Source organism: Acinetobacter sp. YH12135, from assembly GCF_013418565.1.
In the GTDB taxonomy this organism is placed as follows: domain Bacteria; phylum Pseudomonadota; class Gammaproteobacteria; order Pseudomonadales; family Moraxellaceae; genus Acinetobacter; species Acinetobacter towneri.
Genome location: NZ_VPBU01000008.1, coordinates 1 through 115,343, shown reverse-complemented (window position 1 = coordinate 115,343; position 115,343 = coordinate 1). Strand labels below are relative to the sequence as shown.

96 protein-coding genes, 2 tRNA genes, 1 rRNA gene and 1 pseudogene (1 of these 100 running past the window's edge) are annotated in these 115,343 nt (G+C 41.4%); 32 read left to right on the top strand and 68 right to left on the bottom strand.

Annotation, left to right across the window (positions count from 1 at the left end; genetic code table 11):
• From atpG to FTU70_RS06490, 8 genes are all read right to left on the bottom strand, one after another.
• A protein-coding gene (gene atpG, locus FTU70_RS06525; protein ID WP_004970136.1) for a F0F1 ATP synthase subunit gamma crosses the window boundary here: on the bottom strand, positions 1 to 530 show its 5' portion. Its footprint begins 340 nt before the window's first position; only the first 530 of its 870 coding nucleotides appear in the window; the start codon lies at positions 528 to 530; its stop codon lies off the left edge, out of view.
• Positions 531 to 613: 83 nt separating this feature from the next.
• The gene (gene atpA, locus FTU70_RS06520) at positions 614 to 2,158 is read right to left on the bottom strand and encodes a F0F1 ATP synthase subunit alpha (RefSeq protein WP_019837172.1); all 1,545 of its coding nucleotides are present in this window, start codon (positions 2,156 to 2,158) and stop codon (positions 614 to 616) included.
• A gap of 40 nt (positions 2,159 to 2,198) precedes the next feature.
• A complete protein-coding gene (locus tag FTU70_RS06515) occupies positions 2,199 to 2,735 on the bottom strand; it encodes a F0F1 ATP synthase subunit delta (protein ID WP_004970141.1) in 537 nt (178 codons plus the stop codon).
• A gap of 14 nt (positions 2,736 to 2,749) precedes the next feature.
• Positions 2,750 to 3,220: a F0F1 ATP synthase subunit B gene (locus tag FTU70_RS06510; RefSeq protein WP_004970142.1), complete on the bottom strand. Its 471-nt coding sequence runs from the start codon at positions 3,218 to 3,220 to the stop codon at positions 2,750 to 2,752.
• A 39-nt stretch (positions 3,221 to 3,259) separates the two neighbouring features.
• Positions 3,260 to 3,505, bottom strand: a complete 246-nt coding sequence (gene atpE / locus FTU70_RS06505; protein ID WP_000424060.1) for a F0F1 ATP synthase subunit C — start codon at positions 3,503 to 3,505, stop codon at positions 3,260 to 3,262.
• Between the two features lie 85 nt (positions 3,506 to 3,590).
• Complete coding sequence (gene atpB / locus FTU70_RS06500) at positions 3,591 to 4,466, bottom strand: F0F1 ATP synthase subunit A (RefSeq protein ID WP_004970145.1); 876 nt, start codon at positions 4,464 to 4,466, stop codon at positions 3,591 to 3,593.
• A gap of 103 nt (positions 4,467 to 4,569) precedes the next feature.
• Positions 4,570 to 4,968 (bottom strand): ATP synthase subunit I, encoded by a 399-nt coding sequence (locus FTU70_RS06495; RefSeq protein ID WP_004970147.1) that lies wholly within the window; start codon positions 4,966 to 4,968, stop codon positions 4,570 to 4,572.
• 172 nt (positions 4,969 to 5,140) lie between these two features.
• Positions 5,141 to 5,980, bottom strand: a complete 840-nt coding sequence (locus FTU70_RS06490) for a metal ABC transporter solute-binding protein, Zn/Mn family (RefSeq protein ID WP_180060361.1) — start codon at positions 5,978 to 5,980, stop codon at positions 5,141 to 5,143.
• A gap of 135 nt (positions 5,981 to 6,115) precedes the next feature.
• On the opposite strand from FTU70_RS06490, the gene FTU70_RS06485 reads away from it, so the two are divergent.
• The 3 genes from FTU70_RS06485 to znuB are packed head-to-tail and all read left to right on the top strand — an operon-like array spanning position 6,116 to position 8,178.
• Positions 6,116 to 6,610, top strand: coding sequence for a transcriptional repressor (locus FTU70_RS06485; protein ID WP_004970151.1), 495 nt, complete (start codon positions 6,116 to 6,118; stop codon positions 6,608 to 6,610).
• On the top strand, positions 6,586 to 7,374 hold the full coding sequence (znuC, locus tag FTU70_RS06480) for a zinc ABC transporter ATP-binding protein ZnuC (RefSeq protein WP_131261255.1): 789 nt from the start codon (positions 6,586 to 6,588) through the stop codon (positions 7,372 to 7,374). The genes FTU70_RS06485 and znuC overlap by 25 nt, the downstream gene beginning before the upstream one ends.
• Before the next feature lie 3 nt (positions 7,375 to 7,377).
• The gene (gene znuB / locus FTU70_RS06475) at positions 7,378 to 8,178 is read left to right on the top strand and encodes a zinc ABC transporter permease subunit ZnuB (protein WP_180060360.1); all 801 of its coding nucleotides are present in this window, start codon (positions 7,378 to 7,380) and stop codon (positions 8,176 to 8,178) included.
• On the opposite strand, the gene FTU70_RS06470 is transcribed toward znuB, so the two are convergent.
• Both FTU70_RS06470 and FTU70_RS06465 read right to left on the bottom strand, forming a co-directional pair.
• On the bottom strand, positions 8,175 to 8,627 hold the full coding sequence (locus tag FTU70_RS06470) for a hypothetical protein (protein ID WP_180060359.1): 453 nt from the start codon (positions 8,625 to 8,627) through the stop codon (positions 8,175 to 8,177). The two genes, znuB and FTU70_RS06470, sit on opposite strands and share 4 nt — an antisense overlap.
• 59 nt (positions 8,628 to 8,686) lie before the next feature.
• Positions 8,687 to 9,307, bottom strand: coding sequence for a LysE family transporter (locus FTU70_RS06465; RefSeq protein ID WP_180060358.1), 621 nt, complete (start codon positions 9,305 to 9,307; stop codon positions 8,687 to 8,689).
• Between the two features lie 160 nt (positions 9,308 to 9,467).
• On the opposite strand from FTU70_RS06465, the gene FTU70_RS06460 reads away from it, so the two are divergent.
• Positions 9,468 to 10,388, top strand: coding sequence for a Dyp-type peroxidase (locus FTU70_RS06460; protein ID WP_180060357.1), 921 nt, complete (start codon positions 9,468 to 9,470; stop codon positions 10,386 to 10,388).
• Between the two features lie 54 nt (positions 10,389 to 10,442).
• Here the strand turns inward: FTU70_RS06460 and FTU70_RS06455 are convergent, their stop codons facing one another.
• Genes FTU70_RS06455 through FTU70_RS06445 form a run of 3 tightly spaced genes read right to left on the bottom strand, consistent with a single transcriptional unit; the run spans position 10,443 to position 15,629 of the window.
• Positions 10,443 to 11,147, bottom strand: coding sequence for a hypothetical protein (locus FTU70_RS06455; RefSeq protein ID WP_004970164.1), 705 nt, complete (start codon positions 11,145 to 11,147; stop codon positions 10,443 to 10,445).
• Positions 11,134 to 12,747 (bottom strand): glycoside hydrolase family 19 protein, encoded by a 1,614-nt coding sequence (locus tag FTU70_RS06450; protein ID WP_180060356.1) that lies wholly within the window; start codon positions 12,745 to 12,747, stop codon positions 11,134 to 11,136. Before FTU70_RS06450 ends, FTU70_RS06455 begins: the two co-directional genes overlap by 14 nt.
• On the bottom strand, positions 12,747 to 15,629 hold the full coding sequence (locus FTU70_RS06445; RefSeq protein ID WP_180060355.1) for a type VI secretion system Vgr family protein: 2,883 nt from the start codon (positions 15,627 to 15,629) through the stop codon (positions 12,747 to 12,749). Before FTU70_RS06445 ends, FTU70_RS06450 begins: the two co-directional genes overlap by 1 nt.
• 394 nt (positions 15,630 to 16,023) lie before the next feature.
• Between FTU70_RS06445 and FTU70_RS06440 the strand changes: the two genes are divergently transcribed.
• The 3 genes and pseudogenes from FTU70_RS06440 to FTU70_RS06430 all read left to right on the top strand — a co-directional run.
• Positions 16,024 to 16,251, top strand: coding sequence for a hypothetical protein (locus tag FTU70_RS06440; protein WP_004970172.1), 228 nt, complete (start codon positions 16,024 to 16,026; stop codon positions 16,249 to 16,251).
• A gap of 205 nt (positions 16,252 to 16,456) precedes the next feature.
• A tRNA-Thr gene (locus FTU70_RS06435) sits at positions 16,457 to 16,532 on the top strand.
• Positions 16,533 to 16,894: 362 nt separating this feature from the next.
• A pseudogene (locus FTU70_RS06430) lies at positions 16,895 to 17,152 on the top strand (PAAR domain-containing protein); the annotation flags it as partial.
• A 70-nt stretch (positions 17,153 to 17,222) separates the two neighbouring features.
• Here FTU70_RS06430 and FTU70_RS06425 read toward each other — a convergent pair.
• The 7 genes from FTU70_RS06425 to FTU70_RS06395 all read right to left on the bottom strand — a co-directional run bounded on the left by FTU70_RS06425 (position 17,223) and on the right by FTU70_RS06395 (position 25,234).
• A complete protein-coding gene (locus FTU70_RS06425) occupies positions 17,223 to 18,053 on the bottom strand; it encodes a cyclopropane-fatty-acyl-phospholipid synthase family protein (RefSeq protein ID WP_180060354.1) in 831 nt (276 codons plus the stop codon).
• A gap of 297 nt (positions 18,054 to 18,350) precedes the next feature.
• Complete coding sequence (locus FTU70_RS06420; protein WP_178867368.1) at positions 18,351 to 19,658, bottom strand: FAD-dependent oxidoreductase; 1,308 nt, start codon at positions 19,656 to 19,658, stop codon at positions 18,351 to 18,353.
• Between the two features lie 424 nt (positions 19,659 to 20,082).
• Positions 20,083 to 20,967, bottom strand: a complete 885-nt coding sequence (locus FTU70_RS06415; RefSeq protein WP_180060353.1) for a pirin family protein — start codon at positions 20,965 to 20,967, stop codon at positions 20,083 to 20,085.
• A gap of 196 nt (positions 20,968 to 21,163) precedes the next feature.
• Positions 21,164 to 21,727 (bottom strand): alkyl hydroperoxide reductase subunit C, encoded by a 564-nt coding sequence (gene ahpC, locus FTU70_RS06410; protein ID WP_178867370.1) that lies wholly within the window; start codon positions 21,725 to 21,727, stop codon positions 21,164 to 21,166.
• Between the two features lie 238 nt (positions 21,728 to 21,965).
• Entirely contained in the window at positions 21,966 to 22,517 is a 552-nt protein-coding gene (ssb, locus tag FTU70_RS06405) for a single-stranded DNA-binding protein (RefSeq protein WP_004970192.1), read from the bottom strand.
• 51 nt (positions 22,518 to 22,568) lie between these two features.
• On the bottom strand, positions 22,569 to 23,933 hold the full coding sequence (locus FTU70_RS06400; RefSeq protein WP_180060352.1) for an MFS transporter: 1,365 nt from the start codon (positions 23,931 to 23,933) through the stop codon (positions 22,569 to 22,571).
• Between the two features lie 215 nt (positions 23,934 to 24,148).
• A complete protein-coding gene (locus FTU70_RS06395; protein WP_004970195.1) occupies positions 24,149 to 25,234 on the bottom strand; it encodes a DUF475 domain-containing protein in 1,086 nt (361 codons plus the stop codon).
• A 304-nt stretch (positions 25,235 to 25,538) separates the two neighbouring features.
• Between FTU70_RS06395 and tenA the strand changes: the two genes are divergently transcribed.
• Both tenA and uvrA read left to right on the top strand, forming a co-directional pair.
• Complete coding sequence (tenA, locus tag FTU70_RS06390) at positions 25,539 to 26,213, top strand: thiaminase II (protein ID WP_004970198.1); 675 nt, start codon at positions 25,539 to 25,541, stop codon at positions 26,211 to 26,213.
• A gap of 142 nt (positions 26,214 to 26,355) precedes the next feature.
• Positions 26,356 to 29,190, top strand: a complete 2,835-nt coding sequence (uvrA, locus tag FTU70_RS06385; RefSeq protein WP_180060351.1) for an excinuclease ABC subunit UvrA — start codon at positions 26,356 to 26,358, stop codon at positions 29,188 to 29,190.
• 124 nt (positions 29,191 to 29,314) lie between these two features.
• Here uvrA and FTU70_RS06380 read toward each other — a convergent pair whose 3' ends face one another.
• Positions 29,315 to 31,015, bottom strand: coding sequence for a GGDEF domain-containing protein (locus tag FTU70_RS06380; RefSeq protein WP_180060362.1), 1,701 nt, complete (start codon positions 31,013 to 31,015; stop codon positions 29,315 to 29,317).
• Positions 31,016 to 31,388: 373 nt separating this feature from the next.
• Between FTU70_RS06380 and FTU70_RS06375 the strand changes: the two genes are divergently transcribed.
• Together FTU70_RS06375 and omp33-36 are read left to right on the top strand one after the other, a co-directional pair.
• Entirely contained in the window at positions 31,389 to 31,571 is a 183-nt protein-coding gene (locus FTU70_RS06375) for a hypothetical protein (protein ID WP_180060350.1), read from the top strand.
• A gap of 513 nt (positions 31,572 to 32,084) precedes the next feature.
• The gene (gene omp33-36, locus FTU70_RS06370; RefSeq protein ID WP_373685317.1) at positions 32,085 to 33,002 is read left to right on the top strand and encodes a porin Omp33-36; all 918 of its coding nucleotides are present in this window, start codon (positions 32,085 to 32,087) and stop codon (positions 33,000 to 33,002) included.
• 90 nt (positions 33,003 to 33,092) lie between these two features.
• Here the strand turns inward: omp33-36 and FTU70_RS06365 are convergent, their stop codons facing one another.
• From FTU70_RS06365 to FTU70_RS06355, 3 genes are all read right to left on the bottom strand, one after another.
• Positions 33,093 to 33,791 (bottom strand): ion channel, encoded by a 699-nt coding sequence (locus tag FTU70_RS06365; RefSeq protein ID WP_180060348.1) that lies wholly within the window; start codon positions 33,789 to 33,791, stop codon positions 33,093 to 33,095.
• A gap of 193 nt (positions 33,792 to 33,984) precedes the next feature.
• On the bottom strand, positions 33,985 to 35,694 hold the full coding sequence (locus tag FTU70_RS06360; protein ID WP_180060347.1) for a cation acetate symporter: 1,710 nt from the start codon (positions 35,692 to 35,694) through the stop codon (positions 33,985 to 33,987).
• 1 nt (position 35,695) lies between these two features.
• Positions 35,696 to 36,028 (bottom strand): DUF485 domain-containing protein, encoded by a 333-nt coding sequence (locus tag FTU70_RS06355; protein WP_180060346.1) that lies wholly within the window; start codon positions 36,026 to 36,028, stop codon positions 35,696 to 35,698.
• Positions 36,029 to 36,213: 185 nt separating this feature from the next.
• Between FTU70_RS06355 and FTU70_RS06350 the strand changes: the two genes are divergently transcribed.
• Positions 36,214 to 39,705: a PAS domain-containing hybrid sensor histidine kinase/response regulator gene (locus tag FTU70_RS06350; RefSeq protein WP_180060345.1), complete on the top strand. Its 3,492-nt coding sequence runs from the start codon at positions 36,214 to 36,216 to the stop codon at positions 39,703 to 39,705.
• 506 nt (positions 39,706 to 40,211) lie between these two features.
• Positions 40,212 to 40,979, top strand: a complete 768-nt coding sequence (locus FTU70_RS06345; RefSeq protein ID WP_179991380.1) for a hypothetical protein — start codon at positions 40,212 to 40,214, stop codon at positions 40,977 to 40,979.
• 99 nt (positions 40,980 to 41,078) lie between these two features.
• On the opposite strand, the gene FTU70_RS06340 is transcribed toward FTU70_RS06345, so the two are convergent.
• Positions 41,079 to 42,779, bottom strand: coding sequence for an NAD-dependent malic enzyme (locus tag FTU70_RS06340; protein ID WP_180060344.1), 1,701 nt, complete (start codon positions 42,777 to 42,779; stop codon positions 41,079 to 41,081).
• Between the two features lie 170 nt (positions 42,780 to 42,949).
• Positions 42,950 to 43,231 (bottom strand): DUF2798 domain-containing protein, encoded by a 282-nt coding sequence (locus tag FTU70_RS06335; protein WP_004970219.1) that lies wholly within the window; start codon positions 43,229 to 43,231, stop codon positions 42,950 to 42,952.
• A gap of 195 nt (positions 43,232 to 43,426) precedes the next feature.
• Here FTU70_RS06335 and argS point away from each other — a divergent pair, with 195 nt between their 5' ends.
• Positions 43,427 to 45,217, top strand: coding sequence for an arginine--tRNA ligase (argS, locus tag FTU70_RS06330; protein WP_180060343.1), 1,791 nt, complete (start codon positions 43,427 to 43,429; stop codon positions 45,215 to 45,217).
• A 34-nt stretch (positions 45,218 to 45,251) separates the two neighbouring features.
• Complete coding sequence (locus tag FTU70_RS06325; RefSeq protein ID WP_004970222.1) at positions 45,252 to 45,860, top strand: SPOR domain-containing protein; 609 nt, start codon at positions 45,252 to 45,254, stop codon at positions 45,858 to 45,860.
• Positions 45,861 to 45,955: 95 nt separating this feature from the next.
• Here FTU70_RS06325 and FTU70_RS06320 read toward each other — a convergent pair whose 3' ends face one another.
• The 3 genes from FTU70_RS06320 to FTU70_RS06310 form a co-directional block, all read right to left on the bottom strand.
• A complete protein-coding gene (locus FTU70_RS06320; protein ID WP_004970224.1) occupies positions 45,956 to 46,609 on the bottom strand; it encodes a glutathione S-transferase family protein in 654 nt (217 codons plus the stop codon).
• A gap of 124 nt (positions 46,610 to 46,733) precedes the next feature.
• A complete protein-coding gene (locus tag FTU70_RS06315) occupies positions 46,734 to 47,132 on the bottom strand; it encodes an OsmC family protein (RefSeq protein ID WP_004970227.1) in 399 nt (132 codons plus the stop codon).
• A gap of 32 nt (positions 47,133 to 47,164) precedes the next feature.
• A complete protein-coding gene (locus FTU70_RS06310; RefSeq protein WP_004970229.1) occupies positions 47,165 to 48,112 on the bottom strand; it encodes a pirin family protein in 948 nt (315 codons plus the stop codon).
• A gap of 246 nt (positions 48,113 to 48,358) precedes the next feature.
• Between FTU70_RS06310 and FTU70_RS06305 the strand changes: the two genes are divergently transcribed.
• The gene (locus FTU70_RS06305) at positions 48,359 to 49,651 is read left to right on the top strand and encodes a GGDEF domain-containing protein (protein WP_180060342.1); all 1,293 of its coding nucleotides are present in this window, start codon (positions 48,359 to 48,361) and stop codon (positions 49,649 to 49,651) included.
• A gap of 213 nt (positions 49,652 to 49,864) precedes the next feature.
• Here the strand turns inward: FTU70_RS06305 and guaA are convergent, their stop codons facing one another.
• Both guaA and FTU70_RS06295 read right to left on the bottom strand, forming a co-directional pair.
• Positions 49,865 to 51,433 (bottom strand): glutamine-hydrolyzing GMP synthase, encoded by a 1,569-nt coding sequence (guaA, locus tag FTU70_RS06300; RefSeq protein WP_180060341.1) that lies wholly within the window; start codon positions 51,431 to 51,433, stop codon positions 49,865 to 49,867.
• A gap of 224 nt (positions 51,434 to 51,657) precedes the next feature.
• Positions 51,658 to 52,080: a DoxX family protein gene (locus FTU70_RS06295; protein ID WP_004970234.1), complete on the bottom strand. Its 423-nt coding sequence runs from the start codon at positions 52,078 to 52,080 to the stop codon at positions 51,658 to 51,660.
• Between the two features lie 231 nt (positions 52,081 to 52,311).
• Between FTU70_RS06295 and FTU70_RS06290 the strand changes: the two genes are divergently transcribed.
• The gene (locus FTU70_RS06290; protein WP_004970236.1) at positions 52,312 to 52,947 is read left to right on the top strand and encodes a DedA family protein; all 636 of its coding nucleotides are present in this window, start codon (positions 52,312 to 52,314) and stop codon (positions 52,945 to 52,947) included.
• Between the two features lie 96 nt (positions 52,948 to 53,043).
• Here FTU70_RS06290 and FTU70_RS06285 read toward each other — a convergent pair whose 3' ends face one another.
• From FTU70_RS06285 to FTU70_RS06265, 5 genes are all read right to left on the bottom strand, one after another.
• Positions 53,044 to 53,634 carry a LysE family translocator gene (locus FTU70_RS06285; protein WP_004970239.1) on the bottom strand — a complete coding sequence of 197 codons (591 nt, stop codon included), beginning with the start codon at positions 53,632 to 53,634 and terminating at the stop codon, positions 53,044 to 53,046.
• Between the two features lie 241 nt (positions 53,635 to 53,875).
• On the bottom strand, positions 53,876 to 54,271 hold the full coding sequence (locus tag FTU70_RS06280) for a hypothetical protein (RefSeq protein ID WP_004970241.1): 396 nt from the start codon (positions 54,269 to 54,271) through the stop codon (positions 53,876 to 53,878).
• A gap of 13 nt (positions 54,272 to 54,284) precedes the next feature.
• Positions 54,285 to 55,121, bottom strand: coding sequence for a ParA family protein (locus FTU70_RS06275; RefSeq protein WP_180060340.1), 837 nt, complete (start codon positions 55,119 to 55,121; stop codon positions 54,285 to 54,287).
• A 189-nt stretch (positions 55,122 to 55,310) separates the two neighbouring features.
• The gene (locus FTU70_RS06270) at positions 55,311 to 55,703 is read right to left on the bottom strand and encodes a SirB2 family protein (protein WP_131261283.1); all 393 of its coding nucleotides are present in this window, start codon (positions 55,701 to 55,703) and stop codon (positions 55,311 to 55,313) included.
• 13 nt (positions 55,704 to 55,716) lie between these two features.
• Positions 55,717 to 56,028 carry a BolA family transcriptional regulator gene (locus FTU70_RS06265; RefSeq protein WP_178319033.1) on the bottom strand — a complete coding sequence of 104 codons (312 nt, stop codon included), beginning with the start codon at positions 56,026 to 56,028 and terminating at the stop codon, positions 55,717 to 55,719.
• 233 nt (positions 56,029 to 56,261) lie between these two features.
• On the opposite strand from FTU70_RS06265, the gene FTU70_RS06260 reads away from it, so the two are divergent.
• From FTU70_RS06260 to FTU70_RS06250, 3 genes are all read left to right on the top strand, one after another.
• Positions 56,262 to 56,337 (top strand) — tRNA-Gly (locus FTU70_RS06260).
• A 349-nt stretch (positions 56,338 to 56,686) separates the two neighbouring features.
• The gene (locus FTU70_RS06255) at positions 56,687 to 57,004 is read left to right on the top strand and encodes a helix-turn-helix domain-containing protein (RefSeq protein ID WP_004883943.1); all 318 of its coding nucleotides are present in this window, start codon (positions 56,687 to 56,689) and stop codon (positions 57,002 to 57,004) included.
• Positions 57,001 to 58,290: a type II toxin-antitoxin system HipA family toxin gene (locus tag FTU70_RS06250; protein WP_004970273.1), complete on the top strand. Its 1,290-nt coding sequence runs from the start codon at positions 57,001 to 57,003 to the stop codon at positions 58,288 to 58,290. The genes FTU70_RS06255 and FTU70_RS06250 overlap by 4 nt, the downstream gene beginning before the upstream one ends.
• Positions 58,291 to 58,307: 17 nt before the next feature.
• Here FTU70_RS06250 and FTU70_RS06245 read toward each other — a convergent pair whose 3' ends face one another.
• Entirely contained in the window at positions 58,308 to 61,655 is a 3,348-nt protein-coding gene (locus FTU70_RS06245) for a DEAD/DEAH box helicase (protein ID WP_180060339.1), read from the bottom strand.
• 166 nt (positions 61,656 to 61,821) lie between these two features.
• Entirely contained in the window at positions 61,822 to 63,060 is a 1,239-nt protein-coding gene (locus tag FTU70_RS06240; RefSeq protein WP_180060338.1) for a hypothetical protein, read from the bottom strand.
• A gap of 250 nt (positions 63,061 to 63,310) precedes the next feature.
• Between FTU70_RS06240 and FTU70_RS06235 the strand changes: the two genes are divergently transcribed.
• Positions 63,311 to 64,681, top strand: a complete 1,371-nt coding sequence (locus tag FTU70_RS06235; protein ID WP_180060337.1) for a phosphomannomutase CpsG — start codon at positions 63,311 to 63,313, stop codon at positions 64,679 to 64,681.
• Positions 64,682 to 64,771: 90 nt separating this feature from the next.
• Here the strand turns inward: FTU70_RS06235 and galE are convergent, their stop codons facing one another.
• From galE to tviB, 15 genes are all read right to left on the bottom strand, one after another.
• Complete coding sequence (galE, locus tag FTU70_RS06230) at positions 64,772 to 65,794, bottom strand: UDP-glucose 4-epimerase GalE (RefSeq protein ID WP_180060336.1); 1,023 nt, start codon at positions 65,792 to 65,794, stop codon at positions 64,772 to 64,774.
• Positions 65,787 to 67,502 carry a glucose-6-phosphate isomerase gene (gene pgi, locus FTU70_RS06225; RefSeq protein WP_180060335.1) on the bottom strand — a complete coding sequence of 572 codons (1,716 nt, stop codon included), beginning with the start codon at positions 67,500 to 67,502 and terminating at the stop codon, positions 65,787 to 65,789. The genes galE and pgi overlap by 8 nt, the downstream gene beginning before the upstream one ends.
• Positions 67,502 to 68,770, bottom strand: a complete 1,269-nt coding sequence (locus tag FTU70_RS06220; protein ID WP_180060334.1) for a nucleotide sugar dehydrogenase — start codon at positions 68,768 to 68,770, stop codon at positions 67,502 to 67,504. The genes pgi and FTU70_RS06220 overlap by 1 nt, the downstream gene beginning before the upstream one ends.
• A gap of 138 nt (positions 68,771 to 68,908) precedes the next feature.
• Complete coding sequence (gene galU / locus FTU70_RS06215) at positions 68,909 to 69,790, bottom strand: UTP--glucose-1-phosphate uridylyltransferase GalU (protein ID WP_180060333.1); 882 nt, start codon at positions 69,788 to 69,790, stop codon at positions 68,909 to 68,911.
• Positions 69,791 to 69,878: 88 nt separating this feature from the next.
• Positions 69,879 to 71,753, bottom strand: a complete 1,875-nt coding sequence (locus FTU70_RS06210) for a nucleoside-diphosphate sugar epimerase/dehydratase (RefSeq protein ID WP_180060332.1) — start codon at positions 71,751 to 71,753, stop codon at positions 69,879 to 69,881.
• 45 nt (positions 71,754 to 71,798) lie between these two features.
• Positions 71,799 to 72,326: an acetyltransferase gene (locus tag FTU70_RS06205; protein ID WP_180060331.1), complete on the bottom strand. Its 528-nt coding sequence runs from the start codon at positions 72,324 to 72,326 to the stop codon at positions 71,799 to 71,801.
• Complete coding sequence (locus FTU70_RS06200; protein ID WP_180060330.1) at positions 72,319 to 73,332, bottom strand: glycosyltransferase family 4 protein; 1,014 nt, start codon at positions 73,330 to 73,332, stop codon at positions 72,319 to 72,321. The genes FTU70_RS06205 and FTU70_RS06200 overlap by 8 nt, the downstream gene beginning before the upstream one ends.
• Before the next feature lie 7 nt (positions 73,333 to 73,339).
• The gene (locus tag FTU70_RS06195; protein ID WP_180060329.1) at positions 73,340 to 74,278 is read right to left on the bottom strand and encodes an NAD-dependent epimerase/dehydratase family protein; all 939 of its coding nucleotides are present in this window, start codon (positions 74,276 to 74,278) and stop codon (positions 73,340 to 73,342) included.
• Between the two features lie 3 nt (positions 74,279 to 74,281).
• Entirely contained in the window at positions 74,282 to 75,040 is a 759-nt protein-coding gene (locus tag FTU70_RS06190) for a glycosyltransferase family 2 protein (protein ID WP_180060328.1), read from the bottom strand.
• Between the two features lie 110 nt (positions 75,041 to 75,150).
• Positions 75,151 to 76,185, bottom strand: a complete 1,035-nt coding sequence (locus FTU70_RS06185; RefSeq protein WP_180060327.1) for a glycosyltransferase family 4 protein — start codon at positions 76,183 to 76,185, stop codon at positions 75,151 to 75,153.
• A 3-nt stretch (positions 76,186 to 76,188) separates the two neighbouring features.
• Positions 76,189 to 77,130, bottom strand: a complete 942-nt coding sequence (locus FTU70_RS06180) for a glycosyltransferase family 2 protein (RefSeq protein ID WP_180060326.1) — start codon at positions 77,128 to 77,130, stop codon at positions 76,189 to 76,191.
• A gap of 4 nt (positions 77,131 to 77,134) precedes the next feature.
• Entirely contained in the window at positions 77,135 to 78,508 is a 1,374-nt protein-coding gene (wzy, locus tag FTU70_RS06175) for an O-antigen polysaccharide polymerase Wzy (RefSeq protein WP_180060325.1), read from the bottom strand.
• A gap of 6 nt (positions 78,509 to 78,514) precedes the next feature.
• Complete coding sequence (locus FTU70_RS06170; RefSeq protein WP_180060324.1) at positions 78,515 to 79,465, bottom strand: glycosyltransferase; 951 nt, start codon at positions 79,463 to 79,465, stop codon at positions 78,515 to 78,517.
• A 4-nt stretch (positions 79,466 to 79,469) separates the two neighbouring features.
• Positions 79,470 to 80,759, bottom strand: a complete 1,290-nt coding sequence (locus tag FTU70_RS06165; protein ID WP_180060323.1) for a polysaccharide biosynthesis protein — start codon at positions 80,757 to 80,759, stop codon at positions 79,470 to 79,472.
• 2 nt (positions 80,760 to 80,761) lie between these two features.
• Positions 80,762 to 82,039 carry a Vi polysaccharide biosynthesis UDP-N-acetylglucosamine C-6 dehydrogenase TviB gene (gene tviB, locus FTU70_RS06160; protein WP_180060322.1) on the bottom strand — a complete coding sequence of 426 codons (1,278 nt, stop codon included), beginning with the start codon at positions 82,037 to 82,039 and terminating at the stop codon, positions 80,762 to 80,764.
• Positions 82,040 to 82,382: 343 nt separating this feature from the next.
• Here tviB and FTU70_RS06155 point away from each other — a divergent pair, with 343 nt between their 5' ends.
• The 4 genes from FTU70_RS06155 (at position 82,383) to FTU70_RS06140 (ending at position 87,856) form a co-directional block, all read left to right on the top strand.
• Positions 82,383 to 83,450: a polysaccharide biosynthesis/export family protein gene (locus FTU70_RS06155; RefSeq protein ID WP_373685318.1), complete on the top strand. Its 1,068-nt coding sequence runs from the start codon at positions 82,383 to 82,385 to the stop codon at positions 83,448 to 83,450.
• A 1-nt stretch (position 83,451) separates the two neighbouring features.
• Positions 83,452 to 83,880, top strand: coding sequence for a low molecular weight protein-tyrosine-phosphatase (locus tag FTU70_RS06150; RefSeq protein WP_180060320.1), 429 nt, complete (start codon positions 83,452 to 83,454; stop codon positions 83,878 to 83,880).
• Between the two features lie 19 nt (positions 83,881 to 83,899).
• Complete coding sequence (locus FTU70_RS06145) at positions 83,900 to 86,098, top strand: polysaccharide biosynthesis tyrosine autokinase (RefSeq protein ID WP_180060319.1); 2,199 nt, start codon at positions 83,900 to 83,902, stop codon at positions 86,096 to 86,098.
• Between the two features lie 303 nt (positions 86,099 to 86,401).
• A complete protein-coding gene (locus FTU70_RS06140) occupies positions 86,402 to 87,856 on the top strand; it encodes a capsule assembly Wzi family protein (RefSeq protein ID WP_180060318.1) in 1,455 nt (484 codons plus the stop codon).
• A 114-nt stretch (positions 87,857 to 87,970) separates the two neighbouring features.
• On the opposite strand, the gene FTU70_RS06135 is transcribed toward FTU70_RS06140, so the two are convergent.
• Positions 87,971 to 88,615: an START domain-containing protein gene (locus tag FTU70_RS06135; RefSeq protein ID WP_180060317.1), complete on the bottom strand. Its 645-nt coding sequence runs from the start codon at positions 88,613 to 88,615 to the stop codon at positions 87,971 to 87,973.
• 132 nt (positions 88,616 to 88,747) lie between these two features.
• Positions 88,748 to 89,569, bottom strand: a complete 822-nt coding sequence (dapB, locus tag FTU70_RS06130) for a 4-hydroxy-tetrahydrodipicolinate reductase (RefSeq protein WP_070154911.1) — start codon at positions 89,567 to 89,569, stop codon at positions 88,748 to 88,750.
• 282 nt (positions 89,570 to 89,851) lie between these two features.
• Here dapB and FTU70_RS06125 point away from each other — a divergent pair, with 282 nt between their 5' ends.
• Positions 89,852 to 90,136 carry a hypothetical protein gene (locus tag FTU70_RS06125; protein WP_180060316.1) on the top strand — a complete coding sequence of 95 codons (285 nt, stop codon included), beginning with the start codon at positions 89,852 to 89,854 and terminating at the stop codon, positions 90,134 to 90,136.
• 95 nt (positions 90,137 to 90,231) lie between these two features.
• Here FTU70_RS06125 and dnaJ read toward each other — a convergent pair whose 3' ends face one another.
• From dnaJ to FTU70_RS06105, 4 genes are all read right to left on the bottom strand, one after another.
• Complete coding sequence (gene dnaJ, locus FTU70_RS06120; RefSeq protein ID WP_004970338.1) at positions 90,232 to 91,347, bottom strand: molecular chaperone DnaJ; 1,116 nt, start codon at positions 91,345 to 91,347, stop codon at positions 90,232 to 90,234.
• Between the two features lie 128 nt (positions 91,348 to 91,475).
• A complete protein-coding gene (locus FTU70_RS06115) occupies positions 91,476 to 91,853 on the bottom strand; it encodes a hypothetical protein (RefSeq protein WP_026438412.1) in 378 nt (125 codons plus the stop codon).
• A 135-nt stretch (positions 91,854 to 91,988) separates the two neighbouring features.
• Positions 91,989 to 95,123: an efflux RND transporter permease subunit gene (locus FTU70_RS06110; RefSeq protein WP_180060315.1), complete on the bottom strand. Its 3,135-nt coding sequence runs from the start codon at positions 95,121 to 95,123 to the stop codon at positions 91,989 to 91,991.
• Positions 95,124 to 95,126: 3 nt separating this feature from the next.
• On the bottom strand, positions 95,127 to 96,266 hold the full coding sequence (locus tag FTU70_RS06105) for an efflux RND transporter periplasmic adaptor subunit (protein WP_180060314.1): 1,140 nt from the start codon (positions 96,264 to 96,266) through the stop codon (positions 95,127 to 95,129).
• A 147-nt stretch (positions 96,267 to 96,413) separates the two neighbouring features.
• On the opposite strand from FTU70_RS06105, the gene FTU70_RS06100 reads away from it, so the two are divergent.
• The 3 genes from FTU70_RS06100 (at position 96,414) to FTU70_RS06090 (ending at position 101,644) form a co-directional block, all read left to right on the top strand.
• Positions 96,414 to 97,028 carry a TetR/AcrR family transcriptional regulator gene (locus FTU70_RS06100; RefSeq protein WP_019837343.1) on the top strand — a complete coding sequence of 205 codons (615 nt, stop codon included), beginning with the start codon at positions 96,414 to 96,416 and terminating at the stop codon, positions 97,026 to 97,028.
• Positions 97,029 to 97,263: 235 nt separating this feature from the next.
• Complete coding sequence (ppc, locus tag FTU70_RS06095; RefSeq protein WP_180060313.1) at positions 97,264 to 99,948, top strand: phosphoenolpyruvate carboxylase; 2,685 nt, start codon at positions 97,264 to 97,266, stop codon at positions 99,946 to 99,948.
• Between the two features lie 397 nt (positions 99,949 to 100,345).
• Positions 100,346 to 101,644 (top strand): solute carrier family 23 protein, encoded by a 1,299-nt coding sequence (locus FTU70_RS06090; RefSeq protein WP_180060312.1) that lies wholly within the window; start codon positions 100,346 to 100,348, stop codon positions 101,642 to 101,644.
• Between the two features lie 280 nt (positions 101,645 to 101,924).
• On the opposite strand, the gene FTU70_RS06085 is transcribed toward FTU70_RS06090, so the two are convergent.
• From FTU70_RS06085 to ilvD (FTU70_RS06065), 5 genes are all read right to left on the bottom strand, one after another.
• Positions 101,925 to 102,104, bottom strand: a complete 180-nt coding sequence (locus FTU70_RS06085) for a hypothetical protein (RefSeq protein WP_004970356.1) — start codon at positions 102,102 to 102,104, stop codon at positions 101,925 to 101,927.
• Positions 102,105 to 102,420: 316 nt separating this feature from the next.
• Entirely contained in the window at positions 102,421 to 102,708 is a 288-nt protein-coding gene (locus FTU70_RS06080) for a chorismate mutase (protein WP_004970358.1), read from the bottom strand.
• Positions 102,698 to 104,023, bottom strand: coding sequence for a hypothetical protein (locus tag FTU70_RS06075; RefSeq protein ID WP_180060311.1), 1,326 nt, complete (start codon positions 104,021 to 104,023; stop codon positions 102,698 to 102,700). The genes FTU70_RS06080 and FTU70_RS06075 overlap by 11 nt, the downstream gene beginning before the upstream one ends.
• Before the next feature lie 118 nt (positions 104,024 to 104,141).
• Positions 104,142 to 105,827 (bottom strand): dihydroxy-acid dehydratase, encoded by a 1,686-nt coding sequence (gene ilvD, locus FTU70_RS06070; RefSeq protein WP_004970362.1) that lies wholly within the window; start codon positions 105,825 to 105,827, stop codon positions 104,142 to 104,144.
• 218 nt (positions 105,828 to 106,045) lie between these two features.
• Positions 106,046 to 107,875 (bottom strand): dihydroxy-acid dehydratase, encoded by a 1,830-nt coding sequence (gene ilvD, locus FTU70_RS06065; RefSeq protein WP_180060310.1) that lies wholly within the window; start codon positions 107,873 to 107,875, stop codon positions 106,046 to 106,048.
• Positions 107,876 to 108,250: 375 nt separating this feature from the next.
• Here ilvD (FTU70_RS06065) and fmt point away from each other — a divergent pair, with 375 nt between their 5' ends.
• Positions 108,251 to 109,213, top strand: a complete 963-nt coding sequence (gene fmt / locus FTU70_RS06060; RefSeq protein ID WP_180060309.1) for a methionyl-tRNA formyltransferase — start codon at positions 108,251 to 108,253, stop codon at positions 109,211 to 109,213.
• The gene (gene rsmB, locus FTU70_RS06055; RefSeq protein WP_180060308.1) at positions 109,210 to 110,517 is read left to right on the top strand and encodes a 16S rRNA (cytosine(967)-C(5))-methyltransferase RsmB; all 1,308 of its coding nucleotides are present in this window, start codon (positions 109,210 to 109,212) and stop codon (positions 110,515 to 110,517) included. The genes fmt and rsmB overlap by 4 nt, the downstream gene beginning before the upstream one ends.
• 128 nt (positions 110,518 to 110,645) lie before the next feature.
• Here rsmB and FTU70_RS06050 read toward each other — a convergent pair whose 3' ends face one another.
• The 3 genes from FTU70_RS06050 to FTU70_RS06040 all read right to left on the bottom strand — a co-directional run bounded on the left by FTU70_RS06050 (position 110,646) and on the right by FTU70_RS06040 (position 114,250).
• Positions 110,646 to 110,756, bottom strand: coding sequence for a methionine/alanine import family NSS transporter small subunit (locus FTU70_RS06050; RefSeq protein WP_004970370.1), 111 nt, complete (start codon positions 110,754 to 110,756; stop codon positions 110,646 to 110,648).
• A 1-nt stretch (position 110,757) separates the two neighbouring features.
• The gene (locus FTU70_RS06045) at positions 110,758 to 112,242 is read right to left on the bottom strand and encodes a sodium-dependent transporter (protein WP_180060307.1); all 1,485 of its coding nucleotides are present in this window, start codon (positions 112,240 to 112,242) and stop codon (positions 110,758 to 110,760) included.
• Between the two features lie 565 nt (positions 112,243 to 112,807).
• Entirely contained in the window at positions 112,808 to 114,250 is a 1,443-nt protein-coding gene (locus tag FTU70_RS06040; RefSeq protein WP_180060306.1) for an aldehyde dehydrogenase family protein, read from the bottom strand.
• Positions 114,251 to 114,418: 168 nt separating this feature from the next.
• On the opposite strand from FTU70_RS06040, the gene FTU70_RS06035 reads away from it, so the two are divergent.
• Positions 114,419 to 115,102: a TIGR04219 family outer membrane beta-barrel protein gene (locus FTU70_RS06035; protein WP_180060305.1), complete on the top strand. Its 684-nt coding sequence runs from the start codon at positions 114,419 to 114,421 to the stop codon at positions 115,100 to 115,102.
• Between the two features lie 122 nt (positions 115,103 to 115,224).
• Here FTU70_RS06035 and rrf read toward each other — a convergent pair.
• Positions 115,225 to 115,339, bottom strand: a 5S ribosomal RNA gene (gene rrf / locus FTU70_RS06030).
• Positions 115,340 to 115,343: the final 4 nt, after the last annotated feature.

The window sequence follows — 115,343 nt, the reverse complement described above, 5'->3', positions numbered from 1 at the left end:
TTGACAAAGCCGTTTGACACGAGGTAAATGCGATCTAACTCGCCTTTATCGTACGCATCTAACATCACTTGCACAGAGCCAGATAACTGTTCAAGACTTGGCGCGTCACCTACGTTTGTAGTTGCACCAAGCACTTTACCGCCGTAGTTTTTAAAAAACGAAACCGCTTTTTGACCAATTAAAGCAAACTGAACTTCAATTGACTGCTCTTGTTGTTGCTGTACATGCTTTACAACTTTCTTGAACAAGTTAATGTTCAAGCCACCTGCCAAACCACGATCTGAAGACACGATGATATAACCAACGCGTTTTACAGGGCGTTCAATCATATAACGGTGTTTGTATTCAGGGTTCGCCTGTACCAAATGAGCAATTACACGGTGCATATTTTCGGCATACGGACGGCCTTGAGCCATGCGCTCTTGCGCACGACGCATCTTAGAAGCAGCAACCATTTGCATCGCGCGAGTAATCTTTTGCGTGCTCTTGATACTAGCTACTTTGGCGCGAATTTCTTTTAAATTTGCCATACGCTTAACCTAGTATTCGAAAGCCCTTTCAGGCTTCCGAAGGTTGATTCCGTGAACCAAACCCCTAACTAGCCAATGCTAAATTAGTAAGTTTGAGTCGCTTTAAAGCTTTCAATACCTGCTTTGATTGCAGCTTCGATGTCTTTGTTGAAATCACCAGTTTCATCGATTTGTTGCATTAACGCAGCATGTTCTGAACGGAAGTAAGAGATTAACGCAGCATCAAAGTCTACGATTTTCTTCACTTCTACGTCAGCCATATAGCCTTCGTTAGATGCATAAACTGAAACAGCTTGGTCAGCAATTGAGTATGGCGCATATTGTTTCTGCTTCATTAACTCAGTTACACGTTGACCATGTTCAAGTTGCTTACGAGTTGCTTCGTCAAGGTCAGAAGCGAACTGAGCAAACGCTGCCAATTCACGGTATTGCGCCAAAGCGGTACGGATACCACCAGACAATTTTTTGATGATCTTAGTTTGAGCAGAACCACCAACACGCGATACAGAAATACCCGCGTTCACAGCAGGACGAATACCCGCGTTGAATAATGATGTTTCTAAGAAGATCTGACCATCTGTAATCGAAATTACGTTGGTTGGTACGAATGCAGAAACGTCACCTGCTTGAGTTTCAATAATCGGCAATGCAGTTAAAGAACCAGTTTGACCTTTAACTTCACCGTTAGTGAATTTCTCAACATAGTCAGCAGATACACGAGAAGCACGCTCAAGTAGACGCGAGTGTAGATAGAACACGTCACCTGGATACGCTTCACGACCTGGTGGACGACGTAAAAGCAATGAAATTTGACGATACGCAACAGCTTGCTTAGACAAGTCATCATAAATGATAAGCGCGTCTTCACCACGGTCACGGAAGTATTCACCCATTGTACAGCCAGAGTACGGAGCAAGATACAACATTGCTGCTGGATCTGCCGCTGCTGCTGCAACAACAGTTGTATACGCCATAGCGCCAGTTTCTTCTAGCTTGCGTACTACGTTTGCGATAGTCGATTGTTTTTGACCAATTGCTACGTATACACACTTAATGCCAGAGTTTTTCTGAGCGATGATCGCATCGATCGCCATTGCTGTTTTACCAGTTTGACGGTCACCAATGATCAACTCACGTTGACCACGGCCTACAGGGATCATGGTATCAACTGATTTATAACCAGTTTGAACAGGTTGATCCACTGATTGACGCCAAATTACGCCTGGTGCTACTTTTTCTACAGCATCAGTTAATTTTGCATCAATAGGGCCTTTACCATCAATTGGGTTACCCAAAGCATCTACTACACGGCCTAAAAGTTCTGGACCAACCGGAACTTCTAATACACGACCTGTGCAACGTGCTTTTTGACCTTCTTGAAGGCTTAAGTAGTTACCTAAAACAACGACGCCCACTGAATCCTGTTCTAGGTTCAGTGCCATACCAAATAAGCCGCCGTCGAATTCGATCATTTCACCGTACATTGCATCAGCAAGGCCGTGAATGCGCACAATACCGTCGGATACCATAACAATGGTACCTTCGTTTTTAGCGGTCGCGCTGGTGTCCAGATCGCCGATACGCTGTTTAATGAGCGCACTGATCTCGGATGGATTCAGTTGTTGCATTGCGCTATACCTCAATCTTTTATTAGTTCAGTCTTCGCAATTAAGCTAAAAGACGTGTCCGCATTTTTTCAAGCTTGTTAAGCGCAGAATCATCTATCACTTGGTCGCCTGCACGAATAACCACACCCGCAATTAACGCTGGGTTCACTTCTACAGAAACATTTACTGCCGCAGCGAAACGTTTTTCTAACGCTTGAGCAAGAATTTGTTCTTGTACAGAAGTCAATGGGAATGCTGATTCAATCACAACATCCACAGTATTGTTATTCTGTGATTTGAGCTGTTCGTATTCTGCTTGAATTTCAGGAAGCAAAGCCAAACGGTTGTTTTCAGCAAGCAATGTCAAAAAGTTTGACACTGCTGCAGTTTGGTCTTCACCTAAAACTTTGGCAAAAATACTCACCTGCTCAGCAGGCGTAAGCTCAGGGCGATTTAAGTAAGCTGAAAATGCTTCGTCTTGCACCGCAGCACTGAGCAAGTTAAGTGCTGTTGACCAATTGTCAGTTGCACCTTGCTCAGAAGCGTAAGCAAATGCTGCTTTAGCGTATGGGCGTGCCAACGTCAAGAGTTCAGCCATAATCTGCCTCTCTCTTAAAGTTTAGCAGCCAGCTGAGTCAGCATGGCATTGTGAGCTTCTGCGTCAACTTGCTGGCTAAGAATTTTCTCTGCACCAGTTACTGCAAGCGCAGCTACTTGTTGACGTAATTCTTCGCGAGCAGAATTGATTTCTGTATCAACAGCTTCTTTCGCTTGTTGACGAATACGCTCACCTTCAGCAGATGCTTGGGTACGCGCTTCTTCTACCAATTGTGCTGCACGACGATTCGCTTGTTCGATCAATTGAGCCGCTTGTGCTTTAGCTGCATCTAATTCAGCTTTCACTTGAGCTTGCGCATCGGCAAGATCAGCTTTGGCTTTCTCAGCTGCATTTAAGCCGTCAGCAATACGACGCTGACGCTCACTAATCGCATTGATTAGTGGTGGCCATACAAACTTCATGCAGAATGCGACGAAAATCGCAAATGCAATCGCTTGGCCAAACAATGTGAGGTTGATATTCATTGCAAATTCCTCAAATAGTGAATTTCGGAATTAAGCTGATTAACCTACAAATGGATTAGCGAAGATGAAGAACAAGCCAATACCAACACCGATCATAGGCACAGCATCAAGAAGACCTGCGATTAAGAACATACGAGTTTGAAGTTGTGGAGCCAATTCTGGTTGACGAGCAACAGCTTCAAGGAAGCGACCGCCTAAAAGACCAAAACCAATCGCAGTACCTAAAGCACCGAAAGCGATCAAGATAGCAGATGCAATTGCAACTAGACCTAAAGTGAGTTCCATGATAATTCCTCAGAGGTTAGGTTTTATACCAAATTAAGTTAAAAAATTGTGTGCCCAACCGCCCGATGACAGTTAGGCCATACCATTAATGCTTTTCGCTTGCCATGCTCATGTACACGATAGTCAACATCATGAAAATGAATGCTTGTAGCGTAATAATCAAAATGTGGAAAATCGCCCAAGGCACAGACAATGCCCACTGGATCCAGAACGGTAATAACGCGATAAGAATGAAGATTAACTCACCCGCATACATGTTACCGAACAGTCGTAGAGCCAATGAAACTGGTCGCGCCAAGAAAGTAGTCAATTCCAACAATAAGTTGAATGGAATTAAAAGCACTTTAGCAACTGGATTACTTGGGTTGAATGGGTTAAGTGCCAACTCACCAACGAAGCCGCCAACACCTTTCTCACGAATACTATAGAAAATAATTAAGAAGAATACAGAAATAGACATACCTAAGGTAATGTTTGGATCTGTAGTCGGAACAATTTTAAAGTAAACCTGATGAGGGTCCACACCCAGCATAGATGCAATCGCCTGTTGAGCTACATAAGGAATAAAGTCAACAGGGATCAAATCCATCAAGTTCATGAGGAAAATCCACACGAAAATGGTTAATGCTAAGGGTGCAATTAATCGAGACTTCCCATGGAAGGTATCACGTACACTTGAATCCACAAACTCGATAATCACTTCAATTACTGACTGGAATTTACCAGGCACGCCTGAATTTGCAGCTTTCGCAACAATCCAGAACAATAAACAGAAGATCAGACCAAGTCCGATAGACCAACCCATTGAATCCAAGTGAATAGCAGTGAACCCCATCTGTTGAGCTTCTTCAGCAGACTCAGCCAACTTCCATGAACCGTCTGGCATTTTGCCATAGGTCATATTGGTCAAGTGATGCTTGATATACTCGGTCGAAGTAAGGGCATGTTCTTCAGCAGCCATAAATCACACCTGGTCAATGTAAAAAAACTAATAGAACAAACGAACATCGCGTGCTGCTTGATATCTCGCCTATTCCTGAAAAACTTTTCAATTTTTGCTGCGTTTAGACTCGTTTTTGTAATCGTGACACCCAAAATGGCGCAACCCACGACATGCTTTGAACGAGCATAAAACCACAAAACAATGCCACCGGGGATAACGGCTGTACATTGCTTAAAATTAAAATGAATCCTACGATCACGATTGCAAACTTACCGAGCATTCCTCTATACATGTTCGAAAGAACCTGTCTGGACGCTCGTGCACCTGCTGCTCGAAACGACTGCCATGAAAAATAACAACTTGCCAACCAACAAACACTAGCACCAAGTGCAGCGCTTAAGGCAGCCGTTGAGTCTTTCAAGACCCACGCTATCAGGGCTGAAACTGGAATCATGAATGCTTGTAAGAAGACCAAAGCTTTAGCTAATCGTCGGTCAATCAAGCGACTAGTTCGGCTCATTTTTTTATCCACTCACAGCATTAATGCTTGACAAGTTCAACTGATGATCGTTTTTTATCGCAGGCATTATAGAGTTAGCCCCCTGAACATGCAATCGTTTCCCGACCTTAGTCGTGTTTTTTTGCATGTTTGTCTCGGAATTGTCATATTTCAAATTTGCTTAAAAAACGCATCATTTTCGTGCATTTAATACACAAGCCTTGGTTTGCTTGGCTAATTGCTGCCACGCTTGCACAAAATCATCTGCGCCGCGCATGCTTTCATCGACCTTTTGAAACACAATTGGATTCAATTTCATATACTGTTTTTTACTGGCATGTCCTTCTGCAAGCAGGCACATTTTTGGATTTGGTCGGTGATCGTTCAAATATTTAATTTGTGCGACTGTTGGCGCAATATGCGGATCATTGGTCATCGACCCAGAAAATTCTAAATTTAAGGCACGTTCTAAATATTGATAGGCATCGTGATAAGCCCAATATGGCTGTACTGCAGTTTGAGTCTGAAACTGACTTGCACTTTTGAATAAACTCTGTGCGAAGGCACGTGCGTTGTTCCAGTAAGCATCGCGATGTTCAGGCATTTGCTGAGAACGTAGCGCGGCAATAAAGAAGCCGATACGCACCGCATTGTTTGGGTCTAGCCAGACATGGCTGTCCACCGTATTTTTTAATGCCGCACCACGCTCTGAACGCTGCGGCAAAGTTTTCATAATGCCCGTATCTAATAAAGCAATCGCTTTAGAATTTTGATGTAATACACGTTCTAGCGGTGCTTCATGCGCTTTACCCAACCAAATAATTAAACCCGCATCTTGGATGATTTTTCGATGTGCAGGCGTGAGCGATACATCATGCCCTGTTTGATCTGCCAGTAATAACGTGGGTGTTTCGATATTTTGCGTGACTTTTTGGGCAATCAAATAGATAGGATGGGTAGACACCACCAAAGCCTGCGCCATGCTGACAGTACTGCATAACGCTAAAAGACAGAAACTAAATAAACGAAACATTGCGGCATATCACGAAAAATCGACAAATGTTATAATATAACAAATTTATAAAAATACCTACGTATAATCGAAACTAATAACGCTTCATGCTAAGATTTACTGTCGTTTTTCTTTTAAAGTTCAACTGGGGTGGCTATGAGCTTATGTTCGCACGAGCATCACAATGCATTACATGGCGTTCACGACCATCACAATGTCGATCAACGTCTTGCCGAAGCTGAAAGTTTATGTGCGGCAACAGGTGCTCGTTTAACACCGCTACGTAAAGAAGTGTTGGAACTCATTCTCAAGGCATCTGCACCAATGGGTGCTTATGATTTATTGGCGAAAATTAAAAGTGAGTCTGATCGTCCTGCAGCACCGCCAACGGTGTACCGTACTTTGGATTTTTTACTGGAAAAAGGACTAATTCACCGTTTGACTTCAATCAATGCCTATATTCCTTGCTGTCATCCACGTGAAGGACACCAAGCGGCATTTTTGATCTGTACTGAATGTAAAGTCGTTAAAGAAGCTTCAGCGCAAGGTTTATTAGAGCAATTAGATCAGTTGGCAGCCTCTGACCGCTTTAGCCCGCATCACAGCATTATTGAGATTTCTGGAAAATGTCAGCAGTGCAACAGCAAATAACCACTGCACCGCTCATCGCCTTGCACAATATTCAGGTGCGAATAGATGAGCGCGATATTTTAAAAAATGTCGATTTTGAATTACATGCACGTGAAATTGTCACACTCATTGGCCCCAATGGCGCAGGAAAATCGACTCTAATTAAAGTCTTGCTTGGCATTGTCAAACCAAATGCAGGCAAGCTCGTAAATGCTCGCAAATTGACCTTTTCTTATGTGCCGCAAAAGTTTAATCCTTCACACAGCTTGCCTTTAAGAGTGAAAGATTTACTGGCTTTAGAAAAATGCCCAGACGCAATTAAAGCAGAAATTATCCGCGATACTGGCATTGCCAAACTGCAAGATTCAAAAGTACAACAACTGTCTGGTGGTGAGCGGCAACGGGTGCTATTGGCACGCGCCTTATTACGTCAACCTGATGTTTTGGTACTGGATGAGCCGATGCAAGGACTAGATATTCAGTCCGAAGCTGAACTGTATGACTATGTGCGCAACTTACCGAGCAAATATGGCTGTGCGGTGTTGATGGTGTCGCATGATTTACAATGGGTCATGCAAGGTACGCATCGTGTGGTATGTTTAAATAAACACATTTGCTGTAGCGGTTTGCCCGAAAATGTACAGCAACATCCTGAATACCAAGCTATTTTTGGAACCAATCGAGTGTTTTATCAACATCACCATGAACACTGCGCCCATGGCGATCATGCCGAGCCTTGTCAGCATGATTCACGTCCTCATATTCACCCTGAACCGGAAGCTTAACCCATGATGGATTGGCTACAATTGCTGTTACCTGCATGGATCATGGGCAGTTTATTGGTATTTTTGACCGCCCCACTTGGCTGTTTAATGCTGTGGCGACGCATGTCCTTTTTTGCCGATACGATGGCGCATGGCACTTTATTGGGTGTGGCAATTGCAGGCGCGTTAAGTTTACCTCTGTGGATGGGCGTGACATTCTTGGCATTATTATTGGTGGGTGTTTTGTGGATTTTACATGATCCACGGTTGCCAAATGATGCATTATTGGCGCTCTGCTCTGCAACATTGCTCTGTTCAGGTTTGCTTTTTATTCAGCATATTCCAAGTTTGCGTCCTGAATTGCTGAGCTATTTATTTGGCGATTTACTCACCATTTCATGGGCAGATTTACCCGTATTTGCTTTGGTCATTATTGCAGCCTTAGCGGTACTCTATAAGTTTTGGCAGGCACAAATTCAAATTGCAATTGACCCTGATATTGCGGTCAGTGAAGGCGTGAATGCCCAATGGCAACGCCTGATTTTTATGTTGTTGTTGGCATTATTTACAGTATTGGCTTTACGTGCAGTCGGCTCTTTATTGATGGGTGCATTGTTGGTGATTCCTGCCTTAACCGCACGTTTATTGGCTCACTCGCCTAAACAAATGGTGATTTGGGCGTTTATTGTGGCGCAAATTGCAGTCAGCGTAGGTTTATGGTCAAGTGCAGGCTTAAATATTTCGACAGGTTTAAGCATTGTGATGACTATGGCGATCATTTTTGCAGTAATTTTTAGCGTGCAAAAAGTCAGAAAGATAGCTTAGTTTTTCGTTAATGAATATCTATATTTTTGTATTGCAGCAATGAGCATTACGACCAAAAATGGCAGTATATACGCTATCCACAGTGCTATATCACTATGAATCACTTGCTGTAAAAGACTCAATTGCTGCTGACTTTCTGAAACAGCATTCCAATCTATTGTTTGTAGATAAAACATTGCATGAATGGCAATCAACAACACAGCCGTAATATTAATCAACACCACACTTTGCCACACCGTATGTTTAAAATAAGTTTGCAAGGCGGCAAATACAAAAGAAAAAATCAAATTGATACTCAAATGTGCCATCAAAGCAATTGGCCAAAACACGCGATCTACTGAAAAGTGAATCGCTAATCCAATTGCAATTAAAGTTGAAAAACTCAAAAGCAACATGCTAATCCACCAATGTTGCCAATAACGTGCTCGCGGAATACCTTTTATTTTCAACGTATATCTCAATCTATTTTTTTATAATTACAACATACACTTTTGTTTAATTGAAGGCATTACTGATGCACCAAACTCAACAAAAAAGCAGCGCCTGCAAACAATGCAGCAAAAGTACGATTCATGACTTTTTGCTGCTTCGGTGATCTTAACAAACGTAAAACTTTAGCAGCCAAGCCCGTATAGCCCGCCATAACAATCAAATCAATACTAATCATGGTCAACGCCATAATTGCATATTGCACCCATTGCGGTTTAGATAAATCTAAAAATTGCGGTAAAACTGCCAATAAAAACACAATTGCTTTGGGATTGCTCATATTGACCAGAAAGCCGTACATCACCAATTTTCCAGCAGATTTTCGCGTCAGCTCATGCTGAATTTCAATCGACTGTGCAGGCGCTGCCCATTGCAAATACGCCAGATATAACAAATATGCCACACCAAACCATTTCACAATTAGAAATGCCCAAGGTGTTGTCGCAAATAATACCCCTGCCCCTGCGGCTACAATCGCGATTTGCAATAATAAAGCGAGTTGTAGACCAATCGCATTCCAATACCCATGTCGAAAACCATAATTCAAACCACTCGACATAGATGCTATTGCACCCGCGCCAGGTGAAACACTAATCACCCAACAGGCCAACATAAACGCAATCCAAACTTGATAAGACATATATCGCCGCTTTTCACAAGACAGTGCATTATATGATATTTCACTTAATCTCATGACTAAAAACGTGGAATAAAAATCGGGTTGAGGCTATTAAGCCTACATACAATCAGGCACAATAAAGTCAACTTTATAGAAAACAACAAATTTTCAGGAGCTATACATGACTGCCCAATCTGTAATTTTGCCACTACCTTCAGATCATGCTCGCTTTCTTGTACTTCGTTTAAAAGACTTAAGCATTACTGAGTTAAAAGAAAAATTGGCTGACTTGTTTAGCACACGGGATCGTTTGATTACCCAACATCCACATGCCCAAATTAAAACTGGGGTGGCCTTTGGCCCTGAACTTTGGGCACAACTCTATAGCCAATCTCCTGAAGGTTTTAAACAATTACAGCCGATTCATGGCTCCTTTAATATGCCTGTAGTGCCTGCCGATGTGATTATTCACCTAGCCAGTGCCCGTGCAGATATTTGTTTCGCACTTAGTCAGGCCTTTTTTGATGGTATTCAAGATAAAGTTGAAGTTTTAGATGAACGTGTTTGCTTCCGTTATTTTGATGGACGTGACATGACAGGCTTTATTGATGGTACTGAAAACCCGCAATTCCCTGATGATCGTGCTGAAGTGGCGCTTTTAGGTGAAGATGCAGGTGTGTTTGCCGATGGTGCATTTATTTTTGCGCAGCGTTATTGCCATGATTTAGAAAAATGGAAAAAGCTAAAAGTCGATGCTCAGGAACATGTGATTGGTCGCACCAAACTTGAATCTATTGAATTAGATGATGAGGTTCAACCTGAGAACTCGCACGTGTCGCGTACTGTGGTTGAAGATGATGCAGGTGATGAGATGGAAATTTTGCGTCACTCGCTGCCTTATGGTGATGGTCAGGGCGATCAGGGCTTATTCTTTATTGCCTACACCAAAGATTTGAGCATTATTGATGCCATGTTAGAGCGTATGTTTGGCACGTCTGGCGATGGCATCCATGACCGTTTACTGCACTTTGTGACTGCTCTAGACGGTGCATATTACTTTGCCCCAAGTGAAGAGTTATTAGAAGAAGTGATGGAAGGTTGATCAAAGCTATCATGAAGTTGCTACAAAGCGACTTCATGAGGATTATCCTATACATCAAATAACATCGGACAGCATAATATATGCCTTTACCACTCCATTCTTTTTACTAATATAATCAATACTTAGGAAAAAATTATCTTTGTTTTTTGCAATATGGTTTATTTTGACTCGATCCCCTTGGATGAGATAAGACTTTTTCCGAATAAAATAACGATCAAACAAGAATGCTTTAGGAGAAGTTATCATCAGATTTTGAATCTCTCTTCCTAAGTCATCTTTAAGCACATAAACTTTATAACCATTTAAAAAATAAGTACTTATATTTATGTTTGGAGCCAAAGATTTCCATTCCTCTTGTCTTGAATAGCTTCCAGACTTTAATGTATAGATTCTTTTGTAGCTGATTGCTCCATCTTTGAACCTTTCAATAATCTGATTATTTATAAATTCAGGATCATACAAAGGACTTAAATAAAATTCTTTTGCCTTCAGGGAAGAAATTTCAAATATTCGATACTGCCCACTTGGATTACAGTCTTCAGTATAATTGACCACTACATATTTTTTTAAAGGAATACCAAAATACTCTACTGAAAAAGCATCTTTATCAAAACAATAGTCTTTTTTATTAAATAATAAGAAATTTTCTCCGTTTTCATTATAATAAATACTATTTTTTTCTTTAATCAATATTTCTTCTGCCGATACATAACAAGTAAAAAGCAATAAAAAAAATAGATAAAATTTATTTAAACCCATCTCTTTTCTCAACCTCTTTTAATATTTTTATAAATAATTTTTTTCTTTCAGCCATACCATTATTTCCACCGTTTATTCTCCTACTAACAGATTCAACAACTTTTAAATGATAGTTATCACTATAAGTGCCATTTAAATCTTTATATCCTTTGTGAATTAAACTATCAGCATTTTTAAATACATTAAAAGCCCAGACTGAGCTATCTACAGCATGAAATAAATCATCACAGAGTAATTCCGGATTATTAACCACGTCAATTCCAGAATAGCTTTTATATTTTTTATACGCACTTTTCCAAGTTAGCTGAATTAAGCCTCGCCCTTTGTATTTAGGGCCATCTCCTAAAGATGTGTTTCCTTCAGCCAAAATTTGTTTTCTTCTTCTACATGCTCGGCTTTTTTTTATATCACAAACAGATGGTGGAAAATTTGAAATATCATAATCCTTACCGCTCGCATACTCAATCAATGTATTAAAATGATCACACTCATGATAAATTTGTGCTAAAAAATGACATAACATTAATTTGTCTTTAAGATTATGCTTAATTAGGCTTTTGTTTAACTCTATAACAAATTTTTCAGGTGGAGTATTATGTGTCGATCGCCCTTTCATTACACGATGAGAAAATAGTTTATTAGAGCCATAAACAGCTTTAAAAAAACTTAATGAAACTATCTCCTCAAAATTATACTTGATACTTTTCTCAATACTCGGCCTACCCTCTGCCGTGATACCTTTAACAACCTCCACATCCAAACGCAATTCAACCGCATCTGCACGCATTCTTTTTGCACTATAAGTCACAGGGCTTAAAGCATCCCCATTCGGCTTTAATACTCTAAATTGCAAACGCTGCCCCACCATACTGAACAATGGAGTACTGCCATTTAAAATGGTAATTATCTGTTTTTTACCCGTATCCAACATCAACATTTCAATATCAGTTGGAGTTTCAATTAACTGCTCACCTGTTCTATCTTTTAGTTTTAATTCAGATCGGCTTTTGAAATTACTATATGGTTCATCGAGTTGTATTAAAATCGGCTGCTGTGAGCCATTTTTAGAATTTACCTCACATTTCACGACAAATTGATCATTTGAAGTTAACACCAAAATTTCAATATCACGCTGTGGTGATGACAATACCTCCACGATCCCATTTTCATTGGTATATCGTTCATAAGCATTTTTCCGCCCTCTAGGTCTTGATTGAATAGGAAAATTTGAAACCACTTTCCCAGCACAATCTACCACTTTAAAAGTAGTTGTAACAATTCTAGCTTTGGTTTCACCTAATTCGCTTTGTTTATATTCTTCAATTGTTTTAGGTAACTGAATTTTTATTGGATCTTGTGACGATGAACCTATAGATGAATGAATGACCTTAAAAACAGTAAAATCTTTTTGATTGGGTGGTTTTGCCAGTATTTCTACTGTTCTTTGTGGAGATGCCTGAAATACAAACTGCCCATGAAGATCAGTTTTCTGAAGATTTTCACGTTTTGAACCTTGGTATCTAGACATAACATTTAAGTTGATCACCCGACGCCCTGAACGATCATAAAATTTTGATGTAATTGTGACTAAATTACTCATTAGCCTAAATCCTCTTCTGCATAAACTTCATCTTCTTCTAATTCTGTTTCTTCTTCTATTTCAGCCCATAATTCATCAATATTATTATCTTGTACAGCCGACTGAGTTAAATAGACATAGGATGAATTAAACCCTAACGCAACGAATTCAGTTTTTTCTGATGTATAAAATCTTAATGAACTGACACTCTGATTTGCATCTTGTATATTTTTATTCGTGTTAATGAGCCTTCCATCTTGCTTTCCGACAACAAAAATCTCTTTCTCATCTTCAGTTGCAACATCCCACTGATAATCAATTTGATGACTATATTCAGTCTCAGCTTGAGGCAAACTGTGTTGGACGCTTGCCACCCGTTCCCCACCCTCAAAACAATGCTGCCCCGCCTTACATTCAAATTTCCCACCTGTTGTATTCAACACACCTTTTGAATTAATTTTAATTTGTGAACCGCCTGCTGTTAGCACAATTTCTTTCGGACTGCTGATTTCAATACGCCCCTCAGTTGAAATAATTTGAATCCCTTCCCTAGCAAAAAAATCTACACCATCATCTTGTGCCTGAATTTCGACTTTCCCCTTGGCAGCAAAAGCACGTATACCTTGCTCCGCTGCAAATAAACTGATTTTATCGCGTGCATGTGTAATCACAGATTTTTGGGTAGAAACATTAATACTGCCTGCGGCACTTTGATGAATATGTTGATCTGCAGAAAGGTGTAAATCTTGCTGAGTTGAAACTGCAATTGAGTTGGGCGCACAAAGAATCATAACCGCCTGCTTAAAACTTGCCGCTTTAGTTTGATCTTCTAGTTCAATTTGATTTAAAAATTCTTTGAGATGCTCCAGTGTTTCCAAAGGATCTGTTTGCTGATTTTGTGCCAACTCACTTAAGCCTTTGCTTGCCGCTAAACTGGACTCCAATTGCCTTTTGGCAGGACTCGCATCTAAATGATACGCTTGTGCCTGTGCTTGTGGATGAGTTGAAAGCAGTAAGCCTGCACCTGCACGCACAGCTCCCCACCGATCAGTTCTTAATTCAAAGCCTTCGCCGCGCCCAATTGAATCCTCCTGCCGCATTGGATGGCTCAAATATCCTAAATTCAACTGACTCGCAGCATGACTACTCTGCAATTGCGCACTGAATTGTTTGGTGGTGTCATTGAAGCGAAGTTGGTTAAACCCTGCACCACGTATTTCTTGTGAACGAATCCCGCTCAAGTATTTGGTATCGGGTAGAGTTCCAACTGTATCGAATTGTGTCTGTTGTCGTTCTGCCTCATGTAAACGTCCAACCACAAAAGGACGATCAATATTGCCATCAAAGAAATCCACCACCACAATTTCACCAATACGTGGGTGAAATCTTGCACCATAACCCTCACCTGCCCACGGTGTGAGTACATCCACCCACGCCGAATCGCTCTCATTGTCGTTGGCACCCGCACCACCATCATGCAAGTGGTCATCACTTCGGGTAAATAAAAACCGAACTTTAATACGCCCCCACGCATCTACATGCACGGTTTCATCCTCAGGTCCAACCACTTTAGCGCGCTGTGGATAAGCCACGGGACGATGCAGTAATGGATTAAACTCTGGAACGAGCGCAATATGTCGTCGAATCAAATTCAATTGACAAAATTGTTGAGGATCACCCTCCAACGGTAACTGAAATGTCCACTGACTTTGTTGCAGCAGACTCAAAAAATGCTGTTGTAATTCAGGTGCTAAATTGTTTTGGTTATAAAACTGTTTGGACAGTATTAAAAACTCTCGTTCAGTTTGGGGATGTTGATCAATTTCAGCATGCCCGTGTAATTCAAACCAATACCCCACTTGCGCATCACGTAAATTACTTTGCGCGGAAAAATATTTTGCCTGCAAATCATAATACTGAGCCAATTGTTGTCCCAATTGTTCTAATTGTTCGGTACTTGCAGCTGTCACCTGATCTTGCCCAGTTAAGTCTTGCATCCACGCAGGACTCACGCACCACGCCTGTTCTAAACTTAAAGCTTCACTATTTTGTGTGCTACTTTGTAAGGGCGATGTGAACTGTACTGAATTTTGGTCCTGTGCCAAAAGATCGGGTTGCCAGCGTTGTAACTGTACTTCAGTGGGTTGCAGGTTACGCTGTGCCATCCAAGTGTAAATGCTATCCCGCTGCTCGACTGCACTTGTACGCTGAAATGCCACTCGTCTACGTTTTAAGGGCTGATAATGACTATTCTGCTCAATCAGTCTTAATTTTTGTGTATCCATAGGCGTTAAAAAATGCTCAACCCAAGGTTGTTTTTCATCCACCAACCAATTGATGCCTTCGCTACGCCACAAACGGGTTAAAAACTCATAATCGCTTTCGTTGGATTGTATGATGAGAGGTCGAACTGCATAACGCTGACTGAGACCACTTAAATCTAAACTTAAACTTGCAGCAAATAATGCACTGCGGTCTTGCCATTCTTTAAACAGAATTTCACTCACCTCCACCACAGTTTTATTCATAAATACCCGACTGTTGCGGCGTTTATGCCACAAAGCCGTTGCATCCTGAATCTGCAATTTATAGAGACTGAGCGCGCCATCACTTTGCCCTTGCGCTGCTGCAGTAATAATGCCGCTATGTCGAAATAATTCGCCTTGATCGGTGAGTTGATCTACAGCCACCCGACTGCCAATAAATTGTTTCAACGGCAAATTTGCATGCGGTGAGAGGCATAAGACATCCATCTGCAAACCTTGGTTGATGGCATGCTGACCATAAACGCACTGCAAAAAAACCTGATGATTTAAGGCTGAATTAGAAAACTGGATATGAATTGTGCGGTGTTGAGGGCTTAAGCCAAATTTTTCTAATACAGCAAAGAGTGAACTTTGCATTGTTATTATCGTTGCTATTTTTATAGTGGCGCTATTCTAATCAGCAACTTGGCAATTATCTAGAGCGTAAAATGGATAAAGCGATAAACGGAATTTGCAGTTAAGACCATCTCCATCGCCAATTTTGATAATCCTCAATCCCTCTATTGATGAAAAATCAACAAACATGACACATTGCGTTACTCTGCAGTCAAGACAATCTTCAATCGCTATGCTACAACTGAGTTATGCTGTCAAAAAAGGAGAGGTGAAGAAATTTATTGTTTTTTATCAAAACCTTTTTTTATTTTTATTTCGTCATCTCAGCTTTCTACATAAAAGGGTCATCATTAAGCTTTAGCATAATAAAAGCGTGCAAATGCCTTACATATATAACTGCTATTCGGGAGCGAACATGAATAACAGCCAAAATTATGTCAAACAAATTAAAAATGCTAAACGTGGAGGATATACGCCTACCATCGCCAAAGACATCAACAAACATAAGATTCAAAAAGCCATTCGCCTAATTGAACAATGGAGAACGCTCGCAAATGAACTCAAACCACAAATGCAACTTGATATGGCCTTTACCTTAGAAGAATGTGCACAGGATTTAGATCGCATCTTAAGAAATAAATAATCGCTTTTCACACTTCATTTCAAGTTATTTTCTTCAATGAGCCCACCCGCTGGGCTCATTTCATACAAAACCTTCTATGTGATTTCCTCGTTTGTAACGCGCCAAAATACTGTGTACAAAATCTTCAAAAACTCTATGCCCTGCATTAAACGGTTACTTTTTGGCTTGCGCACACGTAAAAATTCTGTAAAATTCTCTACACAACGCCGGCATAGCTCAGTTGGTAGAGCAACTGACTTGTAATCAGTAGGTCCACAGTTCGAATCCGTGTGCCGGCACCATATTAAACCTCATAAGTTTTTAATTTATGAGGTTTTTTGTTTCTATAAACGTATATTTTTATCTTCCTCATGCTGCTCGAACCTCCAATTTATTTAGGGCTTCGATGTATCTGCAAAACTTCAATTGCAATACAAGATTGTGACTTTTCACTTGTTAAATGTATTTTATGATTTAGAATGCTGTACACATATTTCAGATCGTATTTTTATATTGATGGTCTATTTTGTTGATGTTTCATCCTTATAAACTGACATTTAAAAATATTTTTGTGAATTAAAATAAAAATTTAAAATTATAAGTCTTAGAAAATTGAGTATTAAAACAATGCTTCTCTAAAATTTTCCAGTTTAAGGAAGACCTCATGGCTCAAAGCTTTGCAACGCATCATTCCATGACCAATCATGGTGGAATCATCCTTGCCAACCAAATGCGTGTTTCTCAAATGGGAAATTTATTTTTAGTGGCGGGTGATGGACATTTCTGCCCTCAGTGCCAACGTTGGTCCACGATTATAAAAAGTCACGATCATATTCTTTTTGATGATAAAGCCGTGGCTTATGTCGGAGATCAATTGACGTGTGGCGCAAAAATTTTACCGAAGCAGTTTCATGTGGTGGGTAGGATTTAAAGCTAAGCATGGACAACTAAACACCGAAAAATCCCATCATCTAACAGCTCATTACAATAGATTAAGCTTTTTCCGCACTCACCTGCACATATTTAATCCAGCCATCTGCATAGAGCTTGGCACATAAACGTGCGGTCATGGCAATTTTAAACCAGTCTGCATCTCGCGTTTGAATTTGATGCTTGAGATGCTGATGCACATAATCAGCAAAACCCGCCAAAACCTGTGCCGACAAATCTTCCACCTGAATCTGTTTAAATTCAAACTGTGCCAAGACCGCTCGAAGCTGACTTTCGGACATTAGATCTTTAAAATTGACATCGGCAGATTTTAATAAGGCACGATATTGCAGCTGTTTGAATGCATTTGGTGGCGCTTGTTCTGCCCAAATTAAATAATGAAAGCCCAAACGTCCGTTTGAATTCAAAACTGCATTGACCTGACTTAAAAATGAATTCAAATGACTATGATATGCCGCATCAATACAGAACACCACATCAAAACGTGGTTGTGGAAAAAGTGCTTTTAAATTTAAAAATGAAGCAGCGTGAATTTTAATATTTGAATTTAAATGTTGTCGAATCGACTGCACATGATGATCTTGTAGCTCAACAGCTTCAAGTCGTTGTATTTGATAGTGTTCCAACCAATATTTAAGACTGGCACCTTGCCCACAGCCTAAATCCAGTACAACATCTTTTGAATTTAAATGCACTGCTGCGGCCAAATGCGCTGCTAAATTTTGACATGCAGCGGGATAATCAGATCCCACTGCATCTGACCAATAACCTAAATTGCTCCACGGCAGTGCGGAAGTATCTCCCAAATATGCCGCTTGAATGGCATATTTATGTTTTGGAAAATGCTGTCGTATCGCCTGTTGCCATTTCATACTGACTCAGTCTAATTCAAAAAAGAGGGGCTGTTGATAATTCATCTATGTTTGCGACAACGCATATTTTTTAGCTGATATGAGGCATGAGGCAGGAAATTTAGTCATTCTAAATGACTGACTCATAACGCAATAGCAGCAAAAAATATGCTTGTCCTGAAAGGCTGTGGCTAAAACTTTCTCAGATTGCGTTATGAAACTTGGCAATAGTCTCGCTATTCCCTGCGTTTCATGCCTGATCTGCTCAGTTTTAGCCTACAGCACAAACCATTTATGAAATATCAACAGACCCTAAACTTAATAACCTAATTGCGGCGCAACCTCAACTTGTGGTTTTAAATCAATAAACGGTAATGGTGCACCAAAAATTTCTGCAATATGCATAGCGGAAGTCACTGCAGATTCTAAAATTGGTAAACCATCGCACGACCATGAACCGCAGAAGAACACTTTACGATTGTCTTGGTGATGGCGCTGCTGCAACTCTTTGTTTAATGCCACTGTCTTTGAATCCACCACAGCGCGGGTTAAAGTTACCGTTGAAATGATCTTTTTCGGATCAATTGGTGTAACTGGACGCCATGTTTGGAACACTGGCGATTTACCGACCAAAGTTGGTTCGATCGAGTTAAGCCATACCGTAAATTGCTGACGGGTAAATTTACGATCCATCATATAACTTAAAACAGACCAATCTTTGCGTTTTGGTGGCATCACTGTTTGATCGGTGTGAATCACCAAATCACCCTGCTCGAATTTGAATTGTTTAAGTAATTCAATATCTTCTGCAAATTGTTGATTGTCCAAGAAATCTTGAACTTTGGTGGTTGGCGTTGCAATCACCACACGGTCAAATGTTTGCGACTGACCTGCAGAATTTTCAACAACCACACCATCTTCTTGTTGATGAACGCGAGTAATCGCTGCACCGCTTTGAATATTAATGCCTTCAATCAGCTTATCAACCAATGCAGGCGTGCCACCTTGTAAACGCAATAAAGCATCACCATCAGTCAATTGGCGTAAAAATACCAACAATGGTTTTGCAGGCCATTCGCCAATGGTTTTTGGATCACAAGTACAAATGGTGTAAAGCACTGGCATCACTGCGCCATGCCAAAACACTTCTTCAATTTCGTTACGATTGATAAATTCCGCAAGGGTAATGTCTTGGTTTTTAGATTTGAAAAATTTAGCAATGGCTGTTTTTAACTGCAACATGCCTTTCACCAAACGCCAGCCGTATTGTTGTATCCCTTTACGGTTGTTAATGATTGGGAAATTACCAATACGGGTGCGACTTGTGGTCAGCCAAGTTTCGGTACGATCTTCAAATAACCAACTGCACGCCATATAAGTACGTACAGGATAAGTTTTAATACCTAAATGTGTGGCCAAGCTGAGGGTGTTTTTCCACAAATGTGGATTCATGACCCGTAACGGCGCATCAATTAAACCATCTTCAAATTCGATGCTATGACTGTCCATTCCACGACCAGGCAGCGCCTCAAAAATTGTAATGTTATGCCCTGCATCTTTAAGAATTCTTGCGGTAGCCAGTCCAGCCATACCACTACCGATCACTGCGATATCCAAACCGATCATCCATCTTTTTACATACTTTATGAAATTATGAACCATGCCTAAGGAAAATGAGCTATTAAAAACTACCAGATTGTGTACTTTTCACAGATAAACAACACAAAGTAGATTGGCAATATGATTACATTTTTTAACAATCAGGAAGTGCTTAAATAAGCCCTATAATTTATTCATATTATTTTCTAAACACTATAAATAGTGTTCTAAACCATGTAGATAAATTCACCAGTTTTATAATTTTCGTTTTACAAATAAATGTCTAAACGCTATGATACCAAGCACAAAAATGATAACTACATCACAGATAATTATCATAAAGAATATGATCAATCCGCTAAAACTAGAAATTTGACAGCGCCAGAACAACAAAAGCCTCGGTCGGGACATCGACATGAGGCTTTTTTCTTGGCTAAGATTTTTTTAAAGCTTAACCTGCTTGATGTTGAATCGGAATTTCACCAAACTTGCCTTGATTAAAATCTTCAAAAGCTTGAATGATTTCCTGCTTGGTATTCATGACAAATGGACCATAGCCTTGAATGGGTTCATTTAATGGCTTGCCTGTCAGCACTAAAAATTGTGTATCTTGCAGTGCTTCAAGCTGAATTAATACTTCGCCATCTTGAGCAAACAACACCACTGAGTGATCTTGCACAAGTTGACTGCCATTGACTCGCACTTCACCTGCCAACACCACCAATAAAGTATTGTGATCCACAGGCACATGCAGCGCTTGAGTCTGTGCAGCTTTCAGTTGTCCATCCCAAACATTGACAGGGCTAAAGGTGCTGGCAGGCCCAGATTGCTCTGCATATTGACCTGCGATAATACGTAAATGCCCCGCCTGATTTTCAAACTCAATTGTCGGAATATGTTGAGATTCAATGGCTTGATAACGTGGCGTCGTCATTTTGTCTGCAGCAGGCAAATTGACCCAAAGCTGTACCATTTCAAACAACCCGCCTTGTGCTGCATAGTCTTTGGAGTGAAACTCCTCATGCACCACACCAGCACCTGCTGTCATCCACTGCACATCACCTGTTTTAATGGTGCCACCACCGCCTGCCGAGTCTTTATGCGTCACTTCGCCCCGATAGGCAAGTGTCACCGTTTCGAAACCGCGATGTGGATGCGAGCCAACTCCATGTTGTGCCGTTGTCGCATCAAAATGATACGGCGCTGCATAATCCAAGAGTAGAAATGGACTGATCGCCTGCCCTAAACGGTCATAAGAAAATAGATTTTTGACTGGAAAACCATCGCCCACCCAATGCATGTTTTGGTTGCGATATAAACCGATTATTTTTTTCATGTGTTACACCTATTGCTAGGAGAATAGATGTTTTGATCTTAATCGCTCATCACACCACAACCTAGTGCAAATTTGGCATACAGCATTGCAAGAATGGAATAATCTTGTTGAAACTTATACATGGTTAAACAAATCATGAGCATAAAAAATCCAGAAGCGAAGTTCTGGATTTTTAAAATTGAGTAAGATGACTCGATTAGATTTTACCAACCAAATCAATAGATGGTGCTAGGGTTGCATCGCCTTCTTTCCACTTGGCAGGGCAAACTTCGCCAGGATGTGCATGCACATATTGCGCTGCTTTTACTTTACGCAATAACTCTTGCGCGTCACGACCAATACCGCCTGCATTGATTTCTACAATTTGGATTTTACCTTCAGGGTCAATCACGAAAGTACCACGATCTGCTAAACCTTCTGCTTCAATCAGCACTTCAAAGTTTTTAGACAATGTCCAAGTTGGGTCGCCAATCATTGGATACTGAATCTTTTTAATTTCTTCTGAGGTGTCATGCCATGCTTTATGGGTAAAGTGCGTGTCTGTAGATACTGAGTAAATTTCCACACCCATTTTTTGGAATTCAGCATATTGATCGGCTAAATCGGCAAGTTCAGTTGGGCAAACAAAGGTGAAATCTGCAGGGTAGAAAAACACCACTGACCATTTGCCAATAAAGTCTTGCTCAGATACGTCAATAAATTGACCATTGTGGTAAGCGGTTGCGTTAAATGCCTTGACTTGGGTATTGATTAAACTCATGGATAATTCCTCATTTCATTTCAGGGATTGCTTATCTTGTGTAGTTAGAATACGAAAAACCAATGAATCGGTAAAACAGTGTTTTTTTATAAAAATAATCGGATTTACAAATTAACAATCCTATCATAGTTTGAAATTTAATCGAGAAAATAGATATTTGCTGAATATCTGCATAAAAAAACCCTTTGTCGAAACAAAGGGTTTGGATGATAATTTCCATTTTAATCAAATGGTTAGTCTAAAATGGCAAGTCATCATCTAAATCTGCTGGTGCAGTTGCAGGCGCAGCTTGTGGCTTCGGTGCAAAACCACTCGGGTTATTGTTGGCATAGCCGCCACCCTGATTTTGGTTAAAACCGCCTTGATTTTGATTCGCATAACCTGTGGCTGGAGCTTGGTTATTGTTAAAACGTGGTTGTGCAAACCCACCATCTTGCTGGTCAGATTGTCCACGGTTCGAAGAATCGAGCATTTGCATTTGATCACCACGAATTTCAGTAGTGTAACGCTCTTGACCGTTTTGATCGGTCCACTGACGTGTACGCAATGAACCTTCAATATATACCTTAGAACCTTTGCGTAAATATTGCTGTGCAATCTCGCCTAAACGGTTATGTAAAACAATGCGATGCCACTCTGTTTGCTCTTTACGCTCACCTGTGTTTTTGTCTGTCCAGACATCACTGGTTGCGATAGAAAATTGAGTGAGAGAACCCCCATTTGGGAAAGTTTTTGTTTCAGGATCACGACCTAAAGTACCCACTAAGATGACTTTATTTACACCACGCATTAGATGTTTTCTTCCTATTTGTTTCTATTATTTACTTTATAAGAGTTATGCTTAAATGGCTACCTCTTTCCCAAACAAGTGCGTTAATTGTTGTCGCGCAGCATCATCAATATGCTGTTTATCAACCTTTACATACGCCACTTGTTGGTCAGACATCACCACGACCTCTTCAATACCACGAATTGCCAATAACTGAGAAGTCCATTCATCTGTTTCTCGATTCTCAGGCAAGCGCAATACCAAAGATGAAAGATAGCGCGGCTGCGCCAATCCAAAACTAACAAGCAACCAAATTATAGCAATCGCAGTCAAAATACTCCAACCCATTGCGGTGTGGTTGAGCATCAACAACTGCCCACCAATCATCCCACCAAAAAATGCTCCCAAAAACTGACTGCTCGCATTCACACCCATCGCGGTGGCTTTAGATTGAATTGGCGCAGCCTTTGACAACCACGAAGGTAATAAAGCTTCCATAACGTTAAAAGCAATAAAGAATAAGCCCAAACCCAATAAAAGGATGTACTTCGATTCAAACCCAAAAATCAGCACCAACAGACCTAAAATAATACCTGCAATGGCGGTCAGGAAAATGCCACGCATTTTGCGATATTTTTCTGCCAAAACAATGCTTGGAAATGCCACGAACAGACTGACCAACAACAATGGCAAATACACCCAACCATGATGCTGCAAAGGAATATCGGCAAATTGGATTAATTGCGAAGGCACATAAATAAACATGGCAGTCAGCAATAAATGTAGGGTAAATACCGATACATGCAGACGGTTTAAATCGCCCATTTTCAGGACTTGCTTTAACTGAGTGATATAGCCTTGCTGAAAATTACGATGATGACGCGTGACTTTAGGCACCAATAACAACATGAGAATCGCTGCTAGTCCCATCACTGTGGTGACCCAAAATAACCCTGAAATACCAACCCAGCCCGTAAGCCATGGCCCTAAACTAAAGGCCACCACAAAGGACATACCGATACTCACCCCCATCACCGCCATGGCTTTCATGCGGTTTTCTTCGCGGGTCACATCGGCCAGTAATGCCATCACCACGGCAGATACTGCGCCACCACCTGCAATGGCACGACCAATAATCACGCCATAAATGGTGTCAGACATGGCTGCAATTGCACCACCCAAAGCAAACAGTAATAAGCCAAAAACCACCAATGGCTTACGGCTATAACGGTCTGCAATTAAGCTAAACGGAATTTGTAAAATGGCTTGGGTGAGTCCATAAACACCAACGGCAAGACCAATCAGTGCAGGAGTTGAGTATTGATATGACTGCCCTGCTACTGAAAATACAGGAATAATCATGAACAGACCCAACATGCGCAATGCAAAAATACTGCTTAAAGCAAAGGTCGAGCGGCGTTCTAAGGCATTCATCATATCAATCGACTAAAACTAAATAATTTTGAATTTGCAGATATCCTACAACATTCAGCTTAAGGATGCTGATTTTTCCCGATGTTTATTCAACAGACCCTACTTTTTCAATAAAAAAGGGCGCAACGTTGTGCACCCAAATTTATATTTTATACAGTCTTCATCACCGTATTGCTCTGTGATTTCGCGGCAATACAGCAACGGGCATCACCATAGCATTAACCCGCTTTTGCCTGACGTTTTTTAAATTGAATAGATGCAATCACCGCCCAAACAATAAAGGCAACACCAATTAAACCTGTCACCACTTCTGGCACATGCAAGCCTGTACCGCTGGCAATCATAATAAAGGCCAACGCACCAATCGCATAGTGCGCACCGTGTTCAAGGTAAATATAGGCATCCAACGTGCCTTTTTCGACTAAATAAATCGTCATCGAACGCACGAAAATTGCACCAATCGCCAAGCCTAACATGATGATCACCACATCAGAGGTGATTGCAAATGCACCAATGACACCATCAAAACTGAACGAGGCATCTAGCACTTCCAGATATAAAAAGCCCCCAATACCCGCTTTCACCACGCCTGTCGGTACGCCATTTTCGTCATGACGCACAGCATTGCCCTGTTCATCGACCTCTGGTTCACCGCCCAACATGTGACTCAGCACTTGTACGCCAATATAAATCACGATGCCCCAAATACCCGCCATCGTCACCACAAGGCGCTTATCTTCCACCACATTGGCCGCCATGATTAACAAAGTCACTAAGGCCAAAAATACCGACATGGCAGGCACGCTTGCCAGATTGCTCAAACGACGCTCAAACCATCTAAACCAGTGCGTGTCTTTTTCATCATCCAAGAAAAAGTTTAGGAAAACCATCAACAAGAATGCGCCACCAAAAGCAGCAATTTCAGGGTGATGTGCCATCAGTTTAGCCGAATATTGCTTCGGATCATTCAATGCCAGTTGCACCACTTCCATCATGCCCATATCGGCAGTGACCGCCACAATGACCACAGGGAAAATTAAACGCATACCAAAAACTGCAATGATAATCCCCACGGTTAAAAACAGCATTTTCCAGAAATGATCCCAACCGCGCAGCACTGACGCATTCACCACCGCGTTATCAAACGACAACGACACTTCCATAATCGCCAAAATTGCGGTAATGGTTAGTGCGGTAAGCATGGTTTGCACACCTGCTTCTGGGCCATGGGTATAGCCCCAGTATGCAGATAGCGCAAGACACACAATCGAAAATACGATTGAGAAACCAAAATGTTTCATCATGAGAAACGACCTATCACTATATTTTGATCTGAACTTTTCATCTGCCGAATCTGTACCATCAACGCAAAGTACAGTTTTGATTAAGCTTTAACAGATACAAAAATTCTGAAAATTGAATTGCCCGAATTTTAAATCGGACAAAAACTGAGAATGTAAAATTTTATGCTGCAATTATGACGCTTTTTCCTCAACTTCGGCAAAATTCTTCGTATGATTTTTGGTTTCCCGATCAGATACCGTGAAAACCGTGTTTTTCATTCCCAAACTGCTATAGTGAAATGCAACGACATATTAGGAATTTAGGATGCGCTTTTCTCAAGACGCTTGGCAACGTAACCTTGCCCTTTATCACAAGACGCTCGCTTTACCATTTAATCAGGAGTTGGCACAAGGCACCTTAAGTAAAGCTGCTTTTGCACATTATGTGATTCAAGATTCACATTACTTAATTGCCTACGGGCGTGCACTGGCAGTCTGTGCGGCTAAAGCTTTTGATGCAGATGATATTATTCAGTTCGCAGATGCCGCCAAAATCGCAATTGTGGTGGAACGTACCTTACATGACAGCTTTATGCAGGAGTTTGATATTTCCAAACAGGAATTTGAAAGTACTCCGCTGACCCTTGCCTGTCATCACTACACTTCTTATTTAGTCGCAACCGCATGGTCAGAAAGCTATCCTGTGGTATTGGCATCACTACTGCCATGTTTCTGGATTTATGCCGAAGTTGGTAAAGATATCGTCAATAATTCTGCACCGAATAATCCGTATCAGGCATGGGTCGATACCTATTCGGGCGAGGAATTCCACACCGCAGTCAATAATGTGATTCAAACCATAGACCGTGTTGCTGCGCGCTGTGATGCCGATACCCTTGAAAAAATGCACCACGCCTACACCAAAGCTGCAGAACTGGAATGGTTATTCTGGGATAGCGCCTATCATCAACGTCAGTGGCCGGGTTTAGATCAAGCTTAACGGCCGCCCTCACGCACCGTATGGGGATCACTCCATACAGTGCGACAAGCCATGACCGATAAAGCATGAAAAATAACACTTGAACAATTTTCATGCGCTATCATATATAGGTTTTTCATTTGCAAAATATCGAGAAGTTTTTATGAGCCAAAGTCATATCCGTATTCGAGGTGCACGTACCCATAACCTAAAAAACGTGAACCTTGATATTCCACGCGATAAATTTGTGGTAATTACGGGTTTATCTGGTTCAGGAAAATCTTCACTGGCGTTTGATACCCTTTATGCCGAAGGACAGCGTCGTTATGTCGAATCGCTTTCTGCATACGCACGCCAGTTTTTATCGCAAATGGAAAAACCTGAAGTCGACTCGATTGAAGGTCTAAGTCCCGCAATTGCCATTGAACAGAAATCGACCAGCCATAACCCGCGTTCAACCGTGGGTACCATTACCGAAATTTACGACTATTTGCGTTTACTGTATGCACGTGTCGGCACACCTTACTGTCCTAAACATGATTTACCAATGGTGGCGCAAACTGTTTCAGAAATGGTCGATGCTGTAAAAGCACTGGAAGAAGGCACTGCCTTAATGCTACTCGCGCCTGTGATTCGTGAGCGTAAAGGCGAATATGTGCATCTGTTTGAACAGCTACAAAGTCAGGGTTTTGTACGCGCCCGAGTTGATGGCGAAGTCATGGACATTGACCCACCACCAGAACTCGATAAAAAGAAAAAACATACCATTGAAGTGGTGGTAGACCGTTTTAAAGTCCGAGATGATTTGGGCAACCGTATTGCCGAAAGCTTTGAAACTGCACTGCGTTTAGGTGGCGATTTAGCCATTTTATCGTGGATGAATGCGGAACAACCTGATCGTATTTTTTCGGCCAAGCACTCTTGCCCGCAATGTGACCGTGCCGTGGCAGAACTTGAACCGCGCCTGTTCTCATTTAACAACCCTTTTGGCGCTTGTCCAACTTGTGATGGTTTGGGGACACGTAGCCATTTCAGTGCGGAAAAATTGATTCCAAACCCTGAACTGTCGATTAGTCAGGGCGCAATTCGCGGCTGGGACAGACAGCGTCCGTATTATTACAGCATGCTGGAAAAAGTCGCGGCACATTATGAACTCTCACTCGATACGGCATGGAATCAGCTGGACAGCGTGACACAAAAGAAATTCCTGTATGGCACAGGTAAAGACAAAATTGACCTGAGCTATACTGATGAACGTGGACGCCACCATAAACGTGTGATTGCGTTTGAAGGCGTGTTACCGCATTTAGAACGTCGTTACCGTGAAACCGAAAGTAATTATGTACGTGATGATTTGGCGCAGTATTTATCTAATGCTGCCTGTGATGCCTGCGGTGGTTCACGTTTAAATGAAATCTCTCGTAATGTCCGCGTGAAAGACAAAACCATTGCTCAAATTACCCAAATGTCGATTGGCGATGCCGAAGACTACTATCAAGGCTTAAATCTTGAAGGGGCTAAAGGTGAAGTCGCAGATAAAATCTTTAAAGAAATTCGTGAACGTCTGCACTTTTTAGTGTCGGTGGGTTTGAATTATTTAAGTCTGTCACGCTCCGCCGAAACTCTTTCAGGCGGTGAAGCACAACGTATCCGCTTGGCATCTCAAATTGGTGCGGGGCTTATGGGCGTGATGTATGTGCTAGATGAACCTTCAATTGGCTTGCACCAGCGTGACAATGATCGCCTGTTGGAAACCCTGATTCGTTTACGTGACTTGGGTAACACGGTGTTGGTGGTAGAACACGATGAAGATGCGATTCGCGCTGCCGACCATATTATTGATATTGGCCCAGGTGCAGGTGTGCATGGTGGACATATTATTGCCGAAGGCACCTATGCAGAACTGGCCGAACATGCAGACTCCCTAACAGGGCAGTATTTATCGGGCAAATTAAAAATTGAAGTGCCGAAAACGCGCACCCAACCGCCACATCCCGAACAACAAATTAAGCTAATGGGCGCAGCAGGACATAACCTGAAAAAAGTGGATCTCACTTTGCCTTTAGGGGTAATGACTTGTGTCACAGGCGTGTCGGGTTCAGGAAAATCCACCCTAATTAACCGTACTTTGTTGCCTTTGGCTGCAACACAATTAAATGGCGCAACTACATTAACCGCAGAAAAATTCGACTCGATTGATGGTTTGCAATATTTAGATAAAGTGGTGGATATTGACCAAAGCCCGATTGGGCGAACGCCACGCTCGAACCCCGCGACCTATACAGGCTTGTTCACTCCAATTCGTGAGCTGTTTGCGCAAACCCCTGAAGCTAAAGCACGTGGCTATGCAGCAGGACGCTTCTCCTTTAACGTTAAAGGTGGACGCTGCGAAGCTTGTGAGGGTGATGGCATGATTAAAGTTGCCATGCACTTCTTGCCAGATATGTACGTGCCTTGCGATGCCTGTCATGGTAAACGCTATAACCGCGAAACTTTGGAAGTCAGTTATAAAGGTCGCAATATTTCTGATGTTTTGGAAATGACCGTTGAAGATGCCATGCATTTCTTTGATGCCATTCCTGTGATTCATCGTCGGTTGGAAACGTTAAATCAGGTTGGCTTGGGTTATATCCGCCTTGGTCAATCAGCTACAACTTTATCTGGCGGTGAAGCACAGCGCGTAAAACTGGCACGTGAACTGGCCAAACGAGATACAGGCAAAACCCTGTATGTACTGGATGAACCGACCACTGGTTTGCACTTCCATGACATTGCCAAATTGCTCGACATCCTGCATGAGCTACGCAACAAGGGTAATACCATTGTGGTGATTGAACACAACCTAGATGTGATTAAAACTGCAGACTGGATTGTCGATTTAGGCCCTGAAGGTGGTGCAGGCGGTGGACAAATCATTGCCGAAGGCACACCTGAAACTGTCGCAAAATCTAAAATTTCACATACCGCAAAATTCTTAAAACCGATGTTAAAAGGCTAAAATAGATTATTTCAGTTTTTAAGCCCATTCAAGTTTAAATACAGATTCAGCACAAACTTGTGCTGAATCTTTCACTCTAGGCTTTTTATCACTTCGGAAATGCTCGTGGATCAATTACTGTGACTTAGCCACCAGCAACGGCATTGCGCCCACGTGCTTTGGCTCTAAATAAGTGTTTATCGGCTTTTTCCAACAATCTGCTCCATGACGCAGCACCCACCGCCACGCCAGCACTGACCGACACTTGAATATAATCATTCAGTTCTGGAATAAAAATTTCTTGATTCACAATATGGCAGCGCAATTTATCTGCCAAATACAGCGCCTCAGTAAATTCTATTTGCTCAATCAAAACCAAAAACTCATCGCCACCATAACGCACCACCAAGTCTGAGGCACGGACATGCGCTTTGAGAGTATCGGCAATACATTTTAAAGCTTGGTCACCTACCACATGCCCGAAGGTATCGTTAATGTGTTTGAATTTATCCACATCCATAATAATCAGACCAGTTTTGCTCAATTTTTCAGGTCGATGTTCTAAATATTTGATGTATTCCTCAAGCGCCAAACGGTTGGAAACACCAGTTAAGGCATCGGTATTGGCAATATTACGCAGCTGAAATTCTAAAATATCGCGCTGCTCTAGGCGTTGTTTTAATTTTTGAATGGCCTCTAAGAGCGTCACCTTGTCTGGATTTTGCGTCCCTTGAGCTTCATCATCATAAGCTGCCAAGCGTAAAATTTGGCTGCGTGCCTGAATTAAAGGAATAAAGACCTTTGAGCGCGCATAGACCATGGTGAAAATAGCAGCCAATAACGAAATAATTGACGCTACTAGGGTTAAAATGAAAATACGCTGAGCTTGATGATAATCTTTGTGCGCAACCTGCAAACTGTGCGCTAATATAAATGACTGCAAACTGACCACAGTGTTGAATTTATCCACCATTTTTTGGGTGAGTTCAGTGCCTGTCAATGAATAGGGTTGCCCATCAATACTTTGCTGAATCAATTGATTGACGATAGGAATTCCCTCATCCAGAAACTCCTTTTTTAATTGATCATGCAAAATATTATATTCAGGAATTTTATGTGCTTCAGGCAAAATGGTATGGATTAAATCCCACAAATAATAAGCTTGGCGTTGGGTTTGCAAAGAGCTCGCCAAATTGGTTTCAGGAATTTTTTCAGCAAACGTTACCGCGGCAATAATATTGGATGCCACCCTTCCCGCTTGATCACGCAAATCTGAAAGAACAAAAATCACACTATAATAGGTCGATACCGATGAGTCTTTTGCCACTGAATCGAGCATGACGTGTTTCAGCACATGCTGAGAACTGTCCCATGCCGCAAACATTTTTTGAATCGCATGATCCATCTGTTGAGAGCTACGCAAATGCTGTAGAGTTGCTGCATATTCATCGACCGCCTGACGCCCTTGTTCTAAAGCGGTCTTTAATTGATGCGATAAATGATGCGCATGGATAATAAAACCTTCTTTTCTTAAAATATTGATGGTCTTTTCTACTTGTTGATCCACGTCAGCACGGTACGCTTTCAGTTCTTGTAAATTTTGCCGAAATTCAGCTGCTGAACTCGACATGACTTTGTTTGCAGGTGCTCGTTCACGCGAAATACTATTGGTCAGTTCAGCCACTTTGCCTAATACAGAAATTTCAATTAAAGCACGTTTTGTTTTTTGATAACTCTGATAACTATTCACCATCAGAGGAACGCAAATAAAAAGCAATGACACGATAATAATGATCATCGAGATCAACAGTCGCTGACTGATATGCTCTGTGCGCAATTTCATCATCATGCTAAGTTTCACCTACGTCATTATAACTGTGCAAAATCGTGGACTTGATCACTTAATCGGCGAATATATTACATGAGCAATCTTTAAATTACTTACAAAAAAGATAATTAATTCACTTATATTTTAAAGCCGTCTAACTAAGTCATCTCATTCAAGAAAATTTCTAAAAGCATGCCCTGCGCCGACTTACCTAAAACAACAAATACAAAAAATAATGTTTCAGCATGCAGAAAATATTTTACATATGCAACATTTGGGTGCATAATGCACCTCATTAGGGCGAGTTTAGTTTTTCCTCAGCAGTAAACTAAATTTACCCGCAAATTTTGGCGAAAAATCCCAGTTTTTGAAAGAAAACTGGGATTTTTTTATGGGTTTTGATCATATCACACCCTCAAAATGCACCATATCAGTGCAATTTTCGCAAAACCATTTGCGTTTTCACATGCAAAAAAAACCCAACCTTGGGGAAAGTTGGGCAGATAAAAAGCAAACAATTATGGAGAATCAGATCGCACTACTGGATGAACCAAGCTTAGGATTTGATGGTTAAATTATGAGATAAGTCACATAATTTACAAACCCGACTTAAGTAGTAGGACTTCATGGTGGAATTATGAAATAAATCACAGTTTATGTAAAGCCCAGTCAACTAGTCTGATTTATTTTTATACAAATAGTCAAAATTAATGTGATTAAATTCACATTATGCCGACTATTCCACTAAAATTTATTCTGAACAGACCCTATTTTTAGTTTGTTTTTTATCCAAAAATCATGATTTCACCCTAAAACAGGTGAATTTTTCCGTTATTCTTCACTCTCCAAGAATTATTATTACAGATAATTTCAATTAAATTTATCGATTAATCCAATTAATGCTTTGCTTATTATTTCTACTTTTGTTGCAAAAACGAACATATCGACTTGTTATCCATACAGTTTTTAGGTTGACAGCAAAAATTTTATTTGAATATTTTTTAAACAACAAAGTCAATTGGACTTAATTCTTAAATAAAGTCCTTTTAGTTCATTGACTTAATAATTTGTTACACTAAAATGATCAATGTTTCATCCATTTTTAACAAAACTGGTAACTATCATGAAAAAACTCGGTTTAGCCACTGCATTATTATTAGCCATGACCGGTGCTCAAGCGTACCAATTCGAAGTTCAAGGTCAATCTGAATACATCGACAATACAGTAAACGATAAGAATTTCACTGGTGCTATTCAAGGTACTTACTACTTCAAAAATGTTGATGCGACTAAAGGTCCATTGGCTGAAGCTGCGTTCTTAAACCAAGCTTCTAACTTCTCTTTAGCATACAACTATGGTGAATACGATGTAGATGCTGATAAAGCAGATTTCGTATATCATGTTTATGGTGCTAAAGCTGAAGCGTATGTACCAACACAATTGGTTCCTGTTTATGCTAGTGCAGCATATAGCCATACAATTAATGACAGCAAAAATAACCTTAAATTTGATGACCAAGGTGACCGTTATGCCTTAGAACTTGGTGCAGTAGTAGCGCCTAACTTCTTGGTTGCGGTAGGTTATACAAGCGTTGCAGACCAAGATTCTTATGACGCTTTCAATATCCTTGCTAATGGTGTTGCTAAAGCAGCGCTTGAGTCAGACACAATTGATCAAGACCAAGACGCAATCACTGCACGTACAAAATATGTAGGCGCAATTGACGGCACCAATATGGCTGTTGGTTTTGAAGCAGGTCTTGTATATGGTGAAGATACTATGTACAACTTAAAAACTGATCTTTACTTAACACCAGCACTTAGCGTGGGTGCTTCTTATGCAGAAACAAGTGCTAATACTGATGTCGATTCTGCTTGGGGCGCGAACGTAAACTACTTCATCACTCCTGCAGTTGCTGTAGGTGCTAGCTATGTAAATGCGAATGCTGTTGGTGTAGCTCGTGACACTCAAACTGTTGGTGTAAACGCTAAATTCCGTTTCTAATTTCACATTAGATACTGATGTTAAAAAAGACGCTCATCTGAGCGTCTTTTTTAATGCCTGAAATATGTCATGAAAAATTTACACGCTGTTTTACTCAGCTGAATCATCGTGGTGATTATGCGGTAAGTGGCGAATGTATTGCAATGCGATTAAACGTGACACGATCAATGCCAAATACATTACCCCACAGAACATTTGCAACATGGCAATCACCCGTGCTTCAGGACTGATCGGTATAAGATCAGATAAGCCTGTCGCAGACTGCAAACTAAAACTTAAAAACAGTAAATCAAGCCAGCTTTGTAAACCTGCAGCATTTGGATTCTGAAAACTCTGTGGAATCAGAATCTGGCAAATGCTATATAAAAAGGCAAATCCCCAAGCAATTAAAGTAAAGACTGCTGCCGCAGCAAACAACTCATCTTTGGTTAAATAACGGTCATGGAACATATAGCGCAATAAGCCATACGCTGCGCTAAAATAGGCTGCAGCTTCACAAGCATGACTCATCACCAAAATAAGAGGATGCCGCACACCTAGTAAAATAAAGAATGAAAAGAACAAAGCCGCATAAACAAAACTGAGCCCCAAAACACTCAACATTGGCGTTTGTCGAATCACTTTAGCAATGAGCAGCAATACCAATACCCCCACCATCCACGTGATGACTTTATAGGGCATGTTGTGATGTGCAAAGAGTGAGAGCAGCAAAATCAAAAACTGCAAAAACAACAGCCATGCCGAAGGCAAGACCCGAAATCTTTTCCAGACATTGTCTAATATGTACATACATCTACTGCCTATTCTTTTTATATTGCATCCAACATAGCAGCTTATTTACGCATGCAATGCAATCACTCTGTATCAAAATTGCATATCACAATAACCGTATCCATAAATGCTCACCAGCATGCTTGCTCAAGCCAACATACAGGCATAAAAAAAGTCCCATGACTGGGACTTTTTTGAGGTGTTTCAGACCTTAGTGGTCAGATGCACCAGAGATACCGATACCTGTTTGTGAGCGTACGAACTGTGCATCGAATGCTTTACGTTCAGCTTGTGCTTGCGCAGAGTTGTCAGTGATAGAGAACAACCAGCAGCAGAAGAATGAAAGTGGCATTGCAAAGATCGCAGGACCATTGAACGGGTTGATTGGTGTATCAGAAATTTGAAGCGTATCTACCCAAACTGCTTTAGACAATACAATCAAGGTTACTGCTGAAACTAAGCCTGCTACCCCACCAATCACTGCACCACGAGTCGTTAAGCCTTTCCAGAACATAGACAATACAAGTACTGGGAAGTTTGCACATGCCGCTACAGAGAACGCCAAACCAACCATGAACGCAACGTTTTGTTTCTCGAAAAGAATACCCAAGATCATTGCGAAGATTGCTAAACCTAAAGTCGCAATTTTAGACATGCGAAGTTCAGATTCAGGTGTCGTTTGACCTTTCTTGAATACGTTAGCATACAAGTCGTGTGAGATTGCTGAAGCACCAGACAATGTCAAACCAGCAACTACCGCAAGAATTGTTGCGAATGCTACTGCTGAAATGAAGCCCATGAACAAGTCACCGCCAACCGCATCAGACAAGTGCACCGCAGCCATGTTGTTACCACCAACAAGTTCTAACTTGCCAGTTACTGCCATTTTCGCAACATCAAGGAATTGTGGGTTGTTTGATACGTAAAGGATCGCACCAAAACCAATGATGAAGGTTAATAGGTAGAAGTAACCAATGAAACCTGTTGCAACCACTACTGATTTACGTGCTTCTTTCGCGTCTTTTACTGTGAAGAAACGCATCAAGATGTGTGGTAAACCTGCAGTACCGAACATTAACGCAAGACCAAGTGAAATCGCATCAATTGGGTTAGACGCTAATTTACCAGGACCCATAATGTTTGCAGCATCTGCCAAGCTCAAGTCATGTACTTTAGCGAAGACTTGGATCGATTGCTCAAACATGTTAGTGAAGCTGAAGCCCACACCTTTCATTACCATGAAGGCCATGAAAGTTGCACCTGAAAGTAACATCACCGCTTTGATGATCTGTACCCAAGTTGTTGCCAACATACCACCAAACATTACGTAAGCCATCATGAGTAGACCCACGATTACTACTGCAAGGTTGTAGTTCAAACCAAAGAGAAGTTTGATTAACTGACCCGCACCTACCATTTGTGCAATCAGGTAGAATGCAACTACGACAAGCGAACTGAATGCTGCAAGGGTACGTACTGGCTTTTCAGCTAAACGGAACGATACAACGTCAGATAGGTTATATTTACCTAAGTTACGTAAACGCTCAGCAATCAAGAACAATACGATTGGCCAACCGACCATGAAGCCAAGTGAATACAGCAAGCCGTCAAAGCCTGACATAAACACCATTGCGGAAATACCCAGGAACGACGCTGCTGACATATAGTCACCTGCAATCGCGAGACCATTTTGGAAACCTGAAATACCACCACCTGCGGTATAGAAGTCCTTAGTGCTTGTGGTTTGCTTCGCTGCCCATTTAGTAATGAACAAAGTTGCGCCCACGAAAATCAAGAACATAATAATTGCAGGCCAGTTGGTTGGCTGCTGTTCTGCTGCACCTAAATCTGGTCCTGCAAATGCCATACCTGACATTAATACAGTAGACGCAGCCAGTGCTTTCAATGAATTCCATTTCATCTTAGTGCGTTCCTTTCTCATGTGTAATTGCTTCAACTTCACGCATCGCTTCTTCGTTCAATTGGTCAAGTTTGCTATTCGCAATTGATGAATAAACAGCACACAAAATGAAAGATAAAACGATAATGCTCAGACCTAATGGAATACCCCAAGTCGTCACACCGCCAGAAATTGAACTCAATAAGAATTCTTTGTTATAGCCCACTAAAAGCATGAAACCTACGTACACAAACAACATGATTGCTGTTAATGTCCAACTTAGGTTACTTTTTCTGCGAACCATTTCTTTGAATTTTGGGTTTTGTAGAATGCGTTCTACTTGTACCTCATCCATAACCTGCTCCTTCAAGCGCCCTGCCTTAGGCGCAAATTTTTAATTCGAATTATTTCGAACTTAAAATTAACAATGTTGGAGCCGATTTGCAATTTAGACTTTGGTCGCTAAAAAAATGATCAACCTCAGCGCAAAGGCAATGGAATAGGCTATCATAGCCCTATTGTCGATACTTTTAAGGCATCATGAACAGCTGGCTCATTATGGGGGTTTTAGCCCTCTATATCGCATTACTTTTTATCTGTGCTTTCTATGGGGAAAAACACGCCAGTCGTTTAAGCACGCGTGGGCGCATGCTCATGTTCAGCTTAACTTTAGGGGTGTACTGTTCATCATGGACTTTTTATGGTGCAACGGGCGCAGCCGTTCGTGAAGGGATCATTTTTTTACCCATTTATTTAGGGCCATTGCTGTTTGTCGCTGTTGGTTATGATATTTGGCGACGTTTAGGTCGAGTGCGACAACACCACGCCATTTCATCGATTGCTGACTTTGTTGCTGCACGTTACGGTAAAAGCGGGCCATTGGCATCACTGGTCACAATTTTGGCGGTGATTGCAATTATTCCCTATTTGGCTTTGCAATTACGCGCAATTGCGCTGAGTGCCGCAGTGATTTTGGATCAAAGCACCAATGTTGAAAGTACCACCAATGCGGTGTTATTCCTGACAGGTTTATTGGCTATTTTGGCGATGCTGTTTGGTACTCGACAAATTGCCAATACCGAACAACACGGCGGCTTAATGCTTGCGGTTGCCTTTGAGTCCTTTGTCAAACTATTTGCCTTGCTGGCTGTGGCCTTCTTCTTTGTATTTGAAGCGCCTGACAATATTCATCAAATTGCCAATGATGTTTCAATTACCTTCCATGAAGTACAGCTGTTTGGTGTGCCTGAAACCTTTTGGGTGCAAACCTTATTGGCGGCATTAGCGATTATTTGTTTGCCGCGTCAGTTTCACGTTGCTGTGGTCGAACTGCGCGATGAAAAACATATTCGGGGTGCGCGTCGCTGGTTTGCCGTTTATCTGATTTTAACCACCATCGCGATTGTTCCCATTGCCAGTTGGGCCTTGCACGCAGCTCCGCAATATTTAGCCATCCCAGATGTAGCGGTTTTGTCTTTGCCACTCAGTTATAACCAAGACTGGTTGACGCTGTTGGCGTTCTTGGGAGGATTCTCCGCCTCAACAGGCATGCTATTGGTATCTTCAGTAGCACTGTCGATCATGCTGAGTAATGACCTGATCATGCCTGCCTTGTGGCGCATGGGCATTTTCTCACGCCATGACAAGCGCTTGCCTTTGGTACTGAAATTCACCCGACGCATTTGTATTTTAGCGGTGATGCTGCTCGGCTTCCTGTTCTTCAACTTCTTTAACGATATTGATCAACTTTCTGTGTTTGGCTTGTTGGCCTTTAGTGCAGTGGCACAGTTCTCCCCTGCCCTGATTGGGGGGTTATATTGGCGTGGTGGCAGTAAACAGGGCGTTTATGCAGGCTTAATTGTTGGATTTGCGATGTGGGCCTATACCCTGCTACTTCCGACTATTTTACGCAGCCTGCCAAGTCAGTTCAGCGAGTTTACCCGTGAATTTTTATTGCTGGGACCTTTAGGCATCAACTGGTTACGCCCTGAAGCCTTGCTTGGCTTTGAATCTTTTGCCCCGCTCACACATGGGGTGGTTTGGGCGCTCGGTTTAAATATTTTGTTATATGTTTGGGTGTCACGTATTTTCCGCCCAAGTGTGGCAGAACAGATTCAGGCCGAAAGTTTCTTTTATTATGAAACCAAGCCTTTGCCAACTCAGAACATGAGCAACGAGGTCAGCTATTCACATCAGGATGTAGCGCGTTTAAAAGTAGGCGATTTAATCACACTGGCAAAACGCATTACAGGCGAATCTCCAACCCGACAAGCCTTTGAGCAGTTTAGTCAGCAAAATAATGTGGTGCTGAATGAAAATGCCAATGCCAACGGCATGTGGTGGCGTTTTACCGAACAATATTTGGCAGGCACCATTGGTGCAGCATCTGCGCGTACTTTGCTCACCACTGCCATGGTCAATAACGGACTCGCTTTAGGGCAAGTTGCGAATATTCTTGACCAAGCCTCACAATGGCAACGCTTTAACCAAAACCTAATCATGACCATGATTGACCACATGACCCAAGGCGTGAGTGTGGTAGATGAAAATATGTGTTTGGTAGCATGGAATAATCAATATCTCAAACTATTTGATTATCCTAAAGATATTGTCTATGTCGGGTGCCCAATTGCCGATTTGATTCGCTATAACGCAGAACGTGGTGAATGTGGTCCGGGCTCAATTGAAGAACACGTGCGTAAACGTATTCACTGGATGAAAATGGGCAGTGCACACGAGTTTGAACGCATCCGTAAAGATGGTCGTGTAATTCAAATGCGTGGTAATCCAATTGAAGGCGGTGGTTTCGTGACCACCTTTGCCGATATTACCGCTTTCCGTGAAAACGAAGCCGTACTTGAAGCACGGGTACAAGATCGCACACAACAATTGGCCGATGCTTTGGCAGAACAGCAATTGGCACGTGAACAAGCCGACAAAGCCAATATGTCCAAAAGCCGCTTTATTGCCGCTGCCAGTCATGACTTATTACAGCCAATGCATGCAGCGCGCTTATTCAGTACGGCTTTAGAGCAAAGTATTCAGTCCGATGAAGACCGTAAAACCCTGCAACAACTGGATCGTGCCCTGCATGGTGCAGAAAGTATGATCTCGGCCTTGTTGGATATTGCCCGCTTGGAAGGCGGTACGATTCAGCCGAAACGTCAGGCTTATCCACTGCATGACTTACTCAGCGATTTAAGCCTGCAATTTAAATCCATTGCGGCACAACGTGGCATTGAATTCCGTGTGCATGACGTACAGTTCTGGATTGATACCGACCCACAATGGATTCGTCGTATTATTCAAAACTTTGTCAGCAATGCGCTGCGCTATACCGCCAAAGGGCGTGTGGTCGTGGGCGTGTTACGTTCTGCAGAACATCCACAGCATATTCGGATTGGGGTGTGGGATACCGGTCCGGGTATTGCCGAAGAACAACGTATTAAACTGTTTCAGGAATTTGAGCGTTGCGGACATACGTCGCCTTGGGGTGAGCAAGGTCTAGGTCTTGGGTTAGCGATTGTGCAGCGTATGACCAGTTTGCTGAACTACCCTGTGCATGTCTATTCGGAATTGGGCAAAGGCTCGTGCTTTATGATTGAAGTGCCGATTGTAGAAGCACCAAAAGTGGTGGCAGCGCCTGTGCAAGTGGTACCAATGAAAACTAAAGCCTACAAAATTTTATGTCTGGATAATGATGAGACCATTTTGGAAGGCATGGCGACCCTGCTGAGTAAATGGGGCTATCACGTATTTAAAGCCACCGAACCTGAACAAGCAATTGAGTTGATTCAACGTGAGCACATTCAAGTTTGGTTGGTCGATCAGCACTTAAATGACGATAAAATCGGTTTAGATTTTATTCTGGAACATCGTCAAGCCGATGTACCTGTGGCGTTAATTACTGCTGACTCTGATCCAGAATTGCCGCAGCGCTTAAAAGAGCTGAATATTGTATTGCTGAAAAAACCGTTAAAACCAGCATCGCTGCGTTCTTGGTTATCTGGACTGAAAATTTCAGGCAGCTGATAGCAATAAAACTTTGTCTGTCCCGCTTTAAACTGTGCTTGATTCAAGCCATGTTTAAAGTGCAAGGCAGGCAAAGCTATTCAATATCCGTCTTGTGGCGGCTTGAAGCTGTTTTACCAACTGCAACCCTAGACCACTCAAAAAATAACAGATTGCCTGTAAAGTGTCACAGCCATTGGCCTGATGCACAACACCCATTGACCAAAGTTTTCAAAAATGTCGCGTTTTGAGTGCCTGCCCTTCACATTAAATACCATCACCTCACTGGCTATGGCAAAGTCTGACAAGATGGTAAGTGAATATGCTCAATAAATTTTACAATTTTTCTAAGCCCTGAGTTTGTCGTTATTTTTTGCCCTTATCGCCAAAACATTAGACTTTAGTCGTATATGCTTAAAACGCTTCATGCGCGCATAACTGAGTACAAGAAATGATCAATTGGCTGGTGTAGCCTGTATAAATACTGCGATTGATCAACCCTTCTTCTCATTTTAGGAAGTGATGTCATGAATTTAGCTGAATATGAACAGCAGCTTGCCGAACAATCTCAGCAGCTGCATCGTCAATACGGCGTCAATGCGCTCTTACCCGAAATTCAATGGAATCAACTGTTCCCCAATAGCAAACTCAGTTCCACTCATCTTCAAGCTTTGGAAACCATTTACCAAAGTGCTGTGCCCTTAGCCTTGCAGGTTTTTGAAGAGTTAAACTTTGATGTATTTAGTCCTGCAGCGTATAAACCTCAAGGTTTAGGTCTGTTCGAGAAACTTGCAGATCAGGAACAACAATTACTCAGCCTTTTGGAGCAAGAAGCTCAAGGCCTAGATGAACCTACCCGCCAACATATTTGGAGTATATTATTGCGCGGTGGTGCCGTACTGGTCTTTAAAGCATGGTTGGGCAAAGTCAAAACCGATACAGCACAGCTCGACACCTCTCAATTTGATGAGCTGTCCGATTTACTGTTTATTAAAACCCCACCCTTTGAATTGGCAGAACGCTTGAATATTAATGCACATGCCCCTGCCGAACATATTTTTCTGTTATATGGCAATGACGTGTATTTAGACCGTTTTAACAGTCTCGAAACCGCAGCGCTATTTGTCGATTTAGGCGTCTATGATGCGGCTTTTTTAAGTCTAAGAGATGACCGTGTGGCTAAATACTTAATTGGGCAAGGCTATGTCAGCCAGCAACAAATTGATGAATTACAATGTGCTTTAAATCCATTAAATTGTGCCGATTTAAATCTGAAACAGAATTATATTGCCTAGGGTTTGTTGAGCATTGCATTAAAAAACAAGGCGTGCCAATGGCACGCCTTGTTGGTTCGTCTATCTGCCAATTTAGACAGTAAAATCAAATAATGTGCCTTAAAAAGTTACTCGCTTATAGTCACGGTAAGCAGGCTTCCAAAAGTTTGCTTCTATTGCCTCTCGTAATGCCTCATCACTCATGACAGCTGCAACGCCTGCATCCATTGCTGCTTTTGCGACTCTAAATGCAATAAATTTAGACACCTGCTGAATTTCATTTAAATCAGGCAATAAATCTGCATTTGGATCCTGCAACAATGGTGAGCAGTCCGCCAGCGCATTACTGGATGCAATTAACATACTGTCTGTCACACGTGTTGCCCCTGCAGCGATTACCCCTAAGCCAATACCTGGGAAAATATACGAGTTATTGCATTGGGAAATATTATAAAGTTTGCCCTGATAGTTCACTGGCTCAAATGGGCTACCTGTTGCAATTAAGGCCTTGCCTTCAGTCCACTCCAAAATATCGGCAGGAAATGCTTCAACTTGTGAGGTTGGGTTTGACAATGGCAACACAATTGGACGCTCGCAATTGGCAGCCAAGGTTTTAATCACCTCTTCAGTAAATAAACCCGGTTGCCCCGAAACCCCAATCAATACCGTTGGCTTGGCGTTTTGAATGACGTCCAACAGAGAAATCACACCTTCAGGATTGCCCCAATGTGCAACACGGTCAGGACTTTGTGCCAATTTACGTTGGAAATCGAGCAAGTTTGGCTGATTGCTGGTGAATAAGCCAAAACGATCCACCATATACACACGAGCACGTGCTTCAGCATCGCTTAAGCCTTCCACCACCATTTGCGCCACAATTTGCTCGGCAATACCACATCCTGCAGAACCCGCGCCCAAAAAGGCAATGGTTTGATCTTTCAGCTGCTTGCCTGCCGCACGTGATGCAGCAATTAAACTGCCCACAGATACAGCAGCAGTGCCCTGAATATCATCATTAAAACAGCAAATCTGATCACGATATTTATTCAGCAAGGGCATGGCATTTTTCTGAGCAAAATCTTCAAACTGAATCAATGCCTTTGGCCAACGGCGTTTCACCGCATCAATCACCTGATCGACAAATTGATAGTATTCCTCACCACTAATACGTGGCTGATTCCAGCCCATATAGATCGGATCATTCAGTAATTGTGGGTTATTGGTGCCTACATCTAAGGTAATGGGTAAGGTATAGGCAGGACTAATACCGCCACATGCTGTATATAAAGACAGTTTTCCAATTGGAATACCCATGCCGCCAATGCCCTGATCACCCAAGCCTAAAATACGCTCACCATCGGTAATCACAATGACTTTGACATTCTTTTTATTGATGTTTTGTACAATATCATCAATATGGGCACGGTCTGGATAGGAAATAAAAATACCCCGATGACGGCGGTAAATATCGGAAAAACGCTGACATGCCTCGCCTACAGTTGGGGTGTAAATAATAGGCATCATTTCACTCAAATGCTGTTCAATCAGGTGATAAAACAGGGTTTCATTGGTGTCCTGAATGTTGCGCAAATAAATATGCTTGTTGATGGCATCGCTAAAAGCAGAATATTGCTGATACGAACGCTGGCTTTGTTCTTCAATATTTTCAATTGCATGTGGAATTAAGCCATGCAAGTTAAAACGGGTGCGTTCTTCTTCTGAAAATGCAGAACCTTTATTTAATAAAGGCAATTCTAAAAGGCCGTTGCCCGCATAGGGAATATATAAAGGACGTTTCTGCTGCAAATTTGCGGTTGTCATTGTTCATCTCATTCTAATCGGTTGCTGATGGCGCATGGATTGAGATGCACCATCTGACATCTGACTAGCTTAGCCCGAATTGCAGCAAATAGGGCATTTAGAAGTTTGATAACCAAATCTGAATGATTTTTATTTCTGATAGCCCATGTTATATAGGCATCGAACCTAATTTATTTGGGTGGTTGCAGTGGCGTCATATCTACAATTAAGCCAGTGAACTTACGCACCAAAGGCAGCACACATAATACGACTGGAAAAGCAAACGCCCAAGAAATCATCCAGTTATGCAACCACAGGGTAAAAAATCCCTCAATCCAGCCCAAATTTCGGATCATATTAATCAACGAAATGATGCCACTCATCAAACATGATAAAAAGAAAGGCATTACCACCGTGGCCCATTTCATGGGTAATTTGGGTACATTGCCAAAAATCATTGCACGTTGTTTCATGCTCTAGCCTTTTCGCCTCACTGAATGCCGCATACTATGCCATGAATTGCTTGCTTAAAGGATGATTTTTCAGGCAATTTGTTCATGCTTAGCTACAATCTCTGAAATTCGATAAAGCATACAATTGCACTCCCCTAAAGCCCCTGAAATTTGCTATATTTAGCGTTTTTCTGCACATCTATTTTTCGACTAAATATGAATACGGCAATACAAGCAGCGCTCGATCATGCAGTGCAATCCCTTCAAGCTGAAGGTGTACTCCCATCTGACTGGAACAATACGAGTAATTTAACCCGTACCAAAGACCGCAGCCACGGTGATTTCGCATCAAATATTGCCATGATTGCCTCTAAAGCCGCAGGCATGAAGCCACGCGATTTAGCCGAAAAAATTCTTGCTGCTCTGCCTGAAGTTGCAGACATCAGCAAAGCAGAGATTGCAGGTCCTGGTTTTATTAACTTCTTTTTAAATGCCGACCAGCGTTTTAGTGTTTTAGATCAAATTCAAGCACAAAAACAACAATTTGGACGCAGCCAAATCAATGCAGAAAAACGCATTCAGGTCGAGTTCGTTTCTGCTAACCCAACCTCAAGCCTACACGTGGGTCATGGTCGTGGTGCTGCTTATGGTATGACGGTTGCCAATTTACTTGAAGCCACAGGTGCTAAAGTTGACCGTGAATACTATGTCAATGATGCTGGCCGTCAAATGGATATTTTGGCGACTTCAACTTACTTGCGTTATTTGGAACTGGCAGGTCAAACGCTGGTGTTCCCCAAAAATGCGTATCAGGGTGACTACGTTAAAGACATCGCACAAAGCATTTTAAAACAGGATGGTGAACGCCATGTACGCCCTGTTGCAGATGTATATAACAATGTGCCTGAAGATGTGCAATATGCGGCAGAACTCGATGCCGATGGCAACAAAGTGGTCTTGTCGGGCGACAAAGAAAAACACATTGATGGTTTGATTTTCAATTCACAAACGCTCTTGGGTGATGATTACCGCGTGTTCCATCAGGCTGCGCTGAATGCTATTTTGGCCGACATTAAAGATGACTTGGGCGAGTTTGGTGTCACCTTTAACCAATGGTTTAGCGAAGCGTCATTGACTGAAAAAATTGATGAAGCTCTGCAAACACTAGATCAACGTGGTTATCTATACGAACAAGACGGCAATATCTGGTTTAAATCGACCGCATTTGGCGATGAAAAAGACCGTGTGGTGAAACGCCGCAATGGTCAAACCACTTACTTTGCTTCAGACATTGCTTATCACCTGAATAAATTACAACGTGGCTACACAGACCTAATTGATATTTGGGGTTCAGATCACCACGGTTATATTTCACGTGTGAAAGCGGCCATTGATGCACTAGGCTACGACTCGAAAAAATTAACGGTACTGTTAGTGCAGTTCGTGAGCTTATGGCGTGGTGGTGAAATGGTACAAATGTCATCCCGTTCAGGTCAGTACGTGACCTTGCGTGATTTGCGTAAAGAAGTCGGCAACGATGCTGCACGTTTCTATTACGTCATGCGCAAATCTGAACAGCACATTGACTTTGACCTAGATTTGGCCGTTTCACAAAGTAAAGACAATGCGGTCTACTATATTCAATATGCTCATGCACGTATTTGTCGTATGCTCGAAAAAACTGCTGCTACGCAATTGAATTTTAATGCGACAACTGCACGTCAGTTTGCCGCTAAACTTGAGCTAGATGCTGAAACTGAAATTTTAGCCAAACTGGCTGCGTATCCTGAAATTTTAGTACGTGCTGCCAACAGCCACGAACCGCATCAGGTAGGTAACTATTTGAAAGAATTAGCAGCATTGTTCCACGGTTGGTACAATGAGCATAAAGTTCTGAATGATGATGCAGCCTTGACTCAAGCACGCTTATTGCTTTCAGTAAACGTACAACAAGTCTTGCGTAATGGTTTAGAATTATTAGGTGTCTCTGCACCAGAAACAATGTAAAAGCCAAATAAAAGCATAACAAGAGGAAGTCCACGTGTTTGGAAAAACGCAACGCGGTGTATCTGAACGACCGAATAAGCCCAAAAAACCACTAATTCCAACGTGGTTAGGCACACTCGTGGTGATTTTAATCGTGTTGTGTTTTGCTGTAGCCTTAATGCTATGGAAACCGTGGGCACCTGTACAGCCTAAAGGGCAAATCAATTCTGAGCATTATCAGGAAGATACCAACAAAGACTATCGTTTTTATGATTTGCTGCCACAGCAACAGGTTACCCCAATTCCTGAGCAAGCGGTGCCTGAAACACAGCAACAGAATACCGTAGTCATTGTTGAAGCGCCTGCTGCTGTAGAGGCGCCAGCGGCCAGCGAAGCCAATGTTGGTCTGACAGAAATGCCTGCCCCTGTGGTACAAGCCAGCTATATTCTACAAGTGCGTAGCTATACCGACCCAGATGCTGCAGATGCACGTCGTGCCGAAATTATTTTGAATGGTTTATCGGCAGATGTAGTGAAAAGTGTAGAAGGTGGTGAAACTTGGTATCGGGTGATTTCAGGCCCTTATGATTCAGCCGATGCTGCAGTGATTGCTCAGCAAACTTTGCAGCATAGTGGAATTGATTCAATTGTCGTGAAACGCTAAGCCTCATTGTTATCAATCGACCAAAATCAATTAAAAAAAGATGCCTCGGCATCTTTTTTTAGGTCTATAGAACGATGTACTCACAAAAATCATCGCTAGATTTGCATTAACTGCTGCTCACGTTCGCGTGCACGCTGAAATGCAGGACGCTGTTCCACGCGTGCCAAATAAGCCGCAATCTGTGGATAATGATGCCCGGTACGGCTTTGCAATGCTTGGAGCGGGAAACCCATTTGAATATCGGCAAAAGAAAAATCCCCTGCAAAATAATCATGTTTGCCCAAATAATCTTCTAAATAAGCAATATGATCTTTTAAACGAGGCTGAATAAACCCTGCTTTAACACCTGCAGTAATTTTTTGCGCCATTGGTCGAACTAACCATGGCACATGCTGCGGCACATTGGTCATCACCAATTGCATCACTAACAATGGCATTAGCGAGCCTTCGGCATAATGCATCCAGTATTGATATGCTTGCTGTGCTGAAGCCTGCTGCGGTTTAAACTGCCTTTGCGTATCATAATGCTGCTGCAAGTACTCCAAAATGACTGCAGATTCTGCAATGGTCTGCTCTGCATCCGTCAAAATTGGTGCTTTACCCAATGGGTGAATCAGCTTCAATTCATTGGGCGCACTTAAATTGGGCTGACGGTGGTAAAACTTGATTTCATAGTCCAAACCCAGCTCTTCGAGCGCCCACAAAATGCGGAAAGAGCGGGATTGATCAAGGTGGTGTAAAGTAATCATAAACGTCCTATTTTGTTTTTATTACATCTGTTTTTAAGTGATTGTTATATCTTCTGTTTCACGCAACATTATAAAAAGGCATGTCCTGCATGCCTTTTTATAAGAGACGGATTCAACTCTAGGTTTAACCCAATTCAGTACGAATTTCCACACTGCGTAACAAGGTTTTCGTCACAGGTGTTTTTTGACAGATATTCAGTACTTTTTGCTGTAATTCTGCATCTAACGCTGCTTCAGTTTGCACACGGCGTTCAATCCACTCCTGCCCTTCCTGATTGGTAAAGAAGTCCGCCTCGACCTGAATTTTGCCAAAATCCAAACCCTTATGCTGTGCATACATACGCAAGGTAATCATGGTGCAAGCGACCAAACTGCTACATAACAGATCATAAGGTGCAGGACCTGCATCTTGACCACCTAACTTTTCAGGCTCATCTACCTTCCATTGGTGCTGACCACTTTGGATCTGACCTTGCCATGCCGTGTCTAAACTGCGTACCTGTGCTGTGCCAATCTTGGCCATAAGATGCTCCCTATAGATTGATATTCCATCATTTATTTTGATGCACGCATTTTTGCGGGGAAAGTCGGCGCTTCTAAACGTGGTCCATCGTAGTCTGGTATTGTGCCAAAACGAGGATCATGATTGACCCATTGCTCACGTGCAATGCTGAGTTCCTCTTGGGTACGACCGACGAGATTCCACCACAACAAAATTGGCGACTCAAAAGGTAAACCGCCCAATAGCAACAGACGCGCACCCGCATGTAAATCTAGCTGAATTTCGGTTAAGCCCGGTTCAAGCACCAGCATATTTTCATCGTTTAATTCATGCCCATGCACAGTGGCTGTGCCTTCCAGCATCATCAAACCATATTCAAATTTAGGATTCAGCGGCAAACGGGTTGTCGTGCTGGTTTCACTATAAATATCTACCCCTAGCAACTCACTATGTACTAATACTGGTGAAGTGGTATTTAAAAATTCACCAACTAAGATGGTAAATTCCACTCCATCTAGCAAAACCACAGGCAAGTCAGGGTAATGATCAAAACGTGGCGCCATATTGCGCTGATCATCAGGTAAAGCAATCCACAGTTGCGCTGTATGCATGTGTGTTTCGGTGTCGGGAGCAACTTCGGTATGTGAAATACCATAACCCGCGGTCATTAAATTAACCTGTTTGGGACGAATCAATTGCTTAGTACCCAAACTGTCGGTATGCATAATGCTGCCTTCAATCATCCAGGTGAATGTTTGCAAACCAATATGTGGATGCGGCCCGACATCTAAGCCTTCACCTTGTGGAAAATTAACAGGACCTGCGTGATCTAGAAAACACCATGCCCCAATCATGCGTTTATGCCGACTCGGTAAAGCACGTTTAATTAAAGTTCCCTGCCCAATTTCAGCACTACGCAGTGGAAATTCCTGTATAAATTGCTTGACGTACTTATCACAATCGTCTGAATTGGAAAGCTCGGTATAATTGCTGTTGCTCATCCTATACCTCTTATATTTCTGTAAATTCCTTGACTATTAAATATAGTAAATCACTAACGAAGAGCAAGATGAAATTTGTTGTTCTGATTTTTATGGTTCAAACTTGAACTACACCTTAAAATATATGGCATAATTTTGACCAAAATTTAAAAAAAATAGAGAAAATACCCAAATTTAGGGAGGTTATTTTTTCTGCATTTTGCGCATAATCCTCACTATAAGTTGTCAATTTGAGTAAATATCGCTATGTCTGTAAAAGCTCGAATGGGGGAACAGACCCGTTCGAAGATTTTAAGCAATCAGGAAGCCTCAGAAAAACTTTTAAAAACAACTGAGTGTGATCTTGAAAACCGACAAGCAATTGAAAAAGCATTGCAGCACCCTGCTGCGCAACTCCCGCCGCAATTTGAAACACATTTTTATCAACACCAGAATTTACATCAGCGTCGTTATTTACGCCAAGTCAATTACATTGGGCAAATGACGTTCCTGCTGTATTTCTTTATCGATTATTTCATCATTCCAGATGTCACTACACTCTCGGCCACACTCCGTCTCAGTGCTGTTGTATTGGCGCTGATTGGCAATTATTTCTGCTTTAAATTGATCAAAGATATTCGCCTGCTAGATTTAATTTTACCGGTCAGCGCCACACTGTGCTGCGGTATTTGGTTCTATATCCTGTCGCAATCACAAAGCCCTTGGATTTCCACTTATGTGTATGCCTCGGTCATTTTTGTGCTCATGGCGAACCTATGTATTCAAGTGCGTTTCCGCCCTGCGGTCTACAATTCATTGGTCATGAGCGTACTCATGCTTTTGGGGGTGATTTCCCTCACCAATTTGCAGGATGCCTTAGTTTTTATGGTGGTGTATATCCCTGTATGTTTGTTGAGTTTGTATATCAGTTGGATCAACACCCTAAATGCCCGCCATCACTTTTTACGCAGTTTGCTGGATGACTGGAATTTTCATACCTTGCAAGCCTTGGCACACACCGATGAACTGACCCAACTCAATAACCGACGTCAGTTTGTACACATGGCAGAACACAAAATTCATGCATGGCCTAAATCTGAATCGGTCTGCTTACTAATGTTTGATGTCGACTTTTTTAAACAAATTAACGATACCTATGGGCACGATATTGGAGATCGGGTCTTACAAAATATTGCAGACATTGCTCGTAAAGAAATGCGCCGCAAGGATATTTTGGCACGCTTTGGCGGTGAAGAGTTTATCGCTCTGCTTAGTGAAACCAGCTTAGATGAAGCACTGATGATTTCAGAACGCTTAAGACAAAAAATTGCTCAGCATGAAATGTGCATTGATAAAAAATGTTTTAATTTCACTGTCTCCATTGGAGTATCCAGTTTAAAACCACAACAAACCGACTTACAGACCCTAATTAAAGAAGCCGATTTGGCCTTATACCAAGCCAAACAACGTGGACGAAATTGTGTCATCAGTTTTGATGTGGGGATGCCTGAGCCCCCTAAATCTACGGTAAAAAAAGAAATTAAATCTTGGATTGTTTAGCAGGCATAAAAAAGAGCACATGGAGTGCTCTTTTTTTATGTGCAAGAGGAAAGCTAGGCCGCAAGCATCTTGCACCCATTTTAAAAGCCGTGCTTTAAAATGGGCTCATGTCGTAAAACTGGCAAGCAGCAGTGCTGCTTGAAACCCCGACTGCCGCGCACATAGCGCTTGGCGTAATTCAGGCACGAAGCAGTGCTTCGCGAAATCCCTGAATTACTCCCATTCAATGGTTGCAGGTGGTTTAGATGATACGTCATAAACCACACGTGAAACCTCTGCAATTTCATTCATGATGCGCGTTGAAATACGGTCAACCAAATCATACGGCAAGTGTGCGAAACGTGCAGTCATAAAGTCCACTGTTTCTACGGCACGTAGTGCGATTACCCATGCATAACGACGGCCATCGCCGACGACACCAACAGATTTCACAGGCTGGAATACCGCAAACGCTTGTGCTGTTTTGTCATACCAACCACTTGCACGCAGTTCCTGCATGAAAATGTCATCGGCTAAACGTAAAATGTCTGCATATTCTTTTTTCACTTCACCCAAAATACGCACGCCCAAACCTGGACCTGGGAATGGATGGCGGTAAATCATGCTGTGTGGCAAGCCTAAAGTGGTGCCAAGTTTACGAACTTCATCTTTAAACAAGTCACGTAATGGTTCAACCAATTCAAAAGCTAAATCTTCTGGTAAACCACCCACGTTGTGGTGTGATTTAATCACATGCGCTTTGCCTTGTTTGCTGGCTGCAGATTCAATCACGTCTGGGTAAATCGTACCTTGTGCCAAGAATTTCACGCCATCTAATTTACGCGCTTCTTCGGCAAAGACTTCAATAAATTCACGACCAATGATTTTACGTTTTTTCTCAGGATCAACTTCACCTGCCAACGCGCTCAAGAAGCGTTGTTCTGCATCGGCACGAATCACGCGAATACCCATGTTTTCTGCAAACATTTGCATTACTTGATCGCCTTCGTTCAAGCGTAATAAGCCGTTGTCAACAAATACACACGTTAATTGATCGCCAATGGCTTTATGCAACAATGCCGCAACCACAGAAGAATCCACACCGCCCGACAAACCAAGCAATACTTTTTCATCGCCAATTTGCTGACGTAATTGCTCTACGCGCAGGTCGATGATGTGTTCTGGTGTCCATAAACCGCGACATCCACAAATTTGATGTACGAAGTTAGACAGTAATTCTGCACCTTTAGCCGTGTGCGTTACTTCTGGGTGGAATTGAATACCATAGAAACGGCGTGTTTCATCAGAAATCATCGCCACAGGGCAGCTTGGTGTGCTAGCCGTAATTTGGAAGCCTTCTGGAATGCGTGCCACTTTATCGCCATGGCTCATCCAAACGTGCAATTGGTTTTCACGGTCTTGCAAGTTACCAATCAGTTTGTCACGTACCAAAATATCGACTTCGGCATAACCGAATTCATGTACTGAACCCGCTTCAACTTTACCGCCCAGTTGTTCTGACATGGTTTGTAAACCATAGCAGATACCCAGTACAGGTACGCCTAAGTTAAATACAATTTCAGGTGCGCGTGGACTACCCGCTTGGTGAACACTTTCAGGTCCACCCGATAAGATAATACCGTTTGGATTAAATGCACGAATGTCTTCTTCCGACATATCGTAGGCATACATTTCAGAATATACGCCCGCTTCACGAACACGACGTGCGATCAGCTGGCTATATTGCGAACCGAAATCCAGAATCAGGATACGATCTTCAGTAATTTGAGTATTGGTAGTCATGACAAACAACTATAGAAAGGCAAACGAATTAAGCGCGCTATTCTAGCATTTTTCCACGCCTTGCGCACACTATTCAGACAATCCTAAAAATGGCTATTTTTCTTCGTGATATTGCAGTGACCACATACTCTAAGTTTTAAAAGACTATGCATTTTCTATGGCATAAAAAAAGCAACCTTCTTGAAGATTGCTTAAATTGTTGAGCTGATGTGGAAATCAATGACTTACTTTTTTGCTTCCAAAAGATGGTCTAGACTTATTTTGCCTGCACCGTAAAGCATAATGTAGAAGAAACCGCCAGCCAAACCAATATTTTTCATAAAATTCAGCGCATCTTCTGGTGCAGCATGGAATAAAAATGCAGTTAAAAGACTAAAAACACCTAAACCCAAACCCACGACACGTGCTTGTAAACCGAATAAAATTGCCAAACCACCACCAAGTTCTAGCAAAATCACCAAAGGTAGCAATGAACCTGAAACACCCATAGCTTGCATATAGCCCACTGTTGCATCATAGCCTGCAATTTTTCCCCAACCAGATACAATAAATAAATACGCTAAAAAAGCACGTGCAAATAAACTTACAATGGCTTGCACACTTGCTTTTTCGACCACACTTTTTAACACAACATTTGGATTAAACATCAGATCACCTATATTTTTGATTCATTCTTGAAGACAAATACATCTTAGTTTTTTCAAAATTCAGGATAAATACGCATTTAAAAGACATGTTGTTGCATCTATGCAACGAAAAAGAACCGATGTGGCTGGTCTAGCATCCCTAAAATCACTGTGAAAATTATTTACCTTTTCATACTGACTTTCCGCCTGTGGACTGCTAGGATTTGAGCACACTTTCGCTTGTTTTTTCCCATGGAACTGATTGATTTTATATTACACGTCGATGAACATTTGCTCGAATTCATCACCCAATATGGGGTATGGATTTACGCTATTTTATTCCTGATTATTTTTGTAGAAACGGGCTTGGTGGTCATGCCGTTTTTACCTGGCGATAGTTTACTGTTCGCGGCAGGCGCATTGGCTGCATCGACAGGAGTGATGGATCCGTGGATTTTGGGTATTTTATTGTTTACTGCTGCGGTACTCGGTGACACCCTGAATTACCACATTGGTAAATATATTGGTCCACGAGTTTTTGAACTGGAATCACGTTTTATCAATAAAAAACATTTGATCGAAACCCAGAAGTTTTTTGAGCGACACGGCGGAAAAACCATTATTTTTGCGCGTTTTGTGCCTTTTGCGCGTACCTTTGCGCCCTTCGTGGCGGGTGCAGGCAGCATGAATTATAAATACTTCCTGACCTATAACGTGATTGGCGCTTTTTGCTGGATCGCGTCGTTTATTACACTCGGTTATTTGTTTGGCAATATGCCAATAGTGAAAGACAATTTCACCCATTTAATTTTCGGCATTATTATTTTAAGTGTCTTGCCTGGAGTGATTGGTTTTATTCGCCAAAAACTCAAGAAAAAACCTGCTTAAGTTGTGTAATTCTTTGGGCATGCCTGTTACAGCGCTGCCCTCATACATTCAAAACAGGTGAGATGATTGCTCAACTCACCAAAAGTCTCTAAATCTTTAGAAAAAACGTGCCACCACAGGCAGCATACACACCACCAACAGCAAAGCCGAGCCTTTATATAACAGATCTGCCGTCACTTTATTGGTTTCTCGCGCCAAAACTGCTCGCCCAAAAGACATCCAAAATAACGCTGTTGGCAATAAAATCAGACCAAATAAGACATAGACCATAGCAAAGTTGGTCGGGTTATCCCACGTTTCTGTAGGAAAAATACCTGCAGCAAATAACAAGGCTTTTGGGTTTTTAAAAGTCGAAAAAAATAATTGTGCAGGGCGAATGGCAGAGTGTTTTTGACAATGTTGCTCTAAATGTGACTGCTTCCATAAATGAAAAGCCATCCAAAACACATAGCCTGCGCTTAAAACATGCAGTATATCAATTAAATAAGGCCAAATTGGCGCACTCAAATGAATGAATAACGCCCACAGACTAATGGCATACATATAACCAAAAAACTCTGCGGGAATCAGCAGACTGGTTTTGGCAATGCCTTGTTGGTGGGCTGAGCTTGCCAATAGCGCATTGGTCGGGCCAGGAATCATCAAGACCGCAATCATTGCTAGGACAAAGAGCCAACTTTCAATCATAAACACCAGAGCATGCAAATCAAAAATAGGAGCACACCTTATATGAAAGCCATTGAAAATGACAAGTTTTTCTATCTGGCAGGACTGACCCAAGGGTGTAAATAGAACAGAAAATAAAATTAAGTTTTTGTTTTTAAAATATTAGATTGAGATCAACCTTGAATTATCTTGCTACATTTTTTAAGCAATGGTGCTGCACAAATGGCAGCACCATAGACAAAATATTCGCAAATCCTAAAATTTAAGATGTTACAGGTTTGGGCTTAACAATAATCGGGCAAGCTTTAAATTTTGCTGCTTGTACAATGGCTTCTTGCTCACCTAAAAGACGTGCCAATTCTGTTCTTTTGGTATTGGATGACTGTCCCATATTGACAGAAACACTCGGTGCAACGCCCCAACCGCCACGGCTGCCCCAACCACCGCCTAAACCGATACCAACACCAACACCTGTACGTTTCGGTGCTTCAACACCGCTTTCAATATATTGCTGAATACGGTTATATTCGCTTTGTAATTGTTGGCAATTCAAAGCCTGATAATGTGTAGGCGACACATAGCTAGGTTTCACTGTGGTCGCACAAGCCCCTAGCAATAAACTACTTGCCGCGACAAGACCAATTGCAAATGTTTTCATGTCTACCTCTGTATCACGCTTGCTCAATTTCATTGAACAATGATTGATAGGCCTGCGTCAATTTATGATCTGTTGCCAAATGAATTAATGGCAAATTTTTATGATGTGATTCTTTCATCAACACCGAAGGCGGTAACACACTATTCAAAACAGGCAAACCTTCATCTTTGAGTTGCTGCACCACTTCACGCGGTAACTTGGCCTGTGCCTGATATTGATTCACCACAATGCCTTCAATTTGCAAGTTTGCATTATGGTCATCCTGAGTTTCCAACACATTTTCAATCAGGCTTTGCAAAGCGCGTTTAGAAAAGACATCGCAGTCAAATGGAATGAGTACCCGATCTGCAGCAATTAATGCCGATAAGGTAAAAAAGTTAAATGCAGGCGGGGTATCAATAAACACGCGGTCATATTGATCGGACAATTGTTGCAAGGCATCGCGCAGCTTATAAATTTTATGTTTCGATTCAAGTGCATGTGCCAAGCCGCCCAATTGCGGACTCGCAGGAATCACATCCAAATTTTTAAATGGCGATTGATGCACATAAGCTTCTAAACCTTTGCTGCGGTTTTTTAAAATTGAGCCCAAAGCATTGCCCAGTAAACCTTTGGATTGGTTTGCACCCAACACTTCTTCAAAATAATTTTCGATGTTGGGCTCAAGCGCAGGCTTGTCGGCAGAATAAGTAGCATCATCACCCAACAAATATTGGCTGGAGTTGGCTTGCGGGTCGAGGTCAATCACCAATGTTTTTAAACCCTGATGCGCACTGATTGCAGCCAAATTGACGGTAATACTGGATTTTCCAACACCACCTTTCTGATTAAACACCACACGTGTGCGCATTGCCGCCCCTCTTTTCAATTTTTGTTGTGACATCACTTCAGTTTAACTGAGCTGTAAATATTCTTGCCGAATTATGTCTAACAATTCACCAGTGCTCAAATATGCAGCCAATCTTTTGCCAATATTTACATACATTCAATGCTCGTGAGTTCACACCCACGAGCAACATCCACAATAAGATCTGCTGACTTAGCCAAAGCTTGGCTTTAACATCACCAAACCTAAAATGGCAAAAAATGCGACTAAGGCTAAGCCCCAACCAACACGGCGTTGAATCAACAAAATACTGTCATCTTTTTTATACGCTTTGATTAAAGATGACAGCATCACCAAAAATAAAATAATTTTGGCATAAAACCATGTTTCGACTTGAAAGTCTTTTAAAAACAAAGCAATGACACCTGTCACTACAATCAACGTCAGTGCTGAATGTTGCAATGCCACAAAGACTGTCCACGCTTTAGGATTAGGCGAGTTATTTTGTGTGCCCTTAAACAAAGTCATGGCACGTACAAACAGCACCAATAATAATAAAGCCGCCGCAGCAACGTGAATGGTATTCAGCATTCCTAAATTTTCCATTTATTTCATTCCATTACGATGTTTTTGGTGCGTGGGCGCATTCTGGACTGCTGGTGTCTTGTCCCTGCCATTCAGATGCAACAAAGGCATGAATTGCCAATGCATGAATTTTATTTGGGGCGAGTAAGTCACCTACAGCAGCATAAATTTTTTGATGGCGTTGTACAGCGCGTAGCCCCTGAAAATCTTCACTCACCATCACCACTTTAAAATGCGACTCTTTACCCGGGAAATAACCGCCATGTCCTGCAGATTCGTTCACCACCTCTAAATGGCTTGGATTGAAAACGGCTAAGCGTTGTAGCAACTGTTGTTCTAAGCTCATGCTTGTATTTCCCCGAATGGTTTTAAAAGCTCTCTGAAGTATAACGTGTTCTGTGTGATTCGCAGCATCTTGCCGTGAGGATTCTTCGATTTACGATTCGCACCACTTTTCGTTATGAAATTTAGGCTGATGACTGCTGTTTTTTCTAAAAATGTTGTTTATTTATTCAGTCAGTACAACGATATGCAAAAAATGATTGACCCTATTTTTGCATCATGTATTATACACCGCATGCGGGAATAGCTCAGTTGGTAGAGCACAACCTTGCCAAGGTTGGGGTCGCGAGTTCGAGTCTCGTTTCCCGCTCCAGATTCTAAAAGCCTCAGTTGAATGACTGGGGCTTTTTTATTGTTGTTTTATTCAATATTTTACTTCATAAGAAATTTTTATACTTAAAAAAGTAAGTTTACAAAAGTGCTCTTTCAAAACTGTGAACAAAAAACCATGTAGATGATGCTCCAGAGTATCAATCATACAAAATAAAAAAAACTCCAAAACAAAAGATAGTATTAGCTACTACTAAGTGGCTTATGTTAAACAAGATCAGCTTGCCTAGATCCTAAATATTGATGCCGCGGAGCCTGTTAATAATTTCTGTCATTGCTTCTTAATAAAAAAGCAACTAATATGCTTCTTATACCACCAAAAAGCAATAAATATGTCTACACTAAATAAGTCTTTACTACAGCAAGTCAAAAAAAGACGAACCCTATTGGGTTTAAAGCAAGTTGATATGCAATCACGTACAGGCATTTCAAGACAGCAGTACCAAAAACTGGAAAGTCAAGGCAATCCTCGATTAGATACCTTAGAAATTATTGCGGCAGGACTAAATGCTCAACTGATGCTCATCCCAGATGATAAGGTTCATTTGATTAGACAATTATTGAATGATGAAATTAAAGTCACTATTGAAGATCAAGATGACTTAATGTCTAACCCATGGAAAGGTCTTCTCGGAGGAGAGGAACCATGAATACTGTTGCAGTCCTGAAATTAACATTACATCACGTTGTCGTTGGATACTTGGCAGGATTTCAGAGCGGAAAAAATATTCTGGTTTTCACAGATTCTTTTCACTTGGATCAGCAACGTCCGACCTTGAGCCTGCTGACTTCCCCTTTATATCCTCAAGCGGATAAGATTTTAGAAAAGACCTATGTTACACATCAGCGCTTACACCCCTTGCTATCAAATCTGCTACCAGAAGGTGCATTACGCGAACTCATAGCACAAAGCCTCAAAATACATATAGACAATGAATTTCAGTTATTGGCAGCTTTAGGTCATGACTTACCTGGGGCACTGATTGCAACCCCAGTAGATCCAGAAGAAATCCCAGATGGAATAAAATTTAAGCTTCAGATCTCGAATCCAGATCAGATATTAAAACAAGAGATTCGGACAAATAATAAGTTTTCCTTGGCTGGCGTCCAAATGAAGTTTTCCATGAAAGCCAAAGATGGGCGTTTTACATTAGCACAGGCAACGGAATCCAGCCTACTCGGTGATTGGATTGTCAAAACTCCTTCTACCAGACATGCTTTTGTTCCGCTGAATGAATACTCTATGATGATCCTTGCCAAAATGGTCGGAATAGATATCCCAGAGATTCGTTTGGTAGATATGGCACTCTTACAAGACCTTCCACCATTAAATCTACCCCAAGAGCAATATGCTTTTGCAATTAAGAGATTCGATAGGCAGAGTACTGCTAATACTACAGAGCTTATTCATATTGAAGATTTTGCTCAGATCTTTGGTTCATATCCACACCAGAAATACAGCACCACAAATTATGAGCAGATCGGTAAGATCATTTATCACTATTCAGATAACAAAATTTTTGATATTCAGCAATTTGCCAGCCGTTTACTCGTCAATATTTTACTCGCCAATGGAGATGCACACTTAAAGAACTGGAGTATGATTTATCACGATAAAACAACGCCAAGATTATCCCCTGCATACGATATATTGATGACAAGTGTATATATTGAAAATGAGCGTCATTTCGCCTTAAATCTTGCCAAAAATAAAGATTGGTATTTAGCTGAGATGAAACACTTTGAACAATGGGCTGAAAAAGTCGGTGTTCCATGGCGTGTTATTGAAAAACAACTTCACGCGATCATGGACAAAGCACGGTCGGTATGGCCAGTGCTATTACTAGACTTACCTATGATTTCTGTTCATAAAGAAAAATTAAGAGAACATTGGAAAAAATTGCATCCGGACTTTCAGATACTTACAGATGATTAGGGTAATCTGAAACCAAACTAAAATTTCTCAAACAAGTTCATCACGTCATTTTCCGTCAGTTTCGCTTCGCCTTCATGATCTGTACTTAGAATAGAGTGTGCCAGTTCTGCTTTATTTTGCTGTAAGGCAAGAATTTTTTCTTCTATGCTTTTATTAGTAATCAGCTTATAGACAAATACCGGCTTGTCCTGTCCAATCCGCCATGCACGATCTGAAGCTTGATCTTCAGCAGCAGGGTTCCACCATGGATCATAGTGAATGACCGTATCTGCGGCAGTTAGATTCAAACCGACCCCTCCTGCTTTCAGACTGATTAAAAATACCGGCACTTGTCCAGACTGAAACGCTGTAATGACTTTATCTCGCTTTTTGGTCTTTCCAGTCAGCTTCACATAGCCAATTTCTGCGTGATGGAACTGTTGTTCAATCAGTTCCAACATTGAGGTAAACTGAGAGAAGATAAGAATTTTTCGCCCCTCTTCCACCATTGGAACGACCATATCCATCAACTGTTCAAGTTTGGCAGAATGCGCCTGCCCAATTTTCACTGAATCCAGCTTTAGTAAGCTAGGATGGCAGCACACCTGACGTAGCTTCAGTAAGGCATCTAAAATTTGAATTTGACTACGTTTAAAGCCTTTTTCTGCCACAATTTTCTGAATGCTTGCCTGCATCGTGGCACGAACAGCCTCATATAACTTGGATTGCTGGTCATTCATATCAATATTGACTTCAATCGTGGTTTTTTCTGGCAACTCTTTGGCTACGTCAGTTTTCAAGCGACGTAAAATGAAGGGCTTAATCCGGTTGACCAACTTTTGTCTTAACTGCTCATCACCGCGCTTTTCAATCGGATGACGGTACTTTTTATTAAAAATTTCTTGTGAATATAAAAATCCTGGCATCAGGAAATAAAATAGTGCCCACAGCTCACCCAAATGATTTTCCATAGGTGTACCGGTTAGACATAGACGATGTCGCGCTGTTAATTGCCGTACTACCTGTGCAGCTTTGGCGCGCGGATTTTTGATATTCTGCGCCTCATCCAAAATGAGTTGATGATATTCATATTGCTTTAGTTGCTCTTCATCTCTCGCCAGAAGCGGATAGGTGGTTAACACAATATCATAGTGCGGAATCTGCTCAAAATACTGATGGCGATCGGGCCCCTGTAGCAGCAATACCTTGAGCTCTGGGGTAAATTTCTCCGCTTCTTTGAACCAGTTATGCATCAGCGATGTGGGTGCAACAATTAAGGCGGGACTATCCTGCAAATATCCAGCCTGCTTTTCCATGAGTAAATGGGCTAAAGTTTGTGCTGTTTTCCCCAAGCCCATATCATCTGCCAGAATCCCGCCATGCTGGGTTTCCCTTAAAAACTGTAACCAGCCTAAGCCCTGCTGCTGGTATGGACGCAACTCCCCCTGAAAACCTTGTGGTGTCGGCAGTTGTTGCTGATAGCCTTGTTTGAATTTATGTACAAATTTCTGCAGGCGATCACTGACCTGCCATGTCATCCCAAGATTATGCTGCAATTCTAATAATTGACTCGCATCATAGCGATCAATACTGCGCTCTTCTTGCTGTAAAATGCTCTGTAGATGCAATAATACCGGCTTAATATCCCTAGCGGATAGCGCCAAATCAGGTTGATCAACTGCAGTTTTCACGGTGAAAATTTGACTGTCATGCAGATGAATAAAAGTCCGCGGATCAAGTAAATCAGGATTTACTCGCACCAAAGCTACGAGCGCATCAAGTAAATTATAAGAATTGCCTGCACTGTCTTGAACCGTCGCCCCGATATTGAACCAGTCCTGCTGGCCTTCAGATTCAGTGATAGAAATATTTAAATTTTCAACATATTGCAGGTTAAAGGGGCTGTTTTCCAGATGCTCTATCTGCCAGCCCATCAACTCAATTTGATTGATGGGCATCAGCTGTTTGATCCAGTCTCCATAGAAAGCAAAAACCATAGAATCGAGACGTTGTTTATCCAGTTTTAATTGCTGGTCATAACTAAGATCTTTCACCCACTTCAGTGATTCGACCAATAGCTGTAAACGCTGGATTGACTGTTGTTCCTGAACTAAGTCCCGAAGCTGTCGCACCATTTTGTCATGCTGCTCACCAATGAAACTGTCACCTGATGTACCTGCTTTAATTCGCCCGCCTGCATAGGAGAATTCAATTTCAGCACAAACAGACTCTTCCCATTTCCAATCAAATTTATCTAAAACACCGAAGCGTAAAATTGGCTGGGGACTACCCTCAAGGACATCAATATGCTGAATAGACTCGGGCTGAGGCAGATTTTTCATGTCTGAATATTGATGAGTCAGTTTCTCAAACTCTGGCAAGAGCATAGATGGAAGATCAGGCATCTGTAAAAAATGGTACAGAAGATTTGCCGTATATTCACCATATAACTGGCCCACCGTGTTCTGTTGAATATCCACATAACACGGTGGCTGGCTAGCGAGAATTTGGATATGTGGATTTGATTTTAAATCGAGTCGAATATCACCATTGACCAATTCAATATTTAAATGCTCTGTCTGTTTGTTTACACCTTGTTGCCAGATCAGTTCGATGTGATAGCCTTGTTCTGACCATTGAAGTGCAGTATGGCTCTTTTTTTGCCAGTACACATCGCCACTTTGAATAAAAGATTTGAAATGCTCCAATAAAATTCCGGAGATATCAAGATTGCTTTGATAAAAACGTTCGTCACTGTTTATTTTGGCATAATAATAAATCTGGTTAAATAATTGTCGTTTTTGTTCAGGTAAAGTCAGATGCTTTCTGGTGATATTTTCATATTGGGTATAATAACTTTCCCCCGCAATTGAGCCGTTTTTATTGCGTCTGGCCTTCTGAACATCAACTGTCAATTTCTTTAAGCTGACAGACTGATCTAACAGGTAAATTAAATAATTGTTTGTTTTGACAGATTGCTCTAGTTCAGTCTGTTGTAAATACCGTTTAAAATCATTCAACCAGCGCTGTGCCTGATCATCCCCCCGTAGGCGTTTTGCGATTCCCTGCGGGGATTGAGAGTCAGCATAACGCTGCTGAAATTCCTGGCGATATTCCTGAAAGAATAACCGCGCTAAAGCAGCAGCATGTTTACAGTTATATCCAACCGGACAAGTGCAGTCGTCATCGATTAAACGGTCTTTTTGGGGATTATAGGTAATTGCAGTATCGTAATAATCTGTCCCTTCAATTTGGGCATACATCGTAACCCCGTCTTTTTCCTCAAAGAACTCAATTGTTTCCCTATCAATGTGTTTAGCATAGCTCAGACTGCGATGAAGAGTTGCATTACTAAAGCGAGATAGAAAGTTGATCAATGAGGACATAATTACCAGACACTAAAAATGTTTATACAATTATAACGGACAAAGGTATCATTTCAGAATAGTAGCCGAACGGCCCAACCTGAGCATAACTTGGATTCACTCAAAAGGAATATTGTAAATAAAGACTACTTTTTGCATAAACATTCAAAGCCAAACCTCAATATGTCTACATCATCACAGCATGCATTTCCCACACATATTGACTGCGCATCAATTGCTTTAATTGTTTAAGGTCTTGATATTTTTCCAGTATCTCTTGCGCTCGAGCTAATTTTTTTTGAACATGTCGATAGTCTTGCTCATATTTTCGATACAAATCCTGCACTATAATTTTACGGTTAGAATATAAAAACTGACTCCAATTAAAAGAGTAAATAATGTCATCTACTTGCATTTGCAAAGTTTCTAACTGTTCTTCTAAAAGCAGGTTATACGCTTTTAATTGTTGATTGGCGAAAGACAAATTATGCTGCTGACCCAACTGAATTTGCAAATTTAACAATGTCAATAAATCATTGGCTTCATAAGCCTGATTGGCTTGCTGCATCAATACGGTTTTTTCTTGTTTTTTCTGCTCATCTTGCTCACGATCTGGGTGAATCCACGCTGTAATTTTTAAGTAAATCGCTTTAATGGACTGATTTGCTAGTTTCTTGGCTTCTTCACGCTGTTGCTGTTTTTTTGCTGCTTTGGCTTTTTCACGGGCAATTTGCTGTTCGGCAAAAGCTTTTTGCGCACTACTCAACTGACTTAAAAAATCCAGCTCCTCTTGTTCTTGCATTTTTTGTTCAAATTTTTTTATAAAGTCATCTAAATCTAATGGATCATGCTGAAAATCAAAAAAATCTAGATCTAGGTCATATTCTTCACAAAGAAAATGCTTCAAACTTTCTAGCTTGAGCTGTGCCAAGCGCTCTTGTTCAGACTCATCATGTTCAAAACTATTTTGTTCACATTGTTCAACATTTTCGTCTTCTGACTCTGTTGCTGTTTTAGCTTCAGATCTTAAATCCACATCATCTGTGTCTAGCAATTCAATATGATGCCCATAACTGTTCAGCAATTCTGTTAAAAACTGAACTTGTTCGGTAGACATCTGCTGCGAATCCAAAAGTTGTAAACTGAGTTGCTCAATTTTTTGATCCAGCTTAGTTTGCTGGGCTGCCGTCACTTTTTGTTGTTTTTGCTGAAGCAATTGTTGAATTTGCTGAAATATAATTTCACGCAATTGCATATAGGTTGGTAAAATTTCTCGGCTGGCACGTGCCTGAATATCGGCTTGTGCGGTCTGCCATTCATTCAAACGTACTTGTTCCTGCTCAATTTTTTGGCATAATTTCTGAAATTTTTTCTGTGGCGCAGAAAGTTTCTGCTCTGGCTCTAAAGTACTTTTCTGTAATTTCATCTTCAATCATATCGAACACATAAGTCTGAGCCGTATTTTAGCCAACTTCACTCAATAAAAAACACCCTTGCCATCACAACATCTTTTCTCATCCATGGTCTATGACCTGCCCCATCTTGCAACAGCCCCACACACGGTTAATGACCTGAAACATCTTCAAGCAATTGATCTTCCATTCTATACAGCACATTACACACAGTTCGATTATCATAGACAGCAATACAATTTCTCCAAATATTTAGGACAATACATGAGTACATTAACCTGTTTTAAAGCCTATGACATTCGCGGAAAATTGGGCACAGAACTCAATGAAGAGATTGCCTATAAAATTGGTCGTGCTTACGGACAAATTTACCAACCCAAAACCGTTGTAATTGGCTGTGATATTCGCCTTAGCAGCGAAGGCTTAAAGCAGGCCACCATTCGTGGTTTAAATGATGCAGGGGTCAATGTGCTAGATTTGGGCATGACAGGCACAGAAGAAGTCTATTTCGCAGCCTTTCATTTAGACGTGCAAGGTGGCATTGAAGTGACTGCTAGCCATAACCCCATGGACTACAACGGCATGAAACTGGTACGTGAGAATGCACGTCCTATTAGTGCCGATACTGGTCTAAAAGACATTCAAGCTTTGGCAGAATCGGGCAAATTTACCCCAGTTGAGCAAAAAGGCAGCACCCAAAACTACAATATTTTGCCTGAATTTATTGAACATTTAATGACTTATATCGAGCCTAGCAAAATTCGCCCAATGAAACTGGTCATGAATGCAGGCAATGGCGCTGCAGGGCATGTGGTCGATGCAATTGAGCAAAAATTCAAAGCCCTGAATATCCCTGTTGAATTGGTCAAAATTCACAATGATGCCGATGGTACTTTCCCCAATGGTATCCCGAACCCAATTTTAGTGGAAAACCGTGATAGCACCAGCAATGCCGTATTAGAGCATCAAGCCGACATGGGCATTGCGTGGGATGGTGACTTTGACCGCTGTTTCTTGTTCGATGAAAAAGGCCAGTTTATTGAAGGCTATTATATTGTCGGCTTATTGGCACAGGCGTTTTTGCTCAAACAAGCAGGCGAAAAAATCGTGCATGACCCACGCTTGGTTTGGAATACCTTTGATGTGGTCGCTCAATATCAGGGTGAAGCGATTCAATCTAAATCTGGGCATGCCTTTATTAAAGATGTAATGCGTGAACACAATGCCGTTTACGGCGGTGAAATGAGCGCACACCACTATTTCCGTGATTTTGCCTATTGTGACAGCGGCATGATTCCTTGGTTATTGGTGCTTTCTGTGTTGTCTGAAACAGGACAATCGCTATCGAGTCTGGTCGAAGAAATGATTGCCAAGTTTCCATGTTCGGGGGAAATTAACTTTAAAGTGGCCGATACTCAAGCCACCATCCAAAAAATCTTTGAGCATTATGCTAGCCAAAACCCAGCAATTGACCAAACCGATGGCGTGAGTCTTGACTTTGGGGCATGGCGTTTTAATGTGCGTGCGTCAAATACCGAGCCTTTATTGCGCTTAAATATTGAAAGCCGTCGTGACCACAATCCCCGCCCGATGCAGGACTATGTGGATGAATTGACCCAATTGATTCAAGCTTAATCTGAAAAATCAAAATAATATAAACAATGGGAGTCAAAACTGACTCCCATTTTTTATGCCCTAAACTTTGTGGCTGAGTCTATAGGATGATTAATCTTGACGATAACCATTCGGATTCTGCTTTTGCCAGTTCCAGCTATCGGCCAACATATCCTCTAAAGCATATTGTGGTGTCCAGCCCAGTTCTTGCACGGCACGACTGTTATCTGCAAAAGACGTAGCCACATCACCTTCACGACGTGGTGCAAACTCAAATGGAATCTGCACACCATTGACCTGTTCAAAAGTATTCTTCACTTGCAGCACCGAAATCCCATTGCCTGTACCAATATTCCAAGCACGGCAACCCTGTGCAGTCAAACGGTTATTCAAGGCACATAAATGCGCATTGGCCAAATCGACCACATGAATATAATCGCGCACGCCTGTACCATCTGGCGTGGCATAATCCTGCCCAAAAATTGACAGTTTTTCACGACGTCCCACCGCCACTTGGGTGACATAAGGCATTAAATTATTTGGAATACCTTGTGGGTCTTCGCCAATGCAGCCACTTTTATGTGCCCCCACAGGATTAAAATAACGCAATAGCGCAATCGACCAACGTGCATCGGCAAGGGCTGCTTTTTGTAAAAGCTGTTCCACAATCAGCTTGGTATAGCCATAGTTATTGCTTGGCATACCCGTTGGCATCTCTTCATTCAACGGCGAAATATTGGCTTCATCATATACTGTAGCCGATGAACTAAACACCAGTTTAAACACATGCGCGCGTTGCATCGCCTGGATCAAGCTAATTGAACCTGCAATGTTGTTGTCAAAATAGCTCAGTGGAATTTGTTGGCTTTCTCCCACTGCTTTGAGTCCTGCAAAATGAATCACTGCATCAATTTGATGTGTAGCAAACACAGCATCCAAAGCAGCAGCATCACGAATATCACCCTGAATAAACTGCAAGGTTTTGCCCGTCAGTTGCTGCACCCGCGCCAATGACTCTGCCGAGCTATTGGACAAATTATCTAGCACCACCACACTGTGCCCTGCATTCAGCAACTCGACACAGGTATGTGAACCAATATAGCCCGCACCGCCTGTGACTAAAATATTAGCCATCTATTTTTCCTAATAAAATTTTTAATAAACCTTGGGTCGATGCATCGAGTGCCGATAAATCCTGTTGCTGCCCATTTAAAATAGGCAAGAGCTGATTGGCAATTTCCTTGCCTTTTTCTACGCCCCATTGGTCAAAAGGATTGATATTCCACAGTACCGATTGTACAAAGACTTTGTGTTCATACAAAGCAATCAACATGCCTAAGCTATACGGATTGAGTTCTTGCAATAAAATACTGCTACTTGGCTGATTGCCACTGTACTGCTTATATGCCGCTAAGCCATCTAATTCCTGCTGATCTAAAGCCTGATTACCAAAGGCCAAAAGCCGCGACTGTGCCAAGCAGTTAGACAAGGCCAAATGATGCTGCTCCACCAAAGCCTCAGCATTTTCAGCATAGGTAAATTGATTCCCATTATAACGCTGCACAGGAGCAATAAAATCACAACTGACCGCATGCGTCCCTTGATGCAACAATTGATAGAATGCATGCTGTGCATTCGGCCCAACCTCACCCCAAACAATTGGGCAGGTATCCAAATTGACAGCCTCACCATTACGCTGAATCGACTTGCCATTGGATTCCATTTCTAATTGCTGTAAATACGAAGCGAAGTATTTTAAACGTCCATCATAAGGCAAGACCGCATGAGTCTGAATATTCAGGAAATTATTATTCCACACCCCCAGCAAGCCCATCAGCACCGGGATGTTCTGATCAAATGCAGCAGTTTGAAAATGCTGATCAACCGCATGTGCACCTGCTAAAAACCGTTGAAAACCCGCAACGCCAATGGTCAGGGCAATCGGTAAGCCAATACACGACCATAAAGAATAGCGACCACCCACCCAATCCCAAAGCAAGAGCTGATTTTCAGGGCAAATGCCCCAAGCGGTCATTTTATCGGCTTTGGTGGATACTCCAATAAAGTGATGTTTCAGAATTTGCGCATGTGTGCCCAAGGCCTTTTCTAGCCATTGTTTCACGGTCTGTGCATTGGATAAGGTATCAATGGTGCCAAAAGACTTGGACGAAATAATAAATAAAGTGGTTTCAGGACGCAGACGATGCAGCAATTCGGATAGCTGACTGCCATCCATGGTGGACACAAAATGTACATTCAGTGGTTTTTCAGTTGCCACTTTAAAATCAGATAAGGCTTGGGTCACCATCAAGGGGCCTAAATCTGAGCCACCCACACCAATATTGACCACATCCTGAATCACTTCACCCGTGGCACCACGGTATTGGCCTGCATGGATTTTTTCCACCAAGGCATACATACGCTCAAGCTGGGTATGCACTTGCTCAGTCAATGCAGCGTAGGCATCGGTCTGTTCGGAAGCGCATGCTGCTGTACTGGTCGCAGGCAAACGCAAGGCCCAATGCATCGCATCGCGCTGTTCGGTATAGTTGATTTTCTCTGAGCCCGTTGCCGTTGAAAATAAACGTCCAATCCACTCAGCAAGCTGACTCTGCTGTGCAAACTGAACCAGAGTCTGCAACACCTTGGCATCAATCCGATGCTTGCTATAGTCAAACAGCACACTGTCCAAAGCCACCGAGAAACGCTGAAAACGCTGCGAATCTTGAGCAAACAGCTGATTTAAATGCAGCTGCTGAAACTGTTGTTGCAATTGTTGTAATTGCTGCAAGGCGGTTTGCTGTGGCTGATTATTTGCCTGTGATGTTGTGGTACGAACCATTAGCGACCGACTCCCATATAAGCAAAACCTTGTGCCTTCACAAATTCAGGATCATAAATATTACGACCATCCAAAATCAGCGGATGCTGCATCTGCTTTAATAAAGTTGGATAATCCAAACTCCAATATTGTTTCCACGCAGTCAACACACATAATGCCGATGCCCCCTCTACCGCTTGATATTGGTCTGCGCATAAAATCAGATCATCACGCTGACCATACTGTGCTGCAATTTCAGGCAAGGCTTGCGGATCGTGCAATTTGACCGTCACACCCTGCGCCCACAACGCAGGCAACATCACATGAATGGGAGAATGCTGCACCCTTGCGGTATTTTCTTTAAAGGCTGCGCCCCAAATAGCCACAGTTTTGCCGTTTAAATCGCCCTGATAATAATTCCACAACTTTCTAAACAAGATTTCTTTTTGTTGTTCGTTAATATCCCAAACCTGCGCCAACAGCTGACTTTTTACCCCTGTGGTGGATACGGTACTGGCTAGCGTCTGAATATCATGGCTAAAGTTTTCACCACCAAACCCCGCACCAGGATACATATACGATGCACCAATACGGCTATCTGCCGCCATGCCTTGGCGTACATGCTCAATATCAATCCCGAGTTTTTCTGCCACCACCGCCAAGTCATTGATATAACTGATACGGGTCGCCAACATGCCGGAAATACTCAGTTTGGTAAATTCTGCATCCAACACAGGCATAAACAGGTATTGCTGTGCACGGGGAAATAAAGGGCGAAGTAATTCTTTGAGTTTGACTTGCGCACGTTCATTTTCACAACCCACCGTGAGTTGCTGTGCACGGGTCAGACTTTGAATGGCATTGCCCTCTTGAATCATGTCGGGCAAATAAATCCAGTCATCTTGTGGCAAGATTTTTTGCAGGCGCTGTGTGCCATTTAAACCCAAAGTCGAGGCATTGATCATCAGTTTAGGGTGAATGATCGGACGTTGTTGCAACTGCCCCAAAACAGTTAAGGCGTGAGCTTCTTCAGTCGGGTTCAAACTGAGTAGATACACATCCACATCTAAAGGCAATGCAGCAAAATCACAATAGTGTAAAAAGCCCTTGCTGCATTGTTGTTGTAATAACAGGCTCAAGGCTTGGTCTTGAAAGCTGAGATGTTGCTGTTCGAGTGGATGGGCAGCATCCTGAAAGATATCGCACCAATAGACTTGATGCCCACATTCTGCCAAGAGTGCAGACATCACGCCTGCATAGAGGGTTTTTCCAAAGACTGCGACTTTCAAAATGTGTTCCTATGTATTGTTTGATGCTGTTTATTTCACAAGGTTCCTCCCTGAGCAAGAGTTTAAGCACTGCTTTAAATTCTTGCGTAAGAAGAGAGGCTAGGAGAGATTTTCTAATCTTTCCCCCCTTAATCACCTTTAAGATTCAATCTTTAACTCTTGAATCATGGCTTTAAAATCATCGCCTAATTTTGGATGATCAAGGCCATAATGCAACACTGCTTTTAAGTAACCCAACTTGCTGCCACAGTCAAAAGTCTGACCTTGCATACGGTAAGCTTCCACCACACTATTTTGCTGCAACATGGCAATCGCATCGGTCAATTGAATTTCATTGCCTGTCCCTTTAGGGGTATTTTCAAGTAAAGTCATAATTTCTGCAGGCAGAACATAACGCCCCACCACCGATAAATTAGAAGGTGCCGTGCCTACCGCGGGTTTTTCGACAATGCCCTGCATCACGGTACTTTCACCTTCAGCAGGTACTGCGTCTACATCGACAATACCGTATTGATCGACCAGATGATCTGGCACTGCTTCGACCATAATCTGCGCGGCATGGCTTTGCTCAAAACGCTGAATCATGCGTGCCAAGTCATTTTGTGCAGCATCATCTTTAAGCAATACATCGGGTAACAGCACTGCAAAAGCATCATTGCCCACTACAGATTTAGCACATAAAACTGCATGCCCTAAGCCTAAAGGTTGTGGCTGACGCACACTCACTACACTTACATGCGCAGGTAAAATTTCGGTAATTTCTTTGAGCAAATCCATTTTTTGTTTTTGTTCCAAAGTGGTTTCTAGCTCAAAGTTACGGTCAAAGTAGTTTTCAATCGAGGCTTTAGAGGAATGAGTCACCAAAATAATTTGCTCAATCCCTGCTGCAACTGCCTCGCGCACTACATATTCAATCGCAGGACGATCGACCACAGTAACCATTTCTTTGGGAATGGCTTTACTGGCAGGTAAAAAGCGGGTGCCTAAACCAGCAACGGGTAAAATGGCTTTTTTAATCATCTCAGATACCTAATTTCACACAAATTTTTTAGTTAAATTTTACTCATCAACAAGTTGAACTGAGTTACTTCAACTTAGTTTTTGAAATTTAGTTCACCTTAATCTCTGTCCCACGAACATAACCATCCACATAGTGTTCAAGCTGTGCCAAAACCCAGTCGATATCACTTTGAATTGCAGTTAAGTCATGCATACGCTCAAACACCATCAGCAATTCATCCAACGGATACATTTTTTCATAAGAACGCAAAATACGACTGTGCTGGGTCACTTCGGTATTATCGGCATCAATCAACAATTCTTCGTAAAGTTTTTCGCCTGGGCGTAAGCCTGAATATTGAATTTCAATATCACCTTCCTGACTGCCCGTTTCACGTACTTTTAAACCACTCAGGGCAATCATTTGGCGGGCTAAATCTTGAATTCGTACAGGTTCCCCCATATCCAGCAGGAATACATCGCCCCCCTGACCTAAAGCACCCGCCTGAATCACCAATTGCGAGGCTTCTGGAATGGTCATAAAGTAACGGGTGACTTCAGGATGAGTTACGGTAATAGGTCCACCTTTGGCAATTTGCTGTTTAAACAACGGCACCACCGAACCCGATGAACCCAAGACATTTCCAAAGCGGACAATGCTAATTTGGGTCTGATCTTGCGCTTCTGCCATCGACTGACAATACAATTCTGCCATACGTTTAGACGCCCCCATGACATTGGTTGGACGCACGGCTTTATCGGTAGAAATGAGTACAAATGTTTCCACACCTGTTTTGACCGCTGCATTTAAACTAAATGCCGTACCAATGGCGTTGTTTTTCAAACCTGCCAATGGGTTACATTCTACCAAGGGCACGTGTTTGTAAGCAGCCGCATGGTACACGGTTTGAACCCTATACTGTTCCATCACTCGCTCTAGTTTGGCCTGATCTAGCACTGAACCTAAAATCGGGATAATCGTGACATCGCTATTTAAGCGTAATTCTTTGTCAATGCTATACAACGCAAATTCGGTCAGTTCATAAATCACCAAGGCTTTGGGTTTATTTTTAACAATTTGGCGACACAGTTCAGAACCAATGGAACCACCCGCGCCTGTGACCAAGACCATTTTGTCTTGAATATTTTTAGCCAACAGTTCGGGTACAGGCGGCACAGGGTCACGCCCGAGCAAGTCAATAATATCGACTTCCTGAATATCCGATACGCGAATTTCACCATCGACCAGTTTGGTCAGTCCTGGAATTTCGGTAATTTTAATATGTGCAGGTTCTAAAAATTTGACGATTTCGCTTTTACGCATCCGTCCGACCGAAGGCAGTGCAATCAGAATTTCATCGACATTTTTTTTAGCTAACAATTTTAATGCGCTGTCTGCGTTATAGACTTTTAAACGGCCCAACTGCTGCCCAGTGAGTGACGGATCATCATCAATAAACAACACGGGTAAGTGTTCATCGGAATTGTAGAGTGCCGCTGCAATTTGCTGTCCTGCATTGCCTGCACCATAAATCGCCACACGTTTTTTTTGTACATCGGCTTGTAAATAAGAACGCACGATAAAGCGAATAAAACCGCGGCTAAACCAAACCCATGCGAACATGAGAAATCCGAACATGAGCGGAATAGAAGTGGGAATAAAGGCATCGGTAAAGTAAGCCAGCGCATACAACCCTGCCACAGTCAATGAAGTGCCCAACCCCAATTTGACCATAAACAGTTCGCTGTAGGTGCGCACAATAAAGCGATATACCCCAAAAATAAACAGCGATACAACGGCAATCACACTTGCCCATACCGAACCAAAAGCCAAGTTGGGCACCACTTCTGCGCCTAAATCAAACTGGCGGATGGCATAACATAGCCACAGCAAGACAGGAAATACACAAAAGTCCAGCACCATTAAAAATGCAAGTTTGACTAAGCGGGGGGATTCTACAGCAGGTTCGATAATGGATTTCATAAATATACAATTATTAATATTTGAATTTTAAAACACCGTATTACTTTAATGCAGAATACAGGTTCCAACCTCTAAAAATGAATGTGCAGCGATAGTTTGATCACCTGCGACTTTTACCCCCACGCTTAAATGAGCAAATTCCCCAATGACCACGTCATGATCCAATAATGTACCAATATTTAAAATTACACCATCGTTGATCACAGTTTTACGACTAATGATACACCCTGCCATCACACTGACCCCTAGACCGATATCAGCTGTTGGACTCACAACTGTTTTAGGATGAATCACCGAAGTCAATTCTATACCCAAGGCTCGCAAGGTCTGTTGCCATTGCTGACGTAATGTATTATTACCTACTGCCACAATCGCTTGAAGATGCGTATTCTGCAACTGATTTAAATTGGCAATATTTGTCACAATGTTATATTCCGCCACATGCTGTGTTGCAGGCCAACGATCATCGGCAAACATAATCTCTTGCCATTGTCCACTCAGTTCTGCAGCTTCTGCAACGGCCAAACCGTATCCCCCTGCACCTAAAATTAACAAGCTGGGTTTATTAAGCATCTGGATGACCCGCCTTAAATTTTATAGCCACAATTAACAATGGTATATAGGCAATCAGTACTGCCAATTCAGGGTACACCCATGCTTGTGTAACCGTCATAAAAGCGACAGGAAATAACCACAATAGGTTAATCGCGGCAACTGCCAACGTCACAAGGGTATGACTCCCGCATTTACGCGATAAAATTTGATAGCTATGGCTTCGATGTGCATCATACATTTTATAGCCGCTCAATACGCGTTTTATCAGGGTATAGGTCGCATCGACCACAAACACACCTAAGCAAATGATCCACGCACAAAACAGTGCCAAGTTTTCTTTTAGTGCGATGAGCGCCAAAATTCCCAAAGTGAGACCGAGAAATCCGCTACAGGCATCACCCATGAAAATTTTAGCTTTGGGAAAGTTCCACAGTAAAAAGCCAAATACGCAGGCTGCCAATAACCACAATATGTCTGAGTTTAATGTGCTATTGAGTACATAATACAAAATTGCCATACTGACAACAGTGGTAATTGCTTCGACACTGGCAATGCCATTAATCCCATCCATAAAGTTGTATAGATTGAGCAACCATACCAAAAATAATACTGCAATAATATTGGCGATAAAGCCAAGTTGCAGACCATTAAAAGCTGTAACTTTGCTAAAGCCTCCCAAACTGATGACCACACCTATTGCTACCAAAAAATGTACGGCTAAACGCAGCATGGAGTTAATATGTCCATGGTCATCTAAAAAACCAAGTAAAGCGATGACAAAACCTGCTGCCATAAGAGTTAAGCCAATATGTACGGTCAATTGTTGGCTATAGATTAACACCGCCAGCGCCAACAAGTAGCTACACACCACCGCAACACCACCTCCACGTGGCGTGGGTACACTGTGGGAGCTTCGTTCATTGGGGTTGTCTATTATATTTTTCTTGATGGCATAATGACGCATGTAGCCTGTGAATAGTAATGTCAGTATAAAAAATACGATGCTCAGTGCAAAAATTGACATGCGTAAATTACTCTTTCATTTTTAAATAATTTTGACCCGTTTGCAGCATCGCTTGCTGGGTACTCAATGGCGCTGTCCAACCCAGCAACTTCTGAGCTTTAGTCGTATCGACTTCTAGTGACTCAAACAACTGCTCATAGAGTTTGGATTTGCCAATACATGCAGCACCTAATTTCATAAGCGGTTGCGGAATATAAATGAAACGTGCAGGTTTTCCCATGCCCTGCTTTAAATATTGCACCAGCTCACGCGTAGAAATACTAAATTGATCTGCTACTAAAAATGTTTGATTGGCTGCATTTGGATGTTCAATACAGGTTTGAATAAAGTCTACCAAATTTTCAAGTGCAACAAAGCTGCGTTTATTGTTTGTGCCTGCAAAAGGTAAAGGTAAATTACTCGCAACTAGTTTGAGTAACCGAGCAAAGTTACCTGGTGCATGAGCGGCATAAACTAAAGGTGGACGAATAATGACTAACTCTGTGGCTGATCCCGCAAATAGCTTTTTAAGCTCTTGCTCAGCCTCTGATTTGGAAACCGCATAATCTGCATGAGGCTGTGGCAAAGCATCTTCTGTAAAAGCCTTTTCTGAAGTAACTGAACCATTCACACCGATAGAACTCATAAATATGAAACGTTTTACTTTTTTGTCTAAAGCCAGACGCGCTAATTGCAAAGTACCTTCTACATTCACCTTGCGAAATTCGCTCAATGGATCTGTTGTTTGTTCATTTAGAATATGAGCACGGCCTGCCAAATGAATAATAACGTCTATATTATCGGGAAAATCTGCTTGGAAAATATTTTTACCAACAATCTGTTGAACTCTTGAAGCAAGTAAACTACTTCGAGCACGAATTAGAGCTATAACCTCATATGATTTACTAACGTTTTTTACTAAAGATTGACCTACAAAACCAGTCGCCCCTGTTATTAGAATTTTCAAAATTCAAACTCTCTTCATTGCAGCTCTAAATATATAAATAGAAAAATAAAATAGTGAACTTATGAAATTTATTTTTAAGTGCTTTCTATAGATATTCCATGTCCACCTCGCTGCTTTCAACTTATTTCCGGACAAATTCTTACCATTTTCAGCCACTCTATAATAAGCTATAGGTTCCTGAATACCTATGCCTTTTACATCTGGGCTAGAGTTAAAAATTTCTAGCCAAAATAAATAATCTTCGTGACCAATATTTTTTTGCCGGATTTCTGGATATTTTTTAAAATTATAGATAGCGGTTAAATTACCTATTGGATTACCTTTTAATAAGTCTTTTTTATCTAGTAAGTTAGGAATCTTTACTACATTTTCAACTCCATCACTATTAAATCTATAATAAGAACCATATACAACGTCAACATCATTTCTTTCTTTCAAAACTGCTAATTGCTTTTCTAACTTATCTTCTACCCATTTATCATCAGAATCTAGAAATGCGACAAAGTCACCTTTTGCATAGTTTAGACCTGTATTTCGAGCTTCTGCAACACCTTGATTTTTCTGTTTTTTTAAGAGATTAACTCTTTTATCTTGTGCTATAAAATTTTGAACCACTTTTACAGTTTGATCAAGAGAGCAATCATCAATTATGATAAGTTCAAAATTTTTATATGTTTGTGACAAAACACTTTTAATAGCATCTGATATGAATTTTTCTGCATTATATGCAGGCATAATTATAGAAAAAAAAATAGAATTCACTTCAAATTACCCTTCAAAAAATCATTAACTATTAAAAACACCAAGAACTCTAATCAATAAAATAAAAGTATTTAATTAACTAAATTATAGCAAAAAAAAATATTATAAAATTATTTTTTAAAAACATTTTCACTCCAAAGCTTTATAATTCGATCGGATTGAAATTCTTGTGCTTTTACAAGACTTTTTTCAGAGAATGAAATAAGTACTTCTGGAGACATAGCTAGTGTTAAAATTGCATCAGATAGTTCTTGAATATTCTGATCCTCAACTAAAAATCCGTTTACATCATTTTGAACAATATCTGCAGGACCAAATGGACAATTATAAGAGATAATAGGCAAACCAAAACTCTGCGCCTCTACTAAAACCATAGGCAAACCCTCATACTTAGAAGACATTACAAAAAAATCTGAGTTCCTATACACATCTTCTACATTTGATGTGCTTCCTTTCAAGATAACCTGCTGTAGAGAGTTCTGCTTAATATAATCTTCTAGCATTTTTTTATGCTCACCTTCACCATAAATATTAAGGTGCCACTCTGGTATCATTTGATATATTTTTTTCCAAGCTTTCAATAAATGAAGATAATTTTTCTGATCAGTTAAGCGACCTATCGTTACAATTTGTTTACTGCTAAAGGTAGATTTTGGAACAATAGGAAATGGTGAAAAGTTGGGAATAACAATGACTTTAGAATGAAACTTATCAAATTGCTCTTTATCTTTCTGGGTTAAGGTAACAACCTGATCGACCCACTTGTAAAAAAATTTACTTAAGATTTGAACTTTTTTAGGTCTACTAACAAAAGACACATGCTCTAATGTAACTAATTTTTTGATTTTAGGTAAAAGAGCACATAATAAAGATAACTTACCCATATTATGTACAATCACCATGTCATACAAATGAAGAGAAACATGTATCTTTAATTTTTTATAAAATTCAAGAAAATTACCTGATATCGTCACTACATTTACATTATCAGACACAGGATAAGCTGTATTACTTTTAATAGACTCTCTGTTCAAGAGAGTAACATCATAATTAGCAATAAAAGATAATTTGTTTGCCAGCTCAATGGCAACACGTTCAGTTCCTGATTTACTCTTTAAAGAATTAATTAAAAAAAGAATTTTCATAACCTAGCCTATCGAAACTATTTTAAAAACTAATCGCTTTAAAAGATATTGTAATTGAAATCTAGATTTCATGATGCATAAGCCTATAAAAAATAACATTTTTAAAAATTTTTTATCAGCTTTTGCAATAAATGCAGATTTCAAAAAAATATTTGACTGATCAAAATCCGCTTTATATTTAGAATATTTTTCTAAATATTGTGAAACATTCAATTCACTAAAATCATCTTTACCATTTTTAAGCCGCATCGTATACAGATCAACCACATAATTTGACATTAACCTCTGATTAAAACCAATTGTAGAAGTAGTATTCCCTTCACGAATGCGAACTGAATATTCATAACTATCTAGATTAGCAAAAAGCAAACCTAATGAATGCATTCTTAATAAAAAATCATAGTCTTCAGCACCAGGAATATCTCTATAGCCATTCAATTGATTATAAACTTCTCTTTTAGCTAACCAAATATGTAAAACTGGCGAAGTATACTTTATTGTTTTATTAATAATATTATCATTGATCGGCATCACTTGTTTACCAATAACTTTATTATTAGTATCTATAATAGAAACATGACAACCAACTAAATAATATTGAGGATTTTTTAACAAAAATTCTAACTGTTTTTCTAGTCTTTCTGGCGCACTTATATCGTCACCATCCATTCTGGCAATAAATTCTCCTTTCGCCTGTTCTAATGCGAAATTTAAAGTTTTTACTATTTTTGAGTTTTTATCATTTTTATAAAGTCGAATTCTTGGATCATTAGCACTTAATTCAGAAACTATATTATATGTATTATCTGTAGAACAGTCATCTACCACTATTATTTCTATATTTTTATATGTTTGATTACACATTGAAAGAACTGCTTCTTCAACAAAATTTTCAACATTATAAACTGGAATCAAAACACTAATTAAAGGATGATCAAAACTCATTCAACTATCTCTTCTTAAAAGCAATAACAAAAATAAATACAAGCATAAAGCAGGAAAATGAATAAATTAAACTTGAACTAATAGAATACATCAAGCTTCTTGGTGCAAACATAAAAGCAGGCAGTGAAGATAATAAAATATAAAAAAACAATAAATTTTTCTTGGATTTTTCTATTAAATAACAGAAAATCAACCCTAATATAAAAGAAAAAAAACTTAATAATAAATAATTACGACCACTTAAAATATATAAGTCTAAAAAAACTGACCACCCCAAACCAAAACCAGCATCAAATAAAGAGCTATTTAATGTATAAGCAAAAAAAGCGCCTGAATTATAGTTTTGACTTCCTATTACTAAACCTAAAGATGAAAACAAACCTGTTATAGGAAAAAACATTGTTACATATGCTAATGTCGGCCATTCTGTATTTAAACTATTTACTATTGAAGGGAGCATATAAGTTAGACTTTGTACATAAATAAATTTTGATAGAGGATTTTCTAAGCCAAAATCCCCCCCCCCTCTAAAGCTTTCTAAAAATTGTGCGAAAATCATTAAAGAAATACCCAATAATGAAATTTTAAAAATAGGTAAATCTCTTTTAGTTATTAAATTATACATCCATAGACCAATTAGTACCCAAACAAATAAAAGTGCTCTTTGACCAACAAATAGATTTACTAATATATATAAGAAAAGGATAAATAGAGAAAAATATAAAACTCTCTTATTATTGCATAAAACAGCAGACGCTATCATTATAGGGAGAAGTAAGCTTGCTATACGTTGAGTGCCAAAACTATACTCTGCTTGACCTGTATACAACCCTTCATAACCAGCTACCATAAACATTGAAATCATTTCATAGGATATTGGAAACCATATAATAAAAAGTATAGTTGCACTTAAAAAGTTTAAAATATAAAATGTTTTTTTATAATTCAAGTTGCTTAATTGTATATTAAACTCTAACCGAGTAGAAAAAATCAAGCTACCTAATATAAAAGAAGATAACGATAATTGCCAAAAAATTAAACTCTCAAAAAAATCTAAATTATTAAAATAAAAAAGCTGCCCCCAATACAATTCATAGTAATCTCGATATAAACCAAAAAAACTTAAAAAAACTCTACCTAAAGCAAACAAACAACTTGATATATAAAACAAGCCTTGGGGTGAAAATATTTTTACTCTATAAATGTAAAATAAAAAGGGAATTAAAGCAAAGTTAAGTATATACAAAAACTCGCAATACTTATGATACAAGCTGTCATTTAACTCATTATAAATTCCTAGAAAATAAAATAAGATACAAGCAACATTAAATGTAACAAAAACTAGAGTTGCTATTATTTTATTGTTCTTAAAAGCCATATCCTATCACCCCCACTTCTTTCTTAATTTTAATAGAATTAAATAGATAAAAGGAAAATACTTTAATAAAAAAATCTTATAGCTTACTCTATAATTTAGTTTAATATTTTTTAATTCACCAGCAACAAATAAATAGACTTCAGATAAACTTTGCCCTCTATCTATCATTATGGATATTTTTTGAGATAAAAATTGATTATAAATAATAGAATAAAGCGGACTTTTATTTGTTGGTATAAATTTCTTTATACCCAAGTCAATCCCATTTAAAAGAGGTTCAGGATAACCGCTTCTAATTGAGCTACCATTCCGATGCCTATAGCAAATAATTTCTTTTCGCATTTCAAAAATTTCCAAACCATCTGTATAATAATAAATTTCTGGAAAATACAGCTTGTCTTCCATATATACATTAATATCAAAATCAAATTTAATTAGAATATCTTTCTTTATAACTCTTAACCAAGGATACCAGCAAGACTGTAAGAATAAATTCTCCCTATAAAATTCATCATTAATCGCAATTTTACTCTGTTTAACAAAATAAATATCCTCAATATAACCTTGCTCTTCATTATACTGTTTAGCATTAAAATGAATTATTTCTACTTTTTTTTTATTTATAACTTTCATTAATTCGTAAAAATAGTTTGGTAACAAATAATCGTCTGAATCCAAAAAACCCACATACTCACCCTTTGCTATTTTTAATGCATTATTTCTAGCAACACTTTGGCCTTGATTTTCTTGATTAATAAAAATAAAATGATCCTCAAGATGAGGATGTTTATCAAAAATACAATTATGAGCTAAAGTCATAGATCTATCAGGCGTACCATCATTAACTAAAATTATTTCAACTGGCATATCTGGTTTAAGTTGCTTACAAACACTTTCCAAACATTCTTCAATATATTTTTCAACATTGTAAATAGGGATAATTAAACTTAAAAGCATACTGTTACCGCTTCAAATAAGTAGATGGTAGGAACATTCTTTTTTGAGTATCCCAAATAAGTCCATTTCTAAAAAAATAATTAAATAGGGTCACCGATAAGATTTCTGTCGTTAAAATGGCATAGATACCACCGTATAACCCATACAACTTGACCATTAAAAAAGTCAATATTACATTAAAGAACACAAGTATAAATGTCTTCCGTTTCAAATATTCATATGCATTGAACTTAATCAAATATTTTTCTGCAATTGTAGACAGTCCTGAGAACAAGGTTACCAAACCTGCTAGCCACAAAATCTCAGTAACCCGAATAAATTCAACGCCATAAAGTACGCTTACAACCCAAGGTCCAAAAAGATATAACCCTAGTGTGACAAACAAAGAAATAACCACCACTACCATATAAAGTTGCGCAACATTATTTTGACTTTTTTCTAAGCTCTCCTCTTGATAGATTCCAGTAAAATAAGATGAAATAATTGCGAGAAGAACAAAGTAAAAACTGTTACCTAATGTCATAGCTACAGTATAAATACCAAGATCAAATTGTGACTCTAAACCTAGGAAGAGCTGTGCCGTTTTAGTAAAAATTGCAACCGAAAGTGAATACAATAAGAGCTTTTGACCGACTGCAAAAGTATACTGTCTATATCTTTTTATAGCATATGGCAGCATGATGCCAACAGACAGTTTTTTTTTCGTATAAAGATATTTTCTTAATAAAAATGGTATTAGTGTTAGTAAAATAATGGGAATACCGAGTGTTTCAATCGGAAGTTGAAATAAAACAATTAAATAGCGCACACTTAATGAAATGATTAGCGCTGTGATATTACAATATGCATTTATCTTTGATTCGAGAATTGCATTAAAATAAATACTATAAACATCATGTACAGCAAAATAAATTGCAATACAAGTTGATATACCAAAAATAAAGGTTAAACGATCTGTATAAAAATACAATCCACCTAAAGTAATTATTGAAAGTGAACCATAAATATAATCTCTTAACCTTTTGGAGGCATAAATTATATTTTCTCCAATTTTACGATTCTTGGCTGTTTTTTGAAAAATAATGTTCTCTGTTCCCATCAAGGATAACGTTTGTAAAATCGCAAATATGGAGCCAACGAAAGTCAATTTACCAAAGTTCTCAGGACCAATATATTTTGCTACGAATGAAGTTACGAAAATTAATCCAAATATAGCAATGAGCTTTTCAGACATCATCCAAATAGAATTTTTTATTCTAGGATCTTTAGCTGATCTTACAATTAACTTATACATACTTACAGTCGAATATCCACATCTAACTGATTTAGAATGTATTTTAAATCGTATAAAACATATTTTTCTTTTGCCAATGCTTTAAATTCATCTATAGACATCTGTTTAAATTGATCATGCGCAACTGCTAAAACAATGGCATCATATTTAGCGTTCGCCAAACTAGAAACAGGGTCTATACCATATTCCTTTGCAGCGTCTAACGGATCTACCCACGGGTCATAAATATCTAAATCTAAATCATATTCTTTTAAAGCTTTGACCATATCTACAATTTTAGTATTGCGAATATCAGGACAGTTTTCTTTAAAACTCAAGCCCATCACTAAAATTTTTGAACCGACCACTTGTATACGCTGCTTCACCATCTCTTTAATCAATTGTGTTGCAACATACTCACCCATACGGTCATTTAAACGACGTGCCGCTAAAATAATTTCTGGATGCAAGCCTAAAGATTGGGCTTTATGGGTTAAATAATACGGGTCTACCCCAATACAGTGTCCACCGACTAAACCTGGACGGAAAGGTAAAAAATTCCACTTGGTTCCCGCAGCCTGCAACACGGCTTCAGTATCAATACCCAACTTATTAAAGATCACGGCTAATTCATTAATTAAAGCAATGTTCACATCCCGTTGGGTATTTTCAATGACCTTCGCTGCTTCAGCCACTTTTATACTCGGTGCTTTATGTGTACCTGCAGTCACAATCAGTTGATAGACTGCATCAACAAAGTCTGCAACTTCTGGGGTAGAACCCGAAGTCACTTTTAAAATATTGGTCACACGATGCAGCTTATCGCCTGGGTTAATCCGTTCTGGGCTATAGCCTGCAAAAAAATCCTGATTGAATTTTAATCCAGACACTTGTTCCAAAACTGGAATACAGACTTCTTCGGTAGCACCAGGATACACGGTAGACTCATACACCACCACATCGCCTTTTTTAAGTAATTTCGCAATACTGGTAGAGGCTTTAATAAGCGGGGTCAAATCGGGTTGTTTAAACTCATCAATTGGGGTTGGGACAGTCACAATAAAAAAATTACAGCTGCGTAGATCATCTAAATGAGCAGAATAAGTCAATTGCGTCGCTTGTTTAAGTTCTTCTGACGACACTTCTAAGGTATGATCATGCCCACTTTGTAATTCTTGTATGCGTTTTTGCTGAATATCAAAACCCACCACAGGCAACTGCTTACCGAATTCAACCGCTAGGGGTAACCCGACATAGCCTAAACCAATAATGGCAATTTTTAGGTCTGAAAGCTGTAGCATTTGAGCGCCTTTAAATTTATATCTGTATTTTATGAAGAATGAATCTTTCGGCGAGAATACTAGCAGAAATTTATGAAATTTCTATTATGATTTGTGCTCAAATTAGTTGAAAGACGCATCAGTGTATAGTTTTTGTGACTATTCAACTTTTTAATTTAGATTAAATTCACAATTTGCGATTTTTATCATTTTTTTTCGCAAGGAATTTGACAGAATCTGCAAAATGATTACAAATTGCTATGTACCTATTTGACAAGTTCGGTAAAATGGCGGGAATTGATTTAAATATTTTAATAAATTAAAAATGGAATCTCGCGTGCGACACTTTCAACTGGCTGTTTTAATGGCATGTGGCATTGCCGCCACTGGCTGTGCTGTGACCTCTGGCTTACAAACATATGACCTACCTACACAAGGTGCGTATCAAACAGACCAAGGCGCCCAACTAACGGTCGTTCAGCTAACACAAGACAATTTACCTAGCCTCTTGCTCAATAATATTCAGAGTGCAAATTCAACCTATCATTTATTTAACAATAAGCAACACATTTACCGTTTAACCGCAGGTGATGTACTTTCAATTCAGCTTTGGGCTTACCCTGAGATTACACCACCTATCCAAGATATTAGTAATATCAAAGCAGCTGGCTATCCTATTGACCCAAATGGCAATGTATACTTACCTCTACTTGGACAAGTCAAAGTTGCTGGCAAAACACTGGCTGAAACCAACCAATATTTACGCTCACAATTTTCGCGCTATTTAAAACACCCAGATGTAGTTGTGCGCGTTCTTTCTTACGAAGGCCGACGCTATTTTGTAAATGGTCAAGTCATGCGTAGTGGTCAGTACACATTAAATGACCAACCTATCAGTATTTATACAGCTTTGGGACAAGCAGGTGGCGTAAATACTGAAACAGGTGATAACACCAATATTCAACTGATCCGACAAGGGCAAACCTATCACTTAAATGCTGTAGAATTAGAAAAGCAAGGGTTGTCCTTGCACAACTTACTTATTCAACCCAATGACACAATTTTTGTAAATGCAAAACAAAATCAAAAGTTATACGTTATGGGTGAGTCAAATAAAAGCCAAGCACTTACTTTACGTGATCAAGGCATGACCTTAAGTGATGTATTGGGTGAAAGTGAAGGTGTTAACCCTTATTCTGCAAGTGCTGCACGTATTTTTGTGATGCGTACAGATTTAAATACTAAAACCTCTACAATTTATCATTTGAACTTAAGCAGCTTAGGCAATTTAGCTTTAGCCAATCAATTTCAGATGCAAAAAAATGATATTGTATATATCGATGCAACGGGGCTTACACGTTGGCAACGTATCATGAATCAAATTGTGCCTTTCTCGAGTGCACTTTACACATTTGACCAGTTAGGTAAATAGCATGCAAATTCAAAATGTTTTAGTTGTATGCATTGGAAATATATGTCGTAGTCCCATGGCTGAATATTTTCTAAAAAACAATCATCCCAATTTAAATATTGAGTCTGCAGGTCTCTCTGCAATGTCTGGGCATTCAGCAGATGCAAAAGCTATTCACTGTATGGATCAACTGAATATTGATATGCGTCCACACATTGCTAGACAAATTACTGCCGAAATGATTAAAAAATCAGATTTAATTTTAGTCATGAGTAATAATCAAAAAAAACATCTTGAGCAAACTTGGTCTTTTGCCAAAGGAAAGGTTTTTCGTTTGGGGCATTGGCAAAATCAAAATGTGCCCGATCCTTATCAACATGATCAAACTTTTTTTGATGAAACTTGTCGCAACATTCAAAAATACGTTTCTGACTGGCAATCCCATTTTTAATTTTTAGCAGTTTTATTTCATGAATTCGAATAGCACACCTCAAGACGATACCATTGACTTAAAAGAATTATTCTTTTCTTTGCTGTCGCAATGGAAGCTCATTGCTCTATGTACACTCCTTAGCCTCGTTTTCGCTCTCCTTTACTTAAAAGTAACGCCAAATGTCTACTCAACGGATGCTATGATTCAGGTTGAGGACGCTAAAGGTGCTGGTGCCGCAGCTCTTTTAGGGAATTTAGGAAGCGCACTACCAGGTGGAATGGGTGGAAAGTCAGCTGCAGATGCGGAAATTGAAATCTTAAACTCGCGCAAAGTGCTCGGACAAACCATACAAGACTTAAAGCTAGATATTCGTATCACCGATGAACAAAGTAGCCTGACGTATCGTTTGCTCAACACAGTTCAAAGCAAAGTTATCTATAAAAATAATGTTGTGACATGGCAAGATAAAAAAAATATATTTGTTATTCAATCTTTTGATGTGCCTAATTTTTATCTAGATAAAAAACTCACACTAAACTTTATCAATGGACAAGAGTTTAGCCTGTCTTATAAAAAAGATGTAGTGTTTAAAGGCAAGTTAAATGCGATCAATCAAAGCCTAGATCAGAAAGGTGTATGGAAAATTCAAATTTATGCGAAAAACCCTATATCACATGATTTTTCAGTCACTAAATTATCTATGCCTTCAGCCGTACAATGGATTAAAAAAGATTACGGCGTAGCGGAAAGAGGTAAAAACTCTGGTGTGATTGGTCTTAACTACAATGGTGAAGATAAAGAACATATCACACAAGTACTTAACCACATCTTAAATATTTACCAAGCACAAAATATTGAACGTAAATCACTGGAATCGGCTCAAACATTGAGCTTCCTTGAAAAGCAACTGCCTGAGTTAAAACAACAACTCGAAGACTCTGAAATTAAATTTAACCGTTTCCGAGAACAATATAACACAATTGATGTAACACAAGAAGCGGAGTTAATGCTAAAGCAGAATGTTGAGCTTGAAAAATTAAAAATCCAACTACAACAGCAACAAGCAGAACTCTCTTCAAAATATACGCCTGACCACCCATTAATGTCAGCAATTAACGCTCAACTTTCTGAAATTAACAAAAAAACTTCAGAAATGACTCAATCCATTAAGCGTTTACCTGAAACCCAGCGACTGTACTTACAACTGCACCGGGATGTTAAAGTAAATGCTGAGTTATACACTGCGTTATTGAATAGCTATCAACAACTCAAAATTGCCAATGCAGGTGAAATTGGTAATGTACGCATTATTGATACTGCAATTGAACCTGTAAAACCAATTAAACCTAAAAAGCTCATCATATTAGTACTTGCTATTTTTGTAGGTGGTTTTCTGGGTACATTGTTGGCCTTACTGCGTAATATGTTGCGCTCAGGTATTAAAGACTCCAATAAAATTGAAAATGAACTTGATTTACCTGTTTATGCCACTGTGCCACGATCACCTGCGCAAGAAAGCCGTATTAATATTCTGAAAAAGAAAAAGAATATTCCTATTCTTGCGGTGAAACACAGTGATGATATTGCCATTGAAAGCCTGCGCAGCATGCGTACTGCTATTCACTTTGCTTTAAGCAGTGCCAAAAACAATATCATTATGATTTCTGGCCCTGCACCAGAGTTGGGTAAATCGTTTATTTCAACTAACTTAGCGACTATTTTGGCGCAAAGTGATAAGCGCGTATTATTGATTGATGCCGATTTACGTCGCGGTTATATGCACAAATATTTTAACTATGATGTGCAACCTGGTTTGGCTGAATATTTAAATGGTCAACACGAGTTAGGCAATATTGTACGCAGTACTGAAGTTGAAAATTTAAGCATCATCAGTCGCGGCAAAAGCCCTGCTAATCCGTCAGAATTGTTAAGTACGCAAAAATTTGCAGATATGCTCACGCACTTGTCGAGTCAGTTTGACCATATTCTGATTGATACCCCGCCAGTTCTTGCGGTCACCGATGGGATTATTATTTCACAATATGCGGGTGTTAATTTGGTTGTGGCACGTTACGGCAAAACTCAAATGAAAGAGCTTGAAATGACTGTCAACCGCTTTGAACAAGCTGGTGTTAAAGTAAACGGCTTTATTTTGAATGATATTCAACGTGAAGCGGGTGGCAGCTATGGTTATAACTATGCTTATGCCTATAAAGCTAATAAGGATGAGGATTAAACTATTTACTCAACCGCCCTTTTGCTAGGCTTCCCTCTTTGTCAAAGATGAGCTATATAGCAAAAGCCACCAACGTTAAAATCCCTCCTAAGCTTCCTTTCTTACGCAAGAGTTTAAAGCTGTGCTTAAACTCTTGCTCAGGGATGAGCTCCATTACAAAGTTTATGCTCGTGCTAAGCTCCCCCCTTTTTTACAGAAGAATTTTCTGTTGAAATTTACAACAATACTCAACAATTCACATTGCAAAAATCCACTCAAAAACCTATCTTGGTTACAGTTTATAAACGCTGAGAATATATAAGCATGTTTCCACCCAAAGCGCTGTTGGCGACACTGGCATTAAGCTCCTCCTTCACCTTTGCCCAAGGCATTGTCTTAAATGACCAAAACTTACGTACCGATTTAAACTGGCTAAATCAGCAAGGCGTGATTCAAATTAGTACTTCAACTTGGCCTATGAGTAGTGATGAAATTCAACGTGCACTTTCTCAAGCCAAAATCAGCAACAACAATCAACAAAAAGTAATAGATGCGGTAGTGGCACATTTAAATGCCAATAACCAACTGCTCAAAGCCTCTCTTTTTGCAGAAACTGATCAAAAAAATATTCCACAGGCCTTTGGCGACCAACAAAAAACGCAATATCAAGCAGGTTTGGAACTCAATGCAGGCAATCAAAACTGGGATGCTAAAATTCGAGTCAATGCAGAAAAAGACCCACAAATTGATAACGATCAAGATGTCAATGTTGAAGGTTCCTATATTGCAGCCAAGCTTTGGAATCAATGGCTCATTGCTGGGCAAATTCCAACCTACTGGGGGCCTGCACATGACGGTAGTTTAATTCGTGGCGATGCTAGCCGCCCAGTTTACGGCGTAACCATGCAACGTGCCGAACAACAAGCCTTCAGCAACAAATGGCTGTCATGGATTGGTCCATGGCAATATCAGGCCTTTGCAGGTCAGTTGCATGATTATGATGCTGTACCCGATGCCAAATTGATTGGGTTACGTGTCACAGCACAACCGCTGCCTTATTTGGAATTGGGTGCTTCACGTGCCTTTCAATGGGGGGGTGAAGGTCGACCTGAAAGTTTTGACTCATTCTGGGATGCGGTAATTGGTAAAGATAATGTGTATGGAGATACTCCTAACCCATCCAACCAAGTGGCAGGCTTTGATGCGCGTTTGAACCTACAGCCATTGGTACAAGTACCAATGGGCGTCTATGCACAATACGCAGGTGAAGATGAAGCAGGTGGCTTACCTTCAAAAAAAATGTATTTGGCTGGGGTAGATTATTCATCAAGTTATCAGAATATGCCGTTCCAACTCTATACCGAATGGGCTGATACCCGTACCAACGGTACAGCACAAGGTATCACTTATAATCACAGCACCTATACTGACGGTTTCTACCAACATGGCTATCCTTTAGCGCATGCTATTGGCGGTGATGGACAAATGATTTCAGTCGGTGGTGATATTCGTTTTGATCGTATGAACCGCGTGAATGCACGTTTGCTGTTTGCCAAATTTGATCAGGCGGCTAATCGACCAGCGAGAGGCGAAACCAATAAAGCTTTCCCAGAAAAAGATCAGTTAAAAGCTTTGGATTTGACTTGGACACACTATTTACGCCCAGATATTCCACTTAAACTGAATGGCTGGATTAGCGATTCAGATATTCACGGCAATGATGGCGGTGCGTCTATTGGTATTGAGTTTCCTTTAGAAAAAGGGCTATTTTCTTACTAAGTCTAGTAAATTACCGCACACACTTTAGCAATCTGTAAAATAAAAAATGGATGAAATCTGCATGGGTTTCATCCATTTTATTTTGCATTATATTCTAAAGCCTACACACTTAACTTAACGTAAAATTTCAGGCAACCCCTTATAATTACGGTTTTTACCCAATTCAATTTTCATCTTTTGCAACATTTGATAGGGTTGTTGCTGCACAAACATATTCACAAAGCTTAAAGGAATGGCACCTTCAGGGTTAGCATAGCCATAAGTGCTGACTTTGACTTTCTGATTGCCCAATTTCTGAAATGTCCAATCTCCCTCATACTGACGAATACGCACATAGTCAGGATTCAGCGGATAGCCGCCTTCAATGGCTGTATTTTGAATACTGATGACTCCCTGTGCATCTTTGCTCATTTTTCCTTTAACCACCAAATCTCGGTCTTTCAAGGGAAATGGAAAATCCAGCACCATATACAACAAGAACTCACCTTTTTGGTCATCACGTGACAAGACTTTGACACTGCCCACATAAGGCACCCATTTCACGGCATGATCAACATCTAAAATTAAGGCAGAGGCTTTTTCTAAAGGTACATTAAAGGTGGTTTCGGCCTTATACAAAAATACAGGGCTAGACTGCGGTTGATAGGTCCAGACTTTAATATTGTTTTTATGAATACTCAGTTTGGCATGTTCAATATTTTGTGCAGAGGCCGCACAAATACAGGTGCTTAACCCAAGCATCAGCAGAGATTTTTTCATTTTATTTTGCATCTTATTTTAGTTTTATGTGGGGTCTGATGCGTCATCATCCATGACATCAGACCCTAGTTTTAGCGGCAGATTGAAAATTGTTCAAGTAATTTTTATCTATTTCGGATTCCTGCGCAATTTTTAAACCTGAATATCGTTAAATCCAAGAACATCTTTCATATCGTATTTACGCGCTTCGCGTCCGACTACCCACGCTGCTGCACGCACGGCACCTGCAGCAAAGTTCATGCGGTTGGTGGCTTTGTGGGTAATTTCCACACGCTCGCCATCTGCAATAAACATCGCAGTATGTTCACCCACAATGTCGCCACCACGAATGGTTTGGAAACCAATACTTTTACGTTCACGTGGCCCTGTGTGTCCTTCGCGGCAGTAAACAGCATCGTGTTTTAAATCACGACCTAAGGTTGCTGCAATGGCCTCGCCCATCATCAATGCCGTGCCTGATGGTGCATCAACTTTGTGACGATGGTGTGCTTCAATCACTTCAATATCTACGCTATCACCAAAGACTTTGGCTGCCAATTCCAACAGTTTAATAGATACGTTTACCCCTACTGAATAGTTGGCGGCATATACCACAGGCGTCTGTTGAGCCGATTCTTCTAAGAGTGCTTTTTGTTCATCATTCATGCCTGTGGTGCCAATCACAATCGCCACGCCTGCTTCACGACAAAGCTTTAAGTGCTGTGCAGTGGCGGCTGGTGCGGTAAAGTCGATTACGACATCACAGTCAGCTAATACTTGTTCTAGGCTGCCCACGACTTTCACACCGAGTGTACCCACACCTGCCAGCTCTCCCGCATCTGCCCCCAAGAGACTGCTTTCTGGGCGTTCGACTGCAGCTGCCAATTGGTAGCCCGCTTCTTGAACGGCTTGAATTAAGATGCGGCCCATACGGCCGCCTGCGCCTAATACACCAATGCGTGGAGTTGCTGACATAGCATATTCCTAAAATAGATTCTAAATTGTGCTTACTATAGCAAAACTCGCTGCCTAGACTAAATTTGTCTGCCAAGTTTTTGGGTTTATTTTTATCCGAAAGCAAGCCGAGCTGTACTGCTGATGGTCACTTTACACACCTCAGGCAAACTTTTATCGAAGCGATGCTAAAAATTTATCTCAAAATACTCATTTTTTATTTTATTTCACAAATTTGCAAACTTGTATGCGCAGACTAGCCTGCACGAATGATAACAACTGCAAAAATTAAAGGGGATTTACATGCATTCGAAGAAAATTGTATTGGCATTATTGTTGGGCATGAGCACAGCATCCGTATTTGCAGAGCCTGCACTTCAAGAAGGTGATACGCTTGAAAGCCTGTCTAAAGTCCGTATTAGCGTGACACTACAAGAACCGCTTGCGGTGGAAGTTGATACACCTGAACTTGAAGAAACAGCAGCAGAACATGGGGTTGTTGCAAGCGCTCAACCACAAACTACCGTTGAAACAGCAACCACTGAAATGGTGGATGTTTTAGAGATTGATGTACCTGAAGTCGAATAAGAGTACAGCAGATACAACAAAGGCGATCTTCAAGATCGCCTTTATTTTTTGAGTTTAGATCAGGTTGCGCTTCGACATACCTAATCTAATTTTCCTTAATCAAACAAACGATCAAAGAAAGACTTCTTCTTTGGTGATGACTGACTGCCCTCACCTTCCATCGTCGTCTGTAATTCTTTTAACAATTCACGCTGACGTGCAGTTAAATTCACAGGTGTTTCCACCACAATACGGCAGAGTAAATCGCCCTGCATACTGGTACGCACAGGTTTTACCCCTTTACCACGCAAACGGAACAATTTACCCGTTTGTGTTCCCTCAGGTACTTTCAGGCTCACGCGACCATCTAGAGTAGGAATTTCAATTTCCTTACCTAAAGCAGCATCGGCAATGCTAACAGGCACATCCATATACAGATCAGCACCATCACGCTGGAAGATTTCGTGCTCACGCACCACCACTTCTACATATAGGTCGCCCGATTGACCATCACGAATGGCTTCACCTTTACCTGTTAAGCGTACGCGGTCGCCATTGTCCACGCCAGCAGGAATGGTCACCTCAAGGGTTTGCTGACGATCTGACACACCCGAACCATGACATTTTTTACATGGGTTCTTGATAATTTTGCCCTGACCACGACAAGTGCTACAGGTTTGCTGTACCGAGAAGAAACCTTGCTGCATGCGTACTTGACCCGCACCATGACAGGTTGGACAGGTTTCAACATCATTTGGATTTTCTGAGCCTTTACCATCACAAGCTTCACATGGCGCAGGTGCTGTAAAGGTGATGGTTTTCTTAACGCCTTTGACTGCTTCTTCAAGCGTCAATTCCATCACATAGCGTAAGTCTGAACCACGGCGTTGACGTTGCTGGCCACGCCCCCCCCCACCAAAGGCTCCACCGAAAATATCTCCAAACTGGCTGAAAATATCTTCCGCACTGAAACCACCGAAGCCGCCAGCACCACCGCCCATACCACCTTCAAAGGCTTGATGGCCCATACGGTCGTACATGCTGCGTTTTTCGCTGTCTGACAGAACTTCATACGCTTCTGAAGCTTCTTTAAACTTCTCTTCAGCTTCAGGATTGTCCGGGTTACGGTCTGGATGATATTTCATCGCCAACTTACGGTAGGCTTTTTTAATTTCATCATCACTAGCGGTTTTAGAGACGCCCAAAACCTCATAATAATCACGTTTAGCCATGTCTGGCGATGCTCCTCACGGAATTCTATTTAAAACTTAACTGAAGTCTGAAATTGGGGTCAAACTGAGTTTTACAAGGGAAAGCTGTTAAAAATTTTAGCTGCCTGCTGAATAAACGCGAAAAGTCCTTAGAATACGGCTTTATTTTTCAAAAATTTGGATAGCCCTTTAATCCAAGCATTGATTAAAAATAAGAAGGCAATCACGGCAAAGACCACACCTGCTACGGTGCAGGCTTTGACCCATAAAAAGGCATCCCAAGGAAAAAAGGCCAATGGAATAAACCACAATGCAGCAAACAATGCCAATACACTGTAAATCACCACATTACGCATGATCCATAAAGCCTGTGCCTGTAACCAGACTTCAGTGCTATCGACCACAATCACTTTACGGGCATACCAATACGCCAATGCACCACTCACCACAGTAAATAAAGCAAAAAACATAAACACGTAAGAGATCGCGACAGACCGGCGAAACTTTACCAAGTTATCTTGCTTCATAATGTGATTTAACCCCATCTGTGCCATGCTTTATTTTTTAATCTGGCGCATGCTGTGACGTATGCAAAGGCTGAAAAATATAAGGTGCTACTATATTGAAATTTTCCAAGTTTCGCACCCGTTATTATGTCACTTTTACAGATTATGTGGATTTTTTTTCACTTTAAACCACTGGGCGTATAACGCAGGTAAAAAGAACAGAGTTAATAAGGTCGCGACAATTAATCCACCCATAATTGCCACAGCCATCGGGCCAAAGAAAATACTGCGAGAAAGTGGAATCATGGCCAATACTGCCGCCAAAGCGGTCAGTACAATTGGACGACAACGGCGTACCGTGGCGTTAATAATCGCATCCCACTGTAACTCTCCTGCTCGAATATCCTGCTCAATCTGATCAATTAAAATCAGGGAATTGCGCATAATCATGCCCGATAAGGCAATCGTGCCAAGCATCGCCACAAAACCAAAGGGTTTGTTAAACAGCAACAGGAACAATACCACGCCAATAATGCCGAGCGGTGCAGTTAAAAACACGATGAATGCACGGGACATGCTACGCAGCTGAATCATCAACAAAGTCATCACCACGGCAAGGAAAAATGGCATGCCTGCATTGACTGACTTTTGCCCACGTGCCGATTCTTCAACCGTGCCACCCACTTCAATTAAATAGCCACTTGGCAACTTTTCACGCAGGGCCGCCATCGGTTCAGACAGTTCTGCCACCACCGTTGCAGGTTGCAAATTGCTACGAATATCACCACGTACGGTAATGGTCGGCAAGCGGTTACGATGCCAAATTAAGCCTTCTTCAAAACGGTATTCAATGTGTGCAATTTGCGCCAACGGCACCGATGTTCCACGTGAAGTCGGTATAGCCAAACTGCTTAAAGATGCGACATCTAGGCGCTCGGTTTGATCACCACGTAAACGGATTTCAATCAGTTCACGTTTTTCACGATACTGGTTAATAGCCGCGCCACTGATAGAGCTATTAAGGAAGTTAGCTAAATCCAGACTCGACACCCCCATTTGACGGGCACGGTCTTGATCAATCTGCAATTGAATGACTTTGCTCGGCTCACCCCAATCTAAATGCACATTGGTACTGTTTGGATTGGCACTGATGGTGGCTGCGACTTGCTGTGCCCATTGTCGCACTTGTGCCAAGTCTTCTCCTGACACGCGGAATTGCAATGGATAACCCACTGGTGGGCCATTTTCCAATAATGACACGCGAGTACGCACCTCTGGCAATAACAAGCGAATTTGCTCTGATAAATTACGACGAATTTCATTGCGGTCTTCTAAGGACGATGCCAACACCACAAATTGGGCAAAACTGGCTTGCGGCAATTGCTGATCTAAGGGTAAATAGAAACGCGGTGAGCCTGTGCCAACATAGGCTACATAATTGTCGATGCCTTGTTGTTGCGCCAAGAACTTTTCAACTTTTTTAACGGCTGCTTCTGTGGCTGTTAAGGATGCACCTTCTTCAAGTTTTAAATCGACTAAAATTTCTGCCCGATTGGAAGGTGGGAAAAATTGCTGTGGTACCAATTTAAACATCGCAATTGACAGTACAAATATGCCAACTGTGATTGCAATGACGGTTTTTCGATAGCGCACACAAGTATTAACCCATCCACGAAACACTTGATAAAAGCGAGTTTGATATGGGTCGTGTAATTCACCTGCGTGCTGTAGCACAGGCTGCGGTTCAGCTTGTTTGCGTACACGCGCCCAAAAACGTTGATACCACGGCGCTCGCTGTGCATGGCGCTGAAAATCTGGCAATAATTTATCGCCCAGATAGGGTACAAACAGCACGGCAGCAAACCATGACACCACCAAAGCAATGGTCACCACTTGGAAAATTGAACGGGTATATTCCCCTGTACTTGAGGCTGCCGTGGCAATGGGTAAAAAACCTGCTGCGGTAATCAATGTCCCAGTCAGCATAGGGAAAGCAGTCGTTCGCCACGCATGACCTGCGGCTTGCAAGCGGCTATAGCCCTGCTCCATCTTAATTGCCATCATTTCAATGGCGATAATGGCATCATCCACCAACAATCCGAGCGCTAGAATAAGCGCACCGAGTGAAATCTTATGCAGCCCGACATCAAACAAATGCATACCTGCAAAAGTCATCGCCAAGACCAGTGGAATGGAAAATGCCACCACCAAACCTGTGCGAAAACCCAGTGAAAAGAAGCTGACCAAGAGCACGATAATCACCGCCTCAGCCAATACTTTCATAAATTCATTGACGCTGTGTTTTACCGCAACAGGTTGATCAGAAACCTTTTGCAGTTGCATGCCCAAAGGCAAAGTTTTTTGCAAACGGGCAAATTCTGTTTCCAGATTTTCACCCAAAGCCAGAATATCACCGCCTTTACGCATCGACACCGCAATGCCAATGCCATTTTCGCCCATAAAGCGCATACGCGGTTGAGCAGGTTCGCTAAACCCACGATAAACTTCGGCAACATCGCCCAGTTGAATGGTGGTGCCATTCACTAACAGCGGCATTTGTTTTAGCTCATCAACACTGTGCAACGCACCGCTGACACGTACCTGAATACGGTCTGAATGGGTTTCAAAAAAACCTGCGCTTGCCATGCTGTTTTGTTGTTGTAAGGCTTGCTGAATCGCGGTAACAGGAATACCGAGTTGCGCGGCTTTGGTGTTAGATAACTCAATCCATATTTTTTGATCTTGTAAACCGACCAAATTAACTTTGGCAACATCTTTGACCCGCTGTAATTGTAGCTGCAAACGGTCGGCATATTCTTTGAGGGTGGCGTAGTCATAGTCTGCGCCTGTCAGCACATAAATATTGCCAAAAGTGTCGCCAAATTCATCATTAAAAAATGGGCCTTGCACCCCTTGCGGCAGTTCATGACGAATATCATTGACCTTTTTACGCACCTTGTACCAAACATCTGGAATTTGGCTAGAACGCATGGAATCTTTGGCAATAAAAGTCACCATGGACTCGCCCGGACGCGAATAAGCCATGATGCGTTCATAGTCGCCCGTGCTCATCAATTCTTTTTCGATGCGGTCGGTGACTTGTAACGAGACCTCTTTGGCGCTCGCTCCCGGCCAATAGGTTTGAATCACCATCACTTTAAAAGTAAACGGTGGATCTTCACTTTGTGCCAGTTTGGAATAGGAAAAAATCCCGACAATGCCCAACAGCAGCATCAAGTAGACCACTAGACCTTTATTTTTCAGCGCCCATTCGGATAAGTTAAAATTCATATTTTAACGCTCCGTCTGTGTGGCCGCAGAAGCTGCCTGAGCTGTTGGATTGACTGCCTGTACAGCTTGATTGTCACGGTTAATCGGGCGAATTTTTTGTCGATCACGCAGTAAATGCACCCCACCCATCACCACATAATCTTGCGGCTGTAAGCCACTCAGTACAGGCACGCTGTCACGTCCATAAGCGCCCAATGTAACAGGAATTTGGCGCACGGTTGAGTCTGGCTGTAAGACCAAAACAAAAGCTTGTTGCCCTGTTGCCGACACGCTAGATAAAGGCACATATAAACCCTGATTGGCTTGGCGAGTCAGAAATACCCGCGCACTTTGCCCCAATTGAATCTGTGCATTGCCTTCACGTAAAGCCACTTTGACTTTAAAAGTACGCGACTGATCTGCCGCAGGGGAAATTTCTCGAACCGTACCTGCAAAACGGGTATCGGGTTGTGACCATAAACTGACCGTTGCCTCTTGCCCGACCCGAATTTCACTCACCGCTTGTTCAGGCACGCCAATCACGACTTCACGTTCTCCATCAATCGCCAATTGATAAGCGACCTGCCCTGCCGCTAAAACCTGCCCAACTTCAATATTGCGTTCAGTAATCACACCATTTTTTGTGGCACGTAACTGGTTATAGTCGGTTTGATTACTGCTGACTGCATAATTGGACTGTGCCTGTTTCAACTGTGCCATAGCATGTTGATATTGGTTTTTGACTGCATCATATTGCGAGCGACTGACGGCATTCATGGGTAATAATTGCTGAAAACGTTGCAATTCATCACTGGCAATTTTTGCAGCAGATTGCGCACTTTCCAGTTGCGCACGCGCGGCATTGAGCTGCAATGCGGCATCTTGCACATCCAGTTTTGCTAAGACTTGCCCAACTTTGACCTGATCTCCCACATCGGCAAAACGCTGTGTAACTTGCCCTGCAACCCGAAATGCCAAAGCGGTTTGCTGACGTGCTTGCACCTCGCCTGCATAGCTTTTTTGCTCAAGATGTAAACTGTTGGGCTGAGTCACCATCACCAAAGGGACTTCCTGTTCAATCTCGGTTTTTTGCTTGCTGCATCCCATTAGGGTGATACAGCACAGCAGCATCAGGCTGCCAATGAGATTCTGAGTCGTGTTCATCTAGCGTGCTCTTATTTAAACGTTTTTATTAGGGCAGAATACGCAGTATATTAAATTGATTATTTTTTAATTAATATACCACTAGGTACATTAATTAAAACTGAAGCGTCATTTTCCAGTTGTACTGATGCAAATTAGGAGGAGCGTGTGCAGATTCATGTCGGACGACCCAAAGATTTAGAAAAACGCCAACGCATTTTAATGTCGGCAAAACACTTGTTTTTAAAGTTGGGCTTTCATGGTTCTAGTATGAATCAGATTGCACGTGAAGCAGGCGTGACCAAATTAACGGTGTATAACCACTTTCAAGACAAAGCCACGTTATTTTCCTGTGCCATTGAAGAAACCTGTGAAAGTCTGCTCAAAGCACAACCTTTGGACTTGACTGCACATAGCAATTTTAAGCAGGCCTTATACCAAGCCTGTAAACTGTCCTTGAACTTGGTCAATATGCCTGAAGCGATTAAATTAGAACATTTGCTGATGGAACTGGCCTCGGAGCAAAATCCGTTGGCATTACAGTTTTACAATGCCTCACATGCCAAACTTCGCGCGATGTGGGAAAGCTTCTTTCGCCAAGCAGTAGAATTGCAGTTTATTCAGGCCGATGAACCAAAAACGCAAACTGAATTGATCGTTTCCTTACTGCATGGTTTACGTCACCATGAAGTTTTACTCGGTGTACGTGCCGTGCCCGATGCTGCACAATCTCAAAAGATTATTGAAGATGCGATTGGTATTTTTATGCTGCGTTATGGCTGAGCAAGCTAATTTTGCAGCCTCATCATGCGAAATCTAACTCTCACCTTACACATATACGAATGATCAACTGACTCATATCTCCGTCCTGTATTTCTCTCATAAATACTGCCACTTGGCACTATAACTTCAGATGCGCAAAATCCATGCAACTTTTGTAGATAGCCCGCTTGGATTGTATCTAAATCGGGGTATAGTCTTAACAGAGTAGAAAAACACAGAACATGGAGAACAACGAATGATTCAACAAATTGATGCTCCTCTACGCGATGACGTACGCTTACTTGGCAACTTATTGGGTGAAACCCTTAAGTTACACGCAGGACAAGATTTGTTTAATCAGGTCGAACAAATTCGTGCTTTATCTAAAGGCGCGCGCGATGGACAAGCCGAAGCTGAAAAACAACTCGAACAACTGTTTTTAAGTCTGGAAGATGACGAAATCTTACCGCTCACCCGTGCCTTTACCCACTTTTTGAATTTTGCCAACATCGCTGAGCAATATCATGTGGTGCGGAGCCGTCGCCAAAGCGAATTTGATGAAAATGGCGTTTCTCCAAACCCGCTAGATCACTTATTTATAAAGTTTAAAGACAACCAAATTTCTGCAGAAACACTCTTTCAACAAGTCTGCGAGCTAAAAATTGAGTTGGTTTTAACTGCGCATCCGACTGAAGTCAGCCGTCGTACCCTCATTCAAAAATATGACGATATTAATGACTGCTTGTTTAAAATGGATCAACAAAAACTGACGCCACGTGAACGTCAGGCAGTTTTGGCAGATTTAAAACAGCTGATCAGCTCGGCTTGGCAAACCGATGAAATTCGCCAACATCGCCCAACCCCTGTCGATGAAGCCAAATGGGGCTTTACCACCATCGAACAAACCCTGTGGAATGCGGTGCCTAAATTCATGCGTGAATTAGACAGCATTGTGCAGGAACACTGTGGGCAAAGCCTGCCGCTGAACGTTGCGCCTGTACGTTTCGCCTCTTGGATGGGCGGTGACCGCGATGGTAACCCGAATGTCACTCATAAAGTTACTCAAGAAGTGCTGTGGCTGTCACGCTGGAAAGCAGCAGAACTGTATTTACGTGATATTGAAAACCTGCGTTGGGAACTTTCCATTCAGCAATGCAGCCCAGAATTGGCAGATGCTTTGGGACATTTCCATGCCGAGCCGTACCGTGAATATTTACGCGACACCCGAGAACGCCTAAAAGCCACCCGCGACTGGTTAGCAGCGAAACTGCAAGGCAAAGAGGCTGATGACAGTTTGGTCATCAAAAGCAAAGACGAACTGTTACAGCCTTTATTGCTGTGTTATCGCTCGCTGACGGCTTGCCAATTATCAGACATTGCGAACGGCAAATTGTTGGATTTAATTCATCGTGTGAATTGTTTCGGCATTGAATTACTAAAACTGGATATTCGCCAAGAATCGGGACGTCATCGTCAAGCCATTTCTGCCATTACCGAATATTTAGGTTTGGGCAATTTTGAAACTTGGACTGAACAAGCGCGTCAGAACTTCTTGCTTCAAGAGCTACAAAGTAAACGTCCGTTATTGCCAAAATTCATGCAAGAACCTGCACAAAGCCTGATTCAACATCCCGATGTGCAAGAAGTGTTTGCCACCATGCGCACTTTGGCTGCACAGCCGCAGGAAAGTTTGGGCGCTTATATTATTTCCATGGCGGAATATCCAAGTGATGTATTGGCAGTGTTATTGCTGCAAAAAGAAGCGGGCATTCAGCATCCTTTGCGTGTGGTGCCGCTGTTTGAAACCCTGAAAGACTTGGATGGGGCTGCCCAGACCATGAATACCCTATTTAATATGCATTGGTACAAACAGCATATTCAGGGTAAACATGAGGTCATGATTGGCTACTCAGACTCCGCCAAAGATGCAGGTTTTATGTCTGCCAACTGGGCACAGTACCGCGCTCAGGAAGAACTGACTGCGGTAGCGCAGCAACATGCTGTGCAGCTGACCTTATTTCATGGTCGTGGTGGTTCCATCAGCCGTGGTGGTGCACCGACTCAACAAGCACTGTTCTCACAGCCACCAGGATCTATTTCAGGTGCAATTCGCGTGACCGAACAAGGCGAAATGATTCGTTTTAAATTTGGACTTGAAGGGGTTGCATTGCAAAATCTGGAAGTCTATACCGCTGCTACCTTAGAAGCGACGCTGATGCCACCACCTGTGCCGAAGGCAGAATGGCGCGAGCTCATGCATAACATGACCGAACTTTCGGTACAGGTCTACCGTCAAACTGTGCGTGAAAATCCCCATTTTGTGAAATATTTACGCACCGTTACGCCAGAGCTAGAATTGCAGATGTTGCCGCTCGGTTCACGTCCTGCAAAACGTAAAGTCAGCGGTGGAATTGAATCCTTACGTGCCATTCCTTGGGTGTTTGCATGGACGCAAATCCGTTTAATGCTGCCTGCTTGGTTAGGGACAGGCGCAGCAATTAACCAAACGCTCGATCAGGGACAAAAAGCCACTTTAGATGAAATGCTCAGCGATTGGCCGTATTTCCAGACTTTAATTGATATGCTAGAAATGGTGCTATCTAAAGCCGACAGTAATATTGCCCTGTACTACGAATCTAACCTGACCGATGACGAAGACCTGAAAGAACTCGGTGAGCAACTGCGTCAACGCCTGCGGGATGCCGTGACCACCTTACTGACTCTCAAAGGGGAATCGCAATTGCTCAGCAGCAATGATGTGCTAGATCAATCGATGCGGGTGCGTAAACCGTATTTATTGCCGCTGCATTTGCTACAGGCAGAGTTGATGAAACGTCGTCGTTTATATTTGGCAGAACAGAATGCCGAACATACCCCTGTCGATCATGCCCTCATGGTAAGCATTGCAGGGATTGCAGCAGGCTTACGCAATACAGGTTAAGCCTCTACGAATAGCACAACAAGCAGAGTCTGTACTCTGCTTGTGGCTACTGCTCTCTCTTAGAAATGACTTAGGCTGATGCTTTATAAAGCCAAACACAGTGGACATAATAGCGTGAAAGCAGACATGGACTAAGACATGCGTTACCAGGCAAAAAAACCAGCCTAAATTATGTTCAATTAAATTTATTCTTAGTCTGTTTTCATCCCGCTAATGCAGCAATACATTCTTTAAATTTATAAATAAAATTACTTATTTATATTAAATGTAAATTTTAACAAATAGTAAAATTTAATTCTAAAAATAAGCAGCTGGTCAGTTTCCTCGCAAAATTTTTAAAAAATTTAGGCAATACAAGAGTATGATGTGCTCAATTTAGCTTTTGAGTGCTTACTTTATGTCCAGTTGGTTTCCCAAATGGCGCCCTTATGAAGGCAGCATTGATGCACGTCCTGTAGGTACCAATGAGTATCTACCGCCTGCACAAACCGTTGTATTGGGGATACAACACGCATTTGCCATGTTTGGTGCCACTGTACTTGCACCTTTTTTAATGGGCTTTGATCCGAACCTTGCCATTTTAATGTCAGGGATTTGTACCATCCTGTTCTTTTTCATGACAGGTGGGCGTGTTCCAAGTTATTTAGGCTCAAGCTTTGCCTTTATTGGGGTGGTGATTGCTGCCACAGGCTATGCAGGCGCAGCAGGAGGTTTAAATGCCAATATTGGGGTCGCGGCAGGCGGGATTATTGCCTGCGGTATTTTATATGCCCTGATTGGCTTTTTAGTCATGGCTACAGGCACCCGCTGGATTGAAAAATTAATGCCACCTGTGGTGACAGGTGCGGTGGTGATGATCATTGGTTTAAACCTTGCTCCTGTCACGGTCAAAGCGGTTGCAGGCAATCCATTTAATATGTGGATGGCCTTAGTGACTGTGCTATGTATGGGCATGATTGCCGTATTTACCAAAGGTTTACTGCAACGCCTCTTGCTCCTGATTGGCTTGCTCATATCGTATCTGATCTATTTTGTAGTCACCAATGTCATGGGTTGGGGGACGCCAATTAACTTCGCACCGATTCAGCAAGCCGCTTGGTTTGGCGTACCAGACTTTCATGCGCCTGTATTTGATGTGAATGCCATGCTGATTATTGCCCCAATTGCTTTCATTTTGGTGGCAGAGAACTTGGGACACATTAAAGCAGTAGGTGCCATGACTGGTGAAAACCTCGATCCACACATTGGTAAAGCCTTTGTAGCCGATGGTATTGCCACGACCCTTGCAGGTGGTGTCGGTGCACCGGGTATGACTACCTATGGTGAAAACATTGGGGTGATGGCTGTTACCCGCGTGTATTCCACGATTATTTTTGTGGTGGCGGGGGTCTTTGCTATTTTCCTTGGCTTATCACCAAAATTTGGGGCAATCATCCATACCATTCCTACCGCCATTTTAACGGGCGCTTCGATTGTGGTATTTGGTTTGATTACCATTGCTGGCGCGAAAATCTGGATTGAAAACAAAGTCGATTTTTCTAAAAACAAAAATCTGATGGTGGCTGCCGTGACCATTATTTTAGGAACGGGTGACTTTGCGTTGCAATTGAGCAGCTTTAACTTGGGCGGGATTGGGACAGCAACTTTTGCAGCCTTGTTCCTGAACTGGTTCTTTAGTTTGCGTGATCCATCCTAATCAGAACCTGCTGTCATCTGCTGTAACCTAAGCAAATGCCGAAACAATGCAAAAAGACCGAACAACAATAATTGTTCGGTCTTTTTTTTTCCTCAAACGGTCTGTCTAGAATAAACCGTTTTAAGAGATCATGCTTTTGCTGTGGCTTATTTCTGTTTTTTAAGCTCTTGCTTAAGTTGCTTCAATTTGCCTTTATGTTTTGAAATCTTTTTCAAACGTGCTTTGATTTTTTGCTTCAAAGATTTAACTTGCTTCGCCATGGTATTACTCCTTAGTAAGGCTATTCGTTACCATTGTGTTGTTTCACAAAACTACGAATAAATTTTCTTAATTCACGAGCAGCACTAGTATCAAGTTCTTCACATAAACGAATAAATTCATCACGTTCAGTACTATTAATACGAATTAAAAGTTGTCCATCTTTCTTGCCTGTCTTTATTTTTTTGATTTGCTCGTTCATTGCTGATCTCTCCAAAATAAAGACTGCTTTGCAAAAGATGTATATACAATATATATACTTTTTAAAATAAAGCAAACTTACAATGTTAAAAAATGTAATAAAATCATATTCTTTTTTTTACCAATACTTTTTAAAAACCCAGCAAAGCCAAGACAGGCAAGGCTTTGCGCTTAAAACCACCTGCAGAAAAATAAGCAAATTATTTTTAAAAATTATGCTTTGAATACCAAGATGGCATATAAATACGCGGTTTTACCGCAAAAACGCAAAGTTTGGGCTACGTTTGAAGCATCGCCCAAACTTAGGGATAGATCAATTAAGGACGGAATTCTTTTAATTCACGCTGAATAAAATGCTGAATCATATCGTGATACAAACGCTCGACCATGTCAGGATCGACTGCATGTTGCACAGCCAAAGTACGGACTTTTTCAATCACTTCTTTCACGCGCTGCGGTGACTGTACATCTTCCACAGTCTGTTTATGGCGCATGGCCTGATCGACATAAAACTGACGCGATGCAATCAGTTCAATTAAAGCCACATCAATTTGGTCTATTTTGTCACGTGCTTGTTGTAATGAGTTTACTTTTTCATTGTTCATGGGCTTGGGCTACACTTTCAGTTTCAGTTTCGGTTTCGGTTTCACTCTTATACTTTTCTTCTAACACATTACTGAAAATACTTTCAATCATCCACACCCGATATAAGCTATTAAACACGTAGCTTTGCCCATCTATACGCAATTCCAACACAGGAAAATCGGGCTGAGATTTCATTTCACACAGCATATCATTTTCTTTGAGCAACTCAGTCACATCCGCTGTGGTCAGTTGATCTAACTCCAGATCACGCTGCATACGCTCAAAATGCGCTTTAAAGGATAAATCCTGCCCCCTCGTCCATACCGCCTGCAAAATACGATACATGGCATCCACACGCTGTTCTTCAGGCGCACTGTAATACAGTTGTGCCATTTGATAAGTCGCCTGCTCAGTCGGGCGGCAAAACGGCGTAAACGCAACATCAGTACGTTTAGATAAACGTGTTGCCAAACTCCAGTCAAACCAGTCGCGTCCATGATAAGACAAGGGATACACATTCAAATGGATATTGTAATAGGCAGCTAATTCTTCTTTGATATACGCCAATAACAACCAAGAAATCGGGTCTTCCAGTGCAATATACAAATCCAGTTCAGGGTCGAGTGCCTGAATTTCATTGAGTTCTTCGGCATCACTAATTAAATGTTCTCGCCATTCAATGTGATTGATCAAGAAAATAGGATTATCGGTGAGTAATTTTTGTTGTTTTAAACGGCGTGTCAAACGCAATAAATCATCGACCGCATGATATTTACGTCCACCAAACTCAAAATAACTGGCCAATACAGGTGCATCATCAAAAACCCGTTCAGGAAAATCCTGAATTTGATGATGACGGCTGGACATGGCATATAAAGTGCGTAATTTACCCGACTGCTTTTGCCACAGCATGTGGAACACATCTTCGAGTAAATACAAAAAATCCTGACCACGTAACGGCGTATGCCGCAAAATGGTTTCTGCCTGCATTAAGGCTTCTGCAGTCGGTGATTCAGGGGTATCGTGAAAACTAAACCGATGTTGTTTGGCAAGAATTTGTGCATCTTGAATACAGTAATTTTGCCATTCTGCAGCCGACATTTGATTCGGTGCATCGCCACTTTGCCGCGAAATCACCACGGTTAAAGGTTTTAATTCATCGGCCAGAATATCTTCTAATTGCGGCAACTCCTGTACCGCCAAATAGCTATATACATCATCTAGACGCAAATGCACACTCAGTCCGTGTTCCGTGGGCAACACCGCTTGCCGAGATGGTTTTTGATAAAACCAACTCGATCTGATCGGATCGAACCAACGGCGTAACAGTGACATGAGATCAGCCTCTAAAAAGAAAATCCTTGTGGTTTGGGGACAAGCCACATGCAAATCATGTGCGCTCGTCCTTCAATAGTACACAAGGATTTATATCAATTCATATAAAAATGATCAATTAGACCTCTAAATTCAGATCAGTCACTGCACCTTTTTCTGCGCCCGATGCCAATTTAGCAAATTTCGCCAATGCACCATGGGTATAGTTTGGCTTTGGTTTGACCCATGCCGCTTTACGTGCTGCCATTTCCTCTTCCGACACATGCCAAGTCATTTCACGGGTTTCGGCATTAATCGAAATTTTATCGCCATTTTTCACCAGACCAATTGGCCCGCCTTCATACGCTTCTGGGGTCACATGCCCAATCACAAAACCGTGACTGCCACCCGAAAAACGTCCATCGGTAATTAACGCGACTGAATTACCCAAACCTTTGCCAATAATTGCAGAAGTTGGTTTCAGCATTTCTGGCATACCCGGGCCACCTTTAGGGCCTTCACCACGAATCACCACCACTTCACCTTCTTGCACTTCACCATCTAAAATGCCGCGCATCGCGCCAATTTCACCTTCAAAAACGCGTGCAGGGCCTTCAAAATACAAGCCTTCTTTGCCTGTAATTTTTGCCACTGCACCCGTAGGTGATAAGTTGCCTTTTAAAACCACCAAGTGCGAATCTTTTTTGATTGGTGCATCAAACGGTAAAATAATTTGCTGACCTTCAGGATAATCAGCAACATCGGCCAAGTTTTCTGCCAAAGTTTTACCTGTAACCGTTAAACAAGAACCATCGAGCATGCCTGCATCTAGCATGCGTTTCATCAATGGTTGAATTCCGCCAATGGCAATCAGCTCCGACATTAAATACTTGCCCGATGGACGTACATCGGCCACCACTGGAGTTTCCTGACCAATACGCACGAAATCATCTAGTGTCAGTTCAACCCCTGCAGAATGTGCCATGGCAATTAAATGCAGTACACCATTGGTCGATCCACCCAAAGCAATCAGCACTTTAATGGCATTTTCAAAGGCAGATTTGGTCATAATGTCACGTGGTTTAATATCCAGACGTAACAGATTCATGACTGCTTCGCCTGCACGTTGGCAGTCATCCATTTTATCTTGAGAAACAGCTTCTTGTGCCGAAGACCCTGGTAAACTCATGCCCAATGCTTCAATGGCCGATGCCATAGAGTTCGCGGTGTACATGCCACCACATGAGCCTGCACCTGGCAAAGCCACTTCTTCGATCTGCTTGACCTGAATTTCGTTAATTTCACCTTTGGCGTGCTGACCCACGGCTTCAAATACCGAAATAATATCGGTGTGTCCTGCACCAGGTTTAATCGTTCCGCCATAAACAAACAAGCCTGGACGGTTTAAACGCGCCAGTCCCATAATGCAACCTGGCATGTTTTTATCACAGCCACCAATTGCAATCACACCATCATAGGCCTGACAACCCACCACGGCTTCAATTGAATCGGCAATGATTTCACGTGAAACCAGTGAATATTTCATACCCTCAGTACCGTTTGAAATACCGTCTGAAATGGTGATGGTATTGAAAATAATGCCTTTACCACCCGCTTGATTCACGCCTGTTTCTGCTTCGCGCGCCAAGCCATCAATATGCATATTACATGGTGTGACATTGGCCCAAGTCGATGCAATGCCAATAAATGGACGAGTAAAATCTTCATCCTTAAAACCCACCGCACGCATCATGGAGCGTGCAGGTGCATTTTCAATGCCTTCATAGACTTCGGCTGAATGTTCGCGGATATTCTGTTTACTCATGGCTGATTCCTTAGCGAGATGGGTGAAATGTCGTGTTCATTATGACGATTTATTTTATTTTTCATTGTATCGAAAGCGGGCAGGATGTAAACGAAAATGCCTGTCTAATTTCATTGCTCAAATTTGCTGCACTACTAACATTGCTCAATGCAGGCTCATAAAAAAGCACCCCAATTTTGGAGTGCTTTTTTGTGGCAGCTTAAATTGCCAATTCCTGCTTAGATTTCACGTACCGCACCTTTTGCCGCACTGGTAGTGTGCATAGCATAGGCTTTCAACGCTTTAGAAATTTTACGTGGACGTTCTTCTGCAGGATGCCAGCCTTTAGCTTCTTGCGCTTCACGACGTGCCGCCATGGTTGCGTCATCTACCGCCAAGTGAATGCTGCGGTTTGGAATATCAATTTCGATACGGTCACCATCTTCAACCAGACCAATCGCGCCACCTTCAGCCGCTTCTGGAGAAACGTGACCAATTGAAAGACCTGAAGAACCGCCCGAGAAACGACCATCAGTCAGTAATGCACATTCTTTACCTAAACCTTTCGATTTCAAATAGCTGGTTGGATAGAGCATTTCTTGCATACCCGGGCCGCCACGTGGGCCTTCGTAGCGAATCACCACCACATCACCTGCGGTGATTTTACCGCCCAAGATCGCATCCACTGCAGCATCCTGACTTTCAAAAACACGTGCCGTACCGTTGAATTTTAGAATGGAATCATCTACCCCTGCAGTTTTTACAATACAGCCATCTAAAGCAATATTGCCGTAAAGTACCGCCAAACCACCATCTTTAGAGAAAGCGTGTTCTGCATTACGAATCACACCATTGTCACGGTCACCATCTAAACGTGAATAGTAACGGTCTTGTGAGAATGCTGTTTGGGTGGGTACGCCGCCCGGTGCAGAACGGAAGAACTGGTAAACCTCTTCATTTTCGGTACGCATGATGTCCCATTTATCCAACGCATCTTTTAACGTCGCTTCGTGAACTGTTCCTACAGAAGTATCCAATAAACCTGCGCGATCCAGCTCACCTAAAATAGACATGATACCGCCCGCACGGTGTACATCTTCCATGTGAACATCTTGTTTTGCAGGTGCAACTTTACACAAAACAGGTACTTTGCGTGATAAACGGTCAATATCATCCATGGTGAAATCCACACCTGCTTCATTGGCAGCCGCCAACAAGTGCAATACGGTGTTGGTTGAACCGCCCATGGCAATGTCCAACGTCATAGCATTTTCATAAGATGCTTTGGTTGCAATTGAACGTGGCAATACGCTGTAATCGTCTTGTTCATAATGGCGTTTGGCCAATTCCACAATCAACTGACCTGCTTTATCAAACAGTTTTTTACGGTTGGCGTGAGTTGCTAGAATTGAGCCGTTGCCCGGTAAAGATAAACCTAGAGCTTCTGTTAAGCAGTTCATTGAGTTTGCAGTGAACATCCCTGAGCATGAACCACAAGTTGGGCATGCTGAGCGCTCATATTCAGCGACTTCTTCATCGGTATAGTTGTCATCTGCCGCCACAATCATCGCATCAATCAAGTCAATCGCGTGTTCATTGCCACGAATTTTGACTTTACCTGCTTCCATTGGGCCGCCAGATACAAACACCACTGGAATGTTTAGGCGCATGGCAGCCATCAGCATCCCTGGGGTAATTTTGTCACAGTTGGAGATACAGACCATAGCATCGGCACAGTGCGCGTTGACCATGTATTCTACCGAATCGGCAATCAAGTCACGTGATGGCAATGAATACAACATGCCGTCATGGCCCATGGCAATCCCGTCATCTACGGCAATGGTGTTAAATTCTTTGGCAACACCACCTGCCGCCTGAATTTGCTCTGCCACCATTTGACCGAGGTCTTTTAAATGCACATGGCCAGGTACAAATTGGGTAAATGAGTTGACCACCGCAATAATCGGCTTACCGAAATCTTCGTCTTTCATACCCGTTGCACGCCATAAGCCGCGTGCACCCGCCATATTTCTTCCGTGTGTCGATGTTTTTGAACGATAGTCAGGCATTATAAAGTTCCAACTTGGTTGTGCTGAAATGAATCTGAAATTCATTCTGGCGAAATAATACTGTTTGCAAGATCTGTATCACTGCAAAACAGTTTAAGAATCTTTGTATTTTACTACAGCTTGAGGTAGTAAGGCTGCTGCTTTACCAACTTTATGATGGATAAAAAGTGACGAGAACCCACAGCACCTTGTTGATCATACTGAATTCAATACAAAACTTTCATGAATAATTTTTAAATTTTGCATAACTCATTTTTATCATAATAATTTACAGCGCAGTACAGCGACAAGTTGGATTTGTTACAACCCGTTCCGACCTTTGAGCCGCAATTTGTTATAATTGCCGCGTCATCTAAAACTATGGGTTGATTTCCATTGAAAATCGTTTTTGCAGGTACGCCTGAATTTGCTGCAAGCGCTTTGGCAGCACTCCTGAACACCGAACATGAGATTGTCGCGGTTTACACCCAGCCTGACCGTAAAGCAGGACGCGGACAAAAACTCACAGCATCTGCGGTGAAGCAATTGGCTCTTCAACACGATCTTCCTGTCTATCAACCTTTGCATTTTAAATCATCTACCGAAGAAGGTCTGGCGGCCCAACAAGAATTAGCTGCATTGAATGCCGATGTGATGGTGGTTGCGGCCTATGGTTTAATCTTGCCACAAGTGGTTTTAGATACGCCTAAATATGGCTGCTTGAATATTCACGGTTCTTTATTGCCACGTTGGCGTGGTGCAGCACCGATTCAGCGTGCTATTGCCACAGGTGATACCGAAACAGGCATTACCATTATGAAAATGGCTGCAGGCTTAGATACAGGCGATATGATGTATAAAACCCTGTGCCCAATTACTGCCACAGACACTTCTGCTACTTTACATGACAAACTGGCACAGCAAGGTGCTGAAGCGATTGTTGAAGTATTGGCTTCAGAGCAAAAATTACAAGACTATTTGGCTGCGCGTGAAGTGCAAGATGAAGCCTTGACGGTGTATGCACACAAACTGACCAAAGCCGAAGCACAAATTGACTGGTCACAAACTGCAGCCGAAATTGACCGTAATATCCGTGCCTTTAACCCGTGGCCGGTGGCGTTTATCCCTTTAGATGACACTCAAAACTTGCGCGTCTGGGGTTCAGCATTATCGGATGAATCTGCACAAGGCAAAGCTGCAGGCACAATTTTAAAACTGGACAAACAAGGCGTACACGTCGCTTGTGGCGATCAACAAGCGGTGTGCTTAAGCTCATTGCAATGGCCAGGCGCTAAACCACTGAATCCTGTGCAAATCATTCAAACCCAAAAACTTCAAACAGGACAAGTTCTCGCATGAGCCATTCTGAATCAGGCAACTCACATTTGAACTTGCGTGCCCAAGTCATCCGTACGCTATTGGCTGTACAACAAGGGCAATCATTGGCGAGCGTTTTACCTGCACATTTAAGTAAAGTCGCAGAACGTGACCGCGCCTTGTTTCATGAACTGGTTTTGGGCACTTTGCGTCAATGGTATGCCCTAAAAAGCATTACTTTGCCGCTGTTGGTGAAACCACTCAACAATGAAACCGTTGAAACCTGTTTATATGTTGGCTTATATCAAGTGCTTTGCACCCGTGTAGCCAGTCATGCCGCAATTTCAGAAACCGTAACTGCAGCCAAACAATTGGGCTATCAAGCACTCAGCGGTGTGGTGAATGCGATTCTGCGTCGTGTTTCACGTGAAACATCGGAATTTCAAACGGCTTTGGCCAAAGCACATGGTTTGCCAAGTTGGTTGTATAAACGCTTGAAAAAAGATTGGCCTGAACAACTAGAACAACTGACGCAAACTTTAAAGCAAACCGCGCCGCTAACATTAAGAGTCAATACACGCCAAATCAGCCGTGATGACTATTTAGAAATTTTGCAGGAACAAGAGATTGCTGCAGAAGCTTGCACCGTGTCTGAAGTCGGTATTGTGATGCTGCAAAATGTGCACATTCCAGACTTGCCTGGTTTTGATGAAGGCGTATTTTCCGTTCAGGATGAACATGCTCAACTGTGTGCAACGCTCTTGCCAAATTTAGATGGCAAAGTCGTGGTCGATGCCTGCGCAGCACCCGGCGGTAAAACAGCGCATCTGCTCGAAAAATTTCAGCCTAAAAAATTGATAGCCTTAGATCAGGATGCCAAACGTCTGTTACGTGTCAGCGAAAACCTAGAACGTCTGCAACTGAATCAAGAAGCGCAAGTCGAAATTTTGGCTGCCGATGCAACCACATGGAATGCCAGTGAAGCAGTAGACTGTATTGTATTGGATGCACCATGTTCTGCAATTGGAGTCTTGCGTCGTCATCCAGATATTCGTTTGCTGCGTCAATCTAGCGATATTCAGCAGACGGTGGTATTACAGCAACAGATTTTGCAGCAGATGTGGCAACAGCTCAAAGTTGGTGGCACCTTGCTTTACATTACCTGCTCGGTTTTAAAAGCCGAAAATGAACAGCAAATGCAGCAATTCTTTTCCGAACATCAAAATGCCAAAGAAGTCAAAATAGATGCAGATTGGGGTATTCCACAATTATATGGACGCCAATTATTGCCGCAAGAAGGACGCGGTGATGGTTTTTATTATTGTTGTATTGAAAAAACCGCCTAAGCTATTTCTGTTTTAACGATTCTTCTCATTGAATAGCCTTTCCAAAAAAATAACCCTTGAATCAATCAAGGGTTATTTTATTTAGCCAGTGCAATGTTTTAAAGCATCACACCCACTCAATAAAGTGCTTAGTCTTCAAGTTCATCTGGGTTTTTGATCAGGTGAATCATCGCCAAAACTAAACCACCCCAAAGTACCACTGTTGAAATAATCAACATCACCAATGCAGATGTATTCATGTTATTTCTCCGCTGCGTCGTGATCTTTTAAGCGGCTAAGCAATACCGCACCAAGAATAAAGAGCACCACGGTACCACCACCCACGGTGAGTAAAATGTGTAATGGATAACCCCCATAGCCTTCTGCAAAAATAGATTTCAGGGTTAAGCCTAAAGCCACGAGCAATGAAAGCGGAGTCACGATGGTTAACAGGAAATTCCAGCCCCAACCCAATTTAATGCTTGAGTATTGGTTAACGTGTTGCTGCAATTCTTTGAGCAATGGACGACGGAACCAAGTTACCAAAATAATCGACAATAAACCACCACCAACAATACCAATGTTGTTGGCAAAGTAGTCAATGATGTCGACAAAAGTGATCGCGCTGTGGGTAGAGAATAAAATGGTTGAAACAATCGCTGAACCACCCGCAATGATGGTTACTGCACGCTTACGCGACCAACCCAGTTTGTCTTGGAACGCAGCAATGGGCACTTGCAGAATACTCACCATTGAGGTCACCCCTGCAACCGTCAATGAAGCGAAAAATAAGAAACCAAATAAATCGCCACCTGCACCCAAGCTGGAAATGATTTTCGGGAATGCAATAAAGGCTAAACCAATACCGCCCGAAACCACTTCATCTACCGATGAACCTGCGCTGTACGCCATGAAACCAAGCGCAGCAAAAATACCAATACCCGCTAAAATTTCAAAAGATGAGTTTGCAAGTGCAACCACCAAGCCTGAACCAGTCAAGTTGGTTTTACGTTTTAGGTAAGATGAGTAGGTCAACATAATCCCGAAACCCACTGAAAGTGAGAAGAAGATATGACCAAAGGCAGCTAACCATACTTTATAGTTCGCCATCGCTTCCCAGTTAGGCGTAAAGAAAGCATTTAAGCCATCGACTGCACCCGGTAAACGTAAAGCTTGAACCACGAGAATAGAGAACAAAATCAGCAAAAGTGGTATAAAGATTTTATTGGACAGCTCAACCCCTTTTTTCACCCCACCATATAAAATGAACATCACCACCGTCCATACGATGACCAAGCCAATAAATAAAGTAGGTACAAAACCAAAGGCTAAGCCTTCACCATTTTGTAAGTAGCTTGTGAAAAAGAATTTTTCAGTGTCTGTTCCCCATTGCTGACCAATGGAATAGAACATATAACTGCCTGCCCAAGACAATACGCTGGCATAGTAAATACCAATCAGCAAAGTCACCATCACCTGCCACCAGCCCAATGCTTCACTGTTCATGAGCTTTTTATAAGCGGTTGGTGGTGCTTTACGGTATTTATGTCCGACTGCATAGTCCAAAAACAGCAATGGCAAACCTGCGGCAAAGATCGCAATTAAATAAGGGATTAAAAATGCGCCGCCGCCATTTTCATAGGCAACATAAGGGAAACGCCAAATATTGCCCAACCCGACCGCAGAACCAATGGCTGCGATAATAAAGCCTGATCGCGCGGACCAACTCTCACGAGAATCTGTCATAGAACACCTAAACTTCAGGCTATTTTTTGCTGCTTGTTTTTTAATTCTGATCTTTTATATAAATAACTTGCTTTTTCATTAGCTTAAATTTACTTTATATAACGGTACTTTAGCGCACGCAAAAAATATCCTGCAAAAAATGAAAATCTGGGTGTTTGCTTTAGAGTCACACCTTTTGAGCATCAAATTCTAAAGGTCAAACAGCGAAATATTCGGAAAATCTTGCTTAAAGTCTTTGCCCAATATTGCGCTTTTGTATGGCTTAACAATACTCATTTTTGAACAATTTTTCTGTAAATTCTGCTTAGAAAGATGCTTTTTGTATGCATTTTTTTAATCAAACGTTCAAATTCCACTCCATTTTGACTTTATTTTTTAGTTATAAATCGTATAACTATTTGGAATGAAATTTTGATGCTATTTGAGTTATTTTAATTTTCATCTATTTTAGCAGCGCTGTAGCCTATTATTCACCGAACTACAGCACTGTAATCAATCATCTCAAAATTCAGAGTTAACTCATCCTTTCTCTTTATTTATAACGATACATCATTAGATCAGATACTTAACGCTTAATTACCAATAAACGCTCTTCCTGCATATCCCGAATAGCAGATTGAATCCCTTCACGCCCTAAACCTGAATCCTTCACGCCACCATAAGGCATATTGTCCACACGGAACGATGGAATATCATTAATAATCACCCCACCAATTTGTAACTGATCCCATGCGTACAGCATTTTTTCCAAGCTTTGTGTATAAATACCTGCCTGTAAACCAAAACGGCTTTGGTTGATACGTGCAATTCCTTGCTCAAAAGATGAATATTTTTCCAAAATGGCAACAGGGCCAAAAACTTCATCTTTATAAACCTCCAAGTTTGGATCGACCTGTTCCAATAAAGTCGGCTCAAACATCACACCTTTCAGCTCGCCACCTGCCAATATTTTTGCGCCTTTTTTCACTGCTTTATCAATCCACTTTTGCAAGCGCTGTGCTTCAGCTTCCTTAATCATTGGCCCGACCAAAGTACTGTCTAAATCAGGATCTGCTGCTTTAATTTTCTTGAGCTGGCTCACGAGTTTCTTTTTCAGTTCGGCATACACGTCGGCATGCACCAAAATACGTTGCACACTAATACACACCTGCCCAGCATGATTATACGCTCCACCAATTAAGCGATGAATCAATGCATCATTCAGGTCAGTATCGGGTTCAATCATCACCGCTGCATTGCCGCCCAACTCTAGTGTTACTTTTTTGCGTCCTGCGCGGGCTTTCATATCCCAACCCACCACATCTGAACCCGTAAAACTGAGCAGTTTAAAGCGGTCATCCGTGACTAAAACATCGGCTTGCTCACGCTCACAAGGCAATACCGAAAACGCACCTTTAGGTAAATCTGTTTCTGCCAACACTTTTGCAATTTTCAATGCTGAAATAGGCGTGGCACTGGCAGGTTTTAATACAAAAGGACAACCTGCAGCAATCGCGGGCGCAATTTTATGTGCAGTTAAATTCAACGGAAAATTAAAAGGGCTGATCAAAGACACAGCACCAATGGGTACATGCTTGACCATCCCTTGATAATTCGCAGCAGCAGCCGTCACCGCCAAGGGTAAAATACGTCCTTCATCTAGCTGCGACACCGCATCTGCCGCAATTTGAAAGGTATTAATTAAACGCTCGACTTCTGCCATCGCGGCCAGACGTGGTTTTCCACCTTCGGCAATTAAAATTTCAACCAATTCTTCACGCATGTTTTGAAAACGCTGCACACAATGCAGCAGAATTTTTTGTTTTTGAAAGGGCTGTAATTTTGCCATTTCTGCTTCAGCTTTTATTGCTGCACGAATAGCTTTTTCAATACTTCTTGCATCGGCAAGTGCAACACGCGCATATACTTTTTGAGAATATTTATGCTGAACGGCTAGCCATTGCCCTGTTTCTACTGCTTTATTGGCAAGATAGAGCGGATAATCGACAGGTGGATGGACATTTTGCATACTGAAATCCTCTATATTTGGCGCGAATTAGGCTATATTTTTACAAGAATTTTGATTGAAGAAAATGTATGATGCGCTAAGTTGGACAATATTTCACATGATTTTTTGTCACGAGAACATCACCACACTATTCATCCCAACTGATGATGACAAAATACTAGGGTTTATATGCTTACATTACAACGTTTTGCTTTAGCATGCAGTTTAATTGGTTGTTCAGCGGTGCATGCCGATATTATTGGGGTAAAAGCCAGTGTAGATTATTGGAAATATAACATAGACTGGAATCAGGCTCAGTTCTCGCCAAACTTAGATGATGATTTTGCCATACCCTTCAGTCTGGCAGTGGAACATCCTGTGCCTTTTTTACCCAATGCCAAAATTAAACATGCCAATTTGCAGGCCGAAAGCGAGCAAAGCACTGCTGGCGTAAAAATCAATCAGTTGGATTTAGATTACTCAGACTTCATTTTGTATTATGAAATTTTAGATAATATTGTTGCCGCAGATGTTGGATTTGGCGCCAAAGTACTTGAAGGCGACTTAAGATCGAATTTGTTTTCGACACAAGACGTCAGTGAAACTTTACCTATGCTGTATGCAGAAGCAGCAGTTAAATTACCGTTTACGGGTTTAAGTGCCAAAGCTGAAGCAAATTACGCAAAAAATAGCGACAATGAAGTTCGTGATGCTCAGGCAGAAATTAAATATAACTTTATAGATGCCATTTTAGTCGATGTTGGTTTAAAAGCAGGTTATCGCATTTTAGATATTAAGCTCAATCAAGATTCCAATCAGGAAACTCAATTAGAATTTAAAGGCCCATATTTAGGTTTAGAAGCACATTTCTAAGCATCTGATATTTATATAAGTTTAAAACCCTTAAATTATATTTAAGGGTTTTTTTATTCATTCTACTTTTCTTTTTTACATAAAAAACACCCCCAACGCTAGTTGAGGGTGTTTGAATAATGAGCTGGCGATGACTTACTCTCACATGGGTAACCCCACACTACCATCAGCGCGAAGAGGTTTCACTTCTGAGTTCGGGAAGGGATCAGGTGGTTCACTCTTGCTATGGTCGCCAGCACAA

Excerpts from the sequence above, each read along its gene's own strand:
- atpA (WP_019837172.1), bottom strand. The coding sequence starts at position 2,158 with ATGCAACAACTGAATCCATCCGAGATCAGTGCGCTCATTAAACAGCGT.
- FTU70_RS06515 (WP_004970141.1), bottom strand. The coding sequence starts at position 2,735 with ATGGCTGAACTCTTGACGTTGGCACGCCCATACGCTAAAGCAGCATTT.
- FTU70_RS06510 (WP_004970142.1), bottom strand. The coding sequence starts at position 3,220 with ATGAATATCAACCTCACATTGTTTGGCCAAGCGATTGCATTTGCGATT.
- atpE (WP_000424060.1), bottom strand. The coding sequence starts at position 3,505 with ATGGAACTCACTTTAGGTCTAGTTGCAATTGCATCTGCTATCTTGATC.
- atpB (WP_004970145.1), bottom strand. The coding sequence starts at position 4,466 with ATGGCTGCTGAAGAACATGCCCTTACTTCGACCGAGTATATCAAGCAT.
- FTU70_RS06495 (WP_004970147.1), bottom strand. The coding sequence starts at position 4,968 with ATGAGCCGAACTAGTCGCTTGATTGACCGACGATTAGCTAAAGCTTTG.
- FTU70_RS06490 (WP_180060361.1), bottom strand. The coding sequence starts at position 5,980 with ATGTTTCGTTTATTTAGTTTCTGTCTTTTAGCGTTATGCAGTACTGTC.
- FTU70_RS06485 (WP_004970151.1), top strand. The coding sequence starts at position 6,116 with ATGAGCTTATGTTCGCACGAGCATCACAATGCATTACATGGCGTTCAC.
- znuC (WP_131261255.1), top strand. The coding sequence starts at position 6,586 with ATGTCAGCAGTGCAACAGCAAATAACCACTGCACCGCTCATCGCCTTG.
- znuB (WP_180060360.1), top strand. The coding sequence starts at position 7,378 with ATGATGGATTGGCTACAATTGCTGTTACCTGCATGGATCATGGGCAGT.
- FTU70_RS06465 (WP_180060358.1), bottom strand. The coding sequence starts at position 9,307 with ATGTCTTATCAAGTTTGGATTGCGTTTATGTTGGCCTGTTGGGTGATT.
- FTU70_RS06460 (WP_180060357.1), top strand. The coding sequence starts at position 9,468 with ATGACTGCCCAATCTGTAATTTTGCCACTACCTTCAGATCATGCTCGC.
- FTU70_RS06455 (WP_004970164.1), bottom strand. The coding sequence starts at position 11,147 with ATGGGTTTAAATAAATTTTATCTATTTTTTTTATTGCTTTTTACTTGT.
- FTU70_RS06450 (WP_180060356.1), bottom strand. The coding sequence starts at position 12,747 with ATGAGTAATTTAGTCACAATTACATCAAAATTTTATGATCGTTCAGGG.
- FTU70_RS06445 (WP_180060355.1), bottom strand. The coding sequence starts at position 15,629 with ATGCAAAGTTCACTCTTTGCTGTATTAGAAAAATTTGGCTTAAGCCCT.
- FTU70_RS06440 (WP_004970172.1), top strand. The coding sequence starts at position 16,024 with ATGAATAACAGCCAAAATTATGTCAAACAAATTAAAAATGCTAAACGT.
- FTU70_RS06425 (WP_180060354.1), bottom strand. The coding sequence starts at position 18,053 with ATGAAATGGCAACAGGCGATACGACAGCATTTTCCAAAACATAAATAT.
- FTU70_RS06420 (WP_178867368.1), bottom strand. The coding sequence starts at position 19,658 with ATGATCGGTTTGGATATCGCAGTGATCGGTAGTGGTATGGCTGGACTG.
- FTU70_RS06415 (WP_180060353.1), bottom strand. The coding sequence starts at position 20,967 with ATGAAAAAAATAATCGGTTTATATCGCAACCAAAACATGCATTGGGTG.
- ahpC (WP_178867370.1), bottom strand. The coding sequence starts at position 21,727 with ATGAGTTTAATCAATACCCAAGTCAAGGCATTTAACGCAACCGCTTAC.
- ssb (WP_004970192.1), bottom strand. The coding sequence starts at position 22,517 with ATGCGTGGTGTAAATAAAGTCATCTTAGTGGGTACTTTAGGTCGTGAT.
- FTU70_RS06400 (WP_180060352.1), bottom strand. The coding sequence starts at position 23,933 with ATGATGAATGCCTTAGAACGCCGCTCGACCTTTGCTTTAAGCAGTATT.
- FTU70_RS06395 (WP_004970195.1), bottom strand. The coding sequence starts at position 25,234 with ATGATGAAACATTTTGGTTTCTCAATCGTATTTTCGATTGTGTGTCTT.
- tenA (WP_004970198.1), top strand. The coding sequence starts at position 25,539 with ATGCGCTTTTCTCAAGACGCTTGGCAACGTAACCTTGCCCTTTATCAC.
- uvrA (WP_180060351.1), top strand. The coding sequence starts at position 26,356 with ATGAGCCAAAGTCATATCCGTATTCGAGGTGCACGTACCCATAACCTA.
- FTU70_RS06380 (WP_180060362.1), bottom strand. The coding sequence starts at position 31,015 with ATGATGAAATTGCGCACAGAGCATATCAGTCAGCGACTGTTGATCTCG.
- FTU70_RS06375 (WP_180060350.1), top strand. The coding sequence starts at position 31,389 with ATGGGTTTTGATCATATCACACCCTCAAAATGCACCATATCAGTGCAA.
- omp33-36 (WP_373685317.1), top strand. The coding sequence starts at position 32,085 with ATGTTTCATCCATTTTTAACAAAACTGGTAACTATCATGAAAAAACTC.
- FTU70_RS06365 (WP_180060348.1), bottom strand. The coding sequence starts at position 33,791 with ATGTACATATTAGACAATGTCTGGAAAAGATTTCGGGTCTTGCCTTCG.
- FTU70_RS06360 (WP_180060347.1), bottom strand. The coding sequence starts at position 35,694 with ATGAAATGGAATTCATTGAAAGCACTGGCTGCGTCTACTGTATTAATG.
- FTU70_RS06355 (WP_180060346.1), bottom strand. The coding sequence starts at position 36,028 with ATGGATGAGGTACAAGTAGAACGCATTCTACAAAACCCAAAATTCAAA.
- FTU70_RS06350 (WP_180060345.1), top strand. The coding sequence starts at position 36,214 with ATGAACAGCTGGCTCATTATGGGGGTTTTAGCCCTCTATATCGCATTA.
- FTU70_RS06345 (WP_179991380.1), top strand. The coding sequence starts at position 40,212 with ATGAATTTAGCTGAATATGAACAGCAGCTTGCCGAACAATCTCAGCAG.
- FTU70_RS06340 (WP_180060344.1), bottom strand. The coding sequence starts at position 42,779 with ATGACAACCGCAAATTTGCAGCAGAAACGTCCTTTATATATTCCCTAT.
- FTU70_RS06335 (WP_004970219.1), bottom strand. The coding sequence starts at position 43,231 with ATGAAACAACGTGCAATGATTTTTGGCAATGTACCCAAATTACCCATG.
- argS (WP_180060343.1), top strand. The coding sequence starts at position 43,427 with ATGAATACGGCAATACAAGCAGCGCTCGATCATGCAGTGCAATCCCTT.
- FTU70_RS06320 (WP_004970224.1), bottom strand. The coding sequence starts at position 46,609 with ATGATTACTTTACACCACCTTGATCAATCCCGCTCTTTCCGCATTTTG.
- FTU70_RS06315 (WP_004970227.1), bottom strand. The coding sequence starts at position 47,132 with ATGGCCAAGATTGGCACAGCACAGGTACGCAGTTTAGACACGGCATGG.
- FTU70_RS06310 (WP_004970229.1), bottom strand. The coding sequence starts at position 48,112 with ATGAGCAACAGCAATTATACCGAGCTTTCCAATTCAGACGATTGTGAT.
- FTU70_RS06305 (WP_180060342.1), top strand. The coding sequence starts at position 48,359 with ATGTCTGTAAAAGCTCGAATGGGGGAACAGACCCGTTCGAAGATTTTA.
- guaA (WP_180060341.1), bottom strand. The coding sequence starts at position 51,433 with ATGACTACCAATACTCAAATTACTGAAGATCGTATCCTGATTCTGGAT.
- FTU70_RS06295 (WP_004970234.1), bottom strand. The coding sequence starts at position 52,080 with ATGTTTAATCCAAATGTTGTGTTAAAAAGTGTGGTCGAAAAAGCAAGT.
- FTU70_RS06290 (WP_004970236.1), top strand. The coding sequence starts at position 52,312 with ATGGAACTGATTGATTTTATATTACACGTCGATGAACATTTGCTCGAA.
- FTU70_RS06285 (WP_004970239.1), bottom strand. The coding sequence starts at position 53,634 with ATGATTGAAAGTTGGCTCTTTGTCCTAGCAATGATTGCGGTCTTGATG.
- FTU70_RS06280 (WP_004970241.1), bottom strand. The coding sequence starts at position 54,271 with ATGAAAACATTTGCAATTGGTCTTGTCGCGGCAAGTAGTTTATTGCTA.
- FTU70_RS06275 (WP_180060340.1), bottom strand. The coding sequence starts at position 55,121 with ATGCGCACACGTGTGGTGTTTAATCAGAAAGGTGGTGTTGGAAAATCC.
- FTU70_RS06270 (WP_131261283.1), bottom strand. The coding sequence starts at position 55,703 with ATGGAAAATTTAGGAATGCTGAATACCATTCACGTTGCTGCGGCGGCT.
- FTU70_RS06265 (WP_178319033.1), bottom strand. The coding sequence starts at position 56,028 with ATGAGCTTAGAACAACAGTTGCTACAACGCTTAGCCGTTTTCAATCCA.
- FTU70_RS06255 (WP_004883943.1), top strand. The coding sequence starts at position 56,687 with ATGTCTACACTAAATAAGTCTTTACTACAGCAAGTCAAAAAAAGACGA.
- FTU70_RS06250 (WP_004970273.1), top strand. The coding sequence starts at position 57,001 with ATGAATACTGTTGCAGTCCTGAAATTAACATTACATCACGTTGTCGTT.
- FTU70_RS06245 (WP_180060339.1), bottom strand. The coding sequence starts at position 61,655 with ATGTCCTCATTGATCAACTTTCTATCTCGCTTTAGTAATGCAACTCTT.
- FTU70_RS06240 (WP_180060338.1), bottom strand. The coding sequence starts at position 63,060 with ATGAAATTACAGAAAAGTACTTTAGAGCCAGAGCAGAAACTTTCTGCG.
- FTU70_RS06235 (WP_180060337.1), top strand. The coding sequence starts at position 63,311 with ATGAGTACATTAACCTGTTTTAAAGCCTATGACATTCGCGGAAAATTG.
- galE (WP_180060336.1), bottom strand. The coding sequence starts at position 65,794 with ATGGCTAATATTTTAGTCACAGGCGGTGCGGGCTATATTGGTTCACAT.
- pgi (WP_180060335.1), bottom strand. The coding sequence starts at position 67,502 with ATGGTTCGTACCACAACATCACAGGCAAATAATCAGCCACAGCAAACC.
- galU (WP_180060333.1), bottom strand. The coding sequence starts at position 69,790 with ATGATTAAAAAAGCCATTTTACCCGTTGCTGGTTTAGGCACCCGCTTT.
- FTU70_RS06210 (WP_180060332.1), bottom strand. The coding sequence starts at position 71,753 with ATGAAATCCATTATCGAACCTGCTGTAGAATCCCCCCGCTTAGTCAAA.
- FTU70_RS06205 (WP_180060331.1), bottom strand. The coding sequence starts at position 72,326 with ATGCTTAATAAACCCAGCTTGTTAATTTTAGGTGCAGGGGGATACGGT.
- FTU70_RS06200 (WP_180060330.1), bottom strand. The coding sequence starts at position 73,332 with ATGTCAATTTTTGCACTGAGCATCGTATTTTTTATACTGACATTACTA.
- FTU70_RS06185 (WP_180060327.1), bottom strand. The coding sequence starts at position 76,185 with ATGAAAATTCTTTTTTTAATTAATTCTTTAAAGAGTAAATCAGGAACT.
- FTU70_RS06180 (WP_180060326.1), bottom strand. The coding sequence starts at position 77,130 with ATGAGTTTTGATCATCCTTTAATTAGTGTTTTGATTCCAGTTTATAAT.
- wzy (WP_180060325.1), bottom strand. The coding sequence starts at position 78,508 with ATGGCTTTTAAGAACAATAAAATAATAGCAACTCTAGTTTTTGTTACA.
- FTU70_RS06170 (WP_180060324.1), bottom strand. The coding sequence starts at position 79,465 with ATGCTTTTAAGTTTAATTATCCCTATTTACAATGTTGAAAAATATATT.
- FTU70_RS06165 (WP_180060323.1), bottom strand. The coding sequence starts at position 80,759 with ATGTATAAGTTAATTGTAAGATCAGCTAAAGATCCTAGAATAAAAAAT.
- tviB (WP_180060322.1), bottom strand. The coding sequence starts at position 82,039 with ATGCTACAGCTTTCAGACCTAAAAATTGCCATTATTGGTTTAGGCTAT.
- FTU70_RS06155 (WP_373685318.1), top strand. The coding sequence starts at position 82,383 with ATGGCATGTGGCATTGCCGCCACTGGCTGTGCTGTGACCTCTGGCTTA.
- FTU70_RS06150 (WP_180060320.1), top strand. The coding sequence starts at position 83,452 with ATGCAAATTCAAAATGTTTTAGTTGTATGCATTGGAAATATATGTCGT.
- FTU70_RS06145 (WP_180060319.1), top strand. The coding sequence starts at position 83,900 with ATGAATTCGAATAGCACACCTCAAGACGATACCATTGACTTAAAAGAA.
- FTU70_RS06140 (WP_180060318.1), top strand. The coding sequence starts at position 86,402 with ATGTTTCCACCCAAAGCGCTGTTGGCGACACTGGCATTAAGCTCCTCC.
- FTU70_RS06135 (WP_180060317.1), bottom strand. The coding sequence starts at position 88,615 with ATGAAAAAATCTCTGCTGATGCTTGGGTTAAGCACCTGTATTTGTGCG.
- dapB (WP_070154911.1), bottom strand. The coding sequence starts at position 89,569 with ATGTCAGCAACTCCACGCATTGGTGTATTAGGCGCAGGCGGCCGTATG.
- FTU70_RS06125 (WP_180060316.1), top strand. The coding sequence starts at position 89,852 with ATGCATTCGAAGAAAATTGTATTGGCATTATTGTTGGGCATGAGCACA.
- dnaJ (WP_004970338.1), bottom strand. The coding sequence starts at position 91,347 with ATGGCTAAACGTGATTATTATGAGGTTTTGGGCGTCTCTAAAACCGCT.
- FTU70_RS06115 (WP_026438412.1), bottom strand. The coding sequence starts at position 91,853 with ATGAAGCAAGATAACTTGGTAAAGTTTCGCCGGTCTGTCGCGATCTCT.
- FTU70_RS06110 (WP_180060315.1), bottom strand. The coding sequence starts at position 95,123 with ATGAATTTTAACTTATCCGAATGGGCGCTGAAAAATAAAGGTCTAGTG.
- FTU70_RS06105 (WP_180060314.1), bottom strand. The coding sequence starts at position 96,266 with ATGAACACGACTCAGAATCTCATTGGCAGCCTGATGCTGCTGTGCTGT.
- ppc (WP_180060313.1), top strand. The coding sequence starts at position 97,264 with ATGATTCAACAAATTGATGCTCCTCTACGCGATGACGTACGCTTACTT.
- FTU70_RS06090 (WP_180060312.1), top strand. The coding sequence starts at position 100,346 with ATGTCCAGTTGGTTTCCCAAATGGCGCCCTTATGAAGGCAGCATTGAT.
- FTU70_RS06085 (WP_004970356.1), bottom strand. The coding sequence starts at position 102,104 with ATGAACGAGCAAATCAAAAAAATAAAGACAGGCAAGAAAGATGGACAA.
- FTU70_RS06080 (WP_004970358.1), bottom strand. The coding sequence starts at position 102,708 with ATGAACAATGAAAAAGTAAACTCATTACAACAAGCACGTGACAAAATA.
- FTU70_RS06075 (WP_180060311.1), bottom strand. The coding sequence starts at position 104,023 with ATGTCACTGTTACGCCGTTGGTTCGATCCGATCAGATCGAGTTGGTTT.
- ilvD (WP_004970362.1), bottom strand. The coding sequence starts at position 105,827 with ATGAGTAAACAGAATATCCGCGAACATTCAGCCGAAGTCTATGAAGGC.
- ilvD (WP_180060310.1), bottom strand. The coding sequence starts at position 107,875 with ATGCCTGACTATCGTTCAAAAACATCGACACACGGAAGAAATATGGCG.
- rsmB (WP_180060308.1), top strand. The coding sequence starts at position 109,210 with ATGAGCCATTCTGAATCAGGCAACTCACATTTGAACTTGCGTGCCCAA.
- FTU70_RS06050 (WP_004970370.1), bottom strand. The coding sequence starts at position 110,756 with ATGAATACATCTGCATTGGTGATGTTGATTATTTCAACAGTGGTACTT.
- FTU70_RS06045 (WP_180060307.1), bottom strand. The coding sequence starts at position 112,242 with ATGACAGATTCTCGTGAGAGTTGGTCCGCGCGATCAGGCTTTATTATC.
- FTU70_RS06040 (WP_180060306.1), bottom strand. The coding sequence starts at position 114,250 with ATGCAAAATGTCCATCCACCTGTCGATTATCCGCTCTATCTTGCCAAT.
- FTU70_RS06035 (WP_180060305.1), top strand. The coding sequence starts at position 114,419 with ATGCTTACATTACAACGTTTTGCTTTAGCATGCAGTTTAATTGGTTGT.